Here is a 114,879-nt window from a genome sequence, read left to right as displayed (position 1 = left end):
GAGATGGGTAAGGGCCAGAGCAGCCGGGCTCCAGCGCGAGGTGAAGACGGCCGGGCCGGCCCATATGGCCAACAGACCCGCCAGTATCCCAAACGCGGGGACATTGAGGAAAAACGGCAGCGGCACACTCAGCGCAGGAGTTTTATCAAAATCCAGTGCACGCTGCATGCTTAGTCAGTCCAGATGGTGACCTGAAAGTAGGTTTCCAGCAGCACACAGCTATGCTGAAAGCCGTCGCGATCCAGCATCGTATACAGTGGGTAGGGTTCACGATCGATCAGCAGGATCAGATGCTGGCCGGGTTGCAGGTCGGCTAGCGCCTCAAGGCACTGTTCCAGTGGCTCGGGTGGGGGCAGGGTCCGTACGTCCAGGGTGATGTCGGGGTGGTTCATGATTACCTCGTGGCTGAAGCCGGTACCTTACACGATCTGTCGCCTCAGTCTGCGGGAAACCGTGTGTCAAGTGACGTTTCTCGGTTGAGTTGGATTCCGTCGAAATGGCAGTTTCACCCTAGAGCCACTATGCGCGATGTGGTGGCGGCATCCCTCAGGCGTCTGACGGCCTTGCTCCGGTTGCCGGGGCGTCAGCGGGCATACCGACCGGGCGGCTTCGTATTGCCAGCCGGCCAGCCGTGGCAATGACGGTTGTCATCGCCAGGGCACATATGCCCAGGATCATCAAGGTGTCGCCCCGTTCCATCGTCTGCTTCCCCCAAATCAGCGATAGGATCGTCGGGCTGGAATAGCCCAGGTAGACGATCACGTAGAACATCGAAATCAATGCCCCTCGCTGGCCTGGGGGGGCCAGGCGATCCGATACCGCCACGCCAGAGGCCATTGATAGGCCGTTAGCCAGCCCTATGGCGGCCGACGCGGGGAGTACCCAGAGCCAGCCACCGGGTTGAACTGACAGATAGCCCAGGGCGCAGCCGGCCGCACCGCACAAGCCAGCAATCCAGCCGGCACGTACCGGCCCCAGCCGCATCGCCCAGAATGTGGCGGATGCCGCAAACCCCTGCACGATCAGGGCGCTGAGCCCCAGGATGAAATAGATCTGCGCGAATCCAGCTTTGCCCAATTGAATCGGGAAGGCGATCAGCGACAGCATCGTGAAAGTGTAGACCAGCAAGCCGCAGGGAATGAGATAGCAAAAGAATCCTGCGGCGGTTCCTGGTGGCAGGCCTATCTGGATCCGGGAAGTCTGGCCCACGGTCCATGTTTCGGGCAAGGTGCGGATAATCAGGATGGCGCCCGCCACCATGGCCAGAGCGATCATGAATGACAGCAGCCTGGGCCAGGGCAGCCATTGCACTAGTACGCCAGAGACGAAGGGCCCGATGGCGAAGCCGAACGCCATGACGCCACTGGCCAACATCGACGCGCGAGCGGCGTTGCGGGTGCCCGCCATTTCACGCAGCCAGACCGTGCCAACAGTAAAGAGGGCGCCGCTGGCGACGCCTTGGGTGAATCGCGCAGCCAGAATCATTGGCTTGCCCCAGACCGCCGAGCCCATCAGGGCCAGGACAGCCAGCAGCAGCAGGCCAGCCGATGGCAGGATCACAGCCTTGCGGCCTCGTCGATCTGATTGGGGCCCCCCGATCAGGAAGGCCAGCATCAGACCGACGGCATAGACAGTAAAGAACAGCGTCAGATCAGTGGTCGATAGGCGTAGATCGATGGTGTAGAAAAGCATCACCGGGGAGACTGTCTGCGCCGTGTATGCTGCTGCGAACAAAGCCAAGCACAACCGCGTCTGCTGGCTGGCGCTGCAGGACTGGCCGGTCGTGTCGACCGCGTCGGGGGTCATGAAATTATCATGCCGTAACAGGCTTGGGGGATGTGCGGTACACCGGGAAGCGTTGGCACAGTTCGATGACCTGTTTGCGGATTCGGGCAATGGTTTCCTGGTTGTCCAGGTCATCCAGGATCTCGCACATCCAGCCGGCCAACTGGCGCGCCTGTTCGACATGAAAGCCGCGGGTCGTGATTGCTGGGGATCCAACCCGGATGCCGCTAGTGACAAACGGCGGTTGCGGGTCGTTGGGGACTGCGTTCTTGTTGACGGTGATGTGGGCAGCCCCCAGTGCGGCGTCCGCAGCCTTGCCGGTGATCCCCTTGGCCGACAGATCCACCAGAAATAGGTGGTCGTGGGTGCCGCCTGACACGATGCGCAAGCCGTGGGCAACGAAAACCTCGGCCATCGCCTTGGCGTTATCCAGCACCTGTTGCTGATACTGGCGGAATTCTGGCTGCATGGCTTCCTTCAGGGCAACCGCCTTGGCGGCGATGACATGCATCAGGGGGCCTCCCTGGGCGCCAGGGAACACCGCTGACTGGATCTTTTTCTGGATGTCCGGATTGGCTCTGCCCATGATGAGGCCACCCCGCGGACCGCGCAGGGTTTTGTGTGTCGTGGTCGTGACAATATCGGCATGGAGCACAGGGTTGGGGTACAGGCCCGCGGCAACCAGCCCCGCAAAGTGCGCCATATCTACCATGAACAGCGCGCCGACCTGATCGGCAATCTGACGAAAACGGGGAAAGTCGAGGATCTGCGAGTAGGCGGAAAAGCCCGCCACGATCATCTTCGGCTTGTGCTCCAGGGCCAGGCGCTCGACCTCGTCGTAGTCGATCTGGTCGTCCTCGCTCAGGCCGTATTGCACGGCGTTGTACAGGCGGCCCGAGGAACTGACCTTGGCGCCATGAGTCAGGTGGCCACCGTGGGCTAGGCTCATACCCAGCAGCGTGTCGCCCGGCTGTAGCAGGGCCAGATAGACCGCAGCATTTGCCTGGGAGCCCGAGTGGGGCTGCACATTGGCCCAATCGGCACTGAACAGTTCGCAGGTCCGATCGATCGCCAACTGCTCCACCACATCGACGTATTCGCAGCCGCCATAATAGCGTTTGCCTGGATAACCCTCGGCGTATTTGTTAGTCAGTCTGGTTCCCTGAGCCTGCATGACGCGGGGGCTAGTGTAGTTCTCCGAGGCAATCAGTTCGATGTGCTGCTCCTGGCGCTGATGCTCTGCTTCGATGGCTGACCACAACGCATCGTCGAAACCCTGGATCTGTTCGTTTTCTGAAAACATGGTGTCTCCCGTAATGAGGCAGGCATCGCTGTGCGCGTTCGATGCGCGTGCGACGCTGGTTAAGGTCGGTGCGATCTGTCAGGCTCGCTTGCTGACCATTCTAGGGAAAGCCACGTCTTTCGCAGGTATGTTCGCGCCATAATGCCGGGACGCGAGTGCCGTTGCGGGCGTTCTGGTCACGGACGTCCACCGGCCGCCGCTCAGGATATCCGCACGGGTGGTCTGCCGACAGTCGATCGCGCGTTGGGTGGCTGGCCGATGCGGCGCTCGCGGCCGGGTGTGGTGCTGAAGTAAGCCCGATAGCGGTGCGTGAAATGGGTTACTGACACGAAACCGCAGGCGGCCGCTACATCGATGATGGATTGATTCGAGCTCAGAAGTAATTGCCGTGCCCTGCGTAGCCGTAATTCGAGGTAATAGGTATTGGGCGTACATCTCAGATGCTCCTGGAACAGGCGCTCGAGCTGGCGTACGGAAACTTGGATGAATTGCGCTAGTTCTTCTTTGGTTAAAGGCTCTTCAAGGTTGTTTTCCATCAACGTCACGACCTCGGTTAGCTTCGGCTGGCTCGTTCCCAATTGCTGGCGCAGTGGTATCCGCTGGGAGTCCTGGGTGGACCGGATCCGTTCGCAGACCATCAGTTCGGAGACTTTAGCGGCGATCTCGTTGCTCCCGGTTCTCAGACCGATGAGCGCAACCATGAGATCCACGGGCGCGATCCCGCCGCTGCAGGTGTAGCGGTCCCGGTCGATTTCATAGATGTGCTTGGAGACAATGATGTCGGGGAAGTCTGTCAGAAGCCGTTCGGTGTCTTCCCAGTGTAGGGTGCAGCGGTAGCCGTTCAGCAAACCCGCGCGTGCCAGCCAGTAGCTGCCTGTGCAGATGCCGCCCAGAACGGTTTTCTGTCGTGCCAGGTGGCGCAGCCAGTTCAGGCAGCGCGGTTCGATGCGGGGCGGGATGGGGTTGGATCCGCAGACGAACAGGGTATCGAATGCCGGTGCCCCATCCAGCGCGTAATCTGGCTGGATGGTGATGCCGTTGCTTGCTTGGGCGGGGGCGCCGTCCAGGCTGATCGTGGACCACTGAAACAGCCTGTTGTCGCTGGCAAGGTTGGCCATGCGCAAGGGTTCAAGGGCAGAGGAAAAGCCGATCAGGCTAAATCCTGGAACGAGCAAAAAGCCGTAGTGTTGTGTGGCAGGGATCGGATGCCCATGCAAGGCATCCTGAACCGAAAGGATATCCATCCTGCTTGTCTCCGTCTGAAGAGTACTTCTGCTTTCAAACTGTGGTGCCGAGTTTGCTATAGATTCGTCTTGCTTGGTGAGAATCTTCGTTTCCAGGCAATTAAAGGTCGCTTCTGAAAAAAGGTGGGGTGTATCGGGTCTCTAAGATGGTCTGCACGAACAAGGATGACCGTGTGGTCATTTCAAAAGTCAATGCCAATCACAGGAGATATCCCCATGAGCAGCCTGCAATTTTCAAACGCCGCCACAGCAGCTCAGCAGATGCGCGAGACGCGCCTGCTGCAGATTCCCAACGGCACGCATGCCAAGCCAACCTTTTCGGCCGCTGAAATGCAGCGGCGCATCGATGCGGTGCGTGCACACATGGCTGGCAATGATATTGATGGCATCTTGTTCACTTCATACCACAACATCAATTACTACGCCGATTTTCTATTTTGCCACTTCGGACGCTTTTATGGGTTGGCGCTTACACAGGACCAGCACACCACCATCAGCGCCAATATTGATGCCGGCCAGCCGGCACGCCGCAGCTTCGGCGATAACATCGTCTATACGGATTGGCAGCGAGATAACTATTTCCACGCGGCTCAGACCCTGCTGAAGGGCAGGAAGCGGGTCGGGGTGGAACTCGATCACATCACGGCAGAAAACCTCGATAAGCTGCGTGCCGCCCTCCCGGGCAGCGAGCTGGTGGATATCGGCAAGGCCTGCATGCGGCTGCGGATGGTCAAGTCTGATGAGGAAATCGCCCTGATCAAACAGGGTGCCCGGATTGCGGACATCGGTGGGGCCGCCTGCCATGATGCCATCGCTGTGGGCGTGCCTGAGCACGAAGTGGCGCTGGCATCGACGCAGGCGATGGTGCGCGAGATCGCCCGTACCTATCCGGATGCCGAGCTGATGGACACATGGACATGGTTTCAGTCGGGACTCAACACCGACGGTGCCCACAATCCGGTTACGTCGCGCCGGATCCAGCGCGGCGACATCCTGAGCCTGAATTGCTTTCCTATGATCTCCGGCTACTACACGGCGCTGGAGCGCACGCTGTTTGCCGAGGAATGCTCGGATGCCCACCGCCGTATTTGGGAAATTAACGTCGAGGTGCATGAGGCTGGTCAGAAGCTGATCCGCCCGGGTGCCCGATGCTGCGATATCGCGGCCGAGCTGAACGAGATCTTCCATCGCTATGACGTGCTGAAGTATCGTACCTTCGGCTACGGCCATTCGTTTGGTGTCCTGTCCCACTATTATGGGCGCGAGGCTGGGCTGGAACTGCGCGAGGATATCGATACCGTGCTGACGCCCAATATGGTGGTCTCGATGGAACCGATGCTAATGCTGCCTGAAGGACAGCCGGGCGCTGGTGGCTATCGCGAACATGACATCCTGGTCGTGACAGCTGACGGGGCCGAGAATATTACCAAGTTCCCGTATGGTCCAGAGCACAATATCGTGAAGCGCTGATCCGCTGTCGCCTGAAGTGCCGATCCCGGTTTGCTCGGGGTCGGCACTTCATGGCCTGATGCATTTGCATGATGTGTCACTATACATAACATAAGAAGCTCCTCCGATCGGTAGGGGCCGGAAAGGATCGGTTGTACGGGAGGTCCATGAATACGCTTTTCGATCTCGTCGCGACTTCCATGCCGGACATACAAAGCAGTCTGGATGCCCGTGGGATTCCTATCCAGAGGGCCGGTGTACGAGGGATTCGTTATCCAATGCTGTTGCTTGTCTCCGCGACCGTTTCTCAGCAAGTCGTCGCACATTGGGAGATGACCGTGGCGCTGCCAGCCGAGGATAAGGGCACCCATATGTCGCGATTCATCGAAGTGCTGGAAGCCTGGCGCGAAACACCGATGTCACCGGACGGCTTCTGCTGCATGGCACGGGCCATATGTGATCGGCTGGATGCAAAAATTTGTGATGTGGCCGCCCGCTTCCCCTATTTCCTGGAAAAGGCGGCCCCGGTGTCCGGCCTGCACAGTCTCATGGATTACCAGGTCAGCTGGGTGGCCCACGCCTCGCAGGGCGCGCCAACCCGGTTCTCGCAGCAGGTCCAAGTGCCTGTGACCAGCCTGTGCCCCTGCTCTAAAGCGATTTCCGAGTACGGGGCACACAACCAGCGCTCGCATGTCCAGGTTTCCCTCGACTATGAAACGCCCATGGCGGTGGATCTGGATGTGTTGATTCGCGGTGTGGAGGCGCAGGCCTCTTCGCAGTTATGGGGTCTGCTCAAGCGTGAGGATGAAAAGTTCGTCACCGAGCAGGCATACGAGAATCCAAAATTCGTCGAAGACCTGGTGCGTGATGTGGCTGTCCTGTTGCGGCGGCTGCCCGGCGTGGCATCCTATCAAGTAGAGGCCGAGAATTTCGAGTCGATTCATAATCATTCGGCCTATGCCATGGTGAACAACAGGAACGAACGATGAACGAGAGTCTAGCAAGCCGATATTCCAGTCTGCCAGCGGGCGTGATGCAGAGGCAGCCCTTGCTGTGGCTAAACCCGGGCTACGATGCCGGATCCGACGGGACAGCCGTTGCCTTGGATCCAGCTGTGGCCGAAGCGCGATTCGCTCGCTGCGCAGGTCTGTTGGAGCAAGTATTCCCCGAATTGCGGGCCAATGCGGGCCAGCTGGATTCACCCCTGACGCCGATTCCTCGCTTCAGGGATTTGATATTCCATGGCGAATCAGCCGGGGCCTGGTTACTCAAGCGGGATGATGCCTTGCCCGTGGCGGGATCCGTCAAAGCACGAGGCGGTTTTCACGAAGTGCTGTCATTGGCCGAACGGATCGGCACCGAAGAGGGGTTGTTGCGTGACGATACGGATCGCCGTGTACTAGCCAGTCCACGAGGACAAGCTATCCTGGGCCGCCACACTCTGGCGGTCGGCAGTACTGGCAACCTGGGCCTGGGCATCGGCCTGATCGGGGCGGGCCTGAGTCTGCGCGCAGTGGTGCATATGTCCGCAGATGCCAAGGAATGGAAGAAACAACGCTTGCGCAAGCACGGGATCGATGTCGTGGAACACTCTGGCGACTATGCGGCCGCAGTGGCCGCCGGCCGGGCGATTGCACAGGCCGACCCCATGATGCATTTCGTCGATGACGAGCATTCCGAGGCCCTGTTTCTGGGATATGCCGCGGCAGCGCGCGAGTTGCAAACGCAGTTGCGGGCGGCCGGTCGGTTGGTCGACGCTGATCATCCGCTGTTCGTCTATCTGCCGTGCGGGGTGGGTGGAGCACCGGGCGGCATCCTGTTTGGCTTGAAACGTTTGTTTGGCCGACATGTGCATGGCTTCTTCGTCGAGCCGACGGCATCCCCCTGCATGCTGGTGCAGTTGGCGTGCGGCGTACGGCACCCGGTGTCCGTCTACGACGTCGGGCTGGACAACCGCACCGAGGCCGATGGCCTTGCGGTGGGGCTGGCCTCGCCGCTGGTTGCGCCGTTGATCGAGCCCCTGCTGTCGGGGGTGTTCACGGCTGATGAGCCAATTTTCTATGGCGACGCTTGGCGCCTGGAAAACGCGGAGAATATCTATGTGGAGCCTTCCGCGGCGACCGGCTTGCGTGGGCCCGCGTGGGTCCTGGATTCGCCACTGGGTCGGGCTTATCTTCAGCGCCATGGCCTGGAATCTGTCATGGATCAGGCAAGCCATGTTATCTGGAGTACCGGCGGGTCGCTGGTTCCAGAAGCCATCCGCCAGGAATTTCGCGAGAGAGGGTGTCGTGTCGCGTCCCATTCTGGCAACGATTGATGCGGGGGCCCTGGCGCTCAATCTAAGCCGTGTGGCCCGCCGTCTGGCGGACGATACGGCTGCGCCGGCGCGCATCTGGGCTGTGGTCAAGGCCAACGCCTACGGCCATGGCCTGGAAGCCGCTGTGCGCGGCTTTGCTGCGGCTGATGGTCTGGCCCTGCTCGATCTCGACGAGGCGGTGCGATGCCGCGACCTGGGCTGGCGGCGGCCCATCCTGCTTCTGGAAGGCTTCTTCAAGCCGCAGGATCTGAATGTGCTGGCTCATCACTCGATCAGTACGGTGGTGCACAGCCATGCGCAAATGGACATGCTGGCAGCGCATTCCGGCCGCGTCGGCGTCGATGTTCACATCATGCTCAATTCCGGCATGCATCGGCTGGGATTTCAGCCAGGGGAATACCGCGCCGCATTCGACCGCGCGCGGGTGTTGCAAAGGGCCGGCGTGCTGGGGGCCGTCGGCAAGATGACGCATTTCGCCCGGGCCGATGACGATCTGGCCGTGACGCGGGAGCAGCTGGAATGTTTCAGCCGCGTCACGGCAGGGCTTCCTGGCCCAGTCAGCGTCTGTAATTCGGCCGCGGTTCTAGCACCCGGCCTGGCTGCCCGGATCCCGGGGGATGAGCAATGGACACGGCCCGGGATTTGTCTGTATGGAGCGTCCCCTTATATGGGCCGGGATGCCGAATCCCTGGGGCTGCGTCCGGCCATGACGCTGAGCTCCGAACTGATCAGTGTCCATGTGCTGCCGGCGGGCGAGGCGATCGGCTACGGCCACGCATTCCGCACGGATCACGACATGCGGGTGGGGATCGTTGCCTGCGGCTATGCGGATGGCTATCCCCGCCACGCCATCACCGGTACTCCGGTGGTGGTGGCTGGCGTGCGAACCCGGCTGGTGGGCCGGGTTTCCATGGACATGCTGTCCGTGGACTTGGATCCCGTGCCCGCTGCGGACGTCGGGTCGCCCGTCGTTTTGTGGGGGGATGGCGGGCCTTCAGTGGATGAGGTTGCCTGGTCATCCAGCACGATTGCCAATGATCTGCTGGCAGGGTTGACGCATCGCGTCCCACGTTGCACTCGGTAGGTACTGGTTCGCTTCCAGACAATTTGATGTCGTTTCCAACAATGAGCCCCACGGTCGGAACCCGTAGGATCGTCATTACAGGCAACCTGAAACAATGACATAAACAAGACGGAGACAAAGGAGTGGCTGGCCCAGGTTCCCTCGCGGTGTGCCGGTTCGATGCTTTCAGGTGTCCTGGTGATGGCCAGGCCCGTTGTCCAACCCACAGCGCATGACATTTGTACGGAAGTAAATCCTGAAAGGGCGACTGTCCCTTTCGTTGTTTCCAATAGCGCTAATCAATATCGGATTTCATATCGGATATGGCCAGGTACGACTGAGGAGGAATGGAACATGAAACTTCCCTTGAAACGCAGCGATTTTGCATCCCGTCGGCGTTTTGTCACGAAACTCGGAGGGCTGGTGGGTGCCGCAGCCGTCACCAGCGCGCTTCCGCTACGCAGTGCGTGGGCTCTGGAACAGTTGACGATGCTGACCTGGAACGGCTTCGCCGAGCGCGAGGTAGTCGGGGACTTTGTGGACAAGCATGGCGTCAAGATCCGCGCCAAATACTATACCGGCGGGGACGAGATGCTGGCGCTGATCTCCCAGTCGCCGCCGGGTACTTACGACGTTATTCTCGCGGACGGCGAATATGTCCAGCAGCTACGGACCGCGGGTTATATCGAAAAGCTGAATCCGGCGGACTATCCCTTTAATGATTATTTTCCGGAATTTCGTAGATTTCCCATGCTATGGCATGAGAACGACATGTATGCGTTGCTGATGCGTTTCGGATTCCTGGGGGTGTCGTTCAATACCAAATATATTACCGACGAGCAGGCAAGCTCCTACGAGATGTTCTGGGACAAGAAGCTCAAAGGCAAGGTTGCGCATTTCGACTGGCATCTGCCCAATCTCGGTCAGATGAGTCTGCTGAACGGAAATTCCAAGCCTTACGATATCGATGCCGCTGCCTGGCAAAAGGTGCAGGACAAAACCATGAGCCTGCGTCCGCAGATCGCTGGGTTCTTCGGCTATGGCGGCACGCTTTCAGCGTTGAAAACCGAGCAGGTCCACGCCATGCTGGGCATCGGCGACTGGATTACCGGCCTGCTGGCGCGGGATGGCGGTTCGTTCAAGACTGTCGTGCCCAAGGAAGGCGGTCTGCAATGGGACGAATGCCTGTGTATCGGCAAGGGCAGCCAGAAGGTCGGATTGGCCACCCAGTTCCTGCAATATATGTCCACCCCGGAAGGGCAGGTCAAGGCGGCGACTATGAAGGCTTACCCGGCCTTGATCCCGAATCAAGAGGGATGGAAACTCCTGGCAAAGGTCAATCACGTGGCGGCTGAACGTGGGGGCATGCTGATGGATGAGTACAACGTGATGAACATCATCCGGGAAGGTCGCATCCATGATCGGCAGCTTCCGGTCAAGCAATCGCTGCAGGACTGGAATAATTTCTGGCAGAAGTACAAGAGCGCTTGAGCAATCCCTGACCAGGCTGGTCGTGCCCAATGCAGCACTGTGGTGGGCACGAGCCTGGTCAGCGGCTTGCGGTTTCAGAGTCGGTCCCCTGGCTCAAAAGCAGAAAGCCCGCAAAGGGCCTGATTGGGCCTTGTGGCACAGGAGGTTTCGGTGATAATCCCGCATCAGAGTTCAATGCGATCCCCTGGCGCCGCGGCGGACGCGCGCAAGTTGCGACGGAAGTCGCCGCGTGCCGGGCATTTCGTTCCAAAACAGAGGCTATATGCCTTTTCCCTGAGCCTGCCGCCGCTTGTGTGGCAACTGCTCTTTCTGGTCTTCCCGGTAGTGTTCCTGCTGGTCATTACCTTCTGGTCGGTCGAGTTCTTCCGACTGAAGCCAGATTTTACGTTCGCCAATTGGGCATTCATCTATACGCGCGGCTATTTTTACGATGCATACGCTCTGACCTTCGGGATGGCGATTCTCACCGCAGTCGTCATCAGTGCGATTGCTTTTCCATGCGCCTACGCAATCGCTTTCAAATTTCGGAGTTCCGCACGACAGCTCGCACTGCTGTTGTTGATCATCCCGTTTTTCACCAGTTACCTGGTGCGTGTGTATGCCTGGCAGGTCGTCCTGGCGGATTCAGGGATTGTCAATATGCTCCTGAAATGGCTATCCCTGCCGCCGGTGGCGATGCTCAATACCCTGGGGGGCACCTTGATCGGATATGCCACCCTGTGCCTGCCGCTGGTGACCTTGCTGCAGTTGCTCAGCCTGATCTACGTGGACCGTAATCTGGTGGAAGCGTCCCATAACCTGGGGTGTGGCCGTCTTGGCACGATCTGGCACATCATCATCCCGTCCGCCAGAATCGGCATCATGATCGCGGCGCTGTTCTGTTTCATCCTGACGTTTGGCGATTTTGTCAGTCCTTTGTATTTGGGAGGAGGCCTGAGAACCGTACTGAGCACCGTGATCATCGACACCGTCAAGTCCGGCCAGCAATGGCCACAGGCGGCCGTGGTGGCGGTGACGATGGTCGTAACTTTGCTGACGGTTGCCCTGGCGGCAATCTGGTTCGCCTACCGGAGGCCGAAATGAACGAAAACCGATGGATCAATCTGACGCTTTATTGCTATGCCTTTGGGATATTCGTATTCATCTTTACCCCCATCGCGGCCAGCTTTGTCTTTTCATTCAACGCGGATCGTTTTCCAACCTTGCCCCTGGGCGATTTCAGTTTTCAGTGGTATCGGGACATTATCTCCGACGCCGATATCTGGCTGGCGTTTGGAAACAGCGCAAAAGTCGGTTTCACCGTTGCGGTGGTGTCCACCGCGCTTGGGTTTTGCGCCGCATATACCGATCATCGCTATCGGTTCTTCGGCAAATCGGTCTATCTGACGCTGGCGCTGCTGCCGCCGACCATTCCGGTGGTCATCATGGGACTGGCGATGCTGGCGTTTCTGTCGCGCGTCAGTCTGTCGGGCAATATCCAGGCGGTCATGATCAGTCACATCGTCATGTGCGCCCCGTTTGCGATGGCGGTGATCCGGATGCGCCTGGCACTGATGCCCGCCGACATGGAGGCGGCAGCCTGGAATCTGGGCGCCAGCCAGTGGCGTGCGTTATGGCACGTGATCCTGCCTTTTTCCCTGCCCAGCATCGGTGCGGCGCTATTTGTGACCATGGCCGTGTCGTTTGATGAGTATGCCGTTGCCTGGTTCGTGTCGGGGCTGGATCCCACGGTTCCGGTCAGCATCCTCACGACCTTGCAGGGACGCGTCAGCCCGACGATCAACGCGATCGGTTCCATCGTATTCACAGTCACCATCATGCTGGTTGTCCTGGCGCAGATTCTGTTGCTGCGGCATGGGAAAAACAAGACTCGAAAAATTTTGGCCACGGCCAAAGGGGAGTGAAAACATGAATCGTCCTTTGGTGGAACTGGATAATGTCAGCAAGTCCTTTGGGGGCTTTACCGCCGTCGAATCGATCAACCTGAACATCAGTGAAGGCGAATTCCTGGCAATCATGGGCTCAAGCGGCTGCGGCAAGACAACGACCCTGCGGATGCTGGCCGGTCTGGATCAGCCCACGCAAGGCGAAATTCGCCTCAACGGAGAACGCATCAACGAGCTGAGTACCTGGGATCGTGACACGCCCCTGGTGTGGCAGAACCTTGCGCTATTCCCCTTTCTGAACGTCACTGAGAATGTCGAGTTTGGTCTTCGGATGCGCGGCGTCCAGAAGGCCGAGCGCAGGCGCCGGGCTGGAAAATGGCTGGAGCGCATGGGGCTTGACGAGTTTGCGAATCGGGACATCAGTCAGTTATCGGGGGGCCAGCGCCAGCGGGTTGCGCTGGCCAGATCCCTGGTGACCGAACCCCCTATCCTGTTGCTCGACGAGCCACTGAGCGCTCTGGATGCAAACCTGAAGGTGCGCATGCAAGGCGTACTGACCGAGCTACAAAAGGAGATCGGCATCACCTTTGTGTATGTCACCCATAGTCATTCCGAAGCCTTCGCGATGGCCGATCGGGTGGTGATCATGAGCCAGGGCCATATTGAACAGGTGGGTACCCCTCAGGAAATCTATTCCATGCCATGCAACCGGTTTGTGGCGGAATTCATTGGCGGCAAGAACATCATCGAAGGCAAGGTAGCCAATATCGCCAGTGACAAGATCGTTGTCAAGTCCGATCATGGGGTCCTTGAAACGCCTTTGGCGGCGGGCGGGCGCGTTGCCAAAGGAGATCCGGTGACTTTGTATGTCGGTGCCGAGGACATGCGCTTTGCCGGGCCGGGCGGTGCAGGCCAGAATCGTTTGCGGTGTCGCGTAGTCGGAGAAGAGTTCGTTGGTGCCATCATGACGATCCATCTCCAGACGGAAACCGGCCTGGAATTGCAGGCGCAGGTCCCCTATGCCGGGCGCGCGAGATTGCCGGTGGAAGACGATGGCTGGGTTCATGTCAGCTGGGATGTGCAGGAGACCCGCATTCTGGGTTCCCAGGCCTGAGCGCATGCGGCTTTAGGCGTGGTTTCGTTTTCTGGCAAATAAAGGTCGTTTCTGAAAAAAGCCGCCAGGCTTCCTGTCTCTAAGATGGATTGGACGGATGCTGAAAATGCGCCGCCGCTCAATCACCAGAGCCGGTACACTCCCGGGATATAACGGGGGGCCGGCGCACCTTCGAGGAGACACTACATGGAATACGGTACAGCCAGAATTCCGCATGACAAACGTGAGTATGGGTTTTTTGACCAGGTTGTGACCTGGTTCGGGTCTGGGGTCAACACCGGATCCTGGTATTTTGGTGGAATGGCTGCGGCCATCGGCATGAGCTTCGTCTGGCAATATGCCTTCATCTATTTGCCGTTGATGATGATTCCCTGGGCCATGATTGGCTGGATTTCCTGGAAACATGGGGCTTCTACTGTAACCTGCACAGTTCCCGCCCTGGGCGTTCGTGGATCACGTTGGGCCGGCATTGGTGAGTTCTTTGGAATGATTGGCTGGCCCAGCATCAATACCTTCATCGCGGCCATCTCATTGACCTATGTGTTCCACGAAATGTGGGGTAGTCCAACCTATGGGCAGCCTGGTTCCACGACGCCGCTGATTTTAGGGATTCTGGTGACGGCCGTTGTGCAGGGCGTGATCGTGGTGGTGGGACATCGCGCCATCAAATATCTCGAATGGATTTCTGTGGTGTTGCTGGTCGTGCTGGGCGTTTGGGAGACGATTGTTGTCCTGCAGCACTGGGACTACGCCAAGATAGCCAGTCTGACCTTGCCACAGGCTCAGCATACACCAGCATTCTATTTTGATCTGGCCTTCGGGTTTTGCTGGGGCTGGGCGATGATTGGCGATTTTGGCCGCTTTGCCAAAGGGCCGGGCGCAGCCACGGCAGGCAGCTGGCTGGGCGTTAATCTGGGTCAAGGCTGGTTCATGATCGTCGGTGCCATCGGCGTGATTGGTGTTGTTCTGGAAACAGGCGTTTTCGACCCTAACAACTCAGATCCCAGTTCTACCATTGCTTCTCTGGGGCTGGGTACTGTCGCCTTTCTGGTCGTGTTTTTTGCCACCGTCAGCACCAACGTCACCGTACTCTATGGGGCGGGCATGGGGCTTGTCGGTGCTACGCGCAGCGAATCCCCCAAGCGTTATATGCTGCTTATTGCGCTCCTGCAGTTTGGAATGTGCTTTTTGCCGCTAGCCTTCGACAAATTTATTGAGTATTTCGAGTTTTTCCTCGGAATTGTCGGAGGGATCTTCATACCGTTGTGGACCTTGGTAGTAGTTGACTATTTCATCGTACGCAAATGTCAGGTCAAGGACGAGGATTTGTTTGCCGAGAGTTTTCCCGATGGTTCCACCAAGAGCCGGCTGGGCGATTGGAACGCGACGGGTTGGATCTCGATGGCGTTGGGCCTGGGAACGTTCTACCTGCTGCATTACATCCTGACGGATGCGGCTGCGATCTGGACAGCATCTTTTCCGGCGATTGGCATGACGGCGGTCAGTTATTTGGTGCTGACTTTAGGCTTCAAAATGGGACGTACGCGTCTGATCTGATTGGGTGAAACATGAATCAAGTGCGTATTGCGGAGTTGGCCTGGCCGACTTACGCGGACAAAGTTAAGAATGGGGCGGCCGTGCTGTTGCCTATCGGAGCGCTCGAACAACATGGCCCCCACATGAGTATGAATCCGGATGTTCTGCTGCCGACCGCCATCTCAGAACGTGTGGCTGCACAGGTGGGTGCTCTGGTGGCGCCGGCCATTGCATATGGCTATAAATCGCAGCAAAAAAGCGGCGGCGGCAATCATATGCCGGGGACAACCAGCCTGGACGGGCTGACTGTCACCAGCATCATCCGTGATGTGCTGAAGGAGTTGGCACGCCACGGCGTGCGCAAAGTCGTGCTCGTCAATGGTCATTATGAGAACTCCGCGTTCATCACCGAGGGAGTCGATCTGGCATTGCGAGAGCTGCGCTGGGATAGCATACGGGATTTTCGCTGCATTATCCTGTCGTATTGGGATTTCATCGATCAGAAGACGATTGATCAAATCTATCAGGGGGATTTTCCTGGCTGGGCTGTGGAACATGGTGGGGTGTTGGAAACTTCTTTGATGCTGCATTTGCATTCTGATCTGGTTGACATGAGTCAGGTGCAGGATCATCCGCCAGCCGTGTTCCCGCCCTACGATTTCTTCCCGATCAGGCCGGAATGGACACCGGAGTCAGGTTGTCTGTCATCAGCCAGCCGAGCCAGCGCGGAACATGGCAAGCTGATCTTGGCAGTTTGTGTACAGGGCATTACAAATGCGCTACGGACAGCTTTCGACTGAGAGATCGTGCCAGAGTCGGGCGGCCTGCTGGAGGGCGTCCGGCTCTCGTCGGGTTAACCTTAAAGCACCACTGTCCGGTGCCCACTGATGAAGATCCGATGTTCCAGATAGTTGCGTACGGCCTGAGCCAGTGCACGGCATTCCAGGTTGCGGCCGGTGGCCAGCAACTGGTCGGGGGTTTGTGTGTGATCAACTGGTTCGACGGCCTGGGTGATGATCGGGCCTTCGTCCAGATCGTCAGTCACGAAATGAGCAGTCGCGCCAATTACTTTGACACCGCGCTCGTAGGCCTGGTGATAAGGGCGGGCGCCCTTGAATCCGGGCAGGAAGGAATGGTGGATATTGATGGCGCGGCCCGCCAGTACCTTGCTGGTCTCGGGGCGCAGAATCTGCATGTAGCGGGCCAGAATGACCAATTCGGCATCGGTCGTGTGTGCCAGGTTCAGGATGGTGGCTTCCTGTTGCGGCCGGTTGTCGCCGGTCACGGGCAGATGGTGAAAGTTGATCCCGGCGGCCTCGGCATGATGGCGCAGAGTATCGTGGTTCGAGGCGATGGCGGCGATCTCCATGGGTAACTCGCCCATGCGGGTGCGAAAGAGCAAATCGGCCAGGCAGTGCTCCAGCTTTGAGACCAGGATCAGTACCTTCGGTCGCTTTGACATGTCGTGGATGGCCCAGCGCATCGAAAAGCGCTTTGCCAGTTTGGCGAAATCGTGGTTCAGCGAGTGGCTGTCCAGCGTTTGGGGGGGTTCAGTATGAAAGACACAACGGACAAAAAATTGTTGGGTGTTTTTTTCATCGAAGACGGTGAACTCGTCGATGTAGCCTTGCCGCTGCTCCAGAATCGACACGATAGCTGCGACTTGTCCAGCCTTGCTGGGGCACGATACCGTCAGGCAAAACAGCGTGTGCTCGGCCGACGGCGTTTGGGATGGTGAAGTCTGCATGATACGTCTCCGGTCTTGGTGGGATGGTTGGCACTGTGCGCCAGTGCCGTATCCAGACTCACTACATCATGGGGCGGTATGTCCGCCTAGAATGAAAACGTCATGGCGCCTGAATGAATTGGCATGGAGAGACTAAATCATATGAATAAGGGGCCCGTCCGTTTTGGCTTCATTTTGCTGCCAAGTTTCACCCTGACTGCTTTTTCGGGCATGCTGGATGTGTTGCGCCTGGCCGGTGATGAAGGTGACCAAAGCCGCCCGGTGCGTTGTGCCTGGCAGGTGGTCGATGAATCCCTGGTGCCGGTTCGCTCCAGCAGTGGGATTCAGGTGGTGCCCTCAGAACCGCTGGGTGATCCTGCCCGTTTCGATTATGTGGTTGTCGTTGGGGGTTTGCTGCAGCGCCCACCTGTCAGTTCCCGGGTGCTCGAATTTATCCGCGAAGCGGCGACTCAGGACGTGCATCTCGTGGGCCTGTGTACAGGGGTATTCACCCTGATGCAGGCCGGTGTGCTGGATCAGCACCGCATCTGCATCAGCTGGTTCCATTATTGGGATTTCCTCGAACGCTTTCCCAGGATCGATCCAGCGCAAGTGGTGGCCGACCGTCTGTATGTTTTCGACCGGCGCCGTATCACATGCTCGGGCGGCCGGGCCTCGATCGATGTCGCAGCCGAGATCCTGCGTCGCCATATCGACCAGTCCATTGTGCAAAAAGCCCTGCGCATTTTGCAGGTCGAGGATACGGGCCGGGCCAGCGCTGCTCAGCCATTGCCGCCGGGAATCCAGCCGACGACCCATCCCGTGGTGCGGCGTGCAGTTCTGCTGATGGAACAGCATGTGGGCCGGGCCCTGAGTCTGGACGAGCTAGGTAGCAAACTAGGTATTTCCGTGCGCCACCTGGAACGGCTCTTCAAGGAGGCAACCGGACAGGGGCCTCAGGCCTATGCGCGTGGCATGCGCCTGCGGTTGGCAGCCTGGATGCTGACTCATACGACGAAAACCATTGCCGTGATCGCATCGGAATGCGGGTTTGCCGATGCGTCCCATTTTGGGCGCGAGTTCCGCTCGGCCTTCAAAATGCCGCCCAGTGCGTGGCGCAGCCATGCCCAGCTGCCCGATACTCTGCTGTCGCCGCCTGATCCTTTGGTCGATTATGTCAGCGAGGTATTCCCCAGGCGCAATGAGTTCTTCTGATGTAGCCAGAATCTTCCACGGGTACGGCGAATTAGTTCTATCGAGTTTCGCCCGCCTTTGATGTACTGCACCCACAACGCCAACTGAGGTGCACCATCATATGAGCGAGGAGACCATGAGTAATCGTTACTCAATCTTCAGCCTGATTCGTAACGGGCTGAATCACAATGAAAACTGGGGCCGTGCGTGGCACAGCCCCGAGCCCAAGCGTGAATACGATGTCGTGGTGATCGGCGCGGGCGGGCATGGCCTGGCCACCGCCTATTACCTGGCCAAGGTGCATGGCATCCACAATGTTGCCGTGCTGGAAAAAGGTTGGCTGGGCGGCGGCAATACGGCGCGCAATACCACGATCGTGCGCTCGAACTATCTCTGGGACGAATCAGCCCAGCTCTACGAAAAGGCGATGCAGCTCTGGGAAGGCCTGTCGCAGGACCTGAACTACAACGTCATGTTCAGCCAGCGCGGCGTCATGAATTTGGCCCACAATCTACAGGAAGTGCGTGACACTCAGCGGCGCATCAATGCCAATCGCTACAACGGGGTTGATGGCGAATGGCTGACGCCGGCGCAGATCCAGGAGATCGTGCCCAACATCAATCTGGACAGCCGCTATCCTGTGCTGGGGGGGTCGTTCCAGCGGCGTGGCGGTGTAGCCCGCCATGATGCCGTGGCCTGGGGGTTTGCGCGCGCAGCGGATCAGCTGGGTGTGCACATTATCCAGAACTGCCCGGTGACCAATATCCGGAAGAAAAATGGCGCCATTGAAGGCGTGGATACGGGCAAGGGATTTATCAAGGCCAAGAAAGTCGCCGTCGTGGTGGCCGGCCATTCCAGCGTATTGGCCGACATGGCGGGCATTCGTCTGCCCATCGAGAGCCATCCCCTGCAGGCACTGGTCTCTGAGCCCGTCAAACCCTGCATTCATACCGTCATTATGTCCAATGCCGTGCACGCCTACATCAGCCAGTCGGACAAGGGCGATCTGGTGATCGGGGCGGGAATCGATCAGTATCTGGGCTACGGTCAGCGTGGCAGCTTCCAAAGCATCGAACACACGCTGCAGGCCATCGTTGAGATGTTTCCTTCCCTGAGCCGCGTGCGTATGAACCGCCAGTGGGGGGGCATCGTGGATGTGTCGCCTGATGCGTGCCCGATCATCACCAAGACTGAGATTAAAGGGCTTTATTTCAACTGCGGGTGGGGAACCGGGGGGTTCAAGGCCACGCCGGGTTCGGGCTGGGTCTTTGCGCACACGGTGGCGCATGACAAACCGCATCCCCTCAACGAGGCCTTCTCCGTCGACCGCTTCTATAGCGGCCATCTGATCGACGAGCACGGCGCCGCCGCCGTAGCTCATTGAAGGAGACATCATGCTGCAGATCAAATGCCCCTGGTGCGGGGATCGTGCCGAAAGCGAATTCAGCTATGGGGGGGAAGCCGGCATCGTGCGTCCCGTGGACAACTCAACGATGGACGACCGGCAGTGGGGCGATTATGTATTCATGCGCCGCAATACTTTCGGGCTGTTTCGCGAGCAGTGGGTTCACACCCATGGTTGCCGTCGTTGGTTCATCGCCGAGCGCGACACCAGAACCTATGACATCCAGGGCTACGAGACCTTCGATGGCCAGGGCCGCGATACCGCCGAACCGATTCAGGAGGCCGTATGAATCAGAACAGTCGTCTGCCTCAGGGTGGCCGCGTGCAGCGCGGCGTGCCAGTGCATTTCTCCTTCAATGGCAAGGCCTATACCGGCCTGCAGGGTGACACGCTGGCCTCGGCGCTGCTGGCCAATGGCGTGCATTTCGTGGCGCGCAGCTTCAAGTATCACCGCCCGCGTGGCATCATGACTGCCGGAGTCGAAGAACCCAATGCCCTGGTGCAGCTGGAAAGCGGTGCCTATACCATACCCAATGCGCGCGCGACCGAGGTCGAGCTCTATGAAGGCTTGCGCGCAACCAGCGTCAACGCCAAGCCGGACATCGAGCATGACCGCATGGCGATCATGCAGCGCTTTGCGCGTTTCATTCCGGCGGGTTTCTACTACAAGACCTTCATGTGGCCGCGCAGCTGGTGGGGCAAATACGAGGAACGAATCCGTGATGCCGCAGGGCTGGGTTCAGTGCCCGACACCCGGGATCCTGACCGCTACGAGAAGCGCTATGCGCACTGTGATGTACTGGTGGTGGGGGCTGGGCCGGCGGGGCTGGCCGCAGCCTGCGCGGCCGGCCGTACCGGAGCGCGGGTTCTTCTGGTGGATGACGGCGGCGAGGCGGGGGGCAGCCTGTTGCGCACTCAGGAAACCATCGACGGCAAGCCGGCGCTGGATTGGGTGGCCGAGCGCATGTCCGAGCTGTCTGCCCAGCCAGAAACGCGGGTGCTGCAGCGCACCACCGCCTTTGGCTACCAGGATCACAATCTGATCACCGCCTGCGAGCGGCTGCACGATCACTTGCCGATCGCCCAGCGCAGCGGCGTGCGGGAGCGCATCTGGAAGATCCGGGCGCGACATGTGGTGCTGGCGACTGGCGCCCACGAGCGGCCGCTGGTATTCGGCAACAACGATATCCCGGGTGTGATGCTGGCGGGTGCTGTCTCCACCTATATCCACCACTATGGCGTGCTGCCGGGCCGTCGTGCTGTCGTGTTTACCAATAACGACAGTGCCTATCAAACTGCAATCGACCTGAAACGTCACGGTGCCGATGTCACGGTTGTGGATCCGCGCGTACTCAGCCATGGGACCGTCCCGGCCGAGGCTGAACGCCTGGGGATTCGGATCATCCATCAGACGGTGGTGGCCGAGGCGCGCGGTGGCAAGCATGTGACTGGTGTGCGCCTACGTGGCCATGGCGTGAGTTTGCGCGACGGGATCGATGCGCTGACCTGCGACCTGCTGGTCATCTCGGGCGGCTGGAATCCCGTCGTACATCTATACGCTCAGTCGCGCAGCAAACCGCGCTGGTGCGAGGAACGTGCCTGCTTCGTGCCAGATGGGGCGGCACAGCCACTTGGCAGTGCCGGTGCCGCCAATGGCGACTTCGATTTGCAGGCGGCTCTGGATGGCGGCGTACGTGCGGGCCTGCGGGCGGCCGAGGGCGCCCCGGGGACGCGACCCGCTGATTTGCCTGCATGGTCTGCTCGCCCCATCGAGGTCACGCCGCTGTTACCGTTGTGGTCGGTCGGCAAGGGCAAGGATGCTACGCGGGGCCCGAAGCAGTTCATCGATTACCAAAACGATGTCTCTGTATCGGATATCCTGCTGGCGGTCAGCGAGGGCTACCATTCGGTCGAGCACGTCAAGCGCTACACGGCGATGGGCTTTGGCACTGACCAGGGCAAGCTGGGCAACATCAATGGCATGGGCGTACTGGCGGAAGCCCTGAAGCAGAGCATCCCGGCGACAGGAACCACCACGTTCCGTCCCAATTACACGCCGGTCAGCTTTGGCGCCCTTGCCGGACGAGAGCTGGGCGACTGGTTCGACCCAATCCGCCGAACCTGCCTGCATGACTGGAATCTGGAGCAAGGCGCGGTCTTCGAGGACGTGGGCAACTGGAAGCGCGCCCATTATTACCCGAGGCCGGACGAGGACATGCATGCAGCCGTGCGGCGTGAATGTCTGGCCGTGCGCAACAGCGTCGGCATCCTGGATTACAGTACTTTGGGCAAGATCGATGTACGGGGCCCGGATGCGGTCGAATTCCTCAATCGCCTGTATATCAATTCCTGGACCAAGCTGCAGCCCGGCCGCTGCCGCTATGGCCTGCTGCTCGACGAAAACGGCATGGTCATGGACGACGGCGTAAGCATCCGCCTGGCCGAGGATCATTTCCTGCTGACCACCACTACTGGCGGTGCCGCTCGCATCATGAGCTGGATGGAGCGCTGGCTGCAGACCGAATGGCCGAATCTGCAGGTCTATCTGACCTCGGTGACTGACCAGTTCGCTGTGACCACTGTCGCAGGCCCCAATGCCCGCAAGGTGCTGGCCGCCGTCTGCAAGGACATCGATTTCAGCGGTGAGGCCTTCCCCTTCATGAGTTTCCGGGAAGGCACCATCGATGGTGTGTTTGCCCGTGTCTTGCGGGTAAGCTTCTCGGGCGAGCTATCCTTCGAGGTCTATGTGCCGGCCAATATGGGTCGCCACATCGCCGAGCGGCTGATGGAGGCCGGACAGCCCTACGAAATCACGCCCTATGGCACCGAAACCATGCACGTGCTGCGCGGCGAGAAGGGGTACATCATCGTTGGGCAGGACACGGACGGGTCGGTGACCCCGGTGGATCTGGGCATGGGCGGCATGGTGGCCAAGACCAAAGACTGCCTAGGCAAGCGTTCGCTCGCGCGCAGTCACACCAGCAGTGATGGGCGCAAGCAGTTTGTTGGCCTGCTGGCCAATGACTCCACCTGCGTGCTGCCAGAAGGCGGTCAGATCCTGCAGGGGCCCACCCAAGCAACCATCGCCCCGATGTTTGGCCACGTGACATCCAGCTATATGAGCCCGATCCTGGGACGGTCCATTGCCTTGGCCCTGCTCAAGGACGGCCATGCGCGGATGGGCCATGAAGTAACAGTAGCCACGGCTGATGGCCGATTCATGCCGGCGCGTGTCTGCAGCCCGGTGTTCTACGATCCTGAAGGAGCCCGTCAAAATGTTGACTGAAAGCAAACAGCAGACCCCGTTGACGAGCCTGCATATGGAATTTGGCCTGCCGTTGCAACACGGCGCCCCCGACCAGGTGCGTCTGAGCGAACAGCCTCAGATCAGTCTGGCCAATCTGCGGGTGGATCCTTCCGATTCGACTATGTTGGGAGCCGTTCACGCTTGCCTGGGGTTGGAGTTGCCCCTGATGCCCAATACCGTTACCCGCGGGAGGGATATCACCGCCTTGTGGCTGGCACCCGATGAGTGGCTGCTGTGCGCCCCGGCCGACGGCGCGGACAGTCTGGCGTCCCGGGTCGAACATTCACTGGCAGGTCATTGGTTCGCGGTCACGGACCAGAGCAGCGGCTATTCCGTCATTCGGCTGCACGGACCTGGGGTGCGCGATGTGCTGAATGCCGGCTGCCCGCTGGATCTGCACCCGCGTGCCTTGCCGTTTGGCTGTTGTGCTCAGTCACATTTCTTCAAGACCAGCGTACTGTTGCACCCATTGGATGAGGCGGGCGATGGCTGGGAACTGATCGTGCGTCGTAGCTTCGCCGATTATGCCGTGCGCATGCTGCTCGATGCGATGGAGAGTTGACCGCCAACCTACATGGCGGCACGGGCCGCCCATGGGTGCGCTGCGGCGCCTACCCGCGCCGCAGCGCACCCCGTATTGCGCCAGTGTCTGGCCCAGCGCCAGGTGTCGACGATGGTGGGTTCAACGAAGCCTTCGGACGCGATCTTGCCGCCCATCAGGACTTTTTCCGCCCGGGTTGCTTCCAGGTAAGTGCTGACCTTCTGGAAGTGCGCTTTCGATACCGGGGTGCCGCGTCTGACGTTTCGCATCGACGATTACGGCTCGGCATGAAATGAAAAAAGCCACTGGCAGAGTGGCTTCTGGGTGGGTGCTTCCGGTCAGGGCACGATATGGAAATCGATCACGATCTCGCCCGGATTGCGTGCCAGGTATTCAAACTCGATGTTTTCGCCAAAGTGGCCTTTGAGTTGCTGCAGCAAGGGCAGGGGGTCGTGGTCGTTGCAAAAGCGCATGGTTTCGCCGGGCTGCAGGGCCGACAGTGCGCCAAAAATGGCGGCATGGCGAAAACGCTTGGCGATGCCACGGGCGTCCAGGGGATAGGTGTTTTCGGCAAACATAGGGATAGCGTCAGAGGCCACGGTGCGTTTTCCTGCAAAGATATATGGGAGAGTCAGATTATAAAAACAGGCGGCTCTTCAAACAGGCAGGAACCCTATTCACTGCGCGGGATCCCCGGACGTTTGTGGGGAGGTTTCCCGGTGGCGCTCATCCCATTCTTTGACTGCGTCGCGCCACGCGCGTTTTTCTTCGGCGTAGGTGTCAAACACGCAAGGGCAGCAGCCATTGCCGCAGCATTCGTTCAGGTCGGGCTCGATCGGCTCGGCCGGGCGGGGGTCTGCGTCTGTGGGGATGGAGGTCATGCCCCCATTTTATGCCTTCACGCCATCCTTAGCTGCAGGATCGCCTGCCGGTAGCCGCTGGCGGGATAGACGGCCGGTATGGGCGGATGCTCGTCACTGGGTTGCAGCCTGGTGGTGGCAGACAGCAAAGTCTTGATCATGTGCTCAAGCTCCAGACGTGCCAGGGGTGCCCCAGGGCACACGTGGATACCAGCTCCATACAGCAGGTTAAGGGATGGGTCGCGATCCAGCCGAAACTCGTCCGGGTCGCCAAAGACCGCCTCGTCGCGATTGGCTGACGCCCAGATCAGGGTGACACGGTCTCCGGCTTGCAGCTGTTTGCCCGCCACCTGCACCGGGCAGCGTGGGGTGCGCCGGTTGGCAATCAGCGGCGCGTGGATGCGCAGGATCTCGTCGTTGGCGGCACGGATCAGGCCTGGGTCCTGGCGCAAGGTGTCTTGCAAGGCGGGGTGGGTGGCCAGATAGTAGGCGATGATGCCCACGCTGGAGGCCATGGTGCCCAGCTCGCCCACGGTCCAGTTGCGCAAGATGCTGACGATCTCGTCTTCGGTGGGATGACGGCCGTGGATGGTGGCCTGCATCAGGCGTGAGGTGGCGTCGTCCGGTACCTGGTCGCCCGCCTGGCGGCGCTCTTTGAGCAGGTCGCGGATGGTTTGGTCAAACTCGGTGGCGACGGCGGCAATGGCATGGGTGTCACCAGACAGGGTAGCCACGTTTTTCTTGTGTATCCACTGGCGCAAGGGCTCGTGCAGGCTGTCTGGCCAGCCCAGAAACGCGCATTGCATCCGCAGGGCAAAGGGATGGGCCAGGCCAAACATGATTTCTACACTGCTGTTGTGTGGCAGCGCCCCCACCAGGTCATCACAGATCGCTTGACACACCGGGGCAAATTCGGCCATGCGATCCGGCCCGAAGTATGGCTCGATCAGGGCCCGCCAGGCGGTGTGCTCGGGCGGATCCATGCTGTTGGGCACCGACACATGGCGTGAGGCCTGGCTGCTGAAAGTATCGTGATCCATCACGATACGCATCACATCGGCGTGGCGAAATACCGAGTGATGCAGGTAATCGCTGTGCGCCACCGGGCAGCGCTGGCGCATGTGGTCGTATGCGGCGATGGGATCAGCCAGTACTTCTGGAGAACGGGGATCCCAGTCTTGGTGTGAGCTCATGATGACCCTTGTGGGCCCGGCAGCCGGGCCGTGAAATCTGTTTCAGATGGTGATGGATCAAGGGTAAACCCTGAAGCGAGGAGAGCGTGCATGGTGATCCAATTTTTTCCTCAAGTCTTTGATCTAGCTCAATTTTGTGGTTCATCTTTGCGATATGCTGTGGTAGATCTGCCGCAAATTTCCTGGGTTTAAAGGGGTGCTCGCGGGCGTCAAGCGGGCCTTGCGAAAGTCTTGAAAATTCGCTAATCAGCCGCATATATCGGATATTGGGGCATAGGCCCCCTCCCAATACAGGGTTCCACTCATGCGATTCGACAAACTCACCACGAAGTTTCAGCAAGCGCTTGCCGATGCCCAAAGCCTGGCAGTGCGCAGTGACCATCCTTATATCGAAAACGCCCACCTGCTGTCGGCCCTGCTGGCCGACCAAGACAGCGGCACCGCCAGTTTGCTGGCCCGAGCCGGCGTAGCCGTGCCACGGCTGCAGTCCGAGCTTGAGCGCCAGATCAAGGCCATGCCCACCGTCGAAGGTGCAGAGGCCAATGTGCAAGCCAGCCGAGATCTGCAATCCGCCCTGGCGCGTACGGATAAAGAGGCCGGCCGGCGCGGCGATACCTACATTGCCAGCGAGCTCTATCTGTTGGCCATGGCCGACGATAAGGGCGAGGTTGGCCGTGCACTGCACGATGCCGGCCTGCAGCGCAAGGCCCTCGAGGCGGCCATCGAGGCCGTGCGGGGTGGCACCAATGTTACGGGCGCTGACGACGAAGACAACCGCCAGGCACTTAAGAAATACACGCTGGATCTCACCGCCCGTGCGCGTGAGGGCAAGCTCGACCCCGTCATTGGGCGCGATGATGAAATCCGTCGTACCATCCAGATTTTGCAGCGCCGCACCAAAAACAACCCCGTCCTTATCGGCGAGCCCGGTGTGGGCAAGACAGCCATCGTCGAAGGCCTGGCCCAACGTATCGTCAACGGCGAAGTGCCTGAAACCCTCAAGGGCAAGCGCATCCTGGCGCTGGATCTTGCCGGCTTGCTGGCCGGTGCCAAGTATCGGGGCGAATTCGAAGAGCGCCTCAAGGCAGTGCTTAAAGAACTGGCACAAGACTCCGGACAAACCATCGTCTTCATCGACGAGCTGCACACCATGGTGGGCGCCGGCAAAGCCGAAGGTGCCATGGATGCCGGCAATATGCTGAAACCGGCGCTCTCGCGTGGCGAACTCCATTGCGTGGGTGCAACTACCCTGGACGAATACCGCCAGTACATCGAAAAAGACGCCGCTCTCGAGCGCCGGTTCCAGAAGGTGCTGGTCGATGAGCCCAACGTCGAATCCACCATTGCGATCCTGCGCGGCCTGCAAGAACGCTACGAACTGCACCATGGTGTGCAGATCACCGACCCCGCCATTGTCGCTGCAGCAGAGCTCTCGCACCGCTACATCACCGACCGTTTCCTGCCCGACAAGGCCATCGACCTCATTGATGAGGCTGCTGCCCGCATCCGCATGGAGATCGATTCCAAGCCCGAAGTCATGGACAGGCTGGACCGCAGGATCATCCAGCTCAAGATCGAGCGCGAAGCCGTGCGCAAGGACACTGACGAAGCCTCCGAACGGCGCCTGAAAGCCATTGAAGAAGAACTCGAAACCCTGCAGCGCGAATACAACGACTACGAAGAAGTCTGGAAAGCCGAGAAAGCTGCTGTCCAGGGCTCTCAGGCCGTCAAAGAAGAAATCGAACAAGTCCGAGCCGAAATGGCCGAACTGCAGCGCAAAGGCCAATACGACAAACTCGCAGAGCTGCAATACGGCCGCCTGCCAGAGCTTGAAGCCCGCCTGCAGGCTGCCGAATCCTCTCCAAAAGATGCCGACGCCAGCAAACCCCGGCTCCTGCGCACCCAGGTAGGCGCCGAAGAAATCGCAGAAGTCGTCTCGCGCGCCACGGGCATCCCCGTCTCGCGCATGATGCAAGGCGAGCGTGCCAAACTGCTGGGCATGGAAGCCGTCCTGCACGAGCGCGTCGTGGGCCAGGACGAAGCCGTCCGGCTGGTGTCCGAAGCTATCCGCCGCTCGCGCGCTGGCCTCTCCGACCCCAGTCGTCCCTACGGCTCATTTTTGTTTCTGGGCCCCACCGGCGTGGGTAAAACCGAGCTCACCAAAGCGTTGGCGCGCTTCCTCTTTGATTCCGACAACCACCTTGTACGCATCGACATGAGTGAATTCATGGAAAAACACTCGGTTGCGCGCCTGATCGGTGCCCCCCCGGGGTACGTCGGTTACGAAGAAGGCGGCTACCTCACCGAAGCCGTACGCCGCAAACCCTATAGCGTTATCTTGCTCGACGAAGTCGAGAAAGCCCACCCCGACGTCTTCAACATCCTGCTCCAGGTACTGGATGATGGCCGCCTCACAGACGGCCAGGGACGCACCGTCGACTTTCGAAACACCGTCATCATCATGACCTCCAACATCGGCTCCCAGCACATCCAGAACATGGCCGACCAACCCTATGATGTCGTCAAAGAAGTTATCCGCGACGAACTCAAAACCGCTTTCCGCCCCGAGTTCCTAAACCGCATTGACGAAATCGTCGTCTTCCATGGCCTGGATGCCTCCCACATCGAGCCCATCGCCCGCATCCAGATCAAACGCCTGGCCGAACGCCTTGCTCAGCACGAAATGCGCCTGGAAATCAGCGACGATGCCATCAAGGAACTCGCTCGCGTCGGCTACGATCCCGTCTTCGGTGCCCGCCCGCTCAAACGGGCCATCCAGCAATACATCGAAAACCCTGTGGCCCGTCTGATCCTGGAAGGCACCTTCGGCCCCCGCGACGTCGTCCCCGTCGACTGGGATGGCGAGAAGTTCGTCTTCGAACGCACTCTTCAATAGGCCATAGTGGCACCAACACGCCACTCAACACTCGCAATCGAACAAAAGGGGCTTCGCACAATCCTTGCGCGAAGCCCCTTTTAACGTCGGCCCAGTTCAACCCAGCCCGGTACCCGCCCTACGGGAAATCAGCCTCTCGCCATCCGATCGTCGCATGCCGTCAATCGTGGAGCAGGGGGCTTGGGGGGCGCTGTTGGAGCCCATCCTCACCTCCATGGCGAAGCCGCCAAATTGCGACCTGCGCCCCCCAAGCCCCTTGCTCCGCGATGAGCTCCAAGTTAAAACCGACCACAAAACCAGCCCGAATGGCCCCCTCCAGGCCCCCTGCTCCGCGATGAGCGCCGAGTTTTAAACCTCCCCCAGCACAGCCCCCCAAAGCTCCCGAACCGCTTCCCGCTCCCGCACAAACTCTGTCATCGGCACCCGCGCCTTCTCCGCCCCCTGCAACCGCAACGCATGCTGCCGCCGCCGAAACACCCGGTACGCATCCGCCACATCCGCCGCCAGCAACCCCGAGATCAGCCCTGCCTGTGCCGCCAACCCCAACAGCGCAATATTTCCCAAATTGCCCAGAAGCTCAGGATGCGCGCCCGCCTGGCTCAGCACCAGGAACTGGGTGATGAACTCAATATCCACCATCCCCCCCCGGTCGTGCTTCAGATCGAACTCTCCACTGCGGTTCGGATGCCCCTGAGAAATCTTCTCCCGCATCGCCAGCACATCCCGACGCAAAGCCTCCGGATCCCGGGGCAACAACAAAATCCGCTGCCGGATATCGTCAAAGCGCTGCCCGATAGCCGCATCGCCCGCCACAAAACGGGCCCGCGTCAGCGCCTGATGCTCCCAGGGCCACGCCTGGTTCAGCTGGTAATGCTCAAATGCGTCAATCGGCAAAGCCAGCAGGCCGGCGTCTCCATCCGGGCGCAGGCGTAAATCAATCTCGTACAGCCGGCCCGAAGACGTCAATGTTGATAACCACGAAGCAATCCGCCGCCCCAGCTTCGCATATCGCTCGCTCGCCTCCTGATCTGGATCGTCGTACAGAAAAACAAGATCCAGATCCGAGGCGTAGCCAATTTCCTTGCCTCCCAGCTTGCCATACGCGATGATCGCAAAATGCGGCGTGCCCGGGTTTGCCCGGCGGTCTCGCGGCAACACCTGTGGCCACACCCGATGGATTGCCTCCGCCAGCATCAGATCAGCCAGTGCGGATAAATGGTCTGCCAGGCTTTCCACGCTTACTACATTTTCCAGGTCCTGCGCCAGCAGCTGGAAGGTTACCTGGTGCTGAACATCCCGCATCAGATTCATCTGCTGCTCGATATCCGGCTGCCCGTCAGGCAGCAGGCAGGCATCCAGGTCGCTGCGCAACTGTTGCGCCAGCGCCGGGAAATCCGGGGCTTCCATCAAGCTGCGCCATTCGATCAAGCTGTCAAGCAACAGCGGATAGCGGCTCAGAAATTGCGATGCCCAAGGACTGGCGCTGATCAGGCGCGCGACACGTGCCAGGGTCTCCGGATACTCGGCCAGCAAGGCCAGATAGGCGCTGCGCTGTGCAATTTGCTCTACCAGACCCAGCAGGCGCAATAACGTGGTTTGGGGGTCTTGTGTATTGGCTGCCGCCTGGCTTAAGCCCGGCAGCAGCGCGTGCAGGCGCTGCAGGCTGGTGCGTGGCAGGCTCTGGATGCGGTGGCTGTCCAGCAGGGCGTCAATCTGCTTTTGCATCTCGTCCGCCTGTGTGTCGCTAAGCCCTGTCGGGCGTATGCCGTCAGATTCGACAGAGGCTTCTTCGGGGGTGGATTCATCTCCCATGCCGGCGATACGAAACGCATTTTGAAAGCACTCCGACACGATGCGCCGGTGCTCGCCCAGCGTGGTCTGAAAATGCGTCACATCGGGATGCCCCAATGTGCTTGCCAGTGCGGCCAGTTGGTCCGGCTGGTGTGGCAGCAAGTGGGTTTGTTCGTCTTCACGATATTGAAGCACGTGTTCAAGCCGACGCAGGTAGCCGTAGGCGGCCTCCAGGCCTTGGGCCTGCTGGTCGTTCAAAATGCCTGCACGGTGCTGTTTGTGCAAGGCGGCCAGCAGGTTGCGCTGCTGTAGCGAGGGCTGTCGGCCCCCGCGGATCAACTGGTTCAGTTGCACCACAAACTCAATCTCGCGGATGCCTCCTTCGCCCAGTTTGATATTGTGCTGTGTGTCTACGCCGTGCCGTGCCTGCGCCCGGCGCTGCCAATCAGTGCGGATGCGCTCACGCAGCTTGCGCAAGGATGCCAGTGCATCAAAATCAAAATACTTGCGGTACACGAACGGGCGGCGCAGCGACTCCAGTGTTTGTGTGTGGCTCGTCCAGGTGGCTTCATCAAAAATAGGGCAGGGGATTGCCCGTGCCTTTAGCCAGGCGTAGCGCTCCCATTCGCGCCCTTGGGCTACCAGATAAGTTTCCAGTGCGGCAAAACTCCAGGCCAGGGGGCCTGCATCACCATCGGGGCGCAGGCGCAAGTCCGTGCGAAACACATAGCCGTCGGCGTCCTGCTCGGAGAGCATGGGCATCATCAGGCGACACACCTTGGCGTAGAACTCGTGGTGGCTGATGGGGCGGCGCCCATCGGTTTCACCTTCTTCGTCGTACAGCATGATGAGGTCGATGTCCGAGGACACATTAAGCTCTTTGCCCCCCAGCTTGCCCATGCCCAGGATCAGCATGTCTTGTGGCGTGCCAGTTTCTGGGTGGCGCGGGGTGCCGTGCACGGCCATCAGGGTGCGCATGGCGCAGGCATATGCTTGCCCGATTGACAGGTCTGCCAGGGCTGACATGGCCGCAACCACTTCATGCAAGGGGGCCGTGCCTGCAATATCGCGTACCATCAGGGTGTAGAACACCCGTTGGCGGACGTGTCTCAGGATGCGCTGCAACGCTGGACGATCGGGCGCAGACTGCGCGCCGAGCGCTTCTTCGAACCATGCCTGGAGTGTTTTGCGGCCGACGGCACCTGCGCAATCCTGCAGCAGTCGTGTCTCGGCGTCCGGGTGCGCCATCAACTGGCGCCGCAAGGCGCCAGACCACAGCAGGGCGGGCTTTAATATAATGGCTTCAGACATCGGGTCCATCGCGGGTTGGGTGGGCGGGCCCTGACAGGGCCAAGCCCGCAGGGGGCTTTAACATACTGCAAAATCTGGCATGCGCCAATTCTTATCAAAGCTTACCTGGCACACTCACCGATGGCTGATCACGCTGCTGGTTGGTTTGTATTTTGTGCTGGGCCTGTTTCTTCTGGCGGGCCGCTACTGGGTAGCGCCCCACATCGATAACTGGCGCCCGCAGATTGCCCAGCGGTTGTCGCATATGCTGGGCGAAACCGTCACGCTGGGCTCCGTCCAGATCTCCTGGCAGGGCTGGCGCCCTCAGTTCAATTTGCGCGATATCCAGATTCTGGCGCAAGACGGCCGCCTGCTGATGTCCGTGCCCCGCGTGGATGCGCAGCTGGATTGGACAGCGCTGCTGCCCGGGCATACGGGTGCCCTGCGGCTTCTGGTGCAGGGCATGGATCTTGACGTCGCACGCACGCACATCGGCCAGCTGCAGGTGCTTGGTCAGTCTTTTTCGCTTGATTCCACCGAGCGAACCGGGCAGGTACCCACCTGGCTGGGCTGGGTGCTGGCACAACCACGGATCGAGTTTCGCGACCTGGGTATCACCTGGCGCGACCAACTGCGCGCAGCGCCTGAACTTCACCTCTCTGACGTGCATGCGCTGTTGCGCCAGCAAGAAGGTGGCCTGGGGATTTCGCTGTCGGCCAAAGCCCCTGAAGTCGGTGAAGGCCAGTTGGCCATTCGCGCCCAGCTGGCCGACGCACAGGCCCTGTCCAAGGGATACGCAGGGTCAACATGGCGGTCGTGGTTGCAATTATCCGATGTCTCGGTGGATCGTTGGCGCCAGTGGCTTGAAATCCCGTCAGCCATGCAGCAGGGGCAGATGGATGCGCAAATCTGGGTGCAATCTGCCCCGGATGGCCCGCGCCTGACGGCCCTGCTGGGTGTGCAAGGATTCCGGTGGCAAGCAGGTGCTCGGGATACCTTCAACGTACCCCAGGCCCAGGCCTGGTTGCAAGGCCGCCTTGGCCAGTGGCAGGCGCTCTCGCGTGGGCAAAACGCTGGGCCGGCAGGCCTGGCCTTTGATGTCCGTTCGCAGGGCACCTATCTGGTTCAACCCGACTGGTTCGATGCGCCGCTTGCCCTGGGCGTATTGGCCGCCCGCGGTTCGGTGCGTCACGACACTGCCTGGTCGGTTCAGATTGACCAGTTCAACTGGCAAAACAACGATATCACCATGCAGGCGGCGGGCAACTGGGCGCAGCGAGGATTGGCCGGCCTGGCAGATTTCAAGGGCACCATCCAGCAGGCCAGGCTCAATGCGATTCACCGCTATTTGCCGCGTGAAGTCAATGAAGATGCCCGCACCTGGCTGGCTCGGGGCTTGCAGGCTGGCGTGCTCAAGCAAGGGCACTGGTTGCTGAAAGGCGATCTCTCCCGGTTTCCGTTTGGCGACCAACCCGATGCAGGGGATTTCCAGGTAGCGGGCAATTTTCAGGGTGCCCAGATCGAGTTTGTGCCGGACGCGCCCAAAGATCGTGCCTGGCCTTTGTTGCATCTGGCAGAGGGCGCCGTGGATCTTCGGCGCATGGATCTGCAGCTCCAGGCAAGTACGGCCACGATGCAGCCGGAGCCAGACAAAACCATCCATCTGAGCGGCCTGCGGGCCCGGATTCCGGATCTCGAAAACGATGCCACGCTGACTGTTTCGGGACACACCGAGGCCGATGGTGACGTCTATATGGATCTGATTCAGCATTCGCCGTTGTCCAGGATGCTGGATGAAGTCTTTGACGAGGCCACCGCCACTGGCCAGTGGAAAATGCCCTTGTCCCTGAAAATACCGCTGCTGCATGTCGATGACAGTCGGGTGCAGGGGCGTATCGATGTCGATCAGGCCAGCTTGCAGTTTTTGCCACAGGCGCCGGTATTCGAGCATCTGTCAGGCCAGATCCACTTCAACGAGCACGGTGTGCAACTGGCCCAGCCGCTGAAAGGCCGGCTGCTAGGGGGCGCCCTGACAGTACAAGGTACCTTGCAAGGCGGTCACGAAGCCCAGGATGGCTTGCATTTCCAGGGGCATGTAACCGCCGGCGCCCTGGCGAAATTTGTCGGTGTGCCCGGTATGCAGCGGCTTTCGGGCAAGCTGGCGTATCGCGCGCAATTGCGCCGTGAGAAAAGCGACTATACCCTGCAGCTGGATTCCGACACTCAGGGCCTGGCGCTTGATTTTCCGGCGCCGCTGGCCAAACCTGCCTCACAGCCCCGTAGCCTGCATGTGCGCTGGACGGATGCGGACCCTCACGACGATATGCTCGAGGTGCGCCTGGGCGATGCGGTACGGGTACAGATGCGGCACCGGCGCAATCAACGCCAGGGTCCGTATTTTCAGCAGGTGCTGGTGGGTGTGGGAGAAGCCGCAGATGACCAGATGCCGGGCATGCGCATTGCCTTCAAACATCCTCTGCTGGATCTCGACCTCTGGAACCGCATCGTCGACGAGTTTTCTATTCCTCGCCGTGGCCGTTCAGCTGCAAAAGCCGGGCCCAGGCCCTTATGGCCTGATCTCTCCCTTCTGGCTGTTCAGGCCGAGCAGCTGCGGCTTTTCTCCACGCGCCTGGATCAGGCTGTCCTGCGTGTCACGCGCACGCCTGAAGATCAGTGGTCGATGAACCTGCGCTCCAAGCAAACAGCAGGGACAGTCAAATGGCGTGAACTCGATGGCCGCGTACAGGGTGCCGTGTCCGCCCGATTTGCGCGCCTGAGCCTGGGCGACGATGCCCGTGACAAGAGCTCGTTGCTACCGGATGTGCAGGACACTGAAGACCAGCCGTTGGACAACGACTTCGAAATTCCAGGGCTGGTTCTGCAGGCTGATGAGTTCTTGCTGTATGGCCGCAGCCTTGGCGCGCTGCGGCTGGATGGCGTGCGCGAAGAGGCAGGCAAGGCCTGGCGCCTGAAGCGCTTGCAAATTGGCAATGAAAACGCGCAACTCAAGGGTACCGGCATGTGGCGCTTGCGTGGTGCCGATCACGGTCTGCACCTGAAGGCTTTGGTGAAAACGCAGGATTTGGGTGCCTGGCTTGATGCCGCCGGCTGGCCTGGCTTGCTGGCAGGCGGACAGGGAACCCTGGACGGCCAGTTCTTCTGGCGCAACCTCCCCTGGCGCAAAGACAAGGCCGACCTGCAAGGGGTTGTCCAGGTATCCCTCGATAAGGGCCGTTTGCTCAGCGTAGGCTCCAAATCGGCCAAGTTGCTGGAGCTTTTATCCCTGCAATCGATCATGCGCCTGAACCGTCTGGATCAGGGGCTTACCGGCTTGCCCAAGGACGGCTTCCCGTTTGACAGTCTGCGCGGCACACTGCGCCTGGATGGCGGGGTGGCCCGGATACAGGATTACAAGGTGATCGGGCCGGCCGGTACTGCCCTGCTGGATGGCCATACCAACATCATCAACGAGTCGCTTGATCTTCAGGCCGTTATGGTGCCCAACCTGGATGTCAGTGGTGCTGCCCTGGCGGCGGGGATTGCCATCAACCCCTTGGTGGGGCTGGGGGCCTTTATTACCCAATGGTTGCTCAAGACGCCATTGGCCAAGGCCATGACCGTGCGCTATCACGTCACCGGTACCTGGGATGATCTTGTTATTAAAGAAATGCCTGTCAACGCAACTGCACAGTCTTCAGATGCAGGCTCGTCTCCGTCGCCGAAATCCCCTTGATCAGGCGGATGCGCTCCAGCGCATCCGACAAATGGGCAAAATTACTGACGCGTAACTCGGCCAGCATATCCCAGCGGCCATTGGTGTCATGCAATGCCCATACGGCGGGTTCGCCCGATAGCGCATGCACGATGCGGGAGGTTTCGTGGCCCTCGATGGCGATGCTCATCCAGGCGGTGACTTCCTGCCCCTGGGGTTCGGCCTGCACCCTGACGGTGTAGCCCAGGATCTGGCGGTTGCGTTCCATGCGTTTGATGCGGTTGCAGATCGTGCCGCGCGATACCTTGAGTTTTTTAGCCAGAGTGGCTGCAGAGATGCGGGCATCGGCGCGCAGGTAGGCAAGAATTTCGTGGTCGAGAGAATCCATATGGACGGTATCCTGACGTTTCGCTAATCTGGATGTGTAAATTGTACAAAATATTAGCCATTATTGTTAATTTTTGACACTATGAATTGATCAGACGATTGAGAATAATAAAGACAGTCTAGACGGGATCGTTATAGTTCATCAGGAGACACACCATGACATGGATGCTGACCACCACCGATGTCGCCATGCTGGTCAACCGCATGGGGATTGCCAAGGCCCTGGCGGTCTTGGCCCAATATGTTCAGGATGATTTTCTACGTTGGGAGTCGTTCGAAAAAACGCCACGGCTGTCCAGCCATTCGGCGGTTGGCGTGATCGAACTCATGCCCACCACAGACACTGAACGCTATTCATTTAAGTTCGTCAACGGACACCCCGCCAACCCGCGCCAGGGCTTGCCCACCGTGATGGCTTTTGGCGCCTTGGCGGACGTCAGCACGGGCATGCCGTTGCTGCTGAGCGAACTGACCTTAACCACGGCTTTGCGTACTGCCGCCACCTCGGTGGTGGCGGCGCGCGTATTGGCGCGCCCGGGGGCGCACACCATGGCCCTGATCGGCAACGGCGCGCAAAGCGAGTTTCAGGCGCTGGCGTTTCACCATATGCTGGGTATCGACACGTTATTTGTCTACGACATAGACCCGCGCGCCAGCCAGAAGCTGATCAAGAACCTATCGGTTTGTCCGGGCCTGGACGTGCATCTGGCCACCAGTGTGGCCCAGGCCACGGCCAGAGCCGACATCATCACCACGGTTACGGCGGATAAGACCAATGCCCTGATTCTGACCCCCGGGATGGTACGTCCGGGCGTGCACCTGAATGCCGTGGGCGGCGATTGTCCGGGTAAGACAGAGCTTCACCCCGATATTCTCCAGGGGGCCAGCACCTTTATCGAGTTTGAACCGCAGTCCCGTATCGAGGGTGAAATCCAGCAGATGCCTGCTGATTATGGCGTGGTTCCCCTCTGGGAAGTCCTGGCTGGCCATCGGCCAGGCCGCCAGGCCAACGACGAAATCACCGTGTTTGATTCAGTAGGGTTTGCACTTGAGGATTTTTCTGCCCTGCGTTTTCTTTGGGATCAATCACGTGCGCTGCACATTGGCCAGGCACTGGAGCTTGTCCCCGAGGGTAATCCTAAAAATCTGTTTGGTGCGATGCGGCGCCTGGGTGCGGCGGATGGTGCCACGGGCGTTGGACAGAAAACCACGCGCTCGCGCCAGGACACGCAGTATGTTTAAACTGCGTTGCAGGTGTTTTATGTCGCAGTGCGTCGCGTGGCAGCAAGCACAAAAGGACAGGCCATGACCAAAAAAACAGTTGCCCTGATTGGTGTCCCCACGGATGTGGGGGCCGGGGTGCGGGGCGCCTCGATGGGGCCGGAGGCCCTGCGCGTGGCGGGCCTTGCCCGGGCATTGTCTCGCCAGGGGCTGGACGTGCTGGATACCGGTAACCTGGCCGGCCCGGTTAATCCCTGGCAGGCCCCCGTGCAAGGTTATCGTCATCTGCCTGAGGTTGTTCAATGGAACCAAACCCTGTTTGATGCAGTGTCGATCCAATTGCGCGCCCAGCGGCTGCCCCTGATGTTGGGCGGTGACCACAGCCTGGGGGTGGGGTCTGTTGGGGCGGTTGCGCGGTATTGCCGTCAACAAGGGCGTCCGTTGCGCGTGTTCTGGCTGGATGCCCATACCGATTTCAATACGGCAACACTGACGCCCAGCGGTAACGTGCATGGCATGCCGGTAGCTTGTCTATGCGGTTTTGGCCCCGATGCCCTCGTTGATCTGGGGGGCAGCGGCGCTGCGTTGGGTGTGGCAGACTTGCGCATGATCGGTATCCGCAGCGTGGATCATCAAGAGCGGTTGTTTGTGCATGAACAAAAGCTCGATGTCTACGACATGCGCACCATCGACGAACTGGGTATGCGGGCGGTGATGCAGGCGGCCTTGGCCGATTTGCCAGACGACGCACATATCCATGTCAGTTTTGATGTGGATTTTCTGGATCCTCGCGATGCGCCGGGGGTTGGCACCACGGTGCAGGGTGGGCCCACCTGGCGCGAGGCTCAGCTGTGCATGGAAATGCTGGCCGATACCGGGCGGGTGGGCTCGCTGGATATTGTCGAGCTTAATCCGGCCCTGGATGTGCGCAACAGCACCGCCAAAGTGGCGGTGCAAATGGTTGAAAGTCTGTTTGGCAAAAGCACGCTGGTGCGTGGGGCTCGCTGATGGTCTGGGGCAACACCGGTAGCCAGATCAAAAGGCTGTGCCATAAAAAAAAGCTCCCGAGGGAGCTTTTTTCACGGATGCAGTGACATCTGTGGCAAATACATCAGTACACCCCTTGGCAGAGCATGGCGTCAGCCACTTTGACAAAGCCGGCGATGTTGGCGCCATTGAGGTAATTGGTTGTACCGTTGTCGGTGCCATAGTGCACGCAGTTGCGATGGATGTCGCGCATGATGTCGTGCAGCTTGGTGTCCACTTGCTCGCGGGTCCAGTGCAGCCGTTGTGCGTTTTGGCTCATTTCGAGGCCGGATACGGCTACCCCACCTGCGTTGCTGGCTTTGCCTGGCGCGTACAGCACGTCTGCCGCGATGAAGGCTTCTGCTGCTTCGATGGATGAGGGCATATTGGCGCCTTCGGCCACGCATTTCACGCCATTGGCGATCAGGGTGCGGGCGTCATCGATCTCTAGCTCGTTTTGTGTGGCGCAGGGCAAGGCAACGTCTACCGGCACGTGCCAGGGGCGTTTGCCATCCTGGTAGGTAAGGCCAAATTGCTTGGCGTATTCTTCGATGCAGCCGCGTTGCTCGTTTTTGAGCTGAATCAATGCGGCGAGCTTCTCGGGGGTAAAACCAGCTGGATCCACCACGCAGCCGTGGGAGTCGGACACCGTGATGACGCGGGCACCCAGCTGCATGCATTTTTCGATAGCGTATTGCGCGACGTTGCCAGAGCCCGACACCGCCACGGTGTAGCCTTCGAGCGACTGGCCTACGTGCTTGAGCATTTCTTCAGCGAAGTACACCACACCGTAGCCGGTGGCTTCGGGGCGAATCAGGCTGCCGCCAAAGGACAGGCCCTTGCCGGTAAAGACACTGCCGGTTTGGTTGGAGAGCTTTTTCATCATGCCGGCCATGAAGCCGACTTCGCGGCCGCCTACGCCAATGTCGCCTGCCGGCACATCGGTATCGGGGCCCAGGTGACGATAGAGCTCGATCATCAGCGCCTGACAAAAACGCATCACTTCGGCGTCGGACTTGCCTTTGGGGTCAAAGTCGGATCCGCCTTTCCCGCTGCCCATGGGCAGGGTGGTGAGGGCATTTTTAAAGGTTTGCTCGAATGCCAGGAACTTGAGGATGGAGAGGTTGACCGAAGGGTGGAACCGCATCCCGCCCTTGTAGGGGCCGATGGCAGAGCTGTGCTGAATACGAAAGCCACGATTGACGCGGATGTGACCAGTGTCGTCCATCCAGCAGATCCGGAACTGAATGGCGCGTTCGGGTTCGACGATGCGTTCAAGCAAGGCCTGGCTGGCATAGCGTGGATTTTTTTCGATGAACGGCCACAAACTGTGCATGACCTCTTTGACAGCCTGCATGAATTCGGGCTGGTGAGGATCGCGTGCCTGTAGTTGTAAAAGAAACTGTTCGACGGAAGGAAGACTCATGAAAGATGCTCGCTTATTTCTTCATCATGTCAAAAAATTCGGCGTTGTTTTTGGTGGCCCGGATTTTGTCCAGGATGAATTCCATGGCGTCCACTTCATCCATGTCGTGGATAAATTTGCGCAGCACCCAAACCTTTTGTAAAAGTTCGGGCTTGATCAGGAGCTCTTCGCGACGTGTGCCGGATTTGTTCAGGTTGATGGCCGGATAAATACGCTTCTCGGCCAATCGGCGTTCGAGGTGCACTTCGGAGTTACCGGTGCCCTTGAATTCTTCGTAAATCACTTCGTCCATGCGGCTGCCGGTTTCAATCAGGGCAGTGCCGATGATGGTAAGGGAGCCGCCTTCTTCGAGATTGCGGGCCGCGCCAAAGAAGCGCTTGGGCCGCTGCAATGCGTTGGCATCGACACCACCGGTAAGCACCTTGCCTGAGGCAGGGACAACTGTGTTGTAGGCGCGGGCCAGGCGCGTAATCGAATCCAGCAAAATGACCACATCTTTTTTGAGTTCGACGAGTCGTTTGGCTTTCTCGATCACCATCTCGGCCACTTGTACGTGCCGGGTGGCGGGCTCGTCGAAGGTGGAGGCCACAACTTCACCGCGCACGGTGCGTTGCATCTCGGTGACTTCTTCGGGACGCTCGTCGACCAGCATCACGATCATCACCGCTTCCGGATAGTTGTTGGTGATGGCGTGGGCGATATGCTGCATCAACACCGTTTTGCCGGATTTTGGGCTGGCAACGATCAGGGCGCGCTGACCTTTGCCGATCGGGGCAAAGATATCCATGATGCGCCCGGTGATGTTTTCTTTGCTCTTGATGTCGCGCTCGAGCACCATGGGCTCATCGGGGTGCAGCGGCGTCAGGTTCTCGAACATGATCCGGTGCTTGATGGCCTCGGGTTGCATGCCATTGACCTTGTCCACCTTGACCAGGGCAAAGTAGCGCTCGCCGTCTTTGGGTGTGCGGACTTCGCCTTCGATGGAGTCGCCCGTATGCAGGTTGAATCGGCGGATCTGAGACGGCGAGATATAGATGTCGTCAGTGCTGGCCAGATACGAGGTGTCGGGTGAGCGCAGGAAGCCGAACCCGTCGGGTAGCACTTCGAGCACGCCATCACCAAAGATTTGCTCGCCTTGTTTGGCGCGCCGTTTCATGATGGCGAACATCAGTTCTTGTTTGCGCAGTCGGCTGGCGTTGTCGATCTCGAGACCGGCGGCCATGTCGAGCAACTGCGAAACGTGCAGCGCTTTGAGTTCGTTCAGATGCATGGGGAAGAAGAGAAAGGTAGAGTCGTTGGACCCGTTACGAGCCCGGAAATGGGCTCGCAGGCACTGGCGTGCGGGATGGGTCGGGGTGAAAAGGAGTTAGAGGGCTTCGTCGAGAAAAGCCTGCAACTGTGTACGTGACAGCGCGCCCACCTTGGTGGTGGCAACCTTGCCGTCTTTGAAGAGCATCAGTGTGGGAATGCCACGGATGCCGTATTGGGCTGCGCTGTTGGGGTTTTCGTCGACGTTAAGCTTGGCGATCTTTAGCCGGCCCTGGTATTGGGCTGCGGCTTCGTCGAGCAGGGGGGCCACCATTTTGCAGGGGCCGCACCATTCTGCCCAGTAATCGACCAGGACGGGAAGTTCGGATTGGAGCACGTCAGCCTGGAATGACGCATCGCTTACGTGCTGGATGGAGTCGCTCATGGTGTGCGGTAGGGTCGCAGTTGCTGGATAAGGGAATAAGCCGGGCAGGACGTTGTGCCGGCGCTTGAATAAGGGCGCGACAAGCCCGATATCACTAAGCATACCATTATCTTCGTAAAATGGTGACCTTTTTGATGCCTAATCACGGACAGTACATTGAGCACAGCACGCTATGACGAATCTTCGATTCGAGTCTTGAAGGGTCTGGAGCCGGTGCGTCAGCGCCCCGGCATGTACACCCGAACCGACAACCCCTTGCACATCATCCAGGAGATAATTGATAACGCAGCAGATGAAGCCCTGGCTGGTTTCGGCCAGCACATCGCGGTCAGTTTGCATGCCGATGGCAGCCTCTCGGTGGAGGACGATGGCCGGGGGATACCGGTGGGCGAGCATCCCGAAGAACATGCGCCAGTGGTTGAGCTGGTGTTCACGCGGCTGCACGCCGGTGGCAAATTCAACAAGGCCGACGGCGGCGCGTACGCGTTTTCCGGTGGCCTGCATGGTGTGGGTGTATCGGTCACCAATGCCTTGTCGACGCGTCTTGAGGTCACGGTCTGGCGGGATGGCGGAGAGTACCGCATCGTGTTTGCCGATGGGGCAGTGATAGAGCCGTTGAGCAAAACAGGCAGTGTGGGCAAGCGGCGCACGGGCACGCGGGTGCGGGCCTGGCCTGATCCCCGGTATTTCGACCACGCGCAGGTGCCGCTGGCGGATCTTGAACATGCCTTGCGCAGCAAAGCGGTGCTGCTGCCCGGTACCCGCGTTACCCTGACTCTCGAAAAAAATGCCCAGCAACGCGAGTGGCATTACGAGTCTGGTTTGCAGGGTTATCTGGCTGAGGCGCTGGCGGGTACGCCGGTGCTGATCCCCATGTTTTTGGGCCAGCAGTACGCGGGGGCTGACGATGAGCATTTTGCCCGCGGCGAGGGCGCCCAGTGGGTGGTGGCCTGGACAGAAGAGGGACCGGTGGTCCGCGAATCCTATGTCAACCTGATTGCCACCACGGCAGGCGGCACCCACGAATCTGGCCTGCGTGAAGGCTTGTTCAACGCCGTCAAGTCCTTTGCCGAGCTGCATAATCTCCTGCCCAAAGGCATACGCCTGTTGCCTGAGGACGTCTTTGCCCGTGCCAGTTTTATTTTGTCGGCCAAGGTGCTTGATCCCCAATTTCAGGGCCAGATCAAAGAGCGGCTGAACAGCCGCGATGCCGTGCGCCTGGTGGGCACGTATCTGCGCAACGCGCTAGAGCTTTGGTTGCACGCCAATGTCGAACACGGCAAACGTCTGGCCGAGCTGGCCATTGGCCAGGCGCAGGCCCGTACGCGGGCAGCCCGCAAGGTGGAAAAGCGCAAGGGTTCTGGTGTGGCGGTGCTGCCGGGCAAACTTACTGACTGCGAATCCTCGGACGCATCGCGCACCGAGGTTTTTCTGGTTGAAGGTGATTCGGCCGGTGGTTCTGCCAAGATGGGGCGCGACAAGGAGTTTCAGGCCATCTTGCCGCTGCGAGGCAAGATCCTCAATGCCTGGGAGGTTGAGCGTGACCGCCTGTTTGCCAATAACGAAATCCACGATATTTCCGTGGCCATCGGGGTGGATCCACATGCGCCTGGCCAGGATATCGATCTGTCGGGCCTGCGCTATGGCCGCATCTGCATTTTGTCTGATGCGGACGTCGATGGCTCGCATATTCAGGTGCTTTTGCTGACACTGTTTTTGCGCCATTTCCCGCAGTTGATCGACACCGGACACGTGTATATTGCGCGCCCACCCCTGTTTCGCGTGGATGTACCGGCGGCCGGCAAGCGGCCGGCGCGCAAGCTGTATTGTCTGGATCAGGAGGAGCTGGATGCGGTGCAGGAAAAACTGCGGGGTGAAAACCTGCGCGAGGGCAGCTGGCGCATCAGCCGCTTCAAAGGCTTGGGCGAAATGAATGCCGAACAGCTTTGGGATACCACGCTCAACCCCGACACCCGCCGGCTGGCTCAGGTGCGGCATGGCGACGAGGGGGTGAAGGCGTCGATGCAGCTGTTCGAGATGTTGATGGCACGGGGCGAATCGGGACAGCGGCGCAGCTGGCTCGAAGACAAAGGCAATCTGGCCGAAGTGGATGTTTAAGGAATCAAAATGGATGCCAATACCGCGGATTTATTGACTGCAGATGGGGATGACGGCCTGGTGCTGGCCCGCTATGCCGAGCAGGCCTATCTGGATTACGCCGTCTCGGTGGTGCGTGGCCGGGCCTTGCCGGAAGTCTCGGACGGCCAGAAGCCTGTGCAGCGGCGGATACTCTACGCCATGGATGCGATGGGGCTGGGAGGCCAGTCGCGCCCAGTGAAATCCGCCCGGGTGGTGGGTGATGTGCTGGGCAAGTATCACCCTCACGGAGACCAGGCGGCCTACGACGCCATGGTGCGGATGGCCCAGGATTTTGTCCTGCGTTACCCCCTGATAGACGGCCATGGCAATTTTGGCTCGCGGGATGGCGATAATGCTGCGGCCATGCGCTATACCGAAGCACGCCTGACACCTTTCTCGCGTCTGTTGCTTGATGAGCTGGACGAGGGCACCGTTGATTTCGTCCCCAATTACGATGGCAGCCAGCAAGAGCCTGTGTGCCTGCCGGCGCGTCTGCCCGTAATGCTGCTCAACGGGGCCTCGGGTATTGCCGTGGGGATGGCTACCGAGATTCCCTCGCATAATTTGCGCGAAATTGCCCGTGCCTGTGTGGCTTTGCTGCGCAAGCCCAACCTGGCAGATGAGGAACTGTACGCCCTGGTGCCAGGGCCGGATTTCCCGGGGGGCGGACAAATCATTTCGTCGCCAGCCGATGTGGCGCATATTTATGCCAGTGGGCGTGGGTCAATCAAGGCGCGTGCCCGCTGGCACTTCGAGGATCTGGCGCGCGGCCAGTGGCAACTGGTGGTCACAGAGCTTCCTCCCGGCACCTCATCCCAGAAAATTCTCGAAACCATCGAAGACCTCACCAACCCCAAGCCACGAGCAGGAAAAAAATCCCTGTCTTCCGAGCAGCAGCAAACCAAGGCGCTGGTCTTGGGGCTGCTCGATACCGTGCGGGATGAGTCCGGCAAGCAAGCGCCGGTGCGGCTGGTGTTTGAGCCCAAGTCCAGAACCATCGACCGTGATGAGTTTGTCAACTTGCTGCTCGTACGCACCGGGCTTGAGGGTAATGTCTCGCTGAATCTGGTGTGTATCGATACCGATGGCCGGCCGGGGCAGCGCAGCCTGCGCCAGGTGCTTGAATCCTGGCTGGCGTTTCGGGCGCAAACGGTTACCCGGCGTACGCGCCACCGCCTGGATAAAGTGCTGGATCGCATCCATATCCTGGAGGGCCGCAGCATTGTGTACCTCAACGTGGATGAGGTGATCCGCACGATCCGTGAGGCGGATGATCCGCGTGATGCCCTGATGCAGCGCTTTAATCTCAGCGAGCGCCAGGCCGACGATATCCTCGAAATGCGCTTGCGCCAGTTGGCCCGTCTCGAGGGTATCCGTATCGAGCAGGAGCTTGAACAAAAGCGCAAGGATCAAGAGGGGCTTGAACATTTGCTGGACAATCCCGACGCCTTTCGGCGTCTGATCATCCGTGAAATCGAAGCCGATGCCAAACAGTATGGAGACGATCGTCGAACCCTCATCGAGGCGGCCGACCGTGCCGTGATGGAGACCACCGTGCTGGATGAGCCTGTCACCGTGGTGATGTCGCAAAAGGGCTGGTTACGTGTGCGCCAGGGCCATGGGCATGATGCCAGCCAGTTTGGCTTCAAGGCGGGCGATTCGCTGTACGACACGGTGGAATGCCGCAGCACGCAAGAGCTGCTGGCCATCTCCAGCACCGGCCGCACCTACAGCGTGCCAGTGGCCGGCCTGCCTTCGGCCCGCGGAGACGGCCAGCCCATTTCCTCGATGGTGTCGCTTGAGCCCGGCAGCCGGATCGTGCACATGCTGGTGGCGGCGGCAGATCAATCCCTGATGCTCGGCGTGGCGTCTGGCTATGGCTTCAAGGCCACGGCGGGAGACCTCAGTACCCGTCAGCATGCCGGCAAGCAGTTCATCACGGTGGATAAGGGCGAAACCTTGCTTAAACCCCTGTTGCTCGGCCCCGAGGATCAGGCGCTGGCGCTGTTGAGTCAGAAAGGGCGCTTTTTGGTGGTGGCGCTCGATGAGCTCAAGACCTTGTCGGGTGGCGGACGCGGCACCATTTTGATGGGTCTGGATGATGATGATCATCTGGCGCAATGGGCGGCTGTGGGGCCGGCTGGCGTCGTACTGCGCGGTCTGTATCGAGCCCGCGACACCGAGTTGCGCCTGACGCCCGATGACCTGGCCGCCTATGTCGGGCGGCGCGCACGCAAGGGCAAGTTGCTGGATGTCAAAATCAAGCAGCCCAGCCTGTGGTCGGGTACGGCTGGTTAACAGTGCCGAGGGGTCTAAAATAACAGATTGGCGTTGGTTTTTTCGGAATCTGAAATGAGCTTCAAGGTGTCGGTGCAGCCGGCTGGCCAAGCGTTTGTGGCCAAGCCTGGGCAAACCATACTGGATGCTGCCCTGGAGGCAGGCATCGTGCTGCCTTACAGCTGCCGCAACGGGACATGCTCTACCTGTCGCGGACGGGTGGTGACGGGTGAATATGAGGCCGGGCCTGCCCCCGGCCGCGTTCTGGATGCGGCCGATCTCGCACAAGGCTACACGCTGCTGTGTCAGGCATGTCCCACCTCTGATGTCACCATCGAGGCTGAAGAAGTGCATCTCAGGGGCGATATCGTGGTGCGCAAGATGCCGGTGCGCGTGCATGCATTGACGCCTTTGGCCACCGATGTCACCGAACTCACCCTCCAGTTGCCCTCGGCCGAAGCGTTTAATTTTCAGCCGGGGCAATACCTGGATTTCCTCTTTAAAGATGGCCAGCGCCGCAGCTATTCGATGGCCTGCGCCCGGGCCCAGGACCACAGGGTGCAATTACATCTGCGACACACTCCGGGGGGCTTTTTCACTGACCGCGTCTTTGGTGTCGGTGAGTCGCCTGTCAAGCTGCGCGACATCTTGCGTATCGAGGGGCCACTGGGTTCGTTTTTCCTGCGCGATCAACCGCAGCCCATTATCTTTTTGGCCAGCGGCACCGGGTTTGCGCCCATCAAGGCCATGATCGAAGCCATGCTGGTGCAAGGCGATGCCCGTCCTGCTGTGCTGTACTGGGGCGGGCGCCGGCCGGCTGATCTTTATCAGATGGATCTCCCCCGGGCATGGGCGGCTCAACGGCCAGGGTTTCGCTTTGTGCCGGTGCTGTCCGATACACAACCCGAAGATGCCTGGAGAGGCCGCGCGGGCTGGGTACATCAGGCGGTGATGGCCGATTTCCCGGATTTATCCGGGCATCAGGTGTATGCCTGCGGCGCGCCGGCAATGGTCGAGGCCGCCCGTCACGACTTCACACGAAAATGCCGGTTGGCGCCAGACATGTTCTACGCCGATGCTTTCACCACCGAGGCCGATCGGGCCGAGGCCCAAGCATGAAAATTGCAGTGTTGGGTGCAGGCATTATCGGTGTATCCAGTGCGTGGTGGCTGGCCCGCGCGGGACACGAAGTTGAAGTCATCGATCGCCAGCCCGGCGCAGCCCTGGAAACCAGCCGGGCCAATGGCGGGCAGATATCCGTGTGCTACGCCGAGCCCTGGGCCAGCGTCCATACACTAAAGAAGGTGTTGCGCTGGGTGGGGCGTGCCGATGCGCCGCTGCGCTTCAGCCCACGCCTGAGCCTGCGCCAGTGGATGTGGTGCGCGCGCTACCTGAATGAATGCCGCCCGCCACGATTTGCACGCAATGTGCGTGCCATGGTGGCGCTGGCTCAATACAGCCGCGCAACCCTGCGCGAACTGCGGACAGAACTGCACATTGATTACAACCACCTCGAGCGCGGCATCCTGGCGTTTTACCGCAATCCACAAGAGTTCGAGCATGCCCAGGCCAGTGCTGCGCTGATGCGGAAGCTGGGTGTGGATCGCCAGGTGGTGGATGCCGCCGAGGTGCTGCGCATCGAACCCGCGTTGGCCGCGGCCCGTGATCCCATTATTGGTGGGGATTTCACCGCGGACGATGAGTCTGGCGACATACACCTCTTTACACGTGCGCTGGCCAGTCATGCGCAGGCGGCCGGCGTGCGTTTCCGTTTTAATACGCGGGTCAATCGTCTGCATGCCGTGGATGGCAAGGTGTCGGTTGCCGAGATCGTCGAACCCGATGGTTTTTTCAGGTCTTTGCACGCAGATGCCTATGTGGTGGCGTTGGGCAGCTTCAGCCCGATGCTGCTGGCCCCTTTGGGGCTGGCCTGCCCGGTGTACCCGGCCAAAGGCTATTCAGCCACCTTCAACCTGCGAGATCCTGCCGCCGCCCCCATGGTCAGCCTGGTCGATCAGGAAATGAAAATCGTCACATCACGCCTGGGCAATCAGTTGCGGATGGCCGGGACGGCGGAGATCGGTGGATATTCCCGCGCCTTGGATACGGGCCGTTGCAATCAATTGGCCGAACATGCACGTTCCTTGTTCCCAAGTGCGCTCGATTTTGATAATGTTCAGTTCTGGTCTGGACTGCGGCCCCTAACCCCTTCAAATGTCCCGATGATCGGGCGTTCACGGTTGCGCAACCTGTATGTCAATACAGGTCATGGCAGCCTGGGATGGACCATGGGAGCCGGCTCGGGCAGGGTTTTGGCCGATCTGATTTCAGGGCGCCGGCCAGATATCGACTTTCCTTTTTTGGATTAAATCATCATGAGTTTTCCCATGGCTTCCGGCGCGCGTCGCCCGGGCTTGTGTGCGGCCTGGACTTTGGCCGCGCTGGTTGCTTCAGGCCCGGCTTGGGCCGCTACGGATGTGCCAATCTGGCTCAGCCTGGATAGCCACAATACGGATGCGTTTGAATCGCTGGTCAAGGCCTATAACCGCAGCCAGTCGGATGTTCAGGTAAAGGTGCGCTCGTTTGACACACCCGAGGCCCTCAGTCAGGCACTGGATGCGGCCGCCAAAGATAAGTCGCTGCCGGCACTGGCCCAGATCGGCGATAGCCATACGCTCGAGGACATCTCGCAACGGTCGTACGTCCAGCCTTTTTATACACTGCAAAAATCCGCACCACTTAAAAAGGTGGATTGGTTCGTTTCCTCGGACAACGCCTTCATCCATGATGCCAAGGGCCGCCTGATGGCGTTTCCGGCCATGCTCGAAATCCCCGTGATGTATTACAACCAGGATGCCTTCAAAAAAGCGGGCATTGTGCCAGCCATCCCGCAGCGTACCTGGATGAGTCTCCAGGGGCAGCTGGTCAGCATGGCCAACAAGGGCTCGCGCAAGTGCCCGCTCACATCCAACCTGCCGGTATCCATCAATCTCGAAAACCTGGCTGCCGTCAATAATCAGCTGTATGCCAGTGCCGATAACGGCCTCAAGGCCAAGGGCCTGCCCAGTTTTTCGTTTGATGTCACCTATGTGCGCCATCTGTCGCTGATGATCAGCTGGGTGCGCTCGGAGATCATGGTGCGCCCGGATGCCGGAACGCATTCCATCAACCGGTTTGCCAATGGCGAGTGCGCTGTCATGATGTCCAGCTCCGGACATATCGGGCAGTTCAACGAACAACGCAAGTTGCACTACGCGGTATCGGGCCTGCCGTACTACCCAGAGGTCACCAAGGTGCCCGGCAATCCGTTTATCAGCGGTTCCGGATTATGGGTGATGAAATCCAGCAAACCCGTGACTGACGCCACAGCAGCGTTTCTTGGCTGGCTGGCCCAGCCCGATCACGCTGCGCAGTGGTACCAGGAAACCGGTTATCTGCCACTGACAAAAGCTGCTTTCGATAGGACACCAGCCAGCTACTACACCGACCTGGGACAGTGGCGCAACCTGGTCGCTGTGTATGCCGGGCGCTCGGCAGTCACGGGTCAGGGGTTCCGGATTCATAACTACCCCGAGATCCGAACCAAGTTCCAGCAGATTATCAATTCGGCCCTGGACGGCAAGCAACCGGCTGTCACGGCACTCAATACCGCTACCGCCGAGGGTAATCGCATGGTTCGCCAGCGCTAAAACATCCCAGATTTTTTTATCCGTTCGTACATCCCAGTCTGGTGGCGGATTCGCCACCAGACCACCATAGGCACCCGATACCCGATATCTGGTGCCTGTTTTTTTGCCGGATCCGGGAGCTTACCTGGAGAGAGGCATGATCAAGATCTTGGGTGCGGTGTGTTTCAGCCTGGTGCTGGCTGGGTGTGCCACGCCGCAAAGCGAGGCCTGGTGGCGGGATTTCGCCGGTTTGTCGCCGCGTATTGCTCAGTACCATTTTGGCTGGCAGCTCTCAGGTGATCCGGATCTTGCTCCCTTGCAGGTGTTCGATGATGGCACAGACATCTGGCTGCAGTATCCGGCTGGGCAGGCGGTACCTGCCGTATTTGCCCGTACGCCTGCGGGCGACACCTTGTTGCGGGCACGGCGCGACGGCGATTACCTGCGCGTGCGGGGTGTGCACAGTCATCTGCTGATGCGTGGTGGCTTGTCCATGGCCGAGGCCCGACGTCAGGGGGCCGGATCTGGTGTCGTCGGGGCGTCGGTAGCGCCTGCACCTACCCCTGCACCGGTGGTGTTGCCTGTGGCCACGGTTGCCCCGGTGGCGGCACCCGTTGCTGCACCTAAACCGGTGGCGGCGTCCGCTCCTAGGTCTGTTCCCACCTTGATGCCCAGCCGCCCGTCCGGTGCCAGTCAGGTTGTCCAGGCTGCTTCTTCCGGCACTGCACCTGGTGCGCGCCTTGCACCTGCCAGTGCCCCCATCGCACAGGCAGCAGGGTTGCCATTGGTTGGCAAAAAGCACTCCTTCGAGGTGACACCAGGAGATGGCAATGTACGCCGTGCATTGGGGCGCTGGGCGCGGCAAGCCGGCTGGACATTCGAGCCTGAGCACTGGGCGGTGGATGTGGATATTCCGCTGGCCGGCTCAGCCGAATTTGACGAACCTTTCCGTAGCGCAGTACGCAGTCTTCTCGCCGCCACCGAACTCGGCGACCGGCCAGTTCAGCCGTGTTTTTATGCCAATCAGGTGATGCGTGTCGTGCCTTTGGCCCAGCGCTGTGATCGTACGCAGCTTGGTGGAGAATCCTGATGAAGGGGCGTTGGCTGTTCAGCCTTGCAATGTTGTTGCTACTGCCCGCTTGTGCCCTGCAAGAAAAACTGCAACAAGCCGCACAGGATTATCAGCAACTGGATAAGTCTGTGGTGCAAGGGCATCAGCGTTTTGGTCGAAGCGTCGAAAATCTCCGGCACCGTCAGGCCGCCCAGGAGGTCGACAAGCCTTGGGTGGCGGGGCCGGCGCAGCCCCTGGCTCGAGAGCTTTCCCTGCCACCGGCGCTACGCGCGCAGGTACGCACCACCTTGCTGTTTGCTGATGGCACGGACAATCTGCGGCGTATTGCCCGACGCATCTCCGTGGTTACCGGTATTCCTGTTCATGTCCGCCCCGACGCCTTGTTGCCGGCGGCCCACTTTTTGCCGCGTCTTGCGCAAGCCGCTGTGCCCATGCCTGCGCAAGATCCCGAGCAACCCTTCGATCTGGCTGCCCAGCCTGCGGCATTGCCTTTAATCCTGGATCGTTTGTGTGCCCACCTGGGTATTCGCTGGCGCTATGCCCAGGGCCGCATCGAGTTCTTTCGTACCGAGACACGGGTGTTCAATGTGCGTGCGCTTACCCTGGATGCCAAGGCACAGGCCAGCCTGGGCCTGGCGGGCCGGGAGGGAGAGGGCGGCTTTATCAGTACGTCCAGCACGCAGTTGCACAGTACCGATCAGGATGTGCTCAAGACGGTGCGTGCGCGAATAGAGCCATTTTTGTCGCGCGCAGGTGTCCTGGTGGCCGAGCCCGGTGCGGGTGCCACCGTGGTGGTGACGGATTTGCCTGAGGTGCTTGATCGCATCGCAGGCTACCTCGACAAGGAAAACCGTGCACTCACACGCCGAGTCAGGCTGGTGTTTGAAGAACTCACCGTGGCGCTCAACGAGCAGGCCCAGGCCAGCCTCGACTGGAATCTGGTGTTTTCCGGGGCACAGCTGGAGGCCAGCCTGACGGTGCCTGCTCTGGCCAGCGGGCCGGCGGGCAGGCTGGGAGTAGGGCTGGGCACGGGCTCAATGAGCGGCAGTGAGGCGGTGATCCGGGCACTGGGAGAATCCGTACACCTGGTGCGTCGCAGCAGCGTACCCATGCTTACGCTAAATCGCCGGCCAGTTACCCATGCGGTGCGCACCACCTTTTCTTATATTGATCGTGTTCAGACCACGCCACTATCCGGTACCAATGGTTTGGCCGTTCCGGCAGTTTCGGTGAATCAAAAAGAAGAAACCGTGGGGTCGTTGCTGACGCTGGTGCCAGATGCCCAGGAAAACGGGCAAATTTTACTGTCGCTGGCGTACGACAACACGGTCGCCCAGCCCTTAAAAACCGTCACCTTTGGCGACAAGGCCAATCCTTTGCAATTGCAGCAGCTCACCATCGAAGGCAATGGCACTGTGCAGCAATTGGCTTTGCAGCCAGGGCAGCCACTGGTGGTCTCGGGGTTTGACCGCCAACAGTCTGAATCCACCGAGCGGCGCCTCAATCCAGGCTTGCCAGCCATTTTTGGGGGTGGCAACCACCTGCAGTCCCAACGGCTGGCCACGGTGCTCATCATCACCGCTCAGGTCGAAGAAGGGCTTTAAACCATGACGCCCGTCCATCTTGTCCGTGTGGCCGGAGTACCGCTGGTGTTTGGCCTGAGCTGGGTGCCGGTGCTTGGAGACTCTGCACGCGCGCAGCACCAGGCCCGCCGCGAAGGTGCGCGCCATCAGATACTGTCAGGTAATCCGCCCGCTGCCTTGGGCCTGGCCACCCGCTTGCCTGTCACCGAACCGTGCTGGTCGGCGGCTGATCTTCTGGCGCGCCTGCATCCCCAGGGGTCGTGGGCCTGTGTGCTGCCCCTTGGCGAACAGCATTGGCACTTGCTGGGATGCCACGAAGGCGTGGCCTTGGCCCGGGCCGACCGACACTATCCCACTGAAAGCCTGGCCTTGCAGGCGCTGGATGCCTTGCGTGGCGCGTATCCGAAATTGCAGGTACCACCGGCGGCCAGTCAGGCGGAGGCACTTCTGCAGCAACTGGCTCGTGCTGCAGCGGGTGCGTCAACCCTGGCGCGAGTTCCTGTCCGCCGTTCAAAGTGGCTGGTGTCAGTTGCCGGGCTCCTGCTGCTTGCTATCCTGGGTGGGCAATATTGGTGGGCTACTTCACGGGCAACACCCGTGCCAGGTGCGGATGCTCGGCGCGCCTGGCAAGCGGCGCTTCAGCGGGCCATGGCTGCCCGCCCGGTGCATGGCAAACAAGGTACCCGCCACTTGCTGGCAGCAGTACAGGCTCAGCCGGTGCGTGTGGCCGGGTGGGTCCTCGAAACCATACGCTGCCAGCTGGGCTCGCAGCACTGGCAGTGTGCCAGCGACTACCGGCGAGTTGCGCCACAGGCCAACAATCAGGGCTTGATGCAAGAAGCCCCCACCGGTTGGCGTCTGGATTTTCCGTCGCTGGACACGGCTCGCGCTCATTGGTCTCCAACGGTCAGCAGCCAGGTGCCTGCGCCGCAGGATCTGCCGGCCGCTCAGTTGCTTGCGCGCCGTTGGGCCAGTGGCTTGCAGGCGGTCTTGCCGGCCTTTACATCAGTGCAGCTCAAGCCTGCGCAACCTTTGGCCTTGCTTGCTCCGCGTGATGTCCAGGGGCAGTTGATCCCCCAGCCCGCCGATCTGCCCGTGGTAAGAGTGCGGCCACTCAGTATCCGAGGGCCGCTGAGGTCCGCAGGTTTGCTGGCATCTCTGGCTCAGGCGGTGTCATGGCAAAAATTGGTGCTCAGCCACGCGCCAGGTGTCCGCCCCAGCCTCAAAAATAGCCGTCTTATCTTGCATCTCGAAGGGGCCGTGTATGAAAGCCGTCACTAACCGTGTTCAGCCTCAAACCGTGCGCTTCAAGGCAATGTGCCGCCATTTTTGGGTTGGCCTGGCCATGTTCTTGTGGTCCTGCGCGTTGGCAGCAGCGCCACCAGGGGCCGATGCGCCGGTGTCGTCGACTCCCGAGGAATCATGGGAAACGCTGTCCGTACGCGAGTTGTTGCAGCAGGATCTGCAAGAGGTCCTGCGAACATCCACCCAGGACCCTGGCGTGGCCACGCTAGGGATCAAACCCTCTGTACGGCCGGTGATGGCGCCACGTCTGGTGGCCCTGTACGGTGTCGGCCGGGCCTTGATGGCTGAAGTTCAGGTGGGTCAAAGAGCCTATCTGTATGTGCGTGGCCAGCCCTTCCCGGCAGGCCACACGGGTGATTCCGGCGTCTATCAGCTTCGGGGGATGAACGGCGCCTGCATACAACTCGAGCGCGGAGAAGACCGTCATTCGCTGTGCTTGCGCATGTTGCTGGGTGAGGTGCAACCATGAAGATCTGGTCTTCTCCTTTGACGGTGGCAGAGCCCTCAGCGCCTTTTTGCCTGGCGGCGGCGGCCACCATCGAGCACGCCGGCCAACTGGCGCAGCTGCAGCCGCCTGTGAGGCGCCTGGCTGCCCGGCAATTTGAAGTCGATTCTCTGGCCGACCGGATCTGCCCGGTTGAGCGCACAGACGGCAGCATGACGTTGCTTGCGCGGGCGGAGTACGTCGGCAGTGATCAGGCAGATGCGCTGGAGCGGCGCATGCAGGCGGCAGGATTTGTGCTGTCCGATCCGGCCCGCTATGTGCTGCCGGCGGCTTTGTTGCTGGCCCTGTCGCGAGATGCCGGTGTGTTGGCCAGCCCTGCGCCCGCCAGCCGGACACCCACGGCACTGGCGGGTGTATTTCAAGACCTGATTGAATGGGGCGTGGCGCATCGGGCCAGCGACTTACACCTCAATGTTCATCAGGATGCCGCCACATCCGATGTGCGGTTTACCGTTGCGGGCCGGTATATTGCCCCCGAGCGCTTTCGCCTGATGCCCACCGATTTGCTGCTGGATGTGCTGGCCGTGGCCTGGATGGATATCCAGGGCGGCAATGGCGCGGTGTTCGACCCTCAACAAGAGCAGCAGGGCACTTTGCGCCGCCAGGTTCAGGGGCGCGCCTGTGTGTTGCGCTGGGCCTCGCTGGCGGCGGATCGCGGCCCAAGCGTCTGTCTGCGCTACCTGGCGCAGGATCACCGCCTGGTGCAAGCCGGCCTCCAAGACCTTGGCTATCGCGCCGATCACATCCAATGTTTTGATCGTGTGCTGCGCTCAGAGGGCGGCGCGATTGTGCTGGCTGGAACCGTGGGTTCCGGCAAGTCAACGACGCTCACCAGCCTGATGGGCCGTCTGCCAGATGAGCGCAAGATCATCACTCTTGAAGAGCCGGTTGAATACCGCATCGAACGTGCAATTCAAAACAGCATCACCCGCAATCTGGATCAGCAGGCATCCGCACCGTATGCCGCCAAACTGCGCACCTTGAAGCGCTCGGCCATGACAGATGTGCTGCTGGGTGAAATTCGTGACCAGGACAGTGCCCTGGCTTTTATGGATCTGGCCAGCTCCGGCGTCAATCTGTACACCACGGTGCATGCGCCTTCGGCCGCCGCCATTATTGATCGCCTGAGTTCCCGGTTTATCGGTATTCCAGTCGACTTCCTGCATACGGCCGGGGTGCTGAAGCTATTGGTGTTTCAGGTGCTGTTGCCCAGGCTGTGCTCACATTGTGCCCTGCCGGTCAGGCATGTGCGTACAGAGGATGTCCGTGGCGTGTCGGGGTCGCCAGAAACGGCAGCCTGGCTGGATCGTATCGAGCAACTCTGGCAGGTATCGCCCCGGCAACTGCGTGTGCGTAACCCCGAGGGATGCCCGCATTGCCGGCTGCCTCAGCTACCCGCACTGGCCGGCTATGCTGGCCGTACGGTGGCGGCAGAGCTCCTTGAACCAGGCCTGTCTCCAATGCAGCACGGGGCTGTGGATCCCTATCTGCCTGATTCCACCTATAGCGCGATGGCACATGCCATGCAAAAGGTGGCGGCCGGTGAGGTAGACCCGCACGATATCGAGATGCGCTTCATGGCATTTGAAACACTGGCCTTGCGCCGCCAGGCCCGTGCACCCCAATCAGCATTTCGGCAGGTAGCCCGATGCGGCGTCTGAACCTCTGGCCGGGCCAAGTTGGCCTATGGCAGCACAGGCTGGATGCCTGGCGTTTCTCGTCCCAACGGGCAGATTATCTGGATTATTTGCATGCAGTGCTTCATGGAGCGCAAGGGCGCCTGACACTGCGTGAGCTATTTGACCGGGATGCCACACGATACGGCCGGCGTACGGTTCGTGGACGGCTGTCGCAGCAGTGGTCACTGGTGTGTGAGGCCAGTGGCGGTGATCTGCATGCCACCTGGGAGGGCTGTTTTCCTGATGATGAGCGAGCCTTGTTGCAGCTGGCCCAGGCGTTTGGCAACGTCCGGCTCATGGCCTGCTTTCAGGCCCTTGCCCGACATCTGGGCTTGCTGATCCAGGCCAGGCGGATGCTCTGGGCAACGCTGGGTTCTGCTGCTTTGGCGCTGGTGGTCGTCAGTGTGCTGATGCTGGCACTGCCGGCCTGGACTGTCCCGGCCTTGCAGCAGGCCTTTCAGGGCTTGCCTCCTGCCTATCACGGCGCCTGGGCACAAAGCCTGTTTACCTTTGCCGGCTATCTGCGCGTATGGGGGGGTGGGTTGCCGATCCTGACGGTGGCCCTGCTGTCAGGCGGGCTGTTCAGTTTGCCGCGCACCTCTGGCTATGGTCGCCGCCTGCTCGATCGGTTTGGTCCGTGGCGTCTGTATCGCAATGTGCAGGCCTTGCGTCTGTTGGCGCTGATCACCATTCTCCTGCAGCCCGGCACAGGCCATTCCACGCAGTTACGCCCAGTGATTGTCCTGCTGTTTGAGACGGCCTCGCCCTGGCTTGCCGCCCATTTGCGCAGGATGGTGGCCCGGATCGATCAGGGTGAGACAGGGGCTGATGCGTTTGACACCGGTTTGCTGGATCGTGATGTGTATTGGTATCTGGAGGACATGGTTGCTGCACGCGGCTTGCAGGAAGGTCTGCAAATCGTGCACCAGCGCATGTCCCAGGTCTGGTTTCAAAGGATTCAGCTGCAGGCACAGGTCTTGCGCTGGCTGGTGCTGCTGACAGGTGTTGCCAGTGTGCTGGTATTGGGCCTGTGGCATTACGCGGCCATCGATGATCTGCGCCGCGGCTGGATGATGTTTCAGGCCAGCCAATAAAGGCGGGCAAATCGGGCCGGCTACCGGCAAAGGAGACACCATGCGCAATCATCTTTTTCATCCTCACCGGCTTTCTGCGGGCAAAGACACGCGGCACTCACAGCAAGGCTTTTCCCTGATCGAAGTTTCGATCGTGACTGCTATCGTGCTTCTGATTGCAGTCATTGGCATTCCGGCGATCGGCAGCTATGTGCTGGAGAACAAGGTGCCCAAGGTTGGCCAGGAGCTGGCCCGCTTTATGATGCAGACCCGCATCAATGCCAGTACGGCTGGAGACCCGCCCTATAGCCAGATCAGCAATGCCAATCTGGTCTCGATGGTGGCAGATTCCAGCGTGCTCACACAGGCCAGCGATGGTGCCGTGCTGCACGGTCTGGGCACGGGGGCGATCGAGGTCGAGCCCGATGAAGCGGGCGCCGGGTTTCTGTTGCGCTTGCAGGCGGTCAATCATGTGGCCTGCCCTTCGATTGCATCGGTGCTGCAGCGTGTCGCCGATCGCATTACGGTCAGCAGCCAGGGAGGCGCGGCCATTACTGTCAAGGATGCCACCACACCATACAGTGCACTCACCGCCGAGTCTCTCTGCAGTCGTGGGGACACCAATCAGTTTGTGTTTTATGCGCGCTGATTTAAGTTGCGGCGGCAAGCTGTCCTGGCCTTTGGCAGCCCGTTGGCGGGTAGCCTTGCGTATGACGGCGTCTATTGCTGGCAGGCGCCAGCAGGGTTCACTGCTGCTCGAATTCATGGTAGTGGCCGCCATCGCCCTGGTGCTCAGCATCTGGGCAACGCACGAGTGGGTGCAGCGCTCCCGTGCCTTGCAGGCGCAGGCGCTGGCAGTGTGGATGGAAACCGCCCGGGCAGCGGCCGACGGCTATCTGCAGCGCTACCAGCATTCGCTCAAGCAGGCGGATGTAGAGGCTGTCATGGCCTCGGAAGGGTTTGCCAACTGGCAGGCACCCAGTGTGCCAGAGCTGCAGGCAGCCGGTTTGCTGCCCGCGCATTGGCAATCGGCTGGGCCCCTGCGCCAACAGCTGGTCTGGCAAGCAAGTCGCACAGGCAGTTGCCCATTGGCTCCGTGCACTTTACAGGCCCTGGTGGTGGCTCAGCCCGCCTTGCAGGACAAGCACGGGCAGGTGGATCGCTCCTTGGTGGCCGAGTGGCTGCTGGCTGCTCGTGGCCGTGGCCTGGTGGTCTGGCCGCATGCCGGCGATTGGCTGAGCGGGTCGGGGGTGCGCGTGCCTGTGCCTGTCGGGGCAGGATGGCAGCCGGGTACGGTGGCCTTGTTGTCCGCACAAGCCGGCAGTGCTGTGGCTGAAACCCCTCCCGATATAGATTCTCCCGTCAACACAGACGATTTTTTGCGCGTACGGGATGAGCGTGATCCCGATTTTCAGGGTGATGTCACGGTGCAGGGCAGGGTACGCAGCAATACCACCTTGCAGGCCGCGCAAGGCCTGCGGCTTGATCAGGGGTGGATTCGATATGGTGGCTGTGGCACAGAGAACCTGATCGGTCGCAACGGCATGTACCCGGGGCTCTTGATCTGTTTGCAGGGCCAGTGGCAGCCGCTGGCCCGGCCTGCTGGTGGCGGCTATCTGTTTAACAGCCGCAGAGGCTGCGTCAGCCAGACAGGTGCCAGTACGGTCAACCCAAACACAGGTGCTTGCAACTGCGGGATTGGCTACCAGCCTGTGCTGGTGGCCGAAACCGGCTCAGTCATGGCGCCCGAGGGCTTAAGCCAGGGTGTGGTATGCCATCCGGGTTAAAACCAAAGCACCAAAAAGCAGGGCGGCTTAAACAAGCCGCCCTGCTGTGATGCCGCCTGGCTGCTTAAAGCCAGGCCTTGCTTATTGACCGCTCCAGGCCGCAATCACGGCGCGTTCTTCGTCCGTCATGTTGGTGAGGTTGGCCAGTGGCATATATTTGTTGGCCACCACCTGCTTGATCTGCGCAGCGTGTTGCAAGGTCTCTGCGTTGGTGTCCAGCATGATGCCGGCGGGTGCTGCAGCAAAACCAGGCTGCGTGGGTTTGGCCGAGTGGCATTCAACACAACGTGCCTGAATGATCCCGTGTACTTGTTCGATGGATACGCCTGTAGTGCTTGCCGTGCTGCCCGCCAGGCTTGTGGCGGCGGCCAGCGGTACGGGTGCCGGTGCGGGCGAGGGTGCTGCAATCCAGCCAATCAGTGCCAGCAACACGATGCCAACAGCCGGATAGCGCAGGTCGTTTTTGCCCAGGTGGCGCAGCACAAAGTACTGGCGGATCACCGCGCCGGCAAAAATGAACAGCGTCATGATGACCCAGGCATATTCGTTTGAGTAAGTAAACGAATAGTGGTTGCTGAGCATCAGGAAAATCACCGGCAGGGTGAAGTACGTGTTGTGCACCGAGCGCTGTTTACCCCAGGCCCCGTCCAGCGGGTTGGGTTTTCCGCCCGTTTTCAAGGCTTTGACCATGCGCCGCTGCCCGGGGATGATCCAGAAAAACACGTTGGCCGACATGCAGGTGGCCATCAGGGCGCCGGTAATCAAAAACGCAGCCCGGCCCGGGAAAATCTGCGAGGTCAGCCAGGCAACAATTACCATCATCACGCCCACAGCGGCACTCAGCCACCCATCGTGGTTGACGGTGGGGCTGATGATGCGGCACAAGCGCGAATACACGTTGTAGCCAATCACCAGAAACAGCACAGCCAGAATGCCGGCCTCAAAGCCGCTCATGTTGCGAGCCCATTCCCAGGGACTGGCGGGGTTTACCAGATAGATGTCGGCTTTCAACAGATACAACAGCATGAACAGCCCGAAGCCGGACAGCCAGGTGGTGTACGCCTTCCAGAACGACCAATGCAGGTCGTCGGGCAGCTCGGCTGGGTTGGTGAGATATTTTTGATTGTGATAGAAGCCGCCACCGTGCACGGCCCAAAGTTCTCCGTAGACACCCAGCTTCTTGCTGTGTTCGCCTTTTGGGGCGTGCAGGCTTAGGTCCAGCATCACAAAGTAAATCGATTCGCCAATCCAGGCGATTGCCGCGATGACGTGCAGCCAGCGCAGCAGCAAATTGCCGTATTCCAGAAAAAAACCTTCCATGACGAGGTCTCCTCTACTTTTATATTGGTTTTTGGGGTGCGCGCGGAGAGGCTTAGCTGCCGCGGTAGGTGGACCATGTCCAAGGCGTCACCACCAGCGGGACGTGATAGTTTTGCTCTGGCTGGGCAATCCCGAACCGAAGCACCACCACGTCCACGAATCGCGGCTCTGGCAATGCAATGCCTTTGCCCGCAAAGTAGTCTCCCGCATGGAAGACAAGCTCGTAGGTGCCTTTGACAAGGGCATCACCGCTTAGCAACGGCGCGTCACAGCGTCCGTCGTGGTTGGTGGCTGTCTGTGTCAGCAATGTGCGTGTTTCGCCTTCAAGGCGATAGAGTTCCAGGGCGACGCCCTGAGCCGGTACACCGTGTACGGTGTCCAGGACATGGGTGGAAAGTTTTCCCATGAGAGTGATCCCCGGTCAGTATCCTGTTAGTGGGCCCCCGGTATGGCCATCCTGACAACCCCTGCCATACGAGGCGGCAGAGCCTGTCAGTGCGCGCCTGGCCAGTGGCCAGTCGGAACAGGACGGTTTACGTCGGACTGGTCTTGCCATCTAGCAGAACGCAGCGCCCGACACATTGTCAACAATTTGTGTTGACGATTCTCGCGTGATCCACAATAATTGTCAACAAATTTTGTTGATTATGTGACCTCATTTAAACCGCACGCCCATGCTTCAGTTAAAACCGTCTCGTCGTGACGCCACCGATTTGCAGGCTCCCCGGGCTTCGTCGCTGCGCGCGCCCAAAGCAGCCAGTGCACCGTCAGAAACACAGCGTGTTTACGATGAAATTTTTGATGCAGCGATGGATCGTCGTTTGTTGCCCGGGGCCAAACTCACCGAAGCCACGCTGTGTTCAATCTTTGACTGCTCGCGTGGCACAGTGCGGGCAGCCCTGGCGCAGCTGGCGCACGACAAGATCGTGATGATCGAGCCCAATCGCGGGGCCTATGTGTGGCAGGCTGCGCCCAAAGAAGTACGTGATGTGTTTGCCATGCGCCGGGCCCTTGAAGGCCTGACCATCGATCAACTGGTGGGGCTTGAAGATCTGGATGCCCGTCTGCAGGCGCTGGATGACATGGTGGCGCGCGAGCAACAAGCCTACGAGAATGGCGACCGCATCAGTTGGTTGCGTCTGTCCAATGCGTTTCATGTCGAGCTGGCTCGGGTGCTGGATAACCAGGTGCTCACCGAGATGTTGTCCGGCCTGTGCGCCCGTACCACGCTCATCATTGCCCTGGGCGATGGGCCCGAGGGCAGTGCCTGCTCGTATGTCGAGCATCGCGAGATCCTGAATCATATTCGGCAGCGCGATGCTGGTAGTGCGCGCGCAGCCATGGATCACCATTTGCAAGATTGTGAACACCGGATGGAGGCCCCCTCGGATGGGGGGCCTGATCCGTGGTCCGCCTTTAGTGTGCGGCGCTGATACCGCTTGGCCGGCTATCGCACCGATCCTTATTTTCTGGAGACTTTTGATGACAGACCCTCATTATCCACGCGACCTGATCGGCTACGGCCGGACGCCACCCCAGGCCAATTGGCCCGGGCAGGCGCGTGTTGCCGTGCAGTTTGTCATGAACTATGAAGAAGGTGGCGAAAACTGTGTGCTCAATGGTGATGCGGCATCCGAGCAATTCTTGTCCGAAATCATCGGGGCAGCGGCCTACCCGGCGCGTCACCTGTCGATGGAATCGATCTACGAGTACGGCTCACGTGCCGGTGTATGGCGTATCCTGCGTGAATTTGAGCGGCGAGGCCTGCCACTGACCGTATTTGGTGTGGGGATGGCGCTTGAGCGCAACCCCGAGGTTGCCCGTGCGTTTGTCGAGTTGGGCCATGAAGTGGCCTGCCACGGGTACCGGTGGATCCATTACCAGGACGTGTCCGAGGATGTCGAGCGCGAGCATATGCAGCGCTGCGTCGAGGTGGTTACCCGACTGCTGGGGCGCCATCCCGATGGCTGGTATACCGGCCGCGACAGCCCCAATACCCTCCGGCTAGTGGCCGAGGAAGGCCAGTTTCTGTATGACGCCGACTACTACGGTGATGATCTGCCTTTCTGGACGGAAGTGGATCTGGGCGATGGCCGCATGCACCCACAGCTGATCGTGCCCTACACCCTGGATACCAACGATATGCGGTTTGCGTCGCCACAGGGCTTTAATACGGGTGACCACTTCTTTCACTATTTGCGCGATGCCTTCGATGTGCTGTATGCCGAAGGGGAAACCTCGCCCAAGATGATGTCTGTGGGCCTGCATTGCCGCCTTACCGGCCGCCCAGCGCGTTTTGCCGGCCTGCAGCGGTTTCTGGATCATATCCAGCAGCATGATCGTGTCTGGATTGCCACCCGGGCTGACGTCGCCCGTCATTGGGTCAAGACGCATCCCTACACCCAAAAGTAAGTTTTCCGCCGGGCATCGCATGCCCGGCGCCCAACCGCCCGGAGGTTGCTTCGGACGGTTTTTTTCTGAATCTGGAGCGTATTTCCATGGCATCTTCCAATCTGCCCGTCGGTACCGTCATCGACGCCCCTGCTGTTGATCTGCCCGTTTTTGCGTCCCGGTACCCCAATTTGCTCAGCGAGCAACTGGGTGCCAAGGTGCTGTCGTGCACCGATGAATTCTTTGCCGGCGCCCCGCGCATGTTGCAGGATGCTGAACCCGTATTCATCGTTGGCAAGTTTGATGACCACGGCAAATGGATGGACGGCTGGGAAACCCGTCGCCGCCGCAATGGTGGCCACGACACCGCGATCGTGAAACTGGGGCTGCCCGGCACCATCAAGGGGCTGGACATCAACACCAGCCATTTCACAGGCAATTTCCCGCCTGCAGCGTCCATCCAGGTGGCCCAATGCGAGGGCGAGCCCACCGAACAAACCCAATGGGTTGAAATTGTGCCGGCCAAATCGCTGCAAGGAAACGCCCATCATTTCGTCGAGATCGACAACGACGGTGTCTGGACGCATCTTCGTCTGAACATCTTTCCGGACGGCGGCGTGGCCCGCCTGCGTGTCTACGGCCAGCCAGCCTGCAACTGGGATAAAAAAGATCCTTCGCAGCTTTACGAAGTATCGGCGCTGGCCAATGGCGGGCGCATCGTGGCCTACAACGACTCACACTTCGGCTCACCCATGCCCTTGCTCACACCGGGACGTGGCGCGAACATGGGTGATGGCTGGGAAACCCGCCGTCGCCGTGAGCCGGGCAACGATTGGGTCATCATCGAGCTCGGCCATCCGGTGACTGTCGAGAAAATAGAAATCGATACGGCCCACTTCAAGGGCAATTACCCCGACCGTGTCTCGGTGCAGGGCGCATTGGTGCAAGAGTCCACAGATCAGTCGCTGATTACTCAATCCATGTTCTGGCCGGAGATCCTGGGTGAGCAGAAAACCGAGATGGACAAGCAGCATTTCTACGAGGCCGACGCCCTGAAGCCAGTTGGGCCGGTCTCCCATGTGCGCGTCAATATGTTCCCGGATGGCGGCATCAGCCGCGTGCGCATCTGGGGCCGTTTGGCTCGCTGAGGAAGGCTGAAGAATGAGACCCCTCACCAACGCTCCCCGGGCCTTTGATGCGCGTTTGCGCAACTGGGTGGATGAACATTTTGATGAGCAGGTCTCCTTGCTGCAGCGCCTGGTGGCTATCCCGACGGATACGCCGCCAGGCGACACGGCGCGCCATGCAGAGGCGGTGGCCGATGTAGTGGCGGCTTGGGGCTGGCAGGCAGAGCGCCACAGCGTGCCGGCTGATGAAGTGCAGGCTTACGGCATGCGCTCCATCACCAACCTGGTCATCCGCCGCCAGTATGCATCCGGTGGCCCGGTGATTGCCCTGAATGCCCATGGCGATGTGGTGCCTCCGGGGGATGGCTGGACGCACGACCCCTATGGTGGCGCCGTGGTGGACGGGCGCCTGTATGGGCGCGCATCCGCTGTGTCCAAAAGCGATTTCACCACCTATCTCCACGCGGTTCGCGCGCTCGAGGCCAGCGGCTTGCCGCTACGGGGTGCAGTAGAGCTGCACTTTACCTACGACGAAGAGTTTGGTGGACTCAAAGGCCCCGGCTGGTTGCTGGCGCAGGGCCTGAGCCGGCCCGATTATGCGATCTGTGCCAGTTTCAGCCATGCCGTGGTGACGGCACACAATGGTTGCCTGCAGTTTGAAATCACCGTCAATGGCAAGGCAACCCATGGTTCTGCCCCCAAAACCGGGCATGATGCCTTGCAGGCGGCAAGCCGCATCCTGGTAGAAACCTACCAGCAGGCGCAGGCGCTGGAGGCCGTGCATTCCTCCATTGACGGCATTAGCCATCCCACGTTGATCATCGGGAAAATCGACGGTGGCACCAATACCAATGTGGTGCCTGGGCGCGTGGTGCTGAAAATGGATCGCCGGATGATCCCCGAAGAAGATCCCGCACAGGTAGAAGCCCAGGTGCGCGATTTTGTACAACAGGCGGTTGCCGGTCTGCCCGGCATCACAGTGTCCATCCGGCGCCTGCTGCTGGCGCGGGCCTTGCGCCCCTTGCCGGGGCATGAAAAGCTGGTGGCCAGCCTGCAGGCGCATGCGCAAACGGTGTTTAATGAAGCCATTGCCGCTGTCGGCACGCCTTTGTATGCTGATGCGCGCCTGTATGCCGAGCATGGGATTCCCACCGTCATGTATGGTGCGGGGCCCCGCACCGTGCTTGAGTCGGGTGCCAAACAGGCCGACGAGCACGTGATGCTCAGCGACCTTAAAGGCGCTACCCAGGTGATGGCCGGTTTGCTGGCTGATTTTCTGGTGGCTGACGCAGCGCAGGCCGCACATTGATTCTCAAGGAAGCACACCATGACAGACCCGTCAGCGTTGGAAAAACGCTTGATCGAACTCGAACTGAAAGCCATCGAGGCCGATGACCTTCTCGATCAGCTGAACACCACGGTGTTTCGCCAACAGCAGCAAATCGAGGTGCTGGCACAAGAGCTGGTGATGCTGCGACAACAGCAGGGCACGGACGGTGGCTCTGGTGTGCGCAATCTGCAAGATGAGCGTCCGCCGCATTATTGAGGCAAGATAATGCCTGATATCGATGATCACACAGGAGTCTGTCCATGAGCCAGTTGTCCGAGTACGTCCCCCCCAAAGTCTGGACCTGGGACCAACCCAGTGGTGGGCGTTTCGCCAGCATCAATCGCCCGGTGTCGGGGCCCACGCATGATCAGCCGCTGCCCCTTGGCAAACACCCGTTGCAGCTGTATTCGCAGGGCACACCCAATGGCATCAAGGTCACCATCATGCTCGAAGAACTGCTGGCGGCGGGCCATGCGGGGGCCGAGTACGATGCCTGGCTGATTCGCATTGGCGAGGGCGACCAATTTGGCAGCGGCTTTGTCGCGATCAATCCAAACTCCAAGATCCCGGCACTGGTAGATCACAGCGGCAATGAGCCCATCCCGGTGTTCGAGTCTGGTGCCATCCTGCAGTATCTGGCCGAAAAATTTTCAGTGTTTTTACCCACCGCACCAGCCGCCCGGGCACGGTGTCTGTCCTGGCTCTTTTGGCAGGTGGGCAGCGCCCCTTACCTGGGAGGTGGCTTTGGCCACTTTTATGCGTATGCGCCTTTCAAGATCGAATACGCCATCAACCGCTTTGCGATGGAAACCAAGCGTCAGCTGGATGTGCTCGACCAATGTCTGGCCCGGCAGGCCTATGTCGCGGGTGACGACTACACCATCGCTGACATCGCCATCTGGCCTTGGTATGGCAGTTTGGTACAAGGAGACGTCTACGGCGCCGGCGAATTCCTTTCAGTGCAAGACTACCAGCATGTTCAGCGTTGGGCGGCTCAAATTGCGCAACGCCCCGCAGTGCAACGTGGCCGTCTCGTCAACCGCACCTCCGAGGGCTGCTTGCGCGAGCGCCACGCCGCCAGCGATTTCGACGGCTTGTTGTAAATACCCGCACCCCGGCAGGCGTTGCTTTGCTGCGCATATGCCGGGGCTACTTTTTGCACTCACCAGGAACCCTCATGCTGCAATTCACCACCATCGGGGCGGCGATTGTCGATATCGTCGTGTCGCGCGTGCATCCGATGCGGGGTGCCAAGCAGGATGTCGAACATATCGGCCTGTATGCCGGGGGTGGGGCGGTCAATGCGGCGCTTAACGTGGCTTCCCGTGGTGCGCGGGTTACCGTGCACGCCTGTGTGGGGCAAGATCTTGAAGGCGGCCTGATCCGCGACCTGCTCCAGCGACACGGGATTCGTGCAACCATTCCGCCGCATCATCTGCCCACAGGCAAGGCGGTGGTCATGATTGATGACACCGGGGCAGCACGCGCGTACGCCCAGCGTGGGGCCAGTGCATGGGTGGGTGAACATGGCTTTCCGGGCCTGGAGCAGGCCGATGTGGTGTATGTCACGGGGCTCTCGCTGAAGTCACAGGCTTGGCTGCAAAATGCCTTGTCGGCCATCAGCCGCCGGCCGTTTCGGCTGGTCGTCACACCGGGCGCCCGCCAACTGTCCGATCCCCAGGCCCTGCATGGCTTGTGGGATCAGGCGGACCTTTTGTGTGTCAACGCGCAAGAGGCAGCCAAGTTGCTGGCCGACGACACTATTCGCACAGATGCGCCGTCGCCACAGATTGCCCAGGCGCTGGCACGCCGTCTGGTGCGGCGTCCTGGGCAAGCGATTCTCCTGACGCTTGGCGCCGCGGGGGCTGTTTTTTTTGATGGACAGGCAAGCCATTTCCATGCGGCTCAGCGGGTGGAGGCGGTGTCCACCATTGGGGCGGGCGACGCGTTTGCTTCGGCGTTTGTGCATGTCTGGGCAGAGGGTGCTGCCGCGCAGGATGCCTTGGCAGCCGCTACCGACAGCGCGGCGGCCATCATCCAGCGTGTACCTGCCAACATGGGCGGGCTTTTACGTGCCTAAATAACTTTTGGTTTTATAGGTATCGCTGTCCGAGTGAACAAATCTGGGACAATGGTTTCCTGTTCTCATTTTTCGTGGTTTTCTCATGAATATCCTGTCTGCTGTCCTTGGTGGTGCCGCGCTTGCCCTGGCATCGGTGTCCAGTGCCTGGGCTGCCCAGCCTTTGCTGGCCCCCACCGAACTCAACTCCCTGCATCAGCAAGCGGATGTTCGGGTCATCGATATCCGGCCACCGGATGCCTATGCGGCCGGCCATATCCCGGGTGCGGTCTCTGCTCCTTATGCGCAGTGGCGTGGCCCGGCCAATAACCCTGGGCAGTTGCGCTCGGTTGATGAGTTCACCAAGCAAGTGCAGGCGTTGGGCGTGGATCAGGGCACGCATGCTGTGGTGGTCTCTTCGGGGGCGGATAGCACTGATTTTGGCGCTTCGGCCCGGGTGTACTGGACGCTCAAATACCTGGGGCTTACCGAGCTTTCTATTTTGAATGGCGGCGAGAAAGCCTGGGTGGACGCGGGTCTGCCACAAGACAACTCTGTGCCAAGCATCACGGCCAGCACGTTCCAGGCGCACCCCGACGCTTCCATCCTAGCGACCACCGATCAAGTGGCTGCTCAGGTGGGCAACCCCAGCACCACGCTGGTGGATGCGCGGCCTCTGGATTTTTATCTGGGCAAGGTCAAGGCGCCTACCGCCAAGGTACCAGGCACCATCAAGGGTGCTGTCAATGTTGAGAATGGCCGCTGGTTCAAGCCGGGCACGTCAATCTTTGTTGCTCCCGATCAGGCCCGCCAGATTGCCGCCCAGCTGTTGCCCCAGTCACAGGCCAGCGAAACCATCTCGTTTTGCAATACCGGACACTGGGCTGCCACTGATTGGTTTGCTTTATCCGAGATTGTTGGTGTAAAAAATGTCCGGTTGTATCCCGAGTCTATGGCAGCATGGTCGCAAAATGCCGATCATCCCATGGAGAACGTCCCTGGACGCGGCCAGCAGATCCTGAACAAGCTCAAAGGGCTCCTCAGCTAAGCAGGTTTTACATGACAAAACGTGTTCCTTTGGCGGTGGCGATCACCGCCTTTTTGGTGTTCCTGGCCTGGTCGGTGGCATTGCGCCAGGCCTTGCTGTTTATGGTGGGTATTGGTCTAGGTGCCGTTTTGGCCGGTGCGCGGTTTGGCTTTACCACGGGCTGGCGCAAGCTTATCGAGCAACGCGACCCCTCTGGCGTGTTGGCCCAGTTGGTGCTGCTGGCCATCGCGGCAGCTGTCTCCATGCCTTTGCTGGCCGCGTTCCCCACTGATCTGGGCGCTGCTCTGGGGCCCCCCAGCATCAGCCTGATCGTAGGCGCCTTTGTGTTTGGCGGCTGCATGCAGGTGGCGGATGGTTGCGGCTCGGGCACTTTGTATAAAGCTGGTTTGGGCATTCCCATGAACATGGCTATCTTGCCTCTGTTTGCGTTGGGTAGCTTCCTGGGCTCTGCCACACTCGAGCAATGGCTGTCCCTGGGGGCTTTGCCACCCTACGGATTGGTGACACACTTTGGGGCGCCTGCAGCCTTGCTGCTTACCTTGGCTGGCTTGGCCCTGGTGGGTTGGGGCGTAACCCGCTGGACGGGCCGCACCACCCGCTGGTGGGATCGCAAACTGCTGATTGGTGCCTTGCTGCTGGCGGTTTTGGCGGTGCTTAACCTGATTATTGCCGGCCAGCCCTGGGGCATTGTTTATGGGTTTGGTCTGTGGGCGGCCAAGATTGCCACGGCAGCACAGCTTTTTGACCCGGCCACCAATGCCTTCTGGAGCGAGCCCGTCAATACGGCAACACTCACACAGTCAGTTTTTCTGGATGTCACATCCATCACCAATATTGGTATTTTGGCGGGTGCCTTGTGGATTGCAGCGGGCAAGCCGCGCCCCAACAGCCGCCCGATGACTTCAGCCCAATGGATCATTGGCCTGGTGGCCGGCCTGCTGTTGGGATATAGCTCCCGCCTGGCGTTTGGTTGCAACATCGGTGCAATGGTCAGCGGCATCTCCACCGGCAGCCTGCATGGCTGGATCTGGGTGCCCATGGCGTTTATGGGTTCTTTGATCGGTGTGCGGGTACGCCGCCGGTGGTTTGCCAGTTAAGCGAGGGCCGTGCATGATTACTCATTATCTCTTGCCCGTGTGTTATCCAGCCGCGGGGCAATCCGCAAAAAGGGCTGCACATGAATAATCGCTTTCTGGCTTTGGCCTTTTGGGCTGTTATGGTGGGCTTTTTTGCTTGGGACTGGGCGCACAGTGCCTCGGTTAATGTATACGCAGAGCCCCCACTGATTGCGATGGGCTCTGGTGTGGCGCCCAGTGGCGGGCACTGCGCATCTACCTTTTAGGCCAACCTAGAGTATTGCGCGGCGGCCCCCTGGCAGCATTCTGGTCAGGGTGTTGTCGTGCATCATCGTCTGGTGCACGATTGCGGCCGCTGCATGCAAGCCGATCAGAAAGTAGCCGATATTTCCGATCACCTCATGGATATCCTGCAAGGTGCGGGCCAGAGGCTTGTCGGCACTGATCAGGGCCGGCCACTCCCAGCCATAAAAGGGGATGGGCCGCCCCTTGGCGCTCAGCGTCAACCATCCCAGTATGGGCATGGCAATCAAAAATACATACAGGGCAATATGCATGACGTGCGCCAGCCGATCTTGCCACACAGGCATGGGCGGCTGAATAGGTGGCGTATGGGTAAGGTTGCGTACGGCCAAGCGCACAAACACCAGGCAAAACACGGTCAGGCCAAGGATGTTGTGCCAGGATTTCATGGCGTCGTGCAAGGGGTCGGTTTTGGGTACCCAGCCGCGCAACTCGATCAGGGCATATACGGCGATCAGCAGCACCAGCGTCAACCAGTGCGTCGTCATCATTAAAGGATGGTATCGGGAGTCCGGCGTGCTCATGCTGTGGCCTTGGTGTCATAGGATGGATGTCATCATAGGCGCGGAATCATGAACCTGTGATGAATGCATGCTGCCGGGTGTGTGGCGGGCTGTTGGCGGGCTGTTGGCGTGCAGGGCGACCAGTGCCACCAGCCCTTTTTAATGCTTAGCAATTGCCTTTCATGGCCTGGCCTGGGGGGCAGAAACCGCCATATCCATAGCCTGGGTCGGGATCGACCACGACCGATCCGCTGGGGGTATACACCGCACAGGCGGAAAGCATTGCGACAATTGCGCAAACCGAAAGTATTCTTTTCATGACAGCCTCTTTTAGGACGTAGCCATTTTGCCTGAGGCTGCTGGACCAAGCGCTACAACGCGTAACTGTGCTCAACAGCGGGTTGTCGGCCAAGTCAAAGAGATAAGAAGCTTTATTTTGGTATATGCCCTATGCTGTCGTGTTGGCCGCAGAATGCAGCTACATATTGATCAGGGTGAATTGTCATGGAAAAGAAAGACGATACTCAAGTTGGTATCAAGCCTGAGGCTGAAAAGCCGGCGGGGCCCAAGGCTCCAATGAAACAGGCACGCTGGTCCGGGATGGGCGGCAATTCGGGGGCTAAAAACTCGAAGTCGGTTCATAGCCGCATGCCTACGGGCAGGGGCTCGGCGCGGGGCCGGTAAGGCCTGGGTCCCCGTGCCTTAAGCCAACTGGCTGAGCCAGCTCCTGAACATAATCACTGTCACTGGACAGTTGGAAGCCCGGCGCTGCCTCCTTGCCGGATTTGTCGACTTCAAGCCTCCATGTCGTGGAGTGCCTATAACCACGCACTGGTTGGGCTGGCCTCGTCGGTGCGCTGCTGCTCTGGATCGGCATCAAGCTGCTCCTGCCCGATGCCAACGCACACGCAAATGTTGTGGCCCATGGTAGTTTTTTGGCTGCTTATCACGGCCGTGCTGGTGCTTGCCATTGCCGCACTGGTGAAATATCTCTTCGAGAAGTGAATTGGCAGCCAAGCCGCAGAACGCAAAAACGCCAACCCCGAAGGATTGGCGTATTGCGGATTGCACCTGATGGTCTGCCACTCAGAGCCGGGGTGATTCACGACCGATTTAAGGTTATCCGCTACGTGGAAAAAAGCCATGGCACGTTGTCGGTGCCAAGCGCCCACCGATTAAATGTCAGTCCTTCACGAGCGCAGCGTAGCCAGCACGGCTGTCGGGCCAGCGTGGTACAAAACCGGATGCACGCAAGCGCGCATTAGACAAGCGTTTACTTCCGATACCCTGCGGCGCAAGCCCTTCGGTGGGTTCCGGTACCCCCAGCCTACGCGCCACTTCACCATACAACTGAGCAATTGGCAGCGGCGTGTCGTCCACGCCCAGATAAAGCGTTGCCGGATCAGGTAACCCGAGAATATGCACAATAGCGCAAGCGGCATCATCGACATGTATCCGGTTGCTCCAGAATGGCGGCTCCGTGCGCACTCGCGCACGGCAGCTGCGCAGCCGTTCGAACAGCCCAGTGCGCCCCGGGCCGTAGAGCCCAGCCAACCGTAAGACCGTTGCCCGCCGACCGCTTTCGGCTAGCCATTGTTCGGCTTCGAGCAGCACTTCGCCATTGAATCCAAGCGGTGCAGCCGGTGTATCCTCATCGACCCAATCACCATTGTGCTCGCCGTAAACGGCGCTGGAAGAGACAAACACGATGCGCTGTAGTGCTGGCCTACCCAATGCCTGCAATAGATTCTGCAATCCTTGCACAAACACTTGACGATAGGCTGGGCGATCGCGAGTATCGGGCGTAGGCAGATACACCACCCGGTCGATATGTTCGGGCAAATTCCGCAGGCTGCGTGCGTCGGTTAGATCAGCTTGCAGTAACGTGATGCCAGCGGGAAGTGGCACATCCGAACGCCTCAGGCCCCAGACCTCGGCACCGGAATCGCGTAACAGCAGTGCCACGCGAGTGCCCACATCTCCGCAACCGGCTACCAGTACGCGCTGTGTCTGTTGGTATGAGGTTTCTGTGTTTGTTGACATCAGTGCTTAAATTTTTGATCAAATCTGTTTTTATTGGCCGTCCGCAGCAACACATGCATGCGCCCAACTGGCTCCCATTACCTGAAGCATGCTGACTATAGCCGCCATGTGTTTTTGGTTCAGGTCGAATGTGAGGGTTTCAGCCTTTCAGAATTCCATAGCGTGCCAAGGTTACTTTGCGTACAGAGCGGTGATCGACGATGGGCATAGGGTAACGATCGCCAAGCTTTATCTGTGCGGCGGCTAGAACGGTATCATGAGTCAGCCACGGTGCGTGGATGTCTTTGTCTGGCAGGCCTGCGATCTCAGGAACATAACGTCGAATGAAAGCGCCTCGCGCATCAAATTTTTGTGACTGGGCGATGGGGTTGAATATCCGGAAGTAGGGTTGCGCATCGCAGCCTGTCGATGCGGCCCACTGCCATCCACCATTGTTGGCGGCTAGATCAAAGTCATTTAGTTGCCGAGAAAAATATTGCTCGCCTCGCCGCCAGTCTATGCCCAGGTCTTTGGTCAGAAAACTCGCGACAATCATGCGCAATCGATTATGCATATAGCCGGTCTGGTTCAATTGGCGCATGGCAGCGTCCACAATGGGGTAGCCAGTTTGACCGTTGCACCAGGCTTCAAAATTCTTATCCGCTTCGATGCCTGACTCCCAGACGATAGCGTCGTATTCGGCTCGGAATGCGTGGTCTGTGACGTATGGGAAATGATGAAGAACCATGAAATAAAAGTCGCGCCAGATCAGTTCGCTCAGCCAAGTCGCCGCTCCGGTGCTGCCCGATTGCATGGCCGTGTAGGCCGCCCGAACCAGCTCGCGCAGTGATATGGTGCCAAAGCGCAGGTGGACAGATAAATAGCTTGGCCCTTTTATTGCCGGGAAATCGCGCCGTTCATGGTAGGTGTTCATGCGTGGCAAAAAGTCAGCGAAAAGGGCTTGTGCACCATCACTACCCGCTTTGACCGGGATCGGTTGTACTGGGTGAGTAAATCCCATATCTTCCAGCGAGGGGCGTGTAGTGAAGCCAGTTGGTACCGGGGCCAGCTTGCTCAGCAGAGGTTCATTGGCAACTGCTGCAATATGTGATGGTCGAAGCGCTTTGAGCCATGCGTTTTTATAGGCGGTGAATACCTGGTATGGCTTTCCTTGGCCATTCAGGATTTCGTTGATCTCAAAAATAACCTGGTCTTTGAGCAAGAAAAACTCACGGCCATCATGCTTCAACGAGTCGGCTACGTCGGTATCCCGGGCGTGCGCTTGAGGTTCGTAGTCACGTACGGCAAACACGGCGTCTATGTTCAAGCTTTGCGCCAGCTCAGGAATGATCTGCTGTGCAGTGCCATAACGGACAATAAGCTGTGTACCTGCTTGTCGCAGTTTGTGGTCCAGCACTGTAATGCAGTCATCGATGAAGGCGACACGGCGGTCAGAGGAAGGGAGTGCCGACAGAATGTCTGTGTCAAATACGAAAACGCAGGACAGATTGCGGCATTGGTGTAGCGCTTGGTGCAGCGCGGCATTGTCCTCAATGCGCAGGTCGCGTCGAAACCACATTAGCCCGTGTTCGAATTGATGCATTATGCGGCCGCTTGAGTCACGTTATTTCAGCCCTTCGAAGCAAACTTGCAGCATATGCTGCACGATGGCATCTGCGCTGAGTTTGCTGTAGAGCTGAAGGTACTCCACGGATGGGTCGCAGGTACGGGCATAGAACGAAAACAGGATGACGTCATCAGGCAGGCGGATGCTCAGTTCACCCTTGGCTTTGGCCTGTGCCACGATTTTTTTAAGTCTTTGGTGAAGCTTAAGCACGCGGGTGACGTACCTCAAATTGCGGGTAAGCATGTTGCGTACGTGAGGGCTCGTAGAAGGCAAAAATGGTAGCCCTCCTGTTAGTCGCACTCGTAACGCCCATTCAAGCAACAACTTTAATTGCTCTACAGGTGTTGCCGTCTTTGGCATTGCTTCGAGCTGCTCAAGCGCGCCGTCCATCAGACGGATCATGGCTTCGCCGACCAGATCTTCCTTCGATTTGAAGTGCTTGTAGAGGCTTGGTTTAGAAATGCCCACCTCGGCAGCAATGTCGTCCATCGTCATCAGGTCAAAACCTTTGATGGCCAGCGTTGTGGTGGTGGCATCAAGAATTGCGTCTTCACGCATCTTGAAGGCCTTGTCTTTAAAACTGGATCGATTTAGAATACTCATTAGTAAATAAAGATACTGATTAGTAATTGATTTTGACGCAAAAGTAAGATTGATCTTATCACTGAATGTTAAGGGTGCGCACCGTGTTTGATATCGCCTTTCCCGCGTCGTTCGTATCCGGCGGTTTGCCGGCAATACGTTGCCAGCAAACCTCATGTACAAAAGAGGCAGTTATTTTCTGCATGTCACATGCCTGACACCCCTGATTTTGGCGCTCGTGTGGCCGTGGTCGGGGCGGGCATCAGCGGGCTGGCCAGCGCCTATTTTTTGAGCAGGCGTTATCAAGTCACGCTGTTTGAGGCGGCTGGGTACGCTGGAGGACACTCGAATACGGTTGATGTAACGCTCGAAGGGGTGACACATCCTGTTGATACAGGGTTTCTGGTTTTCAACAATCGTACCTATCCAAACCTGATCAGCTTGTTTGAAGAGCTCCAAGTTGCAACACATCCCAGCGATATGAGCTTTTCAGTGTCGCTCGACAATGGCCAGCTTGAGTGGGCGGGCAGCGACCTGAACACGGTATTTGCCCAGCGACGCAATCTTTTCTCGCCCAGTTTTATGGGTATGTTGCGCGACATCATGCGGTTCAACAAGGCGGCGCCGCGTCATCTCGCTATGGCGGAGGCCAGTGGGTGTTCGCTGCGCGAACTGCTGGTGCAGGGCAGTTATGGCGCAACGTTTCAAAATAACTACCTTCTTCCCATGGCGTCGGCGATTTGGTCTAGCGCCGCCTCAGACATTCTCAATTTTCCGGCCAAGACTTTTCTTCGCTTTTGCGCCAATCATGGTCTATTGCAGGTGCGCGATCGTCCCCAATGGAGAACGGTTGCAGGTGGCTCACGTGAGTATGTGCGTCGATTGATTGGCAGCATTTCAGATTTGCGTCTAAATACCCCCGTATTAGGTGTTTCGCGCGACAACAATGGAATCAAGTTGCGTACTGCGTCGGGTGTCGAGCAATTCGATGCCATCGTCATGGCCACGCACGCACCGCAAACCCTTCACATGCTGCAGGACTCCAGCGAGCAAGAGCGAGCCACTCTGGCCGCGGTGCGCTATCAGAAAAATCTGGCAACGCTGCATACTGATGTCTCGCTTTTGCCGCAGCGCCGTGGCGTGTGGTCTGCCTGGAATTATCTGGGTGCCAACGCAGTCGATGGAGGGCGTCCCGTGTGCGTAAGTTACCTGCTTAATCAGCTTCAGCCTTTGCCGTTCGAAACGCCTGTGGTGGTCACGCTCAACCCCATTACTCTGCCAGCACCCGAAACAAGGCTGTTGTCCATGGAGTATGAGCACCCCATTCTTGATCTGCCTGCGATCAAAGCGCAGGGCGAGCTCGCGTCGTTGCAGGGTGTTCGGCATACCTGGCACGCTGGCGCCTGGACGGGTTGCGGCTTTCACGAAGATGGGCTGAAGTCAGCGCTGCGTGTGGCCAGAAGTTTTGGCGTATCGCCTGAGTGGGCCACAGTGTGAATATCTCGTCTTCCGATTCGGCACCAACCCAATCCGCCGTGCTGATTTCGGGACGCGTCATGCATGAGCGGCTGCGTCCGGTGCGCAATCGGTTCGTGTATCCCATATTTTGCGTTCGCCTCAATCTTGATCAACTGGCGCAGCTCAATAGCTGGTGGTTTGGCGTTGATCGCCCAGGTCTTATGGGCATTCACACACGTGACTACGGTGCATGTGATGGCTCTGATCTGGCCGCATGGGTGCGCGGTCAGCTGGCTGACGCGGGCGTGCAGGCCGACGGCGATATCTGGTTGCAGACGTTTCCGCGTGTGTTGGGTTATGTGTTCAACCCTGTCAGTTTTTGGTATTGCCATGACCGAGCCGGAAATCTGCGTGCTTTGCTTGCCGAGGTAACAAGCACCTTTGGAGAGCGGCACAGTTATTTGCTGACGGGGCCCAACGACGAACCCATCACGGGCAATACCGTTCTTGAATGCCGCAAGCAGTTGCGCGTATCGCCGTTTTGCCAGGTTGAGGGGCATTATCAGTTTCGCCTGCGAGACACGGCTGACACCTCATTTATAGCTATCGACTACTTCGACATCGAGGGTCTGCTGCTGCGCACGTCGGTAGGTGGACGTAATCGTGAACTCAATCGCCGATCGGCCCTACATGCTGTCGCGCGTCAGCCTTTTATGACGTTCTCTATCATTGCCCGTATTTACTGGCAGGCACTACGTCTTTGGCTGCGCAAAGTCCCCTTTTTCTCCAAGCCTTCACCCGAAGATACGGTGTCCAGCACTGTGGTCTCCGAACGTGACCCAACAGATAAGAAACTATGACATCACAATCCACCTCTGACGCCGTCATTTATCGCACCCCTGCTGCAGCCCGTGTGTTCCTCTCGCTGCTCGAGCACATCAGGGTCGGACATCTGGTTCTTGTCACGCCAACAGGTGAACGGAAAATGTTCGGATCGCCGGTGGCCTTGCCTGGCGCCACCTTGCAGATTAATGATTGGCGTAGCTGTTCACGCATATTGAGAAATGGTGATATCGGTTTTGCAGACGCCTACCAGGATGGCTGGCTCGATACCCCTGATTTGACCATGCTGTTGCAGTTTGCCATTCGCAATCAAGCCGTCTTTCCCGAAGCGATTGGAGGCAAATTGATCTCGCGGTTGTGGTACGGGCTGCTGCATCGTTTGCGCGTGAACAGCCGGGCCGGAAGCAAACGCAATATCCACGCCCACTATGACATTGGCAATGCGTTTTACGCGCAGTGGCTGGATGAAGGCATGGGATATTCGAGCGCACTGTTTGCAGGCAATTACCAAAAAAGCCTGGCGCTGGCCCAAGACGATAAATACCGACATATTGTGCAGTCATTGGGGTTGCGGCCGGGTATGCGTGTGCTGGAAGTAGGTTGTGGATGGGGTGGCTTTGCACTGCATGCTGCCCGTCGAGGGATACAGGTGCACGGTGTAACGATTTCTCAGGCACAGTGCGAACTGGCGCAAAAACGTATTGCGGAGGCAGGGCTGGATAACCTGGCCAAGGTCGAGCTGTGCGACTACCGCGATATTGACGGTCAATATGACGCGGTCGTATCCATCGAGATGTTCGAAGCGGTAGGTGAAAAATTCTGGCCGGGGTTCGGGCGAATTCTTCACCATAGACTTAAGCCCGGTGCGCGTGCGCTGCTGCAGTCCATTACCATCGACGAGTCGCGGTTCGAGCAGTACCGTCGCAGCAGTGATTTCATCAGGCAATCTATTTTTCCTGGTGGCATGCTGCCCAGCCCAGAACGCTTGCTTAAGGTGGGGTGCAGCGCCGGCCTTGAAGGCCATGTCACCCTGCGTTTTGGCAAGGATTACGCCGAAACCCTCAGACGCTGGCGTCAGACGTTTGAGCAGCATCTTTCAGACATTCGCAGACAGGGTTTTGACGAAAGGTTCATACGCACGTGGCGGCTGTATCTTGCCTATTGCGAAGCCGGTTTTGAAGAACGACGCACAGACGTCGTTCAGTTTGTGTTCACCAGACCCGAATAGCATGCGAACCTGTCTGCTTGCTCTCGCACTGGGCCTGTTTAGTTCCCATTCATGGGCTGACTGGAGAGGTGCGCTGCCTGATGCACAACTGTGCGGGCAGGGTGAGTTTCGCAAGTATGGCTTTGATATTTATGAGGCACAACTGTGGGGGGCGTGTGCATCGGCACCTCTGGACGCGGCGTTTGCTCTTCAGCTCACTTATCATCGCACGATCTCACGCCGCAAAATTGTCGAAAGCAGTCTGGACGAGATGAAGCGCCTGGCCGTATCGCCGGTATCCGAGGCGACGCTTGAGCAGTGGCGCACTTTGTTGGAACAGGCTTTTGTCGACGTCAAGCCAGGAGACAGTCTTACCGGCGTATATATGCCTGGCAGTGGTGTCAGGTTTTTTATGGGGGCACAGCTTACGGCCGACATCAAGGACGCTGAGTTTGCCCGTACGTTTTTCCGCATCTGGCTTGACCCCGATACACAAGCGCCAGAATTGCGTAAAAGTCTTCTGCGAACACAGCCATGAGATGCGGCGCTGCATCCTTTGCGTCTTATGGCCTGCTCGGTATGCCCTTGGCCATGGCAGCTTTACCCGTCTACATTCAGGTGCCTATTTACTACACCAGCCAGCTCGGCCTGTCGCTATCGCTAGCTGGGTTTGTACTGTTCGCAGCACGTATTATTGATACGGTTCAAGACCCCTGGATAGGGCAATGGGTTGATCGTCTTGCGCGTCAGTCGCGCCTCGGGCGAGTGCTATGGGGTGCGAGCGTCGTTTTGGTCCTGGCCTTTGCCGGGCTGTGGCTTGTGCCCGTTTCTGGCCTAATGTTGGCGCTGTGGTTAGCTGTGGCGCTCATCGTTGTTTATACGGCTCACAGTGTGCTTAACATCGCTTATCTGGCGTGGGGCGCGCGATTGGCACCTGACACTGCCGGATTGACATTGGCCTCGGGCTGGCGCGAAGCGTTTGGCCTTTTGGGTGTGATGCTCGCCAGTACGCTGCCGGTTTGGCTAATCAATGCCACAGGCAAGGACCCGCAGCAGAGTATGGCCGCCTATTCAGTCGTGTTTGCCCTGCTGCTCGTGGTTGGCATGGGTGCCTTGCTCTACAGGGCTCCAGCTTGGGCGCACGCTTCAGACACGCCAGATAATGTGTCCTGGCGCGCGTGTCTGCAGAACAAGAAGATCAGGCGTCTGTTGTTCCCATACGTTCTGAACGCGCTGTCCGTGTCCATTCCTGCGACGCTTGCTCTCTTTTTTATTGCCGATGTACTGGTTGAGCCGCAATGGTCTGGGTACTTTCTTGGTGTTTATTTTCTGGCTGGCGCGGTTGGCATGCCTGTGTGGATGGCACTTGCATCGCGTCTCGGTCCTGTAGCCGCGTGGCGACTGGGCATGGTGCTGGCGGTTATCACCTTTGTATGGGCGGCCACTCTGGGTCCCGGAGACCGCTACCCCTATCTGGTTATCTGCGTAGCAGCGGGGCTCTCACTGGGTGCAGATCTAGTCTTGCCACCCGTGCTGCTGGCTCGTCTTATACCCGAACGTGAGTCCCCCGCAGCGTATTACGGCGTATGGAGCTTGTTGGGGAAACTCACGCTTGCGATGTCGGGCCTTGCCTTGCCATGGCTTGCAATTCTCGGTTATCAGCCTGGTGTTACGGGCAGTGGCGGGCACGCGCTCGCGTGGACCTACGGGGGTCTGCCCTGTTTGCTGAAGCTTCTGGCCATGTGGCGGCTGCATTTTCTTGACGATTCAACTGGAGAAACAACACCATGAGAACATTGCTGATATTAGGTAGCGTGCTGGCATTGACAGCATGTGCAATGCCGGATGTGGCTCACTACGCGCAAGAAGAACCCAAGCTTGACGTCACCCAGTACTTCCAGGGCAAGACGGAGGCATGGGGCATGTTTCAGAAGCGCAGTGGCGAGGTCGTTAAGCGTTTCCATATCAAAATGGAAGGGCATAACGAGGGTGACAACTTCATACTCAAAGAACACTTCTTTTATAACGACGGCACTGACGATGAACGTGAGTGGACGTTCTCCCCGCAGCCAGATGGGTCGCTGCACGGCAAGGCGCACGATGTGGTGGGTGTGGCCATAGGCCATGCGTCTGGCAATGCTTTTCGCATGCGTTATACCCTCAAGCTGCCTGTTGGCGATTCCGTCTACAAGGTTAAGTTTGACGACTGGATGTTCAAGATTGACGAACAAACCGTCGTCAATCGAGCCAGCGTGACCAAGTTTGGCTTCGAGGTCGGGCAAGTCACTGTGTTTTTTCGCCGTGACCAATAATTGGCCGCTGGCAAATCGAGATCATCATGTTTCTGACGCCACTTAATCCGCGCTGGTCAGACTGGCAGGGCAAACGGGTATGGTTGATCGGTGCATCGAGCGGGATTGGTGCTGCCATTGCCCGCGACCTGTTGAAACAGGGGGCGCGTGTTGCACTGAGCGCTCGCAGACGGGATGCCCTCATGGCAGTGGCTGCTGGTTCGGTATCGGCCTTTGTTTTGCCCATGGATGTGACCGACCCCTTGGCGTGGCGTTTTGCGCATCAGCGTTTGATGCAAGAGTGGGGTGGGGTGGATCTGGTCATATTCTGCGCAGCGCAATATGAACAGATACGCTCATGGGAGCTGCATGCCGACCGCGTTCATGCAACGATACAAACCAATCTTGCCAGCGTGTTTTACGGTCTTGAGGTGATCCTGCCAGGCCTGATCACGCAAGGAGACGGCTCCGTCGTTCTGGTTGCCAGCGTGGCGGGTTATATGGGGCTGCCCAATGCAACGGTGTATGGGCCGACCAAAGCCGCCCTCATTAACCTGGCAGAATTACTCTATGCCGAACTGCACCCCAAAGGTTTAGGCGTCTATCTGGTAAACCCTGGTTTTGTGAAGACCAAGCTGACGGCGGGCAATACGTTTCCCATGCCTGCTCTTATTTCTACAGATGAAGCTGCCGGAGAGATATTGTCCGGCATCGAAAAAGGAAAGTTCGAGATTCATTTTCCCAAGCGATTTACGCTATTGCTTAAAGCGTTGAGCCTGCTTCCTTATCGCTTGCGTCTTGCTGCCCTGGTGCGGATGATGGGGAGCTAGTGGCGGGTAAGCCCTTTGTCGTCGGACCCGGCGAACCGTCAGTCAACCCTGATTTCAAAAACATCTGGTGAGTGATTATGCGTCAATACAAATCGTTAATCGTTTTTCTTATTTTGACCGGTGCTATTGCGCTGGTGGGGAGCCAGTTCCTCCCAGGAGAGTGGTATGCCGCGCTGGAGAAGCCGTTCTTTAATCCACCCAATTGGGTCTTTGCGCCGGTATGGTCGGTTCTGTACATCATGATGGCGGTCGCCGCCTGGCGGGTATGGCTTCGCGTGGGGGTCGACACTGCCATTGTGCTGTGGGTAATACAACTTGTATTGAACGGCCTTTGGTCCTGGTTTTTCTTTGGTCTGCATCGCACCGGATTAGGGTTGATCGACATTGGTGTCTTGCTTGTTCTTATTGCGCTGACAACTGTCTCGTTCATACGTCGTGATCGCGTGGCAGGGTATTTAATGTTGCCTTATCTGGCTTGGGTAGCCTTTGCCTCGATATTGAATCTTTCACTGTGGTTGCTAAATTGACGTCATTTCGCCTCATTATTTGTGCAGTCATCGTGGTCTTGCTGTTTCTGGCAGCGCTGGCGGTATTTTCTCCGCTCACGCTTCTTAATGCACTTACATGGAGCGACACAAAGGGCGTCGTATTAAAGAATCTGTCGTATGGCGAGGAAGCACGCCAAAAGCTGGATATTTACGGCCCCGTACCCACCGAAGAGCCACCCAGTGTGGTGGTGTTTTTCTACGGAGGAAACTGGAATAGCGGTTCACGAGAGCAGTATGGCTTTGTCGGCAAGGCGTTGGCATCGCGTGGCATCATGGCAGTGGTTGCTGATTACCGCCTGTCTCCGCAAGTGACTTACCCCGCCTTTGTCAAAGATGCTGCGCAGGCTGTGGCGTGGACGCTAAAACACATAGGCGAGTACGGTGGTAATGCCCGCAAGGTGTTTGTGGCAGGCCATAGCGCAGGTGCTTATAACGCGGCAATGGTCGCGCTGGATCCACGCTGGCTTTCAAAATATGGCGAGAGCCCCGCCGCATTGCAAGGCTGGATTGGGATTGCTGGCCCTTATGACTTTTTGCCCATTGTCGCCGAACCTGTCAGGCTTGCCTTTCTGTATCCGGACACGCCGGTAGATTCGCAACCCATCATGCATGTTACGGCGGCCGCGCCGCCCAGTTTGCTGATTACAGGCAGTGCAGACACAGTGGTGAATCCAGTGAAGAACTCTGGAAGACTGGCTACTGCCCTGCGCACGGCACAGGCGCCAGTGCAAACCGTAAGTTTAAATGGTGTGGGTCATGGGCTGTTAGTTGCAGCCTTTTCACCCATACTGCGATCCTACTTGCCGGTGCTGGACGACATTAGCACTTTTGTATTCCGTACCTCAGCGGCTGCGCGTGGCGAATAAAATGCCGTGATTGATCAGCATGCCTTGTATGTCGTCCCACGCTGTCTTGTGTTGCGCGCCCGAAGTTTTGAACATAAATCGGACACAGGCCTTAGAAGGTTCGAAGAATAAGAAAAAGCCCTTAACGCATAACACGCCAAGGGCTTGATTCTTATTGGTATTCGGTGGCTCCCCGACCAGGGCTCGAACCTGGGACCTGCGGATTAACAGTCCGTCAGTTTGCCAATAGACAAAAACAAAAGCGCATTAATTTCAATGACTTGCGAGGGTAGCCGCCCTGCAAACCACTGCGCTTTTGTTGGTATTTTGACCAATTTTCACCTACCGCTGTCAAGATTTTGGCAAAGTGCTGCGGGGCGCGTCCGGCGTCGTCACGCTGCCGGGCGACACTGCAAACTGTAGCACCTCCGCCCCGGCCTTTTGGGCGTCCCCCGTGGTGCCAAAGTAAAACGCCAAGACCTGCTTCAACTCGTTGAACCAATAGCCGATCAGGGTGCCTACCGTGAGGCTGGCCGTGGCATCGCGCAGTAGGCTCTCGGCAGTACCCGACAGGATCGCCCAGCCGATGCCGCCCGCCCCCAGCACCAACAGCAGGGTAATGGTGGGTCGTATCCAGTCCTTGGGCTGCTGGGCCGCCAGCCTACGAGCGCTGTCCCGGTCGGATGCCTCGGCGGCATACTGCGCCGCCGCCGCTTGCAGGCGGTTCTGTTCCGCCGTCACGGCAAGCTGTTGAAGCTGGACGCGCGAGTTGGTTTCCAGTTCCTTTAATTTGATGGCCGCCTGGGGGTCGGCCAGGATTGCCGCCGATACGGCATCCGGCGACGAGTCCGTTCCCAGGGCCGTCGAAATCAGGCCGCCCACGGCAGCGCCTGCCGGGCCTCCTAGCAGTCCGCCCACAATAGGGGCGGCCTTACCGACAACCCCAGCGATGTCTTTCCAGTCCATTATGAATCCTCCGCGCCGTAGCGCAAGTTGCCCGCGATGCGCCGCGCCCACCCCCGGCTGGCGTTGGGCCAATTATTTAAACGCGTCATGAAGTCCAACCGCTCGGCATTAAGCAGCATGATCTGATCGGTTTCGCTTGCGGCATTGGCGGCGCGCTGACTGATTGGCCCCCAATGACCGTCGTCGGCTACGCCCAAAGCCCGCTGGAAATACCGTACTGCGGTGGTAATGCCCGAGTTGATGGCGAAGTCCAGCAACTGAAACGCCACGCCGTCATACAGTTTGTCGGCGTGGATGTAGTTCCAGAAATCGCGCAGATAAATGTCCTTGGCCTGCTCGCGGGTCAAATCCTTGATATTCAGGTGGGGGTAGCTGCGCTTGCTAATACCCCAATTGGTTTCCCCACCGGGGTCTGCCGGGTTGTTTACGTAGCCGCCCTCGTGGCCCAGCAGACGGTCGAACGCGGTATCGAAATTCATTTCATCAACTCCATTTTGAATGCCTGCCATAAGGCGTAGGCTATCCAGACTATAGCCCCTAGGCCGCCCACTTTGGCGGCTTGAAGCAACGCGGAACGCACCATTTGATTGCGCAGTTCCCGCCACTCGATAACTGACTCGTGATAGCGCCGATGGCTGTCCGGGTCGCCCCCAGGGAAACCCGCCAAAATTGCTTTCTGCTGGGTTTGCATTGCGGCGATCTTCTTTTCCAAGTCCGAGGTGGTTTCCCGCACGGCTTTGATTATGGCGATAGCATCGTCGGAAAGCGGCATCATGCGCCCCCGGTTGCGGCGAGCACTTCCGCCTTCGTGAAGCCCAGGGCCGTGATGGTCGTCAAGTCCTCCACGTCAGTCCACACGGGGGCGAGCGTATCGCCCGTGTAGTCCGGCTGTCCGTACCCGTCCGGGTAGGCTTGCGTGTCCACCCTGCGCGTCATGCTGCCGCGCAGGTAGAGCATGAAATCAGTGTGTTCGGGCGTGTCTTGAATCTTGTCCAGATCAGCGCGCGTATTGATGACAGGCAATGCCATAGCGGTTCTCCAAGTGAGTGATTAGGTTCTCGGAATCGGCCCACTTCGCGTGACCAAGCCACGAGACGAGGCTTTTGTTTAGCGTCGCTGTGTCGCCGTGCTTGATGCACGCGGCGATCTTGCGCTTCATGCGCACGACGGATGATTTGCGCAGCAGCTTATGGCCGGGCCAAGTACGAAAGCCGACGAAGTTCACGCCATGCGAAATAGGAGCAACGCACCAGCGGCTGATACGCAGGCGCAGGCGTTGCACGCAGAACTCTTGCAAACGCGCGAACACGTCGCGCAATTCGCTTGCATCGTGACCGAGGACAACGATGTCGTCCATGTACCGCACCCAATGCCTCTGCTTGAGTGTGTGGTGCAGGAACCTGTCCGCCTCGCCGCCGTAGGTGTTGGCGCGAATTTTCGAGAGCAGGCTGCCGATGGGCGTACCCCGGTCGCTGTCGTGGGGAAGCATCTCATCCATGAGCGCTTGCGTGCGCGCGTCGTGGATTTTCTTCGCCTCGATATCCGCGAGCACCGGGTGATACAGGCTGGCAAAGTATTTCGAGAAGTCCGTTTGCAGGTAGTGCGTTGCGCCCGTGCGCCGCATCATGGCCTGCAAATGTGTCACGCAGGCGTGCGTGCCGTATCCCGTGCGACAGGCGAAGGTATAGGGCAGCATGGCCGCATCGAAGATTGGCTCGACCACATTGCAAATCGCGTGCTCGACGAGCCGGTCTTGAAAGGTCAACGCCGAGATCATGCGCGGCTTTGGCTCGTAGACCATGAACTCCCGGAAGGGACTGCGACGGTATGAGCCGTCGAGCAGTTCGCTTTGAATCGCGCGAAGGTTCAGATTTTTGTACTGGTTGAATTCCAGATAGCCGAAGGATTTGCGTTTGCCCTTGGCTGTCTTGTCGAAGGCGGATTGCAGGTTTTCCCACGTGGTGATGCGGTCGATCAGGTTTCTATTTCGTTGACTCATGGGGGATGCCGGGTACGCTTTTCCATTTTCAGTAATCGGCGCTTGCCCGAACCGTGTAGTGTGTTCGCCGAAGCAGGACAGAACCGGCTGACCACCGTTGACTGCATGGTCGGCCCAACGTGTCGTAACAGCGTTGGAGCGCAATGGGTAGATAGTCACAGACGCCGCGCGCGCCGATGTTCGCGTTGGAGTTCGACAAAGCGTTGTTCCAGTTCGAAGCACGAGAACCAGAGATGACAGTGTTGTTCCAGTTCCCGCCAAAGATGGCCGCGTGGATTGTTCCCGGTTCACCCTCTGCGATTCAGCCGGGCAATCCAGGCCCCAAGGATTTTCCCCACTTCGGCGATCAGCACCTGTGCTGCTTCGACCTGATGGGGCGTCATCGCATGGGGCTTCTGGATGCCCGCCAGAAAGCGCAACCAGAACCGCAGCGTAGCCAGTCCAGCGTCGGCAGCGTATAGCTTGCTGACCTGGTTGGATTTGCCCGCCACGATGAAAAGATTGACCTGCCCCAGCAGGCAATCCAAAAACTTGTCTCGGGCAACCCCGTGCCGACGCGGAATGTTCTGTGCAATGGGATACAGATACGAGATAACTTTCTCGTATTTCTCCACAATGAACATTTGGTCGTAGCACTTGGTTGCTTCCTGTATGGGTTCCATCTACGCCTTGCGCGGGCCTTTCGGCCCGCTATCCAAGGATCAGGTGGTCACAGACGCCGCGCGCGCCGATGTACGCACCCGAGAGCGACGGGGCGAGGGCCCAGTTCGACGCACGCGAACCGGAGTTGACCGTGAAGTTCCAGCTGCCGCCGAATATCGCCGCGTTCGGCTGGTTGTAGTACTGCCCGCGCGCGTCCGGAGTGTCGACATAGGCCGCACCCCCATAGGGGCCGCCGAATTCTTCACCCCACGACCACAGGTTGCCGGTGGCCTGGACGATGCCGAAGATGCTGGTGAACTTTTCCCAGGTGCTGGTGTAGCCGGCGTTGGTCTGGCCGGTCAGCGGGGCGCTGCCGCCGGATGCTGGGCCGCAGGAAATCTTTTCCATGACGCCATAGGCCAGGGCCTGGAATTCAGCGTAGCGGGGGAATCGCTTGCCGTAGGACATCAAGACTTCACGGAAGCTGAACCAGTTGCCATCCGGGTATGCCGACGATCCAGAGCCGCCGAACATCGTGGGAATCTTCGGCGGGGCCGTGCCGGTGGCCATGGCCACGTTGTATTTGCTGGTGCCGTTGGTGATGTGATCCACCCCCAGCATGTAGATGTCGGCCCAAAAGGTACCGGCGATGAGCGCCATGCCGCGCGGGTCGGCTACGTTCGGGCGGAACTTCAAGTCCCACAGGCTGAACGGGTTGATTTGAATGCTAGTGTCGCCGCCCGTATTGCGCCCGGTGGCGTTCGCGCCCGGGGCGTAGTGGAAGCCGCCAATCTGGCGGCTGTTGGCCGTGGTGTACCCAGCGGGTGCGCTGAAACTCGCATCGGCGCGCAAGGTGCCGTCCGCGCAAGCGTAGATGGCGTAGTCGGTGCCCACGGTCAGGGCGGGCATCGTGACGGCAGTATTGGCCGCGAAGGCAATCACCAGGTCGGCCACGTCGATGTACAGCTGCTGCCCGGTCGATACCGTGGCAAAACCCGTGCGGGCGAATGCCACGGCGCGGGGGTTGGCCTTCACGAAAGCGCGCTTGGACAGTTCCGCGCGGGCCGTGGGGAAACCGCCCGCCGTGGCGCCATCGTGCACGACAAGGCTGTGCTTGTCGGTATCGACGGTGACTTCACGCAACTTGCCGGTGAAGGTCGCGTGCTGGGCGGTGGTACCGCCACGGTACTGGATCGCAGTAGACATTGAATAGGCTCCTGATTTAAGCGAGGCCGCCCATGTCGGCCAGGCCAAGATTGGCCCGCGCTGCCGCCGGGTCGGTCAATTCGGAAAGGTTGTTGGCGGCCGCCACCGCGCCAGACAGTGCCGCGAGGATCGAGGCCATGTTTGCTGAAACGTTCTGTATGGCCGCCATGTTGCTGGCCGCCGTACTGATGTCGCTGGCGTTGCTGTATACGGAGGCCAGCACGCCCGTGGGTGTGGCGGGGTTGGCGGCAGGGTCAGCCACGCTGCCATAGTCGATGGCGACCGGGGCGCCTTGCAAATCGGTCGCCACGGCCCCCACGGCCACGTTGCTTGCCGCCACCGTATCCACGTTGCCGATACTTCCGGCCACCGTATTCACGTTCGTGGCATTGGCCACCACGGCATTGATGTTGGCCTGGTTGGATACTGCCGCGTCGATGTTGACCTTGTTCCCGGCCACGGCATCAATGTTGACCTTGTTCCCGGCCACGGCATCAATGTTGGCCTTGTCGGCCAGCACGGCGCCGATATTGGTCAGGTCGGCTGCAACCGCATCCACGTTGCCGATGCTGGCCGCTACGCTATTGATATTCAGCAGGTCAGCCGCTACGGTGTTGATATTGGCCTCGTTGGCCACCACGCTGTTCACGCTGGCCAAGTCGGCCGCCACCGCATTGACCGCTGATATGTTCAGGCTGACGGTGCCGACATCGGCGATACCACCGGCCACCGTGTCCACGTTGGCAATATGTCCGGCCACCGTCACGATGTTGCCCAGGGGGCTGGTGGTGCCGCCAGCCGGGGGTTCGCCCACCGAACCGAAATCATAGGTGACGCCAGCGGCCCAACTGCCGGCCATGTCAGCAGCAATGGCGTTGATGGGGTCAATGCTGACCGCCACGGTATCGACGTTCGCCTGGTTCTCCGACACCGCCTTGATATAGGCCAGATGGGTGTAGACCGCTGCCACCAGCGGCAGCTGTTCGGCGAGTTGTTCCAGCAGCTGCGAGGCGGACGTACCGCCCGAAATGGGCGCCTGCACCGTGCGGCTTACCTTGTCAGCAAGCTGTTGCACCAGGATGGTGAGTTTGTCCAGGGCGCGTTCCACCGTTTCCGGAAGGAACGAGGACAGGTTGGGGATTTTAAGGCCTTGGGTGGCGTCCAGCTGGCTGGTCAGCGTGAGTTTCGAGCCAGTTTCCAGCGGTGTCGTGAGGATGACGGTGCCGCCTTCCGTGGAGTCATTCAGCGTGACGGTGTAATCGACATCCTTTTTCAGAGGCAATTCGATGTCATCCGTGCCTGTCTTGATGGCAAGCACGTCACTCGCTTGGAATACCGTGAATTCGAAGCTGAAATTAGTTGTCAGGCCGTTGCCGTCGAATGGCCCCGCGACCCGGTTGTCACTCTGAACGGACATAGAACCCCCTGGGTGGTAGCGCCAAGACTACCCGCCAGGGGACTGGTCACTGATACCCTATCGGGGGCGCTGGAACCCGAACACCAGCGCGGCCGGGTTGGCCGTCTTGCCTTCGATCAAGGCCTGGCCGCCCGTGATGACGCGGTTCACCTGCGCGGCCGGCAAGCCCATCAGGTCGCCCACCGTGTTCACGGTGGCCTTGAGGAAAGCGCTATCGAACTCGCCCTGGTGCAGCTGCTGGGCGAACTTGGTGACATCCCCGACAGCGCGCATCCCGGCAGGCCCTTCGTACGCCCAGCCAGCACCGACGCCCGCCACCGACTTTGCCGCTTCGGCAAATTCCCGCACGCCGAACATCAGGCCCATCAGGTAGTCCAGCTGGGCGCCCAGCAGATGCTTGGCAAGTTTTTCCGGGTCATCGTCGCCGGAATCCCCCGGGGTCAGCGCATTTTTGAGCGCATAACCCAGCACGGCCGGCACGACGTACAGCAGCGCGTAATCCGCCGCCAGCTTGGCCCTTTTTGCTGGGGTGTTGGCCGTCATCGTTTGGGTCACGCCAGCGTTCAGCGCCGTATTCATGAAGGAATAGAACACGGTGAACAGCTTCACGGCCGGGCCGCCACGCTCGATGGCGGCCAAGTCCTTGGTCTGACCGCCGCCCTGGGAATCAATCACGGCCTGGTCGGCCAGTGAAATGGCCCGGGCTTCTTCATTGCCGTCGGCGATGGCCTTTTCATAAGCGCCCCACCAGGTCGGCACGTCCACCATCTGCTGCACGCGCATCATGAGGAAATAGGTATAGCGGCTCATGACCGCCTTGGCCGTCGCCCCGTCCTGCACCCGGTCGCGCAACTCGGCCAGTTCACGGAAGCGCGTGCGCGTGCGGTTGGCCATGAATTCCGACATTGCATTGACTTCGCGGGTCACGCCTACGGGGCTGGCAATGTACTTGGCCACGCCCCTGCCAATCCACGGCGCCCCAACTCGGACGATAGACTGCGTAAGGCCCAGGGGTTGCATCAGGGCGGACATGACGTTGAAGCCCAGGCCCGCCGCGCTGATGCCCTGGCGCAGGCGCCCCAGCGCCATGTCGCCTGCGGTGGCTGCAGCTTTGTCGCCTTCGGCTATGTCGGCGGCCCAGGTCTTGAACTGATTCTTGACCTCGGGGCCGTAGTGATCGCGTATCGCCTTGTCGATGGTCTGCGACCGCAGCAGACGATTGGCGTCGATCAGCCATTCATGCCAGGTCAGATCATGGATGACATCGTTGACGCCGGAATACATGCCCGACAGTGTATAGAGCAGGGGCCGCCCCGATACCTCTTCCACCCGGGCCTTCGTGAAACTGCGCCGCGTGGTGGCGGTGGTGTAGGCGCCCTGCACCTGGCGCTTGGCGCCTTCGGCATCGGCATGTTCCTCGGCGCGCTGGCTGGCCGCCGGATCATACTTGATGGGGTAATAGCCGCCGGCCAGGGTCAGGCTTTGGCCGTCAGCCGTCAGCACGGTGAACGGGCGCGGCTCCACCCAGGCAGGTTCCTTGCCGTACACCCGGCGCTCCTTCGCACCGATCAGGGGGCGGTATTCATCAAAATGGTTCCAGATGGCTTGCACGGCCTGCCATTCCTGCGCCGTCAGCGATTGCAGCACGGGCGTGATTTGTTCGGTCGTCCAGCCTTCGCCGCCCAGCAGCCGTTGCGCGTTGCCCTCGTTGCCGATATTCAGGGCAATGGCCAGGCGTGCTTCACGATTCAGGCTTCGGTCGATGCTGGGGAAATACTGACCTTTGCCACCCATCTTGCCCAGCTTGAAGACCGGGGCCAGGATGGCCGTCAGCTTGGTGGTGGCCTCAGCGCGCATGGTGGATTCCATATCGCCGCGCTCATTGGCGCTGCGCACCAGGTATTCCCACACTGGGCCGCCGTCTTTGCCGCCATCCATCACCCGCGCCCAGGTGGCCGCCTTGATGTGCGAGGCCCAAAAGCGTTTCAAGCCCTGCACAGTGCGGCCCATGTTGGTGGTGGGCGTGCGGGCGTCGGCCTGCCGATTGCCCGCATTGTCGCGGATGCTGGACGCGATTTCATCCCGTACCGTTTCATAGGCGCGTTGATCCGCCGCCGTCAGCAGGCGATTTTTCAGGCGCCCCAGGTGTTCAATCTGGCGCACGGTATCCAGCAGGCCGCGAAAATCTTCAACGGTCATGTTTTTGTATGACGTGCGGAAGGCCTCATTTTCCAGGTTCGCCGGAATGTCGGGTTCCAGGCCTGCTTCACGCTGAGATTTCAGCCAATCAGCCAGCGCCGTGCGCTTGTCCACGGCCTTGTTGCTTTGGCTGATGCGCAGGTCGAAGCGTTCCAGCAGACTGTCAATCTGGTCACGGTAGCCAGCATCCAGGCCGCGCACGTCGCCAGAGAACTTGCGCAGGTACCGCAGCCCTGCGGCGATTTCATCCTGCGCGGCATGAGCCGCCCGGGTCAGTTGCTGCTGGATGACCTGGTTGCGCTTTTCCGCTGCGGCCGTGGCAATGTCGCCAGCCTTGCGCGCCTGTTCGGCCAGCTTCCCGGAACGGGTTTCCGCGCTGGCGTACTGCCCGGGGCGGATGTCCCGCACCTTCAAACGAGCGATTGCCGCTGCTGCGTACTGGCGCGCCGCCGGTAGCAGGATGCCCTGGGTGACGTGCCGCCCACGGGCATCGACCTGCCCGGTATCCGCGCGCGGGTTCGCCATGCGTTCCAGGATGCTGGCTTCGGTGGCCGTGAAGCGTGCCCGCGCGTCGTTGTGAATGGCCTTGTCGGCTTCCCGTTCGATGGCCTCAGGGGTCGCCAGTTCACCGTGCTGCTGCAGCATCATGGCGTCCGTCAGGCCTTCGATGGCGCTGCCCGGGGGTTCAGCCACCGCCAGCGCGCGTACCATTTCGTCGCCTGACGTGAAGCCGAACATATCGGCCACGATGTCAGGGTGCAGGCCAGTCTTAGCCGTCATGCGGCGCGCCTGCAGCACGGCCACAAGATGCGTGCCTTGTTCCGCTCTATCCTTGACGAATTGAAGCAAGCGCAATACATTATCACTAAAGCCCGCCTGGGGGCGCATTCCGGTTTCGTCCGGGTGCGCACGCGAAAGCACCGATGGCGGGCTTTCTATTTCCAGCGTTTCGACGGTGTACAACGGGTTCGGCTCATTGGGGCCGGTTGTTTCCTTCACCGTCATCTTGACCGCGATAATGCGGCCGTCCGGCGTGATCATCGGCGCCACATACCGGTGCATGGCTTGAATCGTCGCCTCGCCCTTGCTGTCAGGGTGGCTGCGGTCAAGAACGGCGTTCTCAAACAGCTTGTCAGCGTTCGCTACTGCCAAGCTATGGTCAGCGAGATTTGTTGATTTTGCCACCGCCTTTTTGCTGGTCATCTTGCCCAGCGTACCCTTGGACATCGTGGCGGTGAGATTGCCGTTGTGCAGCGGTTTCCCGATGAACGCTTCTGCCATCTTCCTGGCATCGTCCAGCGTGTCGGCGATTCTCGCCGGTGTGTATCGCTGATCGTAGCCATACAGGCTGCGCAGTTCACCGATGTCCAGCCGGCCAGCGCCCAGGGCGCCGGGATTCGCCAGTTGGTCGCCCGCGCGCTGTTCCGGTTCGAACTCGCGGGCCATGGAATACTGGGTATCCCCGCGCAGTTCCGCATCAAATTTGTCTTCGAACTCGCGCGGGTTCCAATTGGGGGATGATTCATCCCGATCCAGGTAGCCATACTCCATCAGCGCCTGGCGCATGTCGTCAATGCTGCGCCCGCCTTCCTTGCGCAGCACGGGCTTGCCGAATACGGAGGAAGGGCCGACATCCTTGGAAGTCGTCCCCCACTGGCTTTGCACTTCGTTGCGATCCAGACCCCCCAGCTTGGCAATGGCCGTAAACAGAGAATCCTGGGTTTCATCCACATGCTTGGGGTCTGACTTGCGCGCGGCCGGTGGCGTGATTTTGTCGTCAGCCGTCAGGCGTCCAGTGAGGAATTGCCACGCCCGGTACACGGGCTGGCGCATGATTTCCGCGCGGGCCTGCACGCGGGTTTCCTGGCGTGCGTCCGCCGCCTTCTGCTGCAGCTGTTTGATGACGCGCGAACGGGCATTGTGCAGCCACTGCATATCACGCAGACCCCGCGCCTGCAGGTCTTGCACGGCATCTTGTGTGGCGCTGTTGCCCAGGGCCTGATAAGCGGCGAACTCTTCCGGAGTGATGCCGGCCTGCTGCGCCGACTCAAACAGGGGCATCATGCTGCGGCCCTGTTCGGCCAGCAGTATCTGTTCATTGCTGGCGATCATGCGGTCAAACACCCCGCGCACTTCATCGTTCAGCTGCACGTTCAGCGCCGTCAGCTTGCGGTAGACGTTCAGCATCCAGCCCCGGAACTTCTGGAACACCCCCTGCATTTCCAGGCTGGGGGCCTTGCCTTCGAACAGGTACGCTTCGAAGCCACGGGCAAACTGCTCATGGTGGGTGCGCTTCACTTCAAAATCCAGGCCGTACCACTCAGCCAAGTCACGCACGCCGAACCATTTGAGTACGGCCGCCATGTCCCGCTTCACGCTGTCCGGCGCGTCCTGGCGGGATGCCATATCGGCCTGGGCTTCAAGGAAGAAGTGCCCGGTTTCGTGCAGGAAGGTGGACAGGTCAGCGTTTTTCAGCAGCGATATGGTGAGGGATTCGGGGTTGAAGGAGCCACGGGGGCCTTGCTTGTTCTGATTCAGCAGGGCCGATCCATCGGGCAGGAATTTCAGCCGACGGTTTTTTGATGGGCTTTCCACCCGGTAATCTTGGCGGCCGCCAGGAAATTCATCATCCAGCACCAGGCGATCCGGGCGCACCCGTACCGGGATGGCGGTATCGCCATAGCCGGTATTCGTTTCCGCCTGCGTGGTGAAATACAGGTCGGGTTCACCGTTGGACTGCAGGCGTCCCGTTTCCCTGATTTTCTCGGCGTTTGCCGCGCTGGTGTGGTGGTATACCGTCACGGTGCCGTCGGCATTCAACGGCAGGCCCGTTGCCTCGTCAATGCGGTCGGTCTTGGCGATTTCCCCTTGATCCAGCACCAGGCCGCCGGCCACACTTTCCGCCTGCACCTGTAACGGGTACCGCTGGAATTGTTCTTCGGGGGTGATGCCGAATTCCGCCGCCTTGATGGCATACCAGCTGCCGGCCAGCGTGGCGTAGGCCTCGTTTGCCTGCGGGGTGAACCGCTGCGTGGCGTTCAGCTGCCCAAGGATGATTTCTCGCACCTGGTCGGCCGATTGCTTGAATGCCGTGTCGGCGGCCTGCAGCGCCACCGCGCGTTCGACATCCGCCTGCAGCTGGGCGCCCGCGCCACTCTGGAAATATTCCTGGGCTTCCGCCCGACTGGGCGCCATCGGATCGTTGATTTTCAGGTGGTCAATCAGCCCCTGTGAATACTGCGTGGGCGCAATCTTGGTCAGGTATTCATCCACGGGGATGGACACCAGGCCGCCGGTCTGTGCGGCATCCGGCAGCTGTTCAGCCACCGAAGGCGACACGGCGGCCAGTTCATCGGCAATGCCCGATTGCATCAGCACCTGGGCGGGCACGAACACGGTATGGGCCGGGCCGTCTTCCGGGTTGGTGCTTTGGATGAAGGACTGGAAGGTATCCGGGTCGCGCGCCAGCACCTTGTCGTTGGCGGCCATGTTGTTCAACTCGGCGAACAGCTGAGCCTGCCGTTCGGCAAACCGGGCATTGCGGGCCTGCACCACCTGGGCGCCCATCAGCTGGTCAGCCAGCTTCACCACGCCAATCTGCGCGCCGCCACCCGTGAGGGTGGCCACCGCCGTCTGCGCCACGCTGGCGGGCTGTTCCGCCAGGAAGTCGCGCAAGGATTTATCGGGGTTCAGGTTCGTCCATTGGTTGAAGTTCTGCCACAGCTGGGTACCGATTTCCCCCGGCATTTCCTTGAATAGTTCGTACCCCACCAGCTTTTGCACCGTGGCGCCTGCGAAGGCGCGTTCAGCGAACCCAGCCAGGCCCAGGTACCGTTCGCCGATGTATTCGGCCGTGGCGTCTTCGGCGCCGTAGGCCAGCGACGACAGGACACCGCGCCCCTTTTCCCGCGATTCCTGGTAGCTGGCGCCGCCCTGACCGGCGGACAACAGGCCGATGGTCACAGGGATGCCCACTTCGGGGCCAAGCAGCCAGGACGCCAGCCCCAGCGATCCCAGCGTCATGCCGGCCGATTGCACGCCACTGGCGGCACCAGCCCCAAAAATCTGACCCGGCAAACTGTCGGGCGACCACTTGGAACCGATGTCCTGGGCACGCTGGCCCGCCCACTGGGCGGTGCTACCCAAGGAATCCGCCCAAGCCTGCAGAGGCCCGCGCCCGGCGCCCGTCAGGGAATTGATGCCACGTTCGGGCAGCGCCAGCAGGTCAGCCCCGGCCCGCGCCACACCCGCCCCCATTTTCAGCGCGACAAAAGGTGTGGCGGCGATATCCCGCCACAGGCCCATGTCGGGATCGGCACCGGTCACATATCGCGCCAGCCCCGCAATGCCTGACTCAATGCTGCTCATGTTCTCCACGTTGTCGTGGGCGATCTTGGCAAACGACGGATCAAGCAGCTGACGGGCCAGCACGGGACTGTCAGCGGTCAGGCGCTGCAGGTTCTGCACCTGCTGGCGCCGGGCAACCGTGTCCAGGTTCCGTTCCACGGTGTCGGCCGGCAGGCCGGTGTCGCGCGACAACTGGGCCGCCTGGGCCGCCTGGTCAGGGTTGAACTTGCTGGCCTGTTCAAGCACCACGCCCAGCTGCTGGCGCTGTTCAGCCTGCTGCTGATCCAGCACCACGTCATAGGCGTCCGCCGGTTGCTGCTGGGGTTCGGGGGCATTGGTCGCCTGCTGCTGATCCAGCAAGGTGTCATACACGTCTGTCATTTTGGCTTCCCGGCCTTCACCCATAATTCGGCGACGGCTTGTTCGGTGACTGGCAGGCCACGCTTTTGCAGCTTGCCAACGATGATGCCGCGCTGTTCAGCGGGCACGCTGGTCAATGCGATTTCTTCATTGCCCACCTTGACGTAGGCATTTTTCAGATCGTCGCCCGACATCAGGGCCACAGGCTGATTGGTCTTGTCCGTCCAGTACCGGCGCCCCACGGAAGCCGTGTCCATCAGCGTGTCGTCAATGACCTTTTGCAGTTCGTCGGTGCTGGCCTTGCGCTTGCCCTGTAGCTGCGTGGTTTCGAACATCCGTACGCGCTGATCAATGATCCCTTGGAATTGGTCAAACTGCTTGGCCTGATCGTCGCTGGGCTTGCCGGTGTAGGGGAGGATGCCGACGCGCTGGGCCGCCTGCTTGACCCGTTCGCTGGTGGTCAGCACTTCCAGGTGCTTGGGGTCGGTCATGTCTCCGCGCGCGGCCAGCACCATGGAATACCCGCGTTCCAGGTGCGCGTCATCCAGGTGGGTGCGGTACCGGTTGTGGAATTCCACAGGTGTCATGGCGGCCAGCTGCGCCGGGGTCATGGACGAGATTTCCGCCCAGGTCATCGAATCGTTGACCATGTGCTGGCCGCCCGCGATGCGCGCGGCGTCCCCCAGGATGCTGGTGTATTTTTCAGGGGGGATGGCCTGGCGGACGTTGGCCGGCAGGTCGGCGAACTTCCCACCGTTTTTAATCAAGGCGTCCAGGGCGTTTTTATACGCCTCGTCGTCACGCTGCTGGATGGCGGCCGTCTGTTCGTTGTACTGGCGCTGTGCCTCAGTGCGCGCCACCTTATAGCGTTCGGGATCGGCCAGACGAGGATCGGCCCGCAGCTGGGCATCGATGTCGGCAAAGGTCGGGCGCGAGGCCTGGCCCTTGCCTGCATTGAAGGCGGCCATGTTCCCCGTGACGTAATCCTGGGTTTCCTGGGGCAGCAGCGCCAGCCAGTTCCCATCCTTGGCATTCCTGAGGGCGTCTTTCAATGCGCCCGGCCCGGCGTTGTACGCGGCGTAGGCCTTCGCCAAGTCGCCACCGTTGTCCTGCAGCTGCTTCTGGAAATAGGCTTTGCCCAGCGCCAGGTTGTAGGCTTCATCGTTGCGGTACCGGTTCTCATCCCACGGCAGGCCCGCCAGCTTGGCCGCCTCAGGGGCCGTAGGCGGCATGACCTGGGCGATACCAATGGCCCCCTTGGAGGAAGTCAGCGGCGACCCATCGGCGGCAAACTGCCGGCCGCCTGATTCCGTTTTGATGGCGATGGCGAACGCCCGGTTTCCTTCGCCGGCCAGTGCCGGGTTTGTCTGGATATATTCGGTGGCCACGTTGCTGCCAACCCGGGCATTCACATCCTTCGTGATGTGCCCTCGCACCGCCAAGATGTCGTCGGCATCCATTTGCCCGGAGTATTTCGACAGATAGGCATTGGCGTAGACCGGATCATTCTGTTCCAGCGCGGACAGCAGCGCCGTCTTGTGCGCGCTGCTGGTCAGCTTGCGGGCCTGGGCCTGCTGCCATTCGGCGGACTTGCCCATCAGCTGCGCCTGCCGGAAGGTTTCGGCCTTGATCCGGTCAACGGCCGAGTTCACAGCATCGGGGTTGTTCCAGTTCAGGCTGATGTCGCGCATGGCCGTGGACTGGATGCCTTCGGACGTGGACAGCGCGTAGGTCTTGTATTCCTGGGCCTCATGCTGCATGGCCCCACCACGGAACATTGTCAGCATGTCGTTGGAGTAGCGCGCGAACATTGCCCGCTGGGCGTCATTCCCCAGGCCGGCTGAAATGTCGTCCATCGCCTTCTGCAGCTTGTCCCCGTACTCCTGCGCAAGCGGCTTGCCATCGGGGCGCGACAGCGCATTGATGCCTTTCAGATTGGTGTACCCGTTGTCCTTGTCATAGGTCAGGCTCAGCTGGGCTTCTTTGGCCTGGTTCAGCGCGTCATCCACCCGCAGCTGGTTGGCCTGGTTTTCGATACCGGCGACGGCCCTGCCCAGGGTTTGCAGGCCCTGCCCAGTTTGCTGGGCTTGCTGGCCCGCTGTATCGACAAAGGCGGCGGGGGCGTCAAACGCGCGCGCGACGGGCGCGGCGAAATCGGGCGCCGCCATGCGCACCTGGGGCACGGTATTGGGGGCGACTTGTGGGGTGTTGTAGACGGGTACGCGGGGCATTGCTGTTTTCCCCTATTTGGATTTCTTGCCGAGGCTGTACCAGGTCTGCGCGACTTGGCCCGCCCCGGTCAGCAGTGACGATGTGGCCGACCCCAGTGGGCTGATGCCCGATGCGGATGCCGCCTGCATGGAGGCGTTGGCCGAGGTACTCAGGGCGCCTGTCTGCAGGTTCAGAGCATTCATCCTTGCGTTGGCGCGGGTGTTCATGGCGCTGGTTTTGGCGGCCAGTTCATCCGACATGCCTTGCGCGCGGTAGCCCCAGGCTGTGCGCACCGCGTTGGCCTTCAAGGTGGCCACGTCGACATCCTTCATGATGTCGCCCGACTGCTGCAATTCGGCTGCGCTGCCCTGGTTGATGTCCACGCCGTTGGCGGCGAGTGATGCCCGCTGACTGCTTTTCAGCTGCCCGGCTTTCAGGGTTGCTGCCGCAATCTCAGACTGACCTTGATCCAGAGCGGACTGGGCGCCCAGTTCGGCAATGCTGGCATTGAAGTCGCCCGTGGCCTCGATGGCCTGGGCCTGACTTTCCCCGATGGATGACACCATGCCGGCCTGACTTTGCATGACGCCCGCCTGGATTTGCCCCAGCGCGGATTGGGCCTGCAGGCTGCTTTTCTGCGACTGGGCACTGTAATAGCTGCCCACCGCGCTATTGAGCGCGCCCCCGGCGGAAACTGCGACGGCTACACCAGACATAATTTCTCCTACGCCCCCAGGGCCACTTCCGCCGACATCGACACAATCATCAACGGCAGGGGATTGACCTGGCGGACAAAAATTTCACCGCTGTCCCCCCAGCGTGGCGACAGCATCAGCGGGATTTCTTCACTTTTCAGTGACGGCGCCACGCCGTAGGGTTCGCTGGATCGCTGTTTGACTTCGGTCAGCTGGTCGGGGGCGGGGCCGGCGAAAATGCCGGAAGACCGATACACCCGCAGCCACAGCTTGTTCACGTTCTTGACCCGCCCCTGGCCCAGGCTCCCGTCAATCTGCATGGCCAGCGGCAGCGTCTGGAATTCCGCCGTGATGGGCAGGCCGATTTGCACCGTGCTGGCGGCGTGTTCCAGGGTCACAGCGCCGCCAGTGACGACGCGCTGGGCATGCACGGCGCCGTCAGCCAGGATGTTGACCGTCATGCCTTCCAGGTGCCCCAGACCGTTGAACACCGTGGCGGGTTCCCCTGAGTAGGACAGGCCGCAATCCACGAAAAAGGCGTCCTGCTGGGCAACAAACTGGCGCGATTCCATGCGTTCGATGTACCGATGCTGCACGCCATCCAGGACGCGGTTGACCACCACATACAGCCGGTCTTCATTGCCTTCGGCCACCACGGCGCAGGACTCGAAAGCCCCCTGGAAGGTATCGTGGGTGTGCCAGGCGCCAATCTGCTGTTCAGGCACATAGGTCAGGCCCAGCAACGTGCCATTGCTGCTGACGAACCACACGATGGGCTGGGGCGCCTTGGCATACGCCATGTCCACGATGTCGAGGTTGTCAAACAGGTGGGCGGCGCGCAAGGCTAGATCGCCAGAAATGAAGCCGTTGGCCTGCCAGTTGTATGACAGTTCCCGCACATGGCCCCCGCGCGCGGCCGCGTAAATGGTGGTGTTGGACACCAGCACCGGCTGGACGTTGGACGCGCCGACGTAGGATTGGGTGCGCACGATGATGTCTGACGGCGTGATGACGCCCGCCGCCGAGGTCACCCGCCATTCACCGGACGACGTGAGTAGCAGCATGTCAGACAGGGGGACAACGTGCCGGATGGCGCTGGAATACAGCGCGGCCGCCCGAAACGATACCCGGTCATCATCGCGGGTGGGCAGCGAATAGGACATGGCCGATTCGCTGCCGCTCTTGGTCATCCAGATATTTTGTGGGGCATTGATCGTGCCGCCGAACACCCGGCGCTGCTCGAAGTACGACACCGCTGCAGGGTAATCGCCCGTGCCCGAGAACACCGCGTCATATATCGGGGGTGTCATGGACAGGTCGGGGGCCACGTTGTCATCCACCAGGGACGTGCCCGTGGTCTGACCGATGTAGCCATACAGCCCGGCCTGCAGCTTGTAGACGTTGTACCGTGACGCCCCGCTTACCGCCGTCCAAGCGATGGTATTCATGCCGCCATTGGTGAACAGGTTGTTGGTGCAGCCGGCCGCCGACGACGGAGACGATTCTGTTTTGCCTTCACCGTCCAGGGCCGTGACCACATAGCTGTAGTTGTAATCCGTGCCCTTGCCGTTGCTGGTTGCCGACACGCCACCGGGGACGCCCACCGGGGACGAAAAGGTGATGGTGGTCAACTGCCAGTCAGTAGCCCCCAAGCGCCGCAGTTCGCGTGGCGCGTACCCGGGGTGCACCAGCGTCAGCACGTCGGCGGACTGGACATAGTGCAGGTCGAACAGGTCTTCTTCCGCGTAGGGGTTTGTGATTTCGTAAGGGTTGCCCAGGCCATCCAGCAGCGTCCCGCCATTGGTGTGGAACCGGAAATACCCCACGCCCACTTCGATGACCATAGTTTGGGTGGTCGAATAGACGAAAGGAATCAGCCGGGTGCGCTTGGTCGAATCCTTGACGGCGCGCACGAAGGAGAACCCGGGGCGGTTTTCCGCCGGGCCTTGGGGCTTGATGATGAAGTTGCGGCAGGCGGCCAAGCCGCTTTGGTACTTCACATCATCGATGCGGCCCAGCATTTCGGGCGACAGGACGCCGCCCCCAAAAGATCGCTGGATGACCCGGACGCTTGCCATCAGCGCCCCGCGATCCAAGGCGGCGCATAGTCCAGCTTCACCTTGCGCTGATTGGCGTCCGACGCGATGGCCTGGGCCAGATAGCCCTGCATCATGGCGGCGCACCGCTTGCCTTCGGCGGCGCCCACGTCACCTTTCAGGATCGGGCCAGCCAGCAGGGAAGCCAGGTGCCACGACAATGCCATGACGAATAGAGGGGGAAACTTGGTGGTGTCCTTCACCAGGGCGGTATAGCGCAGCACCGCATCCTGCTGATTGGTGTAGATGACGCTGCGCCCCTTGTCGTCCACTTCCGCCGTGAAGGGCTGCGGTTCGATCCGCACGCCATAACCACCAGGCAGCGCCGTGGTGTAGTCGTTCATGGCATCCGGAGGCAGCACCGCCAGCAGTTTCAACGTATTCGACGGCCGGCCATAGGCGAACTGCCAGGCCGGCCAGCTGTTCGGCAGCAGCGCCAGCTGGATGCGCCGCAAGGTGAAGGCCCAGGTGTGCATTTCCAGCAGCGCATCACGCGCGATGGGGTAGAACCGCGCGCAATACCCAGCCTGCGGCGACCCTTCGGGCGGGTCGATAGTCGCCACCGTGGCTTCATCACCAAGGTGAGACAGGGCAAGGTTGCAGATATCGACTTCGGATGCCATCGTGGTTCAGTAAGAAAAGCGGGGGCGCATGGCCCCCGACAGGTTGCGGGCGGGGAAGTCCGCCACGGATGGCTTGCCTTAGACCAGGCCGGCGTCCTGCCCCTGACCTTGGCCCTGGGGCGAGTCTTGCGGCTTGGGCGCCTGCTTGTTGGCCTTGCCAGCGTCCATGAACCACGTTGCGCGCTTGGTGTTGTCCGGCACTTCGAACGTTTCACCAGGCACGATCCGGCGGCCAAAGAAGCCATCAGCGGTAGCGATAACCTTTTTCATGTGTTACCCCTTAGGCCACGGAGAAGCCGGAAGGCCGCGCCACGTTGCGCTGGATGTCCAGCGACAGGTAGGCGTCGAACTTGCCAGCCGTCAGGGCCGCCGTGGCCACACGCCAGCCCACGCGGGTGTAGCGTTTCAGGGCCGTGGGCATTTTCGTCTGCCACAGCGTCTTGCCGGCCGTCAGGTCGGCAACCGCAACGGTCGGCCCCGTCAGGGCATCAGTGAACGTCACGTTGTCGTCCGAATGCTGCAGCACCGGGGTCAAGGTGGCCGCGCCGGCGGACGTGCCAGCGGTGTTGACGCCCACGGACAACCACAGTTCGTCAGCCAAGCCAATGTCGGACGATGCGGCATTGCCCGCGTCGTAGACGTTGGTGCTGGCCGTATCGCCCACGGTGGTCACGGCCTGAGCGGTGGCGTATTTGGTGTTTTGATCAAGCATACCCATGTCGTTGCTCCTTAGACCACTTGGGCTTCGGTGGAAAGAATGCGGTCAACCGTCAGCACGGGCACGCCCATGAATTGCAGTTGGCCACCCTGGATGCCGGTACCTTGGCCCGCGACCGAACCCGGCGCGACGGTGCCGTACTGGTTCACCGCCTGGGTGAAGGACAGGGCGTTTTGCGACTTGTCCAACGCACCGATGGACAGCATTTCCTTGACGGTGCGATTGGTCAGGAAGATGGCGCGGCCCATGTTCATGCTGGGGATTCGGGCCAAAGCCTTGATCATCAGTTTGTTCAGCCAGGTGGCGGCCGTGATGGCCTGCGTGCCGGTCTGGCCCGTCAGGTCACTCACATCGATGTTGGCGATGCGCACGGCATAGCGCCAATCGCGGACGTGCAAACCAAATTTCCATTTCCACAGTTCGGCGTACACGCGGTACTTGTCGCCGTTCTCGTCCAGGGCATCCTGTTCGCCCAGGTCTTTGTGGATCAGGCCGGCCTGCGAACCCTTGGGGTAGATGCCGTGGATGGTCTGTTCACCCATCACGACAAGCCACACAGAAGTGTTGTCGCTGCCCGTGCCGCCCGCATCGATGATGTTGGCGCCGGACTGCGCGGACTTGGAGTTGTAGCGCGGCGTCAGGCCCAGGATGCCTTCGGGGTTGACCGAGGAATCACCGTAGATCAGCTGATCCGCCCAGGTCTGATTGATCGCTTCCACGAAGGAAATGGCCTCAGAGGCGCGGAACTCATTGGCGTTGCCGTTGAGGTCGGCCAGATCAACGTCCACTTCACTGCGACCTTCGGCCATGGCGCAGATGTCTTCCACGGTTGCGCGCCCGGACTTGCCGACCTTCACGCCCTTGTAGAAGCTGCGCAGCGACACGGAGGGAAGGCCCGTGCGCACAACACCCTTGTGACCCGTGGGCAGGTTGCCCTGGATGTAGGGGATGTAGGACAGGACTTCGTTGCTTTGATTCAGTAGTTCGGCAACCTTGGCAACCTTGCCATCCGGGCCGAACGATTTCGCCACGTCCACAAGGGTGTTGTGGCCGGGGACGAGGGGCATGGTAGTAGCCATGTTGTGTTACTCCTGGGTTTTGTCGTAAAGGATTTCAGCAGTGGACTTACCCGCGCCGGCGGGCTTTTTACCGCCCATCGCCAGGGTGTCTTCGCTGATGGCTTTGCCGGCACGGACAAACGCCCGGATCATTTCGGGGTGATCGCCCAAGCCGGTTTCAATCAGCAACGTGCGCAGTTCCGGGGTGCCAAACGTGTCGAGGGCCTTTTTCGCAGCGGCCAGGTTCTCGGGCAATTTGTCGCCACCCAGTTCCTTGTCCGCCTGCACCTGGCCGACCCACTCTTGGCGTGCCGCAATCAGCCGTTCAGCAGAACGGGCAACCATGACCGGCCCCATCCTGTCCAGCAGCTGCTGCGCTTTGTCCTGGGGCAAGTCCAATTCCTTCGCGGCCTTGCTGAATTCGCCGATGACGCCGGTATCGAACGTCACCCCTTCCGGGGCTTTGAATTCCGCATACTGTTCCGGTGCGCCTTTCGGTTCATCCGGTTTCTTTTGGCCGTCGTCGGTCTTGGCGGCTTCGGTCTGTTGACCTTCACCAGCCTGTCCTTCGGACGCTTGTTGCTGTTGGCCGCCTTCGCCCGCACCAGTAGCGGTTTGCTCGTTGGCCTGCTGCGACGACGGAGCCGCACCCGATTCCGCACCAGTAGCGGTTTCAGTCTTCGCGGGTTCCGTTATCAGAGTTTCGGTAGTCATCTTTAGCTTCCTGCTGCATCAGCACGAATTGTTCGGGACAGGCCATCAGCACTAGGTATTCCACCTTGCGCGCCTGCGACATGCGCCCTTCAACAAAGGCCATCGTCACGGGGTTCGCATCAAAGCTGGTACCGGGGACGCTGGCCTGCTTTTCGTGGCTGTAGACGACAACGCCCACATCCTGCAACCAGCGCCGCACGATACGGCGCCCACGCTTACTGCCCATCAACCACTTCAAATCCGCCTTTTCCGTGTCACGGGCGCGCTTCTGATTCAGGGCGTTTTTGGCCCTTTCGCGCTCTTGGCCTTCGGTGTCGGTCGGGTCTGACATATCCATGCCCGCCACGTTACCGGGTGCGGGAACGGTCACTGATACCCCTAGGCGCCGTACAACGTCCGCGCCAGGCTTGGCTGGCTGTCGGGTGTCTGCACGTCGATGTCGGTAATCTGCATGCCGACATCGCGTGACGGTTCACCATCGTCATGCGCGCTGACCGATTGCACGACGGCGCGCGCCGTGATTTCGACCACGGTACCGACTGCCGGCAGCGTGTCGAAGCCCAGCCGTTGCAGCGCTTCGTTGTTCAGGTCGATGCGCAGCCCATAGGGGTATTCGGGCTTGTCATCCGAAGACGTATCACAGCAAAGCCCCGTCCCGGATTCTTTCCGGGTCATCTTCATGTTCGTAAGTGCCATGTCAGGTTCCTATCAGGTGTACCCGGAGAAAGCCCGCGTCACATCGGTCAGTGCATTGGGCTTGCTGGTGTCGATGCCGCCCAGCTTGGCGGCCGTGTCGGCGCCTTGGTTCATCATGGCGGCCTGCTGCTGGGCCTGGGCGGCCTGGGCGCGCTGCTGGCGGATCAATGCCACCTTGTCGCCCGGCACGATCAGTTCAGGATCGACGCCCAGCATGTCGGCATAGGTGTCGGCCCAACGGTCAGCGTCGAACTTGTCCAGCACATCCGGTTTCAAGCCGGCCACAGCGCCGAGGTTGCCCACGAACCGATCCACCGAATTGGTGGCAATGGCCCGCTGGGCCTGGGCCAGCATGGACACGAATTCCACGTTCAAGTCCATGCCCTGCATTTCAGGGGGCGGGGGCGGCAGGATGTTCGCTGACACCAGCTGCGCAAAGGTCTGCTCAATCAGCGGGTCAAGGATTTCGTTGTGCATGCGTTCCAGCACCGGCCCCAGCATCAGCAACTTTTCTTCGTGGCGTTCCGCCACTTCGGTGGCTGTCATTTGCGGGTTGGTGCCGTTGGCCAGCATCAGGAAAAGGTCGGCGTAGAAACTGGTCTTGATGCGGTCGCGCACGTCAATGATGTCGGCCAGCAGGTGCGACAGGTCAATGTTGACCTCAAAGGCCGTGCGCACCCCCATGCCGGGCTGCGTGGAATCGACGTAGATTTTCCCGCCGGGCAGCAGGTCAGCATCACGGCCCTGGAAGGTGGATGGGATTTGCACCGCCGGGTCGGCTTTTTGACTGATGCCCTTGGCTTTCTGCAGCTGTTCATGCTGCAGCTGCTTCAAGTCGCCCAGGGCTTCCATGCCCGGGCCGTTGCCGTACACGTCGCCCCCGGCCACGGCCCAGCGCGGGCACAGCGCGGGGAAGGTCTTGAACCCGGATTCGCGCAGCAGGCCATCGCCGCTGCCGATTTCCATGTACGAGGACTTCCAGGCCATGTTCAGCGCATCGCGCTTGGTGGCATCCCGGTCGGCGCGCGGCTCAATGGCATGCAGCACCGTCACCCAGGTTTCCAGGTTGCCCTGGTCAAAGGCGTTTTGCACCGCCGCGCTGCACCGCTTGATGCCGAACTCCCGTGCCATCTGCGCGACGGTCATCTGGTATTCGCGGTACAGCGTATCGACCCGCCCCTGGTAATCGGTGGTGATGCCGAACTCGCCAGCCGTCAGCGTGTAGTTGTGAACGACGTTGCGAAAATCCGCCGTCGTGATGCTGGCCGCCGTGCCGAAGGCGCCCATTTCCTGGTAAATCTGGTGCAGCGCCCGGTAGGTGTTGGACTTGGCGAACACCATCAGCATCAGCCGCGTGACGTTGGCCAGCCAATCCTTGACCGCCGGGGATTCATCTAGTTCGGGTACCGATGTCGTCAGCCTGAACCAGGGGCGGGCCGGGCTGGTCATGCCGGCCATCATGCCGGCCGCCAGGGTGTTCAAGGCGCGGGTGCCCGTGTTGTCCAGGATGTTGTTGTGACGGCGCTCCCCCCGGTTGCGATCCTGCAGGAAGTAGCGCCCGGAACGCGGCAGCAGGTAGCGGCTGATTTCCCGCCAGTGGGGAATCCAGCTTTCCCGCTCAGCCTTCAAGGCCCCCCAGCGAGACAGCAGCAGGTCGCGTTCCGACTTCGCCACGTTATTGCCCCAGCAGGGTATTCTTGCCCAGCGTCAGGGCGCCCTGGTCAACGCCCTGCGGGCCGGTCAGCATGGTGCCTGACTGGCCGCTGCGTGCGGCCTGCGACATGCCGGCCTGCGCCTGGTTCGAATTCGGCTTCTTTTGATTGGAGGCGTTGAAGGCCTGCTGGCTGGCTTTCAGCTGATCCTGCATGACCTTGGCCTGCTGCTGATACTGTGCAGTCTGATCCTGGAATTGCTTGGTCAGACGTTCGGATTCAGCCTGGGCCTGCTGGGCCTGCTGTTCAGCCTGGGCCTGCGCACGATCCTGGGCACTTTCCTGCGCCTTGCGCTGCTGGTTGCCCATGTACATGGTCGCACCCACAACGCCGACGGTAGCCGCTACGGCAACACCGGACATGGTGATTCTCCTGGGATAAGTTCAAGCTGACGAGACTGCAGGCAGTCCGTTTCGTCAGTAAATTGGCACTCAGCGCTGTCCACCGTGGACGCATCGCTGGCAAAAAGCATCGTGACGTAGGTATCGGTGTGCGCCCAGCATGCTTGCTTGCGCCCCCCGCCGGCCGGGATGACGTGATAGCCCTGCAGATGCAGGCGGTCATCGCCCACGAACATCGTGCAATCGCCGCTGACAATCATCACGGTGGCAATCTTGATCAACACGCCCGTGGCGACCACGCCAGCAGGAATGCAAATGGTGCGGGCGTACATGCCGGCGTGCAGGGTGTGTTCCACCGGGATTTCCACCTGGTCGAATTCCCGCAGGTGGTCTTCCAGCCGCCGCACCTTGTCGATGTCTTCCTGCGACATGGAGGCAATCGAAGCGCCTTTCACGGGGGCCAATGCGGTCATGCCAGCCCCCGGAAGAAAAACGTATTCGTGGCCCGGAAGCCCGAACGCGGCAGCACCTGGGCCAAGCGCCCACCGATGGGGGCCGACACCACCAGGGCCACGGCACCCGCCGCGCGGGCTGTCTCTTCGGCAGCGCGCAGCAGCTTCATTCCGGCGCCTGTGCGCCGATGCGCCGATGCCACAAAGATGGATTCCGTCACGGCAACACGTTTGCCCTGGTAGTGGGGTGAGGCATTGACCGCCACCACGACATAGCCCACCAGGTCATCCCCCCGGTACGCGCCCACAAAGTGCAGCACGCCCGCAGCTTCCGCACGCCGGTAGGCGTCGATGTCCGGCACCACCGCCCCCATTTCGGGATTTGCAGATTCTTGCGTGTACTCGTCCGCCAGCGCAGCAAACTGCGGGCTGGCGTGCAGGTCGGCAAAGGTGACGGGGCGAACGATGACGGGTTCCATGCACGCCACGGTAAAGGCGTGCAGGCCCGTCACTGATACCCTGGCGGGCTACAGGTCGGCGTAGGGATCGTAGCTGCGCCGGTCGTTGCGGCGCCCTGCAGCCTGCAAGGCTTCGCGCTTTGGCGTGTCCATGAGGGCCAGGGTGTAGGCGCTGCCGAAGTCAGGCGACCGGCCGATACGCTTGATGATGTCTTCCCGGCTTTCCACCTTGATGACCATGCCCGACATTGACCAGCGCGGCGCCGTCAGGTCGGCCAGCAGGCGGGGATCATTGGGCAGGCAAATGCCGGTATTGTTGGCCGGGTCTAGGGCTTCGCGCATGCGCCACCACAGTTCCGTGCGCAGGTTGAAAAAGCCCAGGCGGCCAGACTTGTCATGACCGTTCGACCCTTCGGCCACGTTCACGCCGACAATCTGCTGGCGCGCGGCGCGCAGGAAATCGTAGGGGCTGCTGCCCACGCCGATGACATCCAGGTGAATCACGGCGCCGTCACGCTTGGCGGCCAGGGTGAGGCCTGCCACCGTCGGGCCGTCTGGCGTGTCGCTGCCCGGGTAGTCCAGCGCTTCATCAAACCACATACCATGCCGGCGGGCCAGCACAGTCTTGTCCTGGCCACCGCGCGCCACGTCCACGCCCAGGCTGTCCATGGGCGCCAGCTTCGCAGGCCTGGCCCAGCGTGCCATGGCGATTTCCACCCACTTGGTGGGCACCACCTGCCACGGGTCATCCTTGATGCCCGCCTGGAAGTCGCCATACAACATCTGGCTGCGCAGCGGTTCGGGCATGGCCTGCAGGGTGGACATGTACCCGGTGCCCATGTAGTACGGGTTATCCGTCACCTTCGCCGGAATGAAGGTGCGGGATTTCGGCGTCACGATGTCTTCCGGCCGGTATGCCGCTGGGTCGAAATCGTAGGTGATGCGGTCATTGACCAGCACGAACGGTTCAGCCGTCAGCGGCTGGCCATTGCCGTCCAGCCATACATCCTTGGAACCGCCGTTGCCGTCCGGCACCATGGCCGCGTAGCGCAGCGTGCCGGGAGCTGTCGGGTACAGCGGATTGCCCTTGTCCAGCCACGGGCCAAAGAAGCCAATGACCCAGCGGCCTTCCGCAGTGGTCGGCGGGTTGAACGTCATCACCACGCGCGAACGCTGGCCCGGCTTGTTGGTGCGGTTCCAGCCCATGACAAAGCGCACCTGGCCTTCCCGCATTTCGGTGACTTCATCGAACACCTTCAAGTCGTGGGGGCGGCCCTGCCAGCGCCGTTCATCGCCGGGGTTATCCAGGCCAGCCAGTTCACACAGCTTGCCTTCGGGCAGGCGCCAGAAGCCCTTTTGTGAGTTGTAGCCGTCGGTGGTGTGCAGGATTTCCTGCATACGCTGCACGAAACCTTCTGTCTGCGCCTTTTCACGACGCGCGAACAGCGTGCGGTCATGGTCGGTCAGCGTCAGGCCCACGGCTAGGTCGGTCTTGCCGCCACCCGCCGCGCCGCCAAAGCCCGTGATGTCGGCCTGGGATTCGTAGGCCATCATCTGCGGGCCTGGAAGCGGGCGCCATACCGCCGGATCAGACGCCAGCAAGGCATCGACTTCGGCCAGTTCTTCGGGCGTCAGGTACCCCAGCAGGCTGGCAATATCATCGGTGGCGTTCATACCAGGCCGTCCAGGTCTTCGCCTTCCGACGCCTGCGCGCGCTGCCTGGCCAAAGCCAGGATGGCCGCCAGCCGGGCCGCACGTTCAGTATCCGTGATCTGCAGCGGGCCGCCGTCGGCGCCCGTCAGTTCCATGCTGGTCTTGTCGCCATACTTCTTCGGCGCCAGCTTCGACAGGTACCACTTGCGGGCATCCACGCGCAGCTTGGAACGCTGGACGTTTTCACCGTTGAGTCGATAGCCGGGGTTGTCGGGATCGTTGGATTCCACCCAGTCATTGCTGCCATCGTCGGCGATGTCCAGCATGGAATCGGCCATCGTATCCAGGCCCGTGTCTCGCGCCCGCGCGTATTGCGCCGAAAAGCCCTCCACATCGTCGGCCACCCAAAGCCGCACTGTTGAATCGGCGGGCATGTCGTCATCACGGCAGATAGACCGCAGCGATTCGCCAGCAGCAAGCCGTTCGCAGATTTTTGCAGCTAGTTCGGTGGTGTAAGCGCTTCGTCGTCCCATGGCGCCGTTGTATCCCGTCAGTCCTGGCTGACTGATACCCCGCGCAGGCTCCACGACCGGGAACGTCCGTTGCAGATTGCCTGCACCGTGGCCTTTGGCATGTCCATCTTGCGCGCTATCTCGCCGTAGCTGGCGCCCTGGTCGCGCAGCGTCAGCACCAGGTCAATTTCGTGGTTTGTATACCGGGCGTTTGGGTGATCCTCACCTATCCGCCGGCCGTTCTCGTTCAAGGCGACAAGTTTGGACATTTCAAAAACTCCTTAACGTGCAAAAAATTACAGGTGAGAGGGGTGAGAGGGTGAGATAGGTGTTTTCTTATAAATGCCACGGGGGTGGCGACCCCTGCGCGTGTATATATATGTATATGCGCCCATAACCTATCTCACCTATCTCACCTATCTCGCAGCCTTATTTTTCAAGGGTTTTTGGTGAAATAGGTTGCATTTTTACCTGTTGCACCCATCCCGAACCTCTCGCACTTTTCGGCCCGACCTGCTTTTTCACGAAGCCAAGCAACTTCATAGACTTGGCGACTTGTTGGTTAAAACGTGCAAATTCGCGGGGTTCCACTCGAAGCGCCCCCACCATCACGTCATCAAGGCGCAAAAATTCACGCGCGCGCGGCGTCGCACCTGACTCGAAATCGTCGGGGGTATCCAGCCACTTGGTAATAATTTCAACCCAAGGGTCAGCTTTCATGTGTTCACCATGCACCTGTTCGGCCAGCCGTTCAGCATCCTGGAACGCCACGCCCCCGACCAGGAACAGTTCGCGGGCTTCGGCCCACAGTTGCAGGCAATCGCGGGCGATGCCGGCTGCATCCACGGCGCTGACGCGCACGGGCAACCAGCGGCGATTCCCTGTTTCATCGGCCAGGAATTCATCCTGGTTGGTGGTGCCAATGAAAACGACACGGCGGGGGAATGTGGTGGTGAACTCAAAGAACTTTGGTACCCAATGCTCGTGCGTGCGGGTGACGAACGCCTTGATGCTTTCCAGGTCGCGCGTACCAAGACCACGCAGTTCCCCTATTTCAGCCAACAGATGGCCGCGCATCTTACGAGCCAGGTCGGCATCCTTCTCGTGGAAGCTGATTTCGGTAAAGAAATCGTGGCTTGGCACCATCGCAGCCACACCTGCCGATTTGCGCAGCCCTTGCGAACCAACTAGCACCGGCACCATATCGGCCTTGATGCCTGGTTCCAGCACCCGCCCGGCCAACGCCGTCCACAGGTACGCCCCCACGGCGCGTGTATAGGGCGTGTCGTCGGTGCCAAAGTACCGGGCCATGAAGCCGTCCACGCGCCGTCGGCCGTCCCACGCCAAGCTATTCAGCCAAAGCTGCGCGCTGTCGAATTGGTTTTCTTTGGCGACAGCGAGGACGGCATCCTTCGTCATTTCTCGTCCCACAGGCTTGAAGCCGCGCCGTTCCAGGGTGATGCGTAGTTGTGTGTAATGCTCATCCTTGAAAGGTACCCACTCGTCTTGTTCGCGCGCATACATGATTTCATCGCGGAAATTGTCAAAACCCAAATGAACACCACATTCATCAATCCGGCGGCACGCCAGCACGGTGTTGGTGATGGTGGCGGGAATCTTCCCGCTTTTGTCGTCTCGACCCTGGTAGGCCGGGGGCGGCGGTGGAACCGGCGTGCCGTCCGCCTTGATGGTCGGGATGACATCGAACCCGGCCAGCACATCTTCCTGATAGCCGATGACGTTGAAAAACTCGATGTCCAGCCGGTCAGCGCAGTGAACGTGCAGGCACTTGAAATGCCCCCGGTCATATCCATTGGTGCCCGCCGGAAACCACACCGTTGAATCGGTGCCCGTGGTGTCGTTGGTATGCTCATCTTCCCAGGGGCAGGTGATGATAAGGCCGCCGTCTCGGGATTCACCCAGGACGCGCCCCTGATCAATCAGGAGATTGGCCACTGGATCATTGATGGCCACCAGGTCACCGCGCTGGCGTGGCCGCAGGGCCTGCGCCTGGTCAAGCGTGGCCTGATCGATGACCAGCGCCACAGCATCGTCCAGCAGCCCGGGCACGAAGCCGCTGCGCACCGGTACCGGGTCGACCACGCCAGCTTCGAACACAGGCGCCGCCGTGTAGTGCACCTGCACGGGGTTCAGCACCGAGTCATCCAACGCCACCGACAGGGCGCGCGCCCAGGCTTTCAGCTGCGCCGACGTGTAGGGGGTAGTGAGCCAGAACCAGATATGGACTTTCAGCACGCCGCCCTTGGTGGCGTGGCCCGCGCTGTTCGACAGCTGCCAGTGATACGCCGCCCCCTGGAAGCACACAGGCAGGCAGGTGGCAATGTATTCATCAATGGCCGGCACCGGATCGCGCACGGGGTCAGCCGTCAGCGGTTCGAAGTCATCGACTTCGACCAGCACCCAATGGTGGGGCGTATCGTTGAAGAACGCCAAGCGCCGCAGTACCGTTCCTGCTCTAAAGTCAGGGTCACCCACGGCCGTTGCATGATCATCGCCCAGGTACACCCCCCGGATGACGCAGGCATGGGGGTCATCCTGCAGCTGAGTGAGTTGGGCCGACAGGTCGGCAACGCCGGTCAGCGGCACGGATTGATGTTTGAAATACTTGGCGTCGTCGTAGTTGCTGATACGCCCATCTGCGCGCCAGGTCTTGGCTAGAAGGCGGCTATCGTGCCGAAGCACTGTCAGATTATCCGTCACAGGGGCCGTCCTCGCGTCAATCAAACCACTTAATTGAACGTGTCAATTGCCCCACACGCAGATAGGTGCTTCCTTTGTGCTGAACTATCTGTAAGACGAATCGCCCGCAGCCGCACTCAGGGTCAAGATGCACCAGCACACCGTCCCGGCGGGGGCTTGGGTTATCGCGGGCGTTCTCTGCCAAGTTGTCATCGTCTCGCTGAACGGTTCCGTCCGGATTGATGGAAATTCGGGTAGGTGCGACATCCTCACGCCCCCGGCGGGTAAATACTTCGACCAATCCGTGGTGAAAATTTCCGCCACCACAAACGGGGCATTTCAACAGGAAGCCCAGGCCATTGTCTTTTTCATCCAAATTCATCATGCTTTGTTCCTTCGTTGGTTGCGCCGCACCAGGTCTTGGCCAGCAAATTGGATTGCCAGCGTGTCCATCACGCTGCATGCCCCCGACGTTGCCGGGGCGGCGTGTATTCTGGCCACAACAGTGGCCAGTCATCGGGGCGAAGGTCGGCCCGGGTGACGGCGCCACCCGTGGCCTGTTCAATGGCGATGCACCGTTTCATCGGCACCTTGCGCGTGCCGGCGCACCATTGGCTGATGGAGGCGGGCCGCACGCCCAGCTGTTTGGCCAGTATGAGGGTCGAACCTCGTCCCCTGCGTTTCAGGTAGGTGCGCAGATTCATGGTTTCGCTAATTCCTTGTGTTCAAGCCGCCAAATTAGCGTAACGCAAACATCTAGTCAATAGCGTAACGCAAGTTTATACTGTTCGCGTTTTGCTAAAGGAGACTCTATGGCTGATATTGACGAGGCGCGCCGTAAGGCGATGACCCTGCTGGAAAGGGAAGCTGGCGGCCCCGTTGCGGCCGCAAAACGGGCGGGTATGGGCTATGCTCAGTGGGTGAACCTGCGTTCGGGCGCCGCCGATAGCCGCACGGGCAAGCCGCGTGGCATGCGAAAGCAAACTGCGCGTAAGATTGAAGCTGCCTTTGGTCGGGATGAAGGATGGCTGGACTACGCTGACCTGGTGGAGGATTTGAATATGAATCCGCACGGCCCCGCGAGTGATTTCGACCTGGTAAAAAAGGCCTGGGCAGTGGCGGGAACACATAGCCGCGCCGAGGCCGTAGCGTGGGCACGCGCCACACTGGCCGCCTGCAAGGATGACAACGACAAGAGGGGGTGAACATGGCATCGCAAGATACAGAGCGAATCACGCTCAGCATGGAGCAGTTTGACGACACCTTAAAGAAGTGGAAGCGCAAGGGGGCAGACCGCACCCTGGCCTTTGTATTTTTCGCCTCGATACCCCTGGCGATCATCGGCGGCCTTTTGCCTGACCTTTCACCGCTGCAAGTCGTGCTGGGCAGTGCGATCTACTACTGTGGAGTGGCCGGCCTGGCTCAGATGACGCAGTAACCCCGCGCGCCGCCGCCCCACCCAACCCGCCTAGGCGGGTTTTTTCATGCCTGTTACAAAATAAATTTGCGTAACGCTATTGACTGAATGTTTGCGTAACGCTAATGTTGTGCCTGTGGTTGAACAACACCGAGGACACAACATGAAAGCAACGCCGATTCTGCTGGGCCGCATCTACCAGGTGCGCTACCAGCAAACAAGCATGGTGGTCATGGCATCGCACGGTTGTGATGCTATCTGCATCGCCCTGGAAGCCTTCGGGCTGTGCGGGGGGCATAACGGATGAGCGCCCCCGTCACCTTCAACATCCCCCTGGCAGAACTTCAAGCCGTCGCGCTGGCCGCCGGGAACAAGGACATCAGGCCCTACCTGAACGGGGTGGCCTTCGAGTTCGCCGCCGATGGTCTGTACCTGGTGGCCACCGATGGCCACCGCATCCACGTCATCAAGGCAACGGTGGAAGAAGCCTTTGGCGTGTCGGGGCTGACTGGGCAAACCCTGATTGTGCCGATTCAGCCAATCAATAGCCTCAAGGCGCCTGCGCGCCGAAAGGACGCCAAGGCTGGCATCGCCGTCAGCCCAGCCAGCACCAGCGACAAAACGCTGTGGCACGTCAGCTTTGATTTGGGTGATTCAGACCGCACCAATACCACCACGGTGCACGGCTACACCTACCCCGACTGGCGGCGCGTTCTCCCCAAGCCTGCACAGCAGCGCATCGCCATCGACCAGCCGGGTGCGACCGTGAACCCTCAGTACCTGGCCGATGCCGTCAAGGCGCTGGCCCTGCTGTCGCGCGAACGAACCCCCGCCTACCAATACCAGTTCGTTGAGCCGAATTACAGCCACGTCACGGGTAAGGGTGATCCTTGGGCATCAGGTGTGTATGTGCTAGGTGCCTCACCAGCAGCTGCCCAATTCGTCGCTTTCGCCATGCCCTACGCCTATGTGGTCAAGGGCCAAGCCATCGTGCTGGATTTGCCCGATTGGCTATCCCCCCCCAAAGCCGTTGAAGACCTTGGCGACCTTGTGTAAGGCCGCTGCTTTCCAACATCCATTAGGAGTCTGACCTATGTTTCCCGTCACCATCACTGTCACCAACCAAGCCGAACTGAACGCCATCATGGCGGCCCTGAACCTGGGATCGTCCGACCCTAGCACCGGGCGAGGGCCGGCCCACACAGCCCCCCAGGTGCCCGCCGAAAAAAAGCCGAAGGCCCAGGCGGACACATCTGCGACGACACCGGATGCGCCTGTCGGTACCCAGCCTACTGCCTCAGCCCCAGCGGCGGCTGCGCCCGAATCCGAGGCCGCGAACTCCGACGCGGCACAAGGTGGGAATAGCGAGGAAGGCGCCTGGAACACCCAGGATGGCTACAAGGACACTGCCGAATATCAGGCCGTCGCCAAGGCTGTCGTGGAAGTCGCCAAGGCCAAAGGCCGCGAAGCTGCCGCCGCGTTGCTTGAAAAGGTTGCCGGGGTGAAGTCGTTGCCTGAATCGCTGCCTTCCCAGGCCGACGCCATTGTTGCCGCCTTCGAAGAAGCCAAGGGGGCGTAACCATGAAAATCACATCCGAACTGCTGAAAGCCAAGCGTGCGTGTTCCGACGGGTTTAATTGGTTCCTGGAACATTTCCCCGAAGGTGAAGCCGACTACCAAGCTGTACTTGACGCACTGGCCGAAGACAACCAGGTGGGCTATGCCCAATGGCTGTTCGAAAACGTGGGCGCCGATGAAGAAGCCGTGGTGGAACTGGCCGCCGTAGCCAACCGCCGCCATATCTTTGTTGCGGGCCGGCTGGTGTGCCAAGGTGCAATCCAGATTAGCGGCTACCTGCTTGCTGGCACGGGCATCAAAGCTGGCGAGGGCATCGAAGCTGGCACGGGCATCAAAGCTGGCTGGGGCATCGAAGCTGGCAAGGGCATCGAAGCTGGCACGGGCATCGAAGCTGGCGAGGGCATCAAAGCTGGCTGGGGCATCGAAGCTGGCAAGGGCATCGAAGCTGGCACGGGCATCGAAGCTGGCTGGGGCATCGAAGCTGGCTGGGGCATCGAAGCTGGCAAGGGCATCGAAGCTGGCTGGGGCATCAAAGCTGGCGAGGGCATCAAAGCTGGCGAGGGCATCAAAGCTGGCTGGGGCATCAAAGCTGGCTGGGGCATCGAAGCTGGCGAGGGCATCAAAGCTGGCGAGGGCATCGAAGCTGGCTGGGGCATCGAAGCTGGCTGGGGCATCGAAGCTGGCTGGGGCATCGAAGCTGGCAAGGGCATCGAAGCTGGCACGGGCATCGAAGCTGGCGAGGGCATCAAAGCTGGC

General features: G+C 60.0%; 107 protein-coding genes and 1 tRNA gene (1 of these 108 running past the window's edge). 56 read left to right on the top strand and 52 right to left on the bottom strand.

The window, feature by feature from the left end:
- From ABS758_RS07760 to ABS758_RS07740, 5 genes are all read right to left on the bottom strand, one after another.
- On the bottom strand, positions 1-168 hold the beginning of the coding sequence (locus ABS758_RS07760) for a hypothetical protein (protein WP_350381567.1). It extends 1,167 nt beyond the left edge of the window; only the first 168 of its 1,335 coding nucleotides appear in the window; it begins with the start codon at positions 166-168; the stop codon falls past the left edge of the window.
- A gap of 2 nt (positions 169-170) precedes the next feature.
- Positions 171-392 carry a DUF2249 domain-containing protein gene (locus ABS758_RS07755; protein WP_350381568.1) on the bottom strand — a complete coding sequence of 74 codons (222 nt, stop codon included), beginning with the start codon at positions 390-392 and terminating at the stop codon, positions 171-173.
- Positions 393-546: 154 nt separating this feature from the next.
- Positions 547-1,806 carry an MFS transporter gene (locus tag ABS758_RS07750; protein WP_350381569.1) on the bottom strand — a complete coding sequence of 420 codons (1,260 nt, stop codon included), beginning with the start codon at positions 1,804-1,806 and terminating at the stop codon, positions 547-549.
- Positions 1,807-1,813: 7 nt separating this feature from the next.
- Positions 1,814-3,088, bottom strand: a complete 1,275-nt coding sequence (glyA, locus tag ABS758_RS07745; protein ID WP_350381571.1) for a serine hydroxymethyltransferase — start codon at positions 3,086-3,088, stop codon at positions 1,814-1,816.
- A gap of 200 nt (positions 3,089-3,288) precedes the next feature.
- A complete protein-coding gene (locus ABS758_RS07740) occupies positions 3,289-4,332 on the bottom strand; it encodes a GlxA family transcriptional regulator (RefSeq protein WP_350381573.1) in 1,044 nt (347 codons plus the stop codon).
- Between the two features lie 216 nt (positions 4,333-4,548).
- Between ABS758_RS07740 and ABS758_RS07735 the strand changes: the two genes are divergently transcribed.
- The 10 genes from ABS758_RS07735 (at position 4,549) to ABS758_RS07690 (ending at position 15,988) form a co-directional block, all read left to right on the top strand.
- Positions 4,549-5,802, top strand: a complete 1,254-nt coding sequence (locus ABS758_RS07735) for a M24 family metallopeptidase (protein ID WP_350381575.1) — start codon at positions 4,549-4,551, stop codon at positions 5,800-5,802.
- 146 nt (positions 5,803-5,948) lie between these two features.
- Positions 5,949-6,770 carry a GTP cyclohydrolase FolE2 gene (gene folE2, locus ABS758_RS07730; RefSeq protein WP_350381577.1) on the top strand — a complete coding sequence of 274 codons (822 nt, stop codon included), beginning with the start codon at positions 5,949-5,951 and terminating at the stop codon, positions 6,768-6,770.
- On the top strand, positions 6,767-8,098 hold the full coding sequence (gene dsdA / locus ABS758_RS07725; protein ID WP_350381579.1) for a D-serine ammonia-lyase: 1,332 nt from the start codon (positions 6,767-6,769) through the stop codon (positions 8,096-8,098). The genes folE2 and dsdA overlap by 4 nt, the downstream gene beginning before the upstream one ends.
- Positions 8,070-9,182 carry an alanine racemase gene (gene alr / locus ABS758_RS07720; protein ID WP_350381581.1) on the top strand — a complete coding sequence of 371 codons (1,113 nt, stop codon included), beginning with the start codon at positions 8,070-8,072 and terminating at the stop codon, positions 9,180-9,182. Before dsdA ends, alr begins: the two co-directional genes overlap by 29 nt.
- A 333-nt stretch (positions 9,183-9,515) precedes the next feature.
- Positions 9,516-10,652: a polyamine ABC transporter substrate-binding protein gene (locus ABS758_RS07715; protein WP_350381582.1), complete on the top strand. Its 1,137-nt coding sequence runs from the start codon at positions 9,516-9,518 to the stop codon at positions 10,650-10,652.
- A 150-nt stretch (positions 10,653-10,802) separates the two neighbouring features.
- Complete coding sequence (locus ABS758_RS07710; protein ID WP_350381584.1) at positions 10,803-11,735, top strand: ABC transporter permease; 933 nt, start codon at positions 10,803-10,805, stop codon at positions 11,733-11,735.
- Complete coding sequence (locus ABS758_RS07705; RefSeq protein ID WP_350381586.1) at positions 11,732-12,556, top strand: ABC transporter permease; 825 nt, start codon at positions 11,732-11,734, stop codon at positions 12,554-12,556. The genes ABS758_RS07710 and ABS758_RS07705 overlap by 4 nt, the downstream gene beginning before the upstream one ends.
- Positions 12,557-12,560: 4 nt before the next feature.
- Entirely contained in the window at positions 12,561-13,652 is a 1,092-nt protein-coding gene (locus ABS758_RS07700; protein WP_350381587.1) for an ABC transporter ATP-binding protein, read from the top strand.
- 186 nt (positions 13,653-13,838) lie between these two features.
- Positions 13,839-15,209 carry a cytosine permease gene (locus ABS758_RS07695; protein ID WP_350381588.1) on the top strand — a complete coding sequence of 457 codons (1,371 nt, stop codon included), beginning with the start codon at positions 13,839-13,841 and terminating at the stop codon, positions 15,207-15,209.
- Between the two features lie 11 nt (positions 15,210-15,220).
- Positions 15,221-15,988, top strand: a complete 768-nt coding sequence (locus ABS758_RS07690; protein WP_350381590.1) for a creatininase — start codon at positions 15,221-15,223, stop codon at positions 15,986-15,988.
- A 59-nt stretch (positions 15,989-16,047) separates the two neighbouring features.
- On the opposite strand, the gene purU is transcribed toward ABS758_RS07690, so the two are convergent.
- Entirely contained in the window at positions 16,048-16,935 is an 888-nt protein-coding gene (purU, locus tag ABS758_RS07685) for a formyltetrahydrofolate deformylase (protein WP_350381592.1), read from the bottom strand.
- Between the two features lie 141 nt (positions 16,936-17,076).
- Between purU and ABS758_RS07680 the strand changes: the two genes are divergently transcribed.
- The 5 genes from ABS758_RS07680 to ABS758_RS07660 all read left to right on the top strand — a co-directional run bounded on the left by ABS758_RS07680 (position 17,077) and on the right by ABS758_RS07660 (position 23,381).
- Complete coding sequence (locus tag ABS758_RS07680) at positions 17,077-18,129, top strand: GlxA family transcriptional regulator (RefSeq protein ID WP_350381593.1); 1,053 nt, start codon at positions 17,077-17,079, stop codon at positions 18,127-18,129.
- Positions 18,130-18,244: 115 nt separating this feature from the next.
- Positions 18,245-19,492 carry a sarcosine oxidase subunit beta family protein gene (locus tag ABS758_RS07675; RefSeq protein ID WP_350381595.1) on the top strand — a complete coding sequence of 416 codons (1,248 nt, stop codon included), beginning with the start codon at positions 18,245-18,247 and terminating at the stop codon, positions 19,490-19,492.
- Positions 19,493-19,502: 10 nt separating this feature from the next.
- On the top strand, positions 19,503-19,802 hold the full coding sequence (locus ABS758_RS07670; protein WP_350381597.1) for a sarcosine oxidase subunit delta: 300 nt from the start codon (positions 19,503-19,505) through the stop codon (positions 19,800-19,802).
- Entirely contained in the window at positions 19,799-22,798 is a 3,000-nt protein-coding gene (locus tag ABS758_RS07665; protein ID WP_350381599.1) for a sarcosine oxidase subunit alpha family protein, read from the top strand. Before ABS758_RS07670 ends, ABS758_RS07665 begins: the two co-directional genes overlap by 4 nt.
- The gene (locus ABS758_RS07660; RefSeq protein WP_350381601.1) at positions 22,788-23,381 is read left to right on the top strand and encodes a sarcosine oxidase subunit gamma; all 594 of its coding nucleotides are present in this window, start codon (positions 22,788-22,790) and stop codon (positions 23,379-23,381) included. Before ABS758_RS07665 ends, ABS758_RS07660 begins: the two co-directional genes overlap by 11 nt.
- A gap of 8 nt (positions 23,382-23,389) precedes the next feature.
- Here the strand turns inward: ABS758_RS07660 and ABS758_RS07655 are convergent, their stop codons facing one another.
- The 4 genes from ABS758_RS07655 to ABS758_RS07640 all read right to left on the bottom strand — a co-directional run bounded on the left by ABS758_RS07655 (position 23,390) and on the right by ABS758_RS07640 (position 25,413).
- The gene (locus tag ABS758_RS07655; protein ID WP_350381603.1) at positions 23,390-23,629 is read right to left on the bottom strand and encodes a hypothetical protein; all 240 of its coding nucleotides are present in this window, start codon (positions 23,627-23,629) and stop codon (positions 23,390-23,392) included.
- 69 nt (positions 23,630-23,698) lie between these two features.
- Positions 23,699-23,938, bottom strand: coding sequence for a DUF2249 domain-containing protein (locus tag ABS758_RS07650; RefSeq protein ID WP_350381751.1), 240 nt, complete (start codon positions 23,936-23,938; stop codon positions 23,699-23,701).
- Between the two features lie 99 nt (positions 23,939-24,037).
- A complete protein-coding gene (locus ABS758_RS07645) occupies positions 24,038-24,241 on the bottom strand; it encodes an oxidoreductase-like domain-containing protein (protein ID WP_350381605.1) in 204 nt (67 codons plus the stop codon).
- A 17-nt stretch (positions 24,242-24,258) separates the two neighbouring features.
- On the bottom strand, positions 24,259-25,413 hold the full coding sequence (locus ABS758_RS07640; RefSeq protein ID WP_350381607.1) for a cytochrome P450: 1,155 nt from the start codon (positions 25,411-25,413) through the stop codon (positions 24,259-24,261).
- 304 nt (positions 25,414-25,717) lie between these two features.
- On the opposite strand from ABS758_RS07640, the gene clpB reads away from it, so the two are divergent.
- Complete coding sequence (gene clpB, locus ABS758_RS07635) at positions 25,718-28,309, top strand: ATP-dependent chaperone ClpB (protein WP_350381609.1); 2,592 nt, start codon at positions 25,718-25,720, stop codon at positions 28,307-28,309.
- 348 nt (positions 28,310-28,657) lie between these two features.
- On the opposite strand, the gene glnE is transcribed toward clpB, so the two are convergent.
- On the bottom strand, positions 28,658-31,411 hold the full coding sequence (gene glnE, locus ABS758_RS07630) for a bifunctional [glutamate--ammonia ligase]-adenylyl-L-tyrosine phosphorylase/[glutamate--ammonia-ligase] adenylyltransferase (RefSeq protein WP_350381611.1): 2,754 nt from the start codon (positions 31,409-31,411) through the stop codon (positions 28,658-28,660).
- A gap of 79 nt (positions 31,412-31,490) precedes the next feature.
- Here glnE and ABS758_RS07625 point away from each other — a divergent pair, with 79 nt between their 5' ends.
- Positions 31,491-35,123 carry a YhdP family protein gene (locus ABS758_RS07625; RefSeq protein WP_350381613.1) on the top strand — a complete coding sequence of 1,211 codons (3,633 nt, stop codon included), beginning with the start codon at positions 31,491-31,493 and terminating at the stop codon, positions 35,121-35,123.
- Here the strand turns inward: ABS758_RS07625 and ABS758_RS07620 are convergent.
- Positions 35,065-35,490, bottom strand: a complete 426-nt coding sequence (locus ABS758_RS07620) for an Lrp/AsnC family transcriptional regulator (RefSeq protein WP_350381615.1) — start codon at positions 35,488-35,490, stop codon at positions 35,065-35,067. The two genes, ABS758_RS07625 and ABS758_RS07620, sit on opposite strands and share 59 nt — an antisense overlap.
- A gap of 155 nt (positions 35,491-35,645) precedes the next feature.
- Between ABS758_RS07620 and ocd the strand changes: the two genes are divergently transcribed.
- Positions 35,646-36,731: an ornithine cyclodeaminase gene (gene ocd, locus ABS758_RS07615; protein WP_350381617.1), complete on the top strand. Its 1,086-nt coding sequence runs from the start codon at positions 35,646-35,648 to the stop codon at positions 36,729-36,731.
- 63 nt (positions 36,732-36,794) lie between these two features.
- Positions 36,795-37,718 carry an arginase gene (rocF, locus tag ABS758_RS07610; protein WP_350381619.1) on the top strand — a complete coding sequence of 308 codons (924 nt, stop codon included), beginning with the start codon at positions 36,795-36,797 and terminating at the stop codon, positions 37,716-37,718.
- Between the two features lie 103 nt (positions 37,719-37,821).
- Here rocF and gdhA read toward each other — a convergent pair whose 3' ends face one another.
- From gdhA to trxA, 3 genes are all read right to left on the bottom strand, one after another.
- Entirely contained in the window at positions 37,822-39,162 is a 1,341-nt protein-coding gene (gene gdhA, locus ABS758_RS07605) for an NADP-specific glutamate dehydrogenase (protein ID WP_350381621.1), read from the bottom strand.
- Between the two features lie 13 nt (positions 39,163-39,175).
- The gene (gene rho / locus ABS758_RS07600; RefSeq protein WP_350381623.1) at positions 39,176-40,432 is read right to left on the bottom strand and encodes a transcription termination factor Rho; all 1,257 of its coding nucleotides are present in this window, start codon (positions 40,430-40,432) and stop codon (positions 39,176-39,178) included.
- Positions 40,433-40,528: 96 nt separating this feature from the next.
- A complete protein-coding gene (gene trxA, locus ABS758_RS07595) occupies positions 40,529-40,855 on the bottom strand; it encodes a thioredoxin TrxA (RefSeq protein WP_350381625.1) in 327 nt (108 codons plus the stop codon).
- Between the two features lie 156 nt (positions 40,856-41,011).
- Here trxA and ABS758_RS07590 point away from each other — a divergent pair, with 156 nt between their 5' ends.
- The 13 genes from ABS758_RS07590 to ABS758_RS07530 all read left to right on the top strand — a co-directional run bounded on the left by ABS758_RS07590 (position 41,012) and on the right by ABS758_RS07530 (position 57,943).
- Positions 41,012-42,973 (top strand): DNA topoisomerase IV subunit B, encoded by a 1,962-nt coding sequence (locus ABS758_RS07590; RefSeq protein ID WP_350381627.1) that lies wholly within the window; start codon positions 41,012-41,014, stop codon positions 42,971-42,973.
- A gap of 9 nt (positions 42,974-42,982) precedes the next feature.
- Positions 42,983-45,292 (top strand): DNA topoisomerase IV subunit A, encoded by a 2,310-nt coding sequence (gene parC / locus ABS758_RS07585; RefSeq protein ID WP_350381628.1) that lies wholly within the window; start codon positions 42,983-42,985, stop codon positions 45,290-45,292.
- A gap of 54 nt (positions 45,293-45,346) precedes the next feature.
- Positions 45,347-46,390 carry a CDP-6-deoxy-delta-3,4-glucoseen reductase gene (locus ABS758_RS07580; RefSeq protein ID WP_350381630.1) on the top strand — a complete coding sequence of 348 codons (1,044 nt, stop codon included), beginning with the start codon at positions 45,347-45,349 and terminating at the stop codon, positions 46,388-46,390.
- Entirely contained in the window at positions 46,387-47,640 is a 1,254-nt protein-coding gene (locus ABS758_RS07575) for a D-amino acid dehydrogenase (RefSeq protein WP_350381632.1), read from the top strand. Before ABS758_RS07580 ends, ABS758_RS07575 begins: the two co-directional genes overlap by 4 nt.
- A gap of 6 nt (positions 47,641-47,646) precedes the next feature.
- A complete protein-coding gene (locus ABS758_RS07570; protein ID WP_350381634.1) occupies positions 47,647-48,960 on the top strand; it encodes an extracellular solute-binding protein in 1,314 nt (437 codons plus the stop codon).
- Positions 48,961-49,096: 136 nt separating this feature from the next.
- A complete protein-coding gene (locus tag ABS758_RS07565) occupies positions 49,097-50,029 on the top strand; it encodes a TrbG/VirB9 family P-type conjugative transfer protein (RefSeq protein ID WP_350381636.1) in 933 nt (310 codons plus the stop codon).
- The gene (locus tag ABS758_RS07560) at positions 50,029-51,615 is read left to right on the top strand and encodes a hypothetical protein (RefSeq protein WP_350381638.1); all 1,587 of its coding nucleotides are present in this window, start codon (positions 50,029-50,031) and stop codon (positions 51,613-51,615) included. The genes ABS758_RS07565 and ABS758_RS07560 overlap by 1 nt, the downstream gene beginning before the upstream one ends.
- Before the next feature lie 3 nt (positions 51,616-51,618).
- Complete coding sequence (pilO2, locus tag ABS758_RS07555; RefSeq protein ID WP_350381640.1) at positions 51,619-52,875, top strand: type 4b pilus protein PilO2; 1,257 nt, start codon at positions 51,619-51,621, stop codon at positions 52,873-52,875.
- Positions 52,859-53,368 carry a hypothetical protein gene (locus ABS758_RS07550; protein WP_350381642.1) on the top strand — a complete coding sequence of 170 codons (510 nt, stop codon included), beginning with the start codon at positions 52,859-52,861 and terminating at the stop codon, positions 53,366-53,368. The genes pilO2 and ABS758_RS07550 overlap by 17 nt, the downstream gene beginning before the upstream one ends.
- On the top strand, positions 53,365-55,065 hold the full coding sequence (locus ABS758_RS07545; protein ID WP_350381643.1) for an ATPase, T2SS/T4P/T4SS family: 1,701 nt from the start codon (positions 53,365-53,367) through the stop codon (positions 55,063-55,065). The genes ABS758_RS07550 and ABS758_RS07545 overlap by 4 nt, the downstream gene beginning before the upstream one ends.
- Complete coding sequence (locus ABS758_RS07540) at positions 55,053-56,177, top strand: hypothetical protein (RefSeq protein WP_350381645.1); 1,125 nt, start codon at positions 55,053-55,055, stop codon at positions 56,175-56,177. The genes ABS758_RS07545 and ABS758_RS07540 overlap by 13 nt, the downstream gene beginning before the upstream one ends.
- A gap of 40 nt (positions 56,178-56,217) precedes the next feature.
- On the top strand, positions 56,218-56,805 hold the full coding sequence (locus ABS758_RS07535) for a type 4 pilus major pilin (protein WP_350381647.1): 588 nt from the start codon (positions 56,218-56,220) through the stop codon (positions 56,803-56,805).
- Positions 56,795-57,943 (top strand): type II secretion system protein, encoded by a 1,149-nt coding sequence (locus ABS758_RS07530; protein WP_350381649.1) that lies wholly within the window; start codon positions 56,795-56,797, stop codon positions 57,941-57,943. Before ABS758_RS07535 ends, ABS758_RS07530 begins: the two co-directional genes overlap by 11 nt.
- Before the next feature lie 81 nt (positions 57,944-58,024).
- Here ABS758_RS07530 and ABS758_RS07525 read toward each other — a convergent pair whose 3' ends face one another.
- Together ABS758_RS07525 and uraH are read right to left on the bottom strand one after the other, a co-directional pair.
- On the bottom strand, positions 58,025-59,263 hold the full coding sequence (locus tag ABS758_RS07525) for a urate hydroxylase PuuD (protein ID WP_350381650.1): 1,239 nt from the start codon (positions 59,261-59,263) through the stop codon (positions 58,025-58,027).
- A gap of 52 nt (positions 59,264-59,315) precedes the next feature.
- The gene (gene uraH, locus ABS758_RS07520) at positions 59,316-59,669 is read right to left on the bottom strand and encodes a hydroxyisourate hydrolase (RefSeq protein ID WP_350381652.1); all 354 of its coding nucleotides are present in this window, start codon (positions 59,667-59,669) and stop codon (positions 59,316-59,318) included.
- 268 nt (positions 59,670-59,937) lie between these two features.
- Here uraH and ABS758_RS07515 point away from each other — a divergent pair, with 268 nt between their 5' ends.
- The 9 genes from ABS758_RS07515 (at position 59,938) to ABS758_RS07475 (ending at position 68,315) form a co-directional block, all read left to right on the top strand.
- Positions 59,938-60,696: a GntR family transcriptional regulator gene (locus ABS758_RS07515; RefSeq protein WP_350381654.1), complete on the top strand. Its 759-nt coding sequence runs from the start codon at positions 59,938-59,940 to the stop codon at positions 60,694-60,696.
- A 46-nt stretch (positions 60,697-60,742) separates the two neighbouring features.
- Positions 60,743-61,675: an allantoinase PuuE gene (gene puuE, locus ABS758_RS07510; RefSeq protein WP_350381656.1), complete on the top strand. Its 933-nt coding sequence runs from the start codon at positions 60,743-60,745 to the stop codon at positions 61,673-61,675.
- Between the two features lie 86 nt (positions 61,676-61,761).
- Positions 61,762-62,802 (top strand): allantoicase, encoded by a 1,041-nt coding sequence (gene alc / locus ABS758_RS07505; RefSeq protein WP_350381658.1) that lies wholly within the window; start codon positions 61,762-61,764, stop codon positions 62,800-62,802.
- 13 nt (positions 62,803-62,815) lie between these two features.
- Positions 62,816-64,090 (top strand): M20/M25/M40 family metallo-hydrolase, encoded by a 1,275-nt coding sequence (locus tag ABS758_RS07500; RefSeq protein ID WP_350381659.1) that lies wholly within the window; start codon positions 62,816-62,818, stop codon positions 64,088-64,090.
- 18 nt (positions 64,091-64,108) lie between these two features.
- On the top strand, positions 64,109-64,327 hold the full coding sequence (locus ABS758_RS07495; RefSeq protein WP_350381660.1) for a SlyX family protein: 219 nt from the start codon (positions 64,109-64,111) through the stop codon (positions 64,325-64,327).
- A gap of 44 nt (positions 64,328-64,371) precedes the next feature.
- Positions 64,372-65,214 carry a glutathione-dependent disulfide-bond oxidoreductase gene (gene yghU, locus ABS758_RS07490; RefSeq protein WP_350381661.1) on the top strand — a complete coding sequence of 281 codons (843 nt, stop codon included), beginning with the start codon at positions 64,372-64,374 and terminating at the stop codon, positions 65,212-65,214.
- A gap of 74 nt (positions 65,215-65,288) precedes the next feature.
- A complete protein-coding gene (locus ABS758_RS07485; RefSeq protein ID WP_350381662.1) occupies positions 65,289-66,191 on the top strand; it encodes a carbohydrate kinase family protein in 903 nt (300 codons plus the stop codon).
- An 85-nt stretch (positions 66,192-66,276) separates the two neighbouring features.
- Entirely contained in the window at positions 66,277-67,218 is a 942-nt protein-coding gene (locus ABS758_RS07480) for a sulfurtransferase (protein WP_350381663.1), read from the top strand.
- Between the two features lie 11 nt (positions 67,219-67,229).
- A complete protein-coding gene (locus ABS758_RS07475) occupies positions 67,230-68,315 on the top strand; it encodes a YeeE/YedE thiosulfate transporter family protein (protein ID WP_350381664.1) in 1,086 nt (361 codons plus the stop codon).
- Between the two features lie 251 nt (positions 68,316-68,566).
- Here ABS758_RS07475 and ABS758_RS07470 read toward each other — a convergent pair whose 3' ends face one another.
- The 5 genes from ABS758_RS07470 to ABS758_RS07450 all read right to left on the bottom strand — a co-directional run bounded on the left by ABS758_RS07470 (position 68,567) and on the right by ABS758_RS07450 (position 73,352).
- A complete protein-coding gene (locus tag ABS758_RS07470) occupies positions 68,567-69,121 on the bottom strand; it encodes a cytochrome b (RefSeq protein WP_350381665.1) in 555 nt (184 codons plus the stop codon).
- A gap of 797 nt (positions 69,122-69,918) precedes the next feature.
- A complete protein-coding gene (locus ABS758_RS07465) occupies positions 69,919-70,245 on the bottom strand; it encodes a hypothetical protein (RefSeq protein WP_350381666.1) in 327 nt (108 codons plus the stop codon).
- Between the two features lie 37 nt (positions 70,246-70,282).
- Positions 70,283-71,143, bottom strand: coding sequence for an SDR family oxidoreductase (locus ABS758_RS07460; protein ID WP_350381667.1), 861 nt, complete (start codon positions 71,141-71,143; stop codon positions 70,283-70,285).
- A gap of 139 nt (positions 71,144-71,282) precedes the next feature.
- Positions 71,283-72,725 (bottom strand): cryptochrome/photolyase family protein, encoded by a 1,443-nt coding sequence (locus ABS758_RS07455; RefSeq protein ID WP_350381668.1) that lies wholly within the window; start codon positions 72,723-72,725, stop codon positions 71,283-71,285.
- 21 nt (positions 72,726-72,746) lie between these two features.
- A complete protein-coding gene (locus ABS758_RS07450; RefSeq protein ID WP_350381669.1) occupies positions 72,747-73,352 on the bottom strand; it encodes a TetR/AcrR family transcriptional regulator in 606 nt (201 codons plus the stop codon).
- A gap of 189 nt (positions 73,353-73,541) precedes the next feature.
- On the opposite strand from ABS758_RS07450, the gene ABS758_RS07445 reads away from it, so the two are divergent.
- The 9 genes from ABS758_RS07445 (at position 73,542) to ABS758_RS07405 (ending at position 81,374) form a co-directional block, all read left to right on the top strand.
- Positions 73,542-74,828 (top strand): NAD(P)/FAD-dependent oxidoreductase, encoded by a 1,287-nt coding sequence (locus tag ABS758_RS07445; RefSeq protein WP_350381670.1) that lies wholly within the window; start codon positions 73,542-73,544, stop codon positions 74,826-74,828.
- Positions 74,825-75,649: a DUF1365 domain-containing protein gene (locus ABS758_RS07440; RefSeq protein ID WP_350381671.1), complete on the top strand. Its 825-nt coding sequence runs from the start codon at positions 74,825-74,827 to the stop codon at positions 75,647-75,649. The genes ABS758_RS07445 and ABS758_RS07440 overlap by 4 nt, the downstream gene beginning before the upstream one ends.
- The gene (locus tag ABS758_RS07435; protein WP_350381672.1) at positions 75,646-76,860 is read left to right on the top strand and encodes a class I SAM-dependent methyltransferase; all 1,215 of its coding nucleotides are present in this window, start codon (positions 75,646-75,648) and stop codon (positions 76,858-76,860) included. The genes ABS758_RS07440 and ABS758_RS07435 overlap by 4 nt, the downstream gene beginning before the upstream one ends.
- A 1-nt stretch (position 76,861) precedes the next feature.
- On the top strand, positions 76,862-77,377 hold the full coding sequence (locus tag ABS758_RS07430; RefSeq protein WP_350381673.1) for a chalcone isomerase family protein: 516 nt from the start codon (positions 76,862-76,864) through the stop codon (positions 77,375-77,377).
- Entirely contained in the window at positions 77,374-78,630 is a 1,257-nt protein-coding gene (locus ABS758_RS07425; protein ID WP_350381674.1) for an MFS transporter, read from the top strand. The genes ABS758_RS07430 and ABS758_RS07425 overlap by 4 nt, the downstream gene beginning before the upstream one ends.
- Positions 78,627-79,151, top strand: a complete 525-nt coding sequence (locus ABS758_RS07420; protein ID WP_350381675.1) for a DUF3833 domain-containing protein — start codon at positions 78,627-78,629, stop codon at positions 79,149-79,151. Before ABS758_RS07425 ends, ABS758_RS07420 begins: the two co-directional genes overlap by 4 nt.
- Before the next feature lie 26 nt (positions 79,152-79,177).
- A complete protein-coding gene (locus tag ABS758_RS07415) occupies positions 79,178-79,960 on the top strand; it encodes an SDR family NAD(P)-dependent oxidoreductase (RefSeq protein WP_350381676.1) in 783 nt (260 codons plus the stop codon).
- Between the two features lie 77 nt (positions 79,961-80,037).
- Positions 80,038-80,487: a TspO/MBR family protein gene (locus ABS758_RS07410; protein ID WP_350381677.1), complete on the top strand. Its 450-nt coding sequence runs from the start codon at positions 80,038-80,040 to the stop codon at positions 80,485-80,487.
- The gene (locus ABS758_RS07405) at positions 80,484-81,374 is read left to right on the top strand and encodes an alpha/beta hydrolase (RefSeq protein WP_350381678.1); all 891 of its coding nucleotides are present in this window, start codon (positions 80,484-80,486) and stop codon (positions 81,372-81,374) included. Before ABS758_RS07410 ends, ABS758_RS07405 begins: the two co-directional genes overlap by 4 nt.
- 165 nt (positions 81,375-81,539) lie before the next feature.
- Here the strand turns inward: ABS758_RS07405 and ABS758_RS07400 are convergent.
- From ABS758_RS07400 to ABS758_RS07255, 30 genes are all read right to left on the bottom strand, one after another.
- Positions 81,540-81,643 (bottom strand) — tRNA-Asn (locus ABS758_RS07400).
- 61 nt (positions 81,644-81,704) lie between these two features.
- Positions 81,705-82,319 carry a hypothetical protein gene (locus ABS758_RS07395; RefSeq protein ID WP_350381679.1) on the bottom strand — a complete coding sequence of 205 codons (615 nt, stop codon included), beginning with the start codon at positions 82,317-82,319 and terminating at the stop codon, positions 81,705-81,707.
- A complete protein-coding gene (locus ABS758_RS07390; RefSeq protein ID WP_350381680.1) occupies positions 82,319-82,798 on the bottom strand; it encodes a glycoside hydrolase family 108 protein in 480 nt (159 codons plus the stop codon). Before ABS758_RS07390 ends, ABS758_RS07395 begins: the two co-directional genes overlap by 1 nt.
- On the bottom strand, positions 82,795-83,094 hold the full coding sequence (locus ABS758_RS07385) for a hypothetical protein (RefSeq protein WP_350381681.1): 300 nt from the start codon (positions 83,092-83,094) through the stop codon (positions 82,795-82,797). The genes ABS758_RS07390 and ABS758_RS07385 overlap by 4 nt, the downstream gene beginning before the upstream one ends.
- Positions 83,091-83,348, bottom strand: coding sequence for a hypothetical protein (locus tag ABS758_RS07380; RefSeq protein WP_350381682.1), 258 nt, complete (start codon positions 83,346-83,348; stop codon positions 83,091-83,093). Before ABS758_RS07380 ends, ABS758_RS07385 begins: the two co-directional genes overlap by 4 nt.
- A complete protein-coding gene (locus ABS758_RS07375) occupies positions 83,317-84,318 on the bottom strand; it encodes a reverse transcriptase domain-containing protein (RefSeq protein ID WP_350381683.1) in 1,002 nt (333 codons plus the stop codon). Before ABS758_RS07375 ends, ABS758_RS07380 begins: the two co-directional genes overlap by 32 nt.
- 287 nt (positions 84,319-84,605) lie before the next feature.
- Positions 84,606-84,980, bottom strand: coding sequence for a diversity-generating retroelement protein Avd (avd, locus tag ABS758_RS07370; protein WP_350381684.1), 375 nt, complete (start codon positions 84,978-84,980; stop codon positions 84,606-84,608).
- 28 nt (positions 84,981-85,008) lie between these two features.
- On the bottom strand, positions 85,009-86,166 hold the full coding sequence (locus ABS758_RS07365) for a phage major tropism determinant (RefSeq protein WP_350381685.1): 1,158 nt from the start codon (positions 86,164-86,166) through the stop codon (positions 85,009-85,011).
- A gap of 16 nt (positions 86,167-86,182) precedes the next feature.
- A complete protein-coding gene (locus ABS758_RS07360) occupies positions 86,183-87,583 on the bottom strand; it encodes a hypothetical protein (protein WP_350381686.1) in 1,401 nt (466 codons plus the stop codon).
- 57 nt (positions 87,584-87,640) lie between these two features.
- Positions 87,641-94,510: an LPD22 domain-containing protein gene (locus tag ABS758_RS07355; protein WP_350381687.1), complete on the bottom strand. Its 6,870-nt coding sequence runs from the start codon at positions 94,508-94,510 to the stop codon at positions 87,641-87,643.
- Entirely contained in the window at positions 94,507-96,657 is a 2,151-nt protein-coding gene (locus tag ABS758_RS07350) for a transglycosylase SLT domain-containing protein (RefSeq protein WP_350381688.1), read from the bottom strand. The genes ABS758_RS07355 and ABS758_RS07350 overlap by 4 nt, the downstream gene beginning before the upstream one ends.
- Positions 96,658-96,732: 75 nt before the next feature.
- Positions 96,733-97,416: a hypothetical protein gene (locus ABS758_RS07345; RefSeq protein ID WP_350381689.1), complete on the bottom strand. Its 684-nt coding sequence runs from the start codon at positions 97,414-97,416 to the stop codon at positions 96,733-96,735.
- Positions 97,417-97,424: 8 nt separating this feature from the next.
- A complete protein-coding gene (locus ABS758_RS07340) occupies positions 97,425-99,473 on the bottom strand; it encodes a phage tail protein (protein ID WP_350381690.1) in 2,049 nt (682 codons plus the stop codon).
- The gene (locus ABS758_RS07335; protein WP_350381691.1) at positions 99,473-100,114 is read right to left on the bottom strand and encodes a phage connector family protein; all 642 of its coding nucleotides are present in this window, start codon (positions 100,112-100,114) and stop codon (positions 99,473-99,475) included. The genes ABS758_RS07340 and ABS758_RS07335 overlap by 1 nt, the downstream gene beginning before the upstream one ends.
- 78 nt (positions 100,115-100,192) lie before the next feature.
- Positions 100,193-100,384: a hypothetical protein gene (locus ABS758_RS07330; protein WP_350381692.1), complete on the bottom strand. Its 192-nt coding sequence runs from the start codon at positions 100,382-100,384 to the stop codon at positions 100,193-100,195.
- Between the two features lie 10 nt (positions 100,385-100,394).
- Positions 100,395-100,832, bottom strand: a complete 438-nt coding sequence (locus tag ABS758_RS07325; RefSeq protein ID WP_350381693.1) for a Bbp16 family capsid cement protein — start codon at positions 100,830-100,832, stop codon at positions 100,395-100,397.
- Between the two features lie 11 nt (positions 100,833-100,843).
- Complete coding sequence (locus ABS758_RS07320; protein WP_350381694.1) at positions 100,844-101,911, bottom strand: major capsid protein; 1,068 nt, start codon at positions 101,909-101,911, stop codon at positions 100,844-100,846.
- 6 nt (positions 101,912-101,917) lie between these two features.
- On the bottom strand, positions 101,918-102,604 hold the full coding sequence (locus ABS758_RS07315) for a protease (protein ID WP_350381695.1): 687 nt from the start codon (positions 102,602-102,604) through the stop codon (positions 101,918-101,920).
- Complete coding sequence (locus ABS758_RS07310) at positions 102,564-102,974, bottom strand: endopeptidase (RefSeq protein ID WP_350381696.1); 411 nt, start codon at positions 102,972-102,974, stop codon at positions 102,564-102,566. Before ABS758_RS07310 ends, ABS758_RS07315 begins: the two co-directional genes overlap by 41 nt.
- A gap of 8 nt (positions 102,975-102,982) precedes the next feature.
- Positions 102,983-103,300, bottom strand: a complete 318-nt coding sequence (gp10, locus tag ABS758_RS07305) for a capsid staple protein (protein ID WP_350381697.1) — start codon at positions 103,298-103,300, stop codon at positions 102,983-102,985.
- Between the two features lie 12 nt (positions 103,301-103,312).
- The gene (locus ABS758_RS07300; protein ID WP_350381698.1) at positions 103,313-104,974 is read right to left on the bottom strand and encodes a portal protein; all 1,662 of its coding nucleotides are present in this window, start codon (positions 104,972-104,974) and stop codon (positions 103,313-103,315) included.
- A 1-nt stretch (position 104,975) separates the two neighbouring features.
- Complete coding sequence (locus tag ABS758_RS07295) at positions 104,976-105,374, bottom strand: hypothetical protein (RefSeq protein ID WP_350381699.1); 399 nt, start codon at positions 105,372-105,374, stop codon at positions 104,976-104,978.
- On the bottom strand, positions 105,356-105,826 hold the full coding sequence (locus tag ABS758_RS07290) for a hypothetical protein (RefSeq protein ID WP_350381700.1): 471 nt from the start codon (positions 105,824-105,826) through the stop codon (positions 105,356-105,358). Before ABS758_RS07290 ends, ABS758_RS07295 begins: the two co-directional genes overlap by 19 nt.
- Positions 105,823-106,284, bottom strand: a complete 462-nt coding sequence (locus tag ABS758_RS07285) for a GNAT family N-acetyltransferase (RefSeq protein WP_350381701.1) — start codon at positions 106,282-106,284, stop codon at positions 105,823-105,825. Before ABS758_RS07285 ends, ABS758_RS07290 begins: the two co-directional genes overlap by 4 nt.
- 48 nt (positions 106,285-106,332) lie before the next feature.
- Positions 106,333-107,937, bottom strand: coding sequence for a terminase (locus ABS758_RS07280; protein ID WP_350381702.1), 1,605 nt, complete (start codon positions 107,935-107,937; stop codon positions 106,333-106,335).
- Entirely contained in the window at positions 107,934-108,449 is a 516-nt protein-coding gene (locus ABS758_RS07275; protein ID WP_350381703.1) for a terminase small subunit-like protein, read from the bottom strand. The genes ABS758_RS07280 and ABS758_RS07275 overlap by 4 nt, the downstream gene beginning before the upstream one ends.
- Positions 108,450-108,466: 17 nt before the next feature.
- Positions 108,467-108,697, bottom strand: a complete 231-nt coding sequence (locus ABS758_RS07270; RefSeq protein WP_350381704.1) for a hypothetical protein — start codon at positions 108,695-108,697, stop codon at positions 108,467-108,469.
- 160 nt (positions 108,698-108,857) lie between these two features.
- On the bottom strand, positions 108,858-111,149 hold the full coding sequence (locus ABS758_RS07265; protein WP_350381705.1) for a VapE domain-containing protein: 2,292 nt from the start codon (positions 111,147-111,149) through the stop codon (positions 108,858-108,860).
- Between the two features lie 16 nt (positions 111,150-111,165).
- A complete protein-coding gene (locus ABS758_RS07260) occupies positions 111,166-111,513 on the bottom strand; it encodes a hypothetical protein (protein WP_350381706.1) in 348 nt (115 codons plus the stop codon).
- Between the two features lie 67 nt (positions 111,514-111,580).
- Positions 111,581-111,832: a transcriptional regulator gene (locus ABS758_RS07255; RefSeq protein WP_350381707.1), complete on the bottom strand. Its 252-nt coding sequence runs from the start codon at positions 111,830-111,832 to the stop codon at positions 111,581-111,583.
- A gap of 108 nt (positions 111,833-111,940) precedes the next feature.
- On the opposite strand from ABS758_RS07255, the gene ABS758_RS07250 reads away from it, so the two are divergent.
- From ABS758_RS07250 to ABS758_RS07225, 6 genes are all read left to right on the top strand, one after another.
- Positions 111,941-112,333, top strand: a complete 393-nt coding sequence (locus ABS758_RS07250) for a hypothetical protein (RefSeq protein WP_350381708.1) — start codon at positions 111,941-111,943, stop codon at positions 112,331-112,333.
- A gap of 2 nt (positions 112,334-112,335) precedes the next feature.
- On the top strand, positions 112,336-112,566 hold the full coding sequence (locus ABS758_RS07245) for a hypothetical protein (protein ID WP_350381709.1): 231 nt from the start codon (positions 112,336-112,338) through the stop codon (positions 112,564-112,566).
- Positions 112,567-112,708: 142 nt separating this feature from the next.
- Positions 112,709-112,852 (top strand): hypothetical protein, encoded by a 144-nt coding sequence (locus ABS758_RS07240; RefSeq protein WP_350381710.1) that lies wholly within the window; start codon positions 112,709-112,711, stop codon positions 112,850-112,852.
- Positions 112,849-113,601 carry a DNA polymerase III subunit beta family protein gene (locus tag ABS758_RS07235; RefSeq protein WP_350381711.1) on the top strand — a complete coding sequence of 251 codons (753 nt, stop codon included), beginning with the start codon at positions 112,849-112,851 and terminating at the stop codon, positions 113,599-113,601. The genes ABS758_RS07240 and ABS758_RS07235 overlap by 4 nt, the downstream gene beginning before the upstream one ends.
- 37 nt (positions 113,602-113,638) lie before the next feature.
- Positions 113,639-114,124: a hypothetical protein gene (locus ABS758_RS07230; RefSeq protein WP_350381712.1), complete on the top strand. Its 486-nt coding sequence runs from the start codon at positions 113,639-113,641 to the stop codon at positions 114,122-114,124.
- Positions 114,125-114,126: 2 nt separating this feature from the next.
- The coding region (locus tag ABS758_RS07225) for a hypothetical protein (RefSeq protein ID WP_350389066.1) at positions 114,127-114,879 on the top strand (753 nt) is incomplete at its 3' end.

Origin of the sequence: Castellaniella sp. FW104-7C03, from assembly GCF_040276085.1 — a bacterium.
Classification (GTDB): domain Bacteria; phylum Pseudomonadota; class Gammaproteobacteria; order Burkholderiales; family Burkholderiaceae_B; genus Castellaniella.
Note: the sequence above shows the minus strand (reverse complement) of the source record. Positions and strands in the feature narration are given on the sequence as shown.

Bases quoted from the DNA above. Each gene is read 5' to 3' on its own strand.
- ABS758_RS07255 (WP_350381707.1), bottom strand. From the start codon at position 111,832: ATGAATCTGCGCACCTACCTGAAACGCAGGGGACGAGGTTCGACCCTC.
- folE2 (WP_350381577.1), top strand. From the start codon at position 5,949: ATGAATACGCTTTTCGATCTCGTCGCGACTTCCATGCCGGACATACAA.
- ABS758_RS07335 (WP_350381691.1), bottom strand. From the start codon at position 100,114: ATGGCATCCGAAGTCGATATCTGCAACCTTGCCCTGTCTCACCTTGGT.
- ABS758_RS07450 (WP_350381669.1), bottom strand. From the start codon at position 73,352: ATGAGTATTCTAAATCGATCCAGTTTTAAAGACAAGGCCTTCAAGATG.
- ABS758_RS07455 (WP_350381668.1), bottom strand. From the start codon at position 72,725: ATGCATCAATTCGAACACGGGCTAATGTGGTTTCGACGCGACCTGCGC.
- pilO2 (WP_350381640.1), top strand. From the start codon at position 51,619: ATGACGCCCGTCCATCTTGTCCGTGTGGCCGGAGTACCGCTGGTGTTT.
- ABS758_RS07700 (WP_350381587.1), top strand. From the start codon at position 12,561: ATGAATCGTCCTTTGGTGGAACTGGATAATGTCAGCAAGTCCTTTGGG.
- ABS758_RS07395 (WP_350381679.1), bottom strand. From the start codon at position 82,319: ATGGACTGGAAAGACATCGCTGGGGTTGTCGGTAAGGCCGCCCCTATT.
- ABS758_RS07360 (WP_350381686.1), bottom strand. From the start codon at position 87,583: ATGTCCGTTCAGAGTGACAACCGGGTCGCGGGGCCATTCGACGGCAAC.
- ABS758_RS07445 (WP_350381670.1), top strand. From the start codon at position 73,542: ATGCCTGACACCCCTGATTTTGGCGCTCGTGTGGCCGTGGTCGGGGCG.
- ABS758_RS07435 (WP_350381672.1), top strand. From the start codon at position 75,646: ATGACATCACAATCCACCTCTGACGCCGTCATTTATCGCACCCCTGCT.
- parC (WP_350381628.1), top strand. From the start codon at position 42,983: ATGGATGCCAATACCGCGGATTTATTGACTGCAGATGGGGATGACGGC.
- uraH (WP_350381652.1), bottom strand. From the start codon at position 59,669: ATGGGAAAACTTTCCACCCATGTCCTGGACACCGTACACGGTGTACCG.
- ABS758_RS07430 (WP_350381673.1), top strand. From the start codon at position 76,862: ATGCGAACCTGTCTGCTTGCTCTCGCACTGGGCCTGTTTAGTTCCCAT.
- ABS758_RS07260 (WP_350381706.1), bottom strand. From the start codon at position 111,513: ATGATGAATTTGGATGAAAAAGACAATGGCCTGGGCTTCCTGTTGAAA.
- ABS758_RS07665 (WP_350381599.1), top strand. From the start codon at position 19,799: ATGAATCAGAACAGTCGTCTGCCTCAGGGTGGCCGCGTGCAGCGCGGC.
- ABS758_RS07675 (WP_350381595.1), top strand. From the start codon at position 18,245: ATGAGTAATCGTTACTCAATCTTCAGCCTGATTCGTAACGGGCTGAAT.
- dsdA (WP_350381579.1), top strand. From the start codon at position 6,767: ATGAACGAGAGTCTAGCAAGCCGATATTCCAGTCTGCCAGCGGGCGTG.
- ocd (WP_350381617.1), top strand. From the start codon at position 35,646: ATGACATGGATGCTGACCACCACCGATGTCGCCATGCTGGTCAACCGC.
- rho (WP_350381623.1), bottom strand. From the start codon at position 40,432: ATGCATCTGAACGAACTCAAAGCGCTGCACGTTTCGCAGTTGCTCGAC.
- ABS758_RS07645 (WP_350381605.1), bottom strand. From the start codon at position 24,241: ATGACCTCCATCCCCACAGACGCAGACCCCCGCCCGGCCGAGCCGATC.
- ABS758_RS07580 (WP_350381630.1), top strand. From the start codon at position 45,347: ATGAGCTTCAAGGTGTCGGTGCAGCCGGCTGGCCAAGCGTTTGTGGCC.
- ABS758_RS07385 (WP_350381681.1), bottom strand. From the start codon at position 83,094: ATGATGCCGCTTTCCGACGATGCTATCGCCATAATCAAAGCCGTGCGG.
- ABS758_RS07625 (WP_350381613.1), top strand. From the start codon at position 31,491: ATGCGCCAATTCTTATCAAAGCTTACCTGGCACACTCACCGATGGCTG.
- ABS758_RS07750 (WP_350381569.1), bottom strand. From the start codon at position 1,806: ATGACCCCCGACGCGGTCGACACGACCGGCCAGTCCTGCAGCGCCAGC.
- ABS758_RS07660 (WP_350381601.1), top strand. From the start codon at position 22,788: ATGTTGACTGAAAGCAAACAGCAGACCCCGTTGACGAGCCTGCATATG.
- ABS758_RS07680 (WP_350381593.1), top strand. From the start codon at position 17,077: ATGAATAAGGGGCCCGTCCGTTTTGGCTTCATTTTGCTGCCAAGTTTC.
- ABS758_RS07540 (WP_350381645.1), top strand. From the start codon at position 55,053: ATGCGGCGTCTGAACCTCTGGCCGGGCCAAGTTGGCCTATGGCAGCAC.
- ABS758_RS07560 (WP_350381638.1), top strand. From the start codon at position 50,029: ATGAAGGGGCGTTGGCTGTTCAGCCTTGCAATGTTGTTGCTACTGCCC.
- ABS758_RS07290 (WP_350381700.1), bottom strand. From the start codon at position 105,826: ATGACCGCATTGGCCCCCGTGAAAGGCGCTTCGATTGCCTCCATGTCG.
- gdhA (WP_350381621.1), bottom strand. From the start codon at position 39,162: ATGAGTCTTCCTTCCGTCGAACAGTTTCTTTTACAACTACAGGCACGC.
- ABS758_RS07735 (WP_350381575.1), top strand. From the start codon at position 4,549: ATGAGCAGCCTGCAATTTTCAAACGCCGCCACAGCAGCTCAGCAGATG.
- gp10 (WP_350381697.1), bottom strand. From the start codon at position 103,300: ATGGCACTTACGAACATGAAGATGACCCGGAAAGAATCCGGGACGGGG.
- ABS758_RS07545 (WP_350381643.1), top strand. From the start codon at position 53,365: ATGAAGATCTGGTCTTCTCCTTTGACGGTGGCAGAGCCCTCAGCGCCT.
- ABS758_RS07275 (WP_350381703.1), bottom strand. From the start codon at position 108,449: ATGGGACGACGAAGCGCTTACACCACCGAACTAGCTGCAAAAATCTGC.
- ABS758_RS07315 (WP_350381695.1), bottom strand. From the start codon at position 102,604: ATGACTACCGAAACTCTGATAACGGAACCCGCGAAGACTGAAACCGCT.
- ABS758_RS07515 (WP_350381654.1), top strand. From the start codon at position 59,938: ATGCTTCAGTTAAAACCGTCTCGTCGTGACGCCACCGATTTGCAGGCT.
- ABS758_RS07715 (WP_350381582.1), top strand. From the start codon at position 9,516: ATGAAACTTCCCTTGAAACGCAGCGATTTTGCATCCCGTCGGCGTTTT.
- ABS758_RS07695 (WP_350381588.1), top strand. From the start codon at position 13,839: ATGGAATACGGTACAGCCAGAATTCCGCATGACAAACGTGAGTATGGG.
- ABS758_RS07565 (WP_350381636.1), top strand. From the start codon at position 49,097: ATGATCAAGATCTTGGGTGCGGTGTGTTTCAGCCTGGTGCTGGCTGGG.
- ABS758_RS07550 (WP_350381642.1), top strand. From the start codon at position 52,859: ATGAAAGCCGTCACTAACCGTGTTCAGCCTCAAACCGTGCGCTTCAAG.
- trxA (WP_350381625.1), bottom strand. From the start codon at position 40,855: ATGAGCGACTCCATCCAGCACGTAAGCGATGCGTCATTCCAGGCTGAC.
- ABS758_RS07740 (WP_350381573.1), bottom strand. From the start codon at position 4,332: ATGGATATCCTTTCGGTTCAGGATGCCTTGCATGGGCATCCGATCCCT.
- ABS758_RS07410 (WP_350381677.1), top strand. From the start codon at position 80,038: ATGCGTCAATACAAATCGTTAATCGTTTTTCTTATTTTGACCGGTGCT.
- ABS758_RS07280 (WP_350381702.1), bottom strand. From the start codon at position 107,937: ATGAACGCCACCGATGATATTGCCAGCCTGCTGGGGTACCTGACGCCC.
- ABS758_RS07535 (WP_350381647.1), top strand. From the start codon at position 56,218: ATGCGCAATCATCTTTTTCATCCTCACCGGCTTTCTGCGGGCAAAGAC.
- clpB (WP_350381609.1), top strand. From the start codon at position 25,718: ATGCGATTCGACAAACTCACCACGAAGTTTCAGCAAGCGCTTGCCGAT.
- ABS758_RS07365 (WP_350381685.1), bottom strand. From the start codon at position 86,166: ATGTCTACTGCGATCCAGTACCGTGGCGGTACCACCGCCCAGCACGCG.
- avd (WP_350381684.1), bottom strand. From the start codon at position 84,980: ATGGAACCCATACAGGAAGCAACCAAGTGCTACGACCAAATGTTCATT.
- ABS758_RS07470 (WP_350381665.1), bottom strand. From the start codon at position 69,121: ATGAGCACGCCGGACTCCCGATACCATCCTTTAATGATGACGACGCAC.
- ABS758_RS07420 (WP_350381675.1), top strand. From the start codon at position 78,627: ATGAGAACATTGCTGATATTAGGTAGCGTGCTGGCATTGACAGCATGT.
- ABS758_RS07345 (WP_350381689.1), bottom strand. From the start codon at position 97,416: ATGTCTGGTGTAGCCGTCGCAGTTTCCGCCGGGGGCGCGCTCAATAGC.
- ABS758_RS07495 (WP_350381660.1), top strand. From the start codon at position 64,109: ATGACAGACCCGTCAGCGTTGGAAAAACGCTTGATCGAACTCGAACTG.
- glnE (WP_350381611.1), bottom strand. From the start codon at position 31,411: ATGTCTGAAGCCATTATATTAAAGCCCGCCCTGCTGTGGTCTGGCGCC.
- ABS758_RS07655 (WP_350381603.1), bottom strand. From the start codon at position 23,629: ATGCGAAACGTCAGACGCGGCACCCCGGTATCGAAAGCGCACTTCCAG.
- ABS758_RS07330 (WP_350381692.1), bottom strand. From the start codon at position 100,384: ATGAAAAAGGTTATCGCTACCGCTGATGGCTTCTTTGGCCGCCGGATC.
- ABS758_RS07285 (WP_350381701.1), bottom strand. From the start codon at position 106,284: ATGGAACCCGTCATCGTTCGCCCCGTCACCTTTGCCGACCTGCACGCC.
- ABS758_RS07355 (WP_350381687.1), bottom strand. From the start codon at position 94,510: ATGACAGACGTGTATGACACCTTGCTGGATCAGCAGCAGGCGACCAAT.
- purU (WP_350381592.1), bottom strand. From the start codon at position 16,935: ATGCAGACTTCACCATCCCAAACGCCGTCGGCCGAGCACACGCTGTTT.
- ABS758_RS07650 (WP_350381751.1), bottom strand. From the start codon at position 23,938: ATGTTTGCCGAAAACACCTATCCCCTGGACGCCCGTGGCATCGCCAAG.
- ABS758_RS07235 (WP_350381711.1), top strand. From the start codon at position 112,849: ATGAGCGCCCCCGTCACCTTCAACATCCCCCTGGCAGAACTTCAAGCC.
- yghU (WP_350381661.1), top strand. From the start codon at position 64,372: ATGAGCCAGTTGTCCGAGTACGTCCCCCCCAAAGTCTGGACCTGGGAC.
- alc (WP_350381658.1), top strand. From the start codon at position 61,762: ATGGCATCTTCCAATCTGCCCGTCGGTACCGTCATCGACGCCCCTGCT.
- ABS758_RS07295 (WP_350381699.1), bottom strand. From the start codon at position 105,374: ATGTCCGGTGTTGCCGTAGCGGCTACCGTCGGCGTTGTGGGTGCGACC.
- ABS758_RS07570 (WP_350381634.1), top strand. From the start codon at position 47,647: ATGAGTTTTCCCATGGCTTCCGGCGCGCGTCGCCCGGGCTTGTGTGCG.
- ABS758_RS07425 (WP_350381674.1), top strand. From the start codon at position 77,374: ATGAGATGCGGCGCTGCATCCTTTGCGTCTTATGGCCTGCTCGGTATG.
- ABS758_RS07460 (WP_350381667.1), bottom strand. From the start codon at position 71,143: ATGTCAACAAACACAGAAACCTCATACCAACAGACACAGCGCGTACTG.
- ABS758_RS07690 (WP_350381590.1), top strand. From the start codon at position 15,221: ATGAATCAAGTGCGTATTGCGGAGTTGGCCTGGCCGACTTACGCGGAC.
- ABS758_RS07500 (WP_350381659.1), top strand. From the start codon at position 62,816: ATGAGACCCCTCACCAACGCTCCCCGGGCCTTTGATGCGCGTTTGCGC.
- ABS758_RS07755 (WP_350381568.1), bottom strand. From the start codon at position 392: ATGAACCACCCCGACATCACCCTGGACGTACGGACCCTGCCCCCACCC.
- ABS758_RS07325 (WP_350381693.1), bottom strand. From the start codon at position 100,832: ATGGGTATGCTTGATCAAAACACCAAATACGCCACCGCTCAGGCCGTG.
- ABS758_RS07485 (WP_350381662.1), top strand. From the start codon at position 65,289: ATGCTGCAATTCACCACCATCGGGGCGGCGATTGTCGATATCGTCGTG.
- ABS758_RS07245 (WP_350381709.1), top strand. From the start codon at position 112,336: ATGGCATCGCAAGATACAGAGCGAATCACGCTCAGCATGGAGCAGTTT.
- ABS758_RS07620 (WP_350381615.1), bottom strand. From the start codon at position 35,490: ATGGATTCTCTCGACCACGAAATTCTTGCCTACCTGCGCGCCGATGCC.
- ABS758_RS07340 (WP_350381690.1), bottom strand. From the start codon at position 99,473: ATGGCAAGCGTCCGGGTCATCCAGCGATCTTTTGGGGGCGGCGTCCTG.
- ABS758_RS07475 (WP_350381664.1), top strand. From the start codon at position 67,230: ATGACAAAACGTGTTCCTTTGGCGGTGGCGATCACCGCCTTTTTGGTG.
- ABS758_RS07250 (WP_350381708.1), top strand. From the start codon at position 111,941: ATGGCTGATATTGACGAGGCGCGCCGTAAGGCGATGACCCTGCTGGAA.
- ABS758_RS07465 (WP_350381666.1), bottom strand. From the start codon at position 70,245: ATGGCTTTTTTCCACGTAGCGGATAACCTTAAATCGGTCGTGAATCAC.
- ABS758_RS07380 (WP_350381682.1), bottom strand. From the start codon at position 83,348: ATGGCATTGCCTGTCATCAATACGCGCGCTGATCTGGACAAGATTCAA.
- rocF (WP_350381619.1), top strand. From the start codon at position 36,795: ATGACCAAAAAAACAGTTGCCCTGATTGGTGTCCCCACGGATGTGGGG.
- ABS758_RS07240 (WP_350381710.1), top strand. From the start codon at position 112,709: ATGAAAGCAACGCCGATTCTGCTGGGCCGCATCTACCAGGTGCGCTAC.
- ABS758_RS07670 (WP_350381597.1), top strand. From the start codon at position 19,503: ATGCTGCAGATCAAATGCCCCTGGTGCGGGGATCGTGCCGAAAGCGAA.
- ABS758_RS07575 (WP_350381632.1), top strand. From the start codon at position 46,387: ATGAAAATTGCAGTGTTGGGTGCAGGCATTATCGGTGTATCCAGTGCG.
- ABS758_RS07350 (WP_350381688.1), bottom strand. From the start codon at position 96,657: ATGGCGGCGCCCGATTTCGCCGCGCCCGTCGCGCGCGCGTTTGACGCC.
- ABS758_RS07480 (WP_350381663.1), top strand. From the start codon at position 66,277: ATGAATATCCTGTCTGCTGTCCTTGGTGGTGCCGCGCTTGCCCTGGCA.
- ABS758_RS07230 (WP_350381712.1), top strand. From the start codon at position 113,639: ATGTTTCCCGTCACCATCACTGTCACCAACCAAGCCGAACTGAACGCC.
- ABS758_RS07270 (WP_350381704.1), bottom strand. From the start codon at position 108,697: ATGTCCAAACTTGTCGCCTTGAACGAGAACGGCCGGCGGATAGGTGAG.
- ABS758_RS07375 (WP_350381683.1), bottom strand. From the start codon at position 84,318: ATGAGTCAACGAAATAGAAACCTGATCGACCGCATCACCACGTGGGAA.
- ABS758_RS07320 (WP_350381694.1), bottom strand. From the start codon at position 101,911: ATGGCTACTACCATGCCCCTCGTCCCCGGCCACAACACCCTTGTGGAC.
- ABS758_RS07705 (WP_350381586.1), top strand. From the start codon at position 11,732: ATGAACGAAAACCGATGGATCAATCTGACGCTTTATTGCTATGCCTTT.
- ABS758_RS07530 (WP_350381649.1), top strand. From the start codon at position 56,795: ATGCGCGCTGATTTAAGTTGCGGCGGCAAGCTGTCCTGGCCTTTGGCA.
- ABS758_RS07525 (WP_350381650.1), bottom strand. From the start codon at position 59,263: ATGGAAGGTTTTTTTCTGGAATACGGCAATTTGCTGCTGCGCTGGCTG.
- glyA (WP_350381571.1), bottom strand. From the start codon at position 3,088: ATGTTTTCAGAAAACGAACAGATCCAGGGTTTCGACGATGCGTTGTGG.
- ABS758_RS07640 (WP_350381607.1), bottom strand. From the start codon at position 25,413: ATGAGCTCACACCAAGACTGGGATCCCCGTTCTCCAGAAGTACTGGCT.
- ABS758_RS07390 (WP_350381680.1), bottom strand. From the start codon at position 82,798: ATGAATTTCGATACCGCGTTCGACCGTCTGCTGGGCCACGAGGGCGGC.
- ABS758_RS07415 (WP_350381676.1), top strand. From the start codon at position 79,178: ATGTTTCTGACGCCACTTAATCCGCGCTGGTCAGACTGGCAGGGCAAA.